Source organism: Ancylobacter aquaticus, assembly GCF_004339465.1.
In the GTDB taxonomy this organism is placed as follows: Bacteria; Pseudomonadota; Alphaproteobacteria; order Rhizobiales; family Xanthobacteraceae; genus Ancylobacter; species Ancylobacter aquaticus.
In genome coordinates, this window is the sequence record NZ_SMFY01000001.1 from 1,929,074 (window position 1) to 2,018,560 (window position 89,487).

At 67.0% G+C, this 89,487-nt stretch carries 76 protein-coding genes, 3 tRNA genes and 1 pseudogene (1 of these 80 running past the window's edge); 50 read left to right on the plus strand and 30 right to left on the minus strand.

What is annotated here, in order from left to right; translation table 11 throughout:
• Nucleotides 1–1,471, minus strand: the 5' portion of a protein-coding gene (locus EV667_RS08910; protein WP_131834875.1) for a DEAD/DEAH box helicase. It extends 191 nt beyond the left edge of the window; the window shows 1,471 of its 1,662 coding nt (coding positions 1–1,471); it begins with the start codon at nucleotides 1,469–1,471; its stop codon lies off the left edge, out of view.
• A 219-nt stretch (nucleotides 1,472–1,690) separates the two neighbouring features.
• On the opposite strand from EV667_RS08910, the gene greA reads away from it, so the two are divergent.
• From greA to EV667_RS08925, 3 genes are read left to right on the plus strand one after another with little or no spacing between them, the layout of a single operon-like run.
• A complete protein-coding gene (greA, locus tag EV667_RS08915; RefSeq protein WP_131834876.1) occupies nucleotides 1,691–2,167 on the plus strand; it encodes a transcription elongation factor GreA in 477 nt (158 codons plus the stop codon).
• A gap of 3 nt (nucleotides 2,168–2,170) precedes the next feature.
• A complete protein-coding gene (locus EV667_RS08920; RefSeq protein ID WP_131834877.1) occupies nucleotides 2,171–2,806 on the plus strand; it encodes a LysE family translocator in 636 nt (211 codons plus the stop codon).
• A gap of 57 nt (nucleotides 2,807–2,863) precedes the next feature.
• A complete protein-coding gene (locus EV667_RS08925) occupies nucleotides 2,864–4,648 on the plus strand; it encodes a glycosyltransferase family 2 protein (protein WP_131834878.1) in 1,785 nt (594 codons plus the stop codon).
• A gap of 16 nt (nucleotides 4,649–4,664) precedes the next feature.
• Here EV667_RS08925 and parE read toward each other — a convergent pair whose 3' ends face one another.
• Together parE and EV667_RS08935 are read right to left on the minus strand one after the other, a co-directional pair.
• Entirely contained in the window at nucleotides 4,665–6,698 is a 2,034-nt protein-coding gene (gene parE, locus EV667_RS08930; RefSeq protein ID WP_131834879.1) for a DNA topoisomerase IV subunit B, read from the minus strand.
• A gap of 113 nt (nucleotides 6,699–6,811) precedes the next feature.
• Nucleotides 6,812–7,096 (minus strand): hypothetical protein, encoded by a 285-nt coding sequence (locus EV667_RS08935; RefSeq protein WP_131834880.1) that lies wholly within the window; start codon nucleotides 7,094–7,096, stop codon nucleotides 6,812–6,814.
• 197 nt (nucleotides 7,097–7,293) lie between these two features.
• Here EV667_RS08935 and argC point away from each other — a divergent pair, with 197 nt between their 5' ends.
• Nucleotides 7,294–8,349, plus strand: a complete 1,056-nt coding sequence (gene argC, locus EV667_RS08940) for an N-acetyl-gamma-glutamyl-phosphate reductase (protein WP_131834881.1) — start codon at nucleotides 7,294–7,296, stop codon at nucleotides 8,347–8,349.
• Nucleotides 8,350–8,410: 61 nt separating this feature from the next.
• Here the strand turns inward: argC and phaC are convergent, their stop codons facing one another.
• Nucleotides 8,411–10,120, minus strand: coding sequence for a class I poly(R)-hydroxyalkanoic acid synthase (gene phaC / locus EV667_RS08945; protein ID WP_245516044.1), 1,710 nt, complete (start codon nucleotides 10,118–10,120; stop codon nucleotides 8,411–8,413).
• A gap of 145 nt (nucleotides 10,121–10,265) precedes the next feature.
• On the opposite strand from phaC, the gene EV667_RS08950 reads away from it, so the two are divergent.
• The 6 genes from EV667_RS08950 (at nucleotide 10,266) to EV667_RS08975 (ending at nucleotide 15,494) form a co-directional block, all read left to right on the plus strand.
• Nucleotides 10,266–10,646: a hypothetical protein gene (locus tag EV667_RS08950; protein ID WP_131834883.1), complete on the plus strand. Its 381-nt coding sequence runs from the start codon at nucleotides 10,266–10,268 to the stop codon at nucleotides 10,644–10,646.
• Between the two features lie 99 nt (nucleotides 10,647–10,745).
• Nucleotides 10,746–11,177, plus strand: a complete 432-nt coding sequence (locus EV667_RS08955) for a hypothetical protein (protein WP_245516045.1) — start codon at nucleotides 10,746–10,748, stop codon at nucleotides 11,175–11,177.
• A gap of 142 nt (nucleotides 11,178–11,319) precedes the next feature.
• Nucleotides 11,320–12,537, plus strand: coding sequence for an LL-diaminopimelate aminotransferase (locus EV667_RS08960; protein ID WP_131834884.1), 1,218 nt, complete (start codon nucleotides 11,320–11,322; stop codon nucleotides 12,535–12,537).
• A gap of 57 nt (nucleotides 12,538–12,594) precedes the next feature.
• Entirely contained in the window at nucleotides 12,595–13,914 is a 1,320-nt protein-coding gene (locus EV667_RS08965) for a homoserine dehydrogenase (protein ID WP_131834885.1), read from the plus strand.
• Between the two features lie 12 nt (nucleotides 13,915–13,926).
• Nucleotides 13,927–14,922 carry a class II fructose-bisphosphatase gene (gene glpX / locus EV667_RS08970; protein ID WP_131834886.1) on the plus strand — a complete coding sequence of 332 codons (996 nt, stop codon included), beginning with the start codon at nucleotides 13,927–13,929 and terminating at the stop codon, nucleotides 14,920–14,922.
• A 239-nt stretch (nucleotides 14,923–15,161) separates the two neighbouring features.
• Nucleotides 15,162–15,494, plus strand: a complete 333-nt coding sequence (locus tag EV667_RS08975) for a hypothetical protein (protein ID WP_131834887.1) — start codon at nucleotides 15,162–15,164, stop codon at nucleotides 15,492–15,494.
• A 131-nt stretch (nucleotides 15,495–15,625) separates the two neighbouring features.
• On the opposite strand, the gene EV667_RS08980 is transcribed toward EV667_RS08975, so the two are convergent.
• Nucleotides 15,626–16,333 (minus strand): alpha/beta hydrolase, encoded by a 708-nt coding sequence (locus tag EV667_RS08980; protein WP_131834888.1) that lies wholly within the window; start codon nucleotides 16,331–16,333, stop codon nucleotides 15,626–15,628.
• A gap of 229 nt (nucleotides 16,334–16,562) precedes the next feature.
• Between EV667_RS08980 and EV667_RS08985 the strand changes: the two genes are divergently transcribed.
• A complete protein-coding gene (locus tag EV667_RS08985; RefSeq protein WP_131834889.1) occupies nucleotides 16,563–17,438 on the plus strand; it encodes a DMT family transporter in 876 nt (291 codons plus the stop codon).
• A 54-nt stretch (nucleotides 17,439–17,492) separates the two neighbouring features.
• Here EV667_RS08985 and EV667_RS08990 read toward each other — a convergent pair whose 3' ends face one another.
• The gene (locus tag EV667_RS08990) at nucleotides 17,493–18,851 is read right to left on the minus strand and encodes an esterase-like activity of phytase family protein (RefSeq protein WP_131834890.1); all 1,359 of its coding nucleotides are present in this window, start codon (nucleotides 18,849–18,851) and stop codon (nucleotides 17,493–17,495) included.
• A 171-nt stretch (nucleotides 18,852–19,022) separates the two neighbouring features.
• On the opposite strand from EV667_RS08990, the gene recJ reads away from it, so the two are divergent.
• The 21 genes from recJ to EV667_RS09095 all read left to right on the plus strand — a co-directional run bounded on the left by recJ (nucleotide 19,023) and on the right by EV667_RS09095 (nucleotide 44,466).
• On the plus strand, nucleotides 19,023–20,843 hold the full coding sequence (recJ, locus tag EV667_RS08995; protein ID WP_131834891.1) for a single-stranded-DNA-specific exonuclease RecJ: 1,821 nt from the start codon (nucleotides 19,023–19,025) through the stop codon (nucleotides 20,841–20,843).
• A gap of 200 nt (nucleotides 20,844–21,043) precedes the next feature.
• Nucleotides 21,044–22,351: a TIGR03862 family flavoprotein gene (locus EV667_RS09000; RefSeq protein WP_131834892.1), complete on the plus strand. Its 1,308-nt coding sequence runs from the start codon at nucleotides 21,044–21,046 to the stop codon at nucleotides 22,349–22,351.
• 333 nt (nucleotides 22,352–22,684) lie between these two features.
• Complete coding sequence (locus EV667_RS09005; protein WP_131834893.1) at nucleotides 22,685–22,984, plus strand: hypothetical protein; 300 nt, start codon at nucleotides 22,685–22,687, stop codon at nucleotides 22,982–22,984.
• Between the two features lie 162 nt (nucleotides 22,985–23,146).
• Nucleotides 23,147–24,439, plus strand: a complete 1,293-nt coding sequence (locus EV667_RS09010; RefSeq protein WP_131834894.1) for an imelysin family protein — start codon at nucleotides 23,147–23,149, stop codon at nucleotides 24,437–24,439.
• A 7-nt stretch (nucleotides 24,440–24,446) separates the two neighbouring features.
• Nucleotides 24,447–25,907, plus strand: a complete 1,461-nt coding sequence (locus EV667_RS09015; protein ID WP_131834895.1) for a multicopper oxidase family protein — start codon at nucleotides 24,447–24,449, stop codon at nucleotides 25,905–25,907.
• 149 nt (nucleotides 25,908–26,056) lie between these two features.
• On the plus strand, nucleotides 26,057–27,298 hold the full coding sequence (locus EV667_RS09020) for a di-heme oxidoredictase family protein (RefSeq protein ID WP_245516046.1): 1,242 nt from the start codon (nucleotides 26,057–26,059) through the stop codon (nucleotides 27,296–27,298).
• 15 nt (nucleotides 27,299–27,313) lie between these two features.
• A complete protein-coding gene (locus EV667_RS09025) occupies nucleotides 27,314–28,438 on the plus strand; it encodes an imelysin family protein (RefSeq protein WP_131834897.1) in 1,125 nt (374 codons plus the stop codon).
• 11 nt (nucleotides 28,439–28,449) lie between these two features.
• A complete protein-coding gene (locus EV667_RS09030) occupies nucleotides 28,450–29,562 on the plus strand; it encodes a DUF1513 domain-containing protein (protein WP_131834898.1) in 1,113 nt (370 codons plus the stop codon).
• Between the two features lie 102 nt (nucleotides 29,563–29,664).
• Nucleotides 29,665–30,840: an aminotransferase gene (locus EV667_RS09035; RefSeq protein ID WP_131834899.1), complete on the plus strand. Its 1,176-nt coding sequence runs from the start codon at nucleotides 29,665–29,667 to the stop codon at nucleotides 30,838–30,840.
• A 245-nt stretch (nucleotides 30,841–31,085) separates the two neighbouring features.
• Nucleotides 31,086–32,363, plus strand: a complete 1,278-nt coding sequence (urtA, locus tag EV667_RS09040; RefSeq protein WP_245516089.1) for an urea ABC transporter substrate-binding protein — start codon at nucleotides 31,086–31,088, stop codon at nucleotides 32,361–32,363.
• Nucleotides 32,364–32,608: 245 nt separating this feature from the next.
• Nucleotides 32,609–34,231, plus strand: a complete 1,623-nt coding sequence (gene urtB / locus EV667_RS09045; RefSeq protein WP_425359024.1) for an urea ABC transporter permease subunit UrtB — start codon at nucleotides 32,609–32,611, stop codon at nucleotides 34,229–34,231.
• Nucleotides 34,232–34,263: 32 nt separating this feature from the next.
• The gene (urtC, locus tag EV667_RS09050) at nucleotides 34,264–35,406 is read left to right on the plus strand and encodes an urea ABC transporter permease subunit UrtC (protein ID WP_131835091.1); all 1,143 of its coding nucleotides are present in this window, start codon (nucleotides 34,264–34,266) and stop codon (nucleotides 35,404–35,406) included.
• Between the two features lie 11 nt (nucleotides 35,407–35,417).
• Nucleotides 35,418–36,230, plus strand: coding sequence for an urea ABC transporter ATP-binding protein UrtD (gene urtD / locus EV667_RS09055; RefSeq protein ID WP_245516048.1), 813 nt, complete (start codon nucleotides 35,418–35,420; stop codon nucleotides 36,228–36,230).
• A gap of 6 nt (nucleotides 36,231–36,236) precedes the next feature.
• Nucleotides 36,237–36,932, plus strand: coding sequence for an urea ABC transporter ATP-binding subunit UrtE (gene urtE, locus EV667_RS09060; RefSeq protein ID WP_131834901.1), 696 nt, complete (start codon nucleotides 36,237–36,239; stop codon nucleotides 36,930–36,932).
• Nucleotides 36,907–37,800, plus strand: coding sequence for an urease accessory protein UreD (locus EV667_RS09065; protein ID WP_131834902.1), 894 nt, complete (start codon nucleotides 36,907–36,909; stop codon nucleotides 37,798–37,800). The genes urtE and EV667_RS09065 overlap by 26 nt, the downstream gene beginning before the upstream one ends.
• Nucleotides 37,801–37,857: 57 nt before the next feature.
• Nucleotides 37,858–38,478 carry an urease subunit gamma gene (locus EV667_RS09070; RefSeq protein WP_131834903.1) on the plus strand — a complete coding sequence of 207 codons (621 nt, stop codon included), beginning with the start codon at nucleotides 37,858–37,860 and terminating at the stop codon, nucleotides 38,476–38,478.
• A gap of 63 nt (nucleotides 38,479–38,541) precedes the next feature.
• Nucleotides 38,542–40,254 carry an urease subunit alpha gene (ureC, locus tag EV667_RS09075; protein WP_131834904.1) on the plus strand — a complete coding sequence of 571 codons (1,713 nt, stop codon included), beginning with the start codon at nucleotides 38,542–38,544 and terminating at the stop codon, nucleotides 40,252–40,254.
• A 157-nt stretch (nucleotides 40,255–40,411) separates the two neighbouring features.
• Nucleotides 40,412–41,179 carry an urease accessory protein UreE gene (locus tag EV667_RS09080; RefSeq protein ID WP_131834905.1) on the plus strand — a complete coding sequence of 256 codons (768 nt, stop codon included), beginning with the start codon at nucleotides 40,412–40,414 and terminating at the stop codon, nucleotides 41,177–41,179.
• Nucleotides 41,180–41,188: 9 nt separating this feature from the next.
• Entirely contained in the window at nucleotides 41,189–41,896 is a 708-nt protein-coding gene (locus tag EV667_RS09085) for an urease accessory protein UreF (protein WP_131834906.1), read from the plus strand.
• Nucleotides 41,897–41,912: 16 nt separating this feature from the next.
• Nucleotides 41,913–42,569: an urease accessory protein UreG gene (gene ureG, locus EV667_RS09090; protein WP_131834907.1), complete on the plus strand. Its 657-nt coding sequence runs from the start codon at nucleotides 41,913–41,915 to the stop codon at nucleotides 42,567–42,569.
• A gap of 124 nt (nucleotides 42,570–42,693) precedes the next feature.
• Nucleotides 42,694–44,466, plus strand: a complete 1,773-nt coding sequence (locus EV667_RS09095) for an ArnT family glycosyltransferase (protein ID WP_131834908.1) — start codon at nucleotides 42,694–42,696, stop codon at nucleotides 44,464–44,466.
• Between the two features lie 65 nt (nucleotides 44,467–44,531).
• Here EV667_RS09095 and metC read toward each other — a convergent pair whose 3' ends face one another.
• Nucleotides 44,532–45,731, minus strand: coding sequence for a cystathionine beta-lyase (gene metC / locus EV667_RS09100; RefSeq protein ID WP_131834909.1), 1,200 nt, complete (start codon nucleotides 45,729–45,731; stop codon nucleotides 44,532–44,534).
• A gap of 283 nt (nucleotides 45,732–46,014) precedes the next feature.
• Between metC and EV667_RS09105 the strand changes: the two genes are divergently transcribed.
• From EV667_RS09105 to EV667_RS09120, 4 genes are all read left to right on the plus strand, one after another.
• Nucleotides 46,015–47,037: an amino acid ABC transporter substrate-binding protein gene (locus EV667_RS09105; RefSeq protein WP_165901567.1), complete on the plus strand. Its 1,023-nt coding sequence runs from the start codon at nucleotides 46,015–46,017 to the stop codon at nucleotides 47,035–47,037.
• Between the two features lie 112 nt (nucleotides 47,038–47,149).
• On the plus strand, nucleotides 47,150–48,340 hold the full coding sequence (locus EV667_RS09110; protein WP_131834911.1) for an amino acid ABC transporter permease: 1,191 nt from the start codon (nucleotides 47,150–47,152) through the stop codon (nucleotides 48,338–48,340).
• A gap of 10 nt (nucleotides 48,341–48,350) precedes the next feature.
• Nucleotides 48,351–49,727 (plus strand): amino acid ABC transporter permease, encoded by a 1,377-nt coding sequence (locus EV667_RS09115; RefSeq protein ID WP_131834912.1) that lies wholly within the window; start codon nucleotides 48,351–48,353, stop codon nucleotides 49,725–49,727.
• Nucleotides 49,728–49,745: 18 nt separating this feature from the next.
• Complete coding sequence (locus tag EV667_RS09120) at nucleotides 49,746–50,543, plus strand: amino acid ABC transporter ATP-binding protein (protein ID WP_131834913.1); 798 nt, start codon at nucleotides 49,746–49,748, stop codon at nucleotides 50,541–50,543.
• A 69-nt stretch (nucleotides 50,544–50,612) separates the two neighbouring features.
• Here the strand turns inward: EV667_RS09120 and sseA are convergent, their stop codons facing one another.
• The 4 genes from sseA to EV667_RS09140 form a co-directional block, all read right to left on the minus strand.
• The gene (gene sseA / locus EV667_RS09125; protein ID WP_131834914.1) at nucleotides 50,613–51,488 is read right to left on the minus strand and encodes a 3-mercaptopyruvate sulfurtransferase; all 876 of its coding nucleotides are present in this window, start codon (nucleotides 51,486–51,488) and stop codon (nucleotides 50,613–50,615) included.
• 25 nt (nucleotides 51,489–51,513) lie between these two features.
• Complete coding sequence (locus EV667_RS09130; protein ID WP_131834915.1) at nucleotides 51,514–52,227, minus strand: alanyl-tRNA editing protein; 714 nt, start codon at nucleotides 52,225–52,227, stop codon at nucleotides 51,514–51,516.
• A complete protein-coding gene (locus EV667_RS09135) occupies nucleotides 52,227–53,258 on the minus strand; it encodes a cysteine synthase A (RefSeq protein ID WP_131834916.1) in 1,032 nt (343 codons plus the stop codon). Before EV667_RS09135 ends, EV667_RS09130 begins: the two co-directional genes overlap by 1 nt.
• A 78-nt stretch (nucleotides 53,259–53,336) precedes the next feature.
• The gene (locus tag EV667_RS09140; protein ID WP_131834917.1) at nucleotides 53,337–54,785 is read right to left on the minus strand and encodes a cryptochrome/photolyase family protein; all 1,449 of its coding nucleotides are present in this window, start codon (nucleotides 54,783–54,785) and stop codon (nucleotides 53,337–53,339) included.
• A gap of 147 nt (nucleotides 54,786–54,932) precedes the next feature.
• On the opposite strand from EV667_RS09140, the gene EV667_RS09145 reads away from it, so the two are divergent.
• The gene (locus EV667_RS09145) at nucleotides 54,933–55,745 is read left to right on the plus strand and encodes an SDR family NAD(P)-dependent oxidoreductase (protein WP_131834918.1); all 813 of its coding nucleotides are present in this window, start codon (nucleotides 54,933–54,935) and stop codon (nucleotides 55,743–55,745) included.
• A gap of 52 nt (nucleotides 55,746–55,797) precedes the next feature.
• On the opposite strand, the gene EV667_RS09150 is transcribed toward EV667_RS09145, so the two are convergent.
• The 3 genes from EV667_RS09150 to EV667_RS09160 form a co-directional block, all read right to left on the minus strand.
• Nucleotides 55,798–60,060 (minus strand): translocation/assembly module TamB domain-containing protein, encoded by a 4,263-nt coding sequence (locus EV667_RS09150; protein WP_245516049.1) that lies wholly within the window; start codon nucleotides 60,058–60,060, stop codon nucleotides 55,798–55,800.
• Nucleotides 60,060–62,009, minus strand: a complete 1,950-nt coding sequence (locus EV667_RS09155; RefSeq protein ID WP_131834919.1) for an autotransporter assembly complex protein TamA — start codon at nucleotides 62,007–62,009, stop codon at nucleotides 60,060–60,062. Before EV667_RS09155 ends, EV667_RS09150 begins: the two co-directional genes overlap by 1 nt.
• 558 nt (nucleotides 62,010–62,567) lie before the next feature.
• Complete coding sequence (locus EV667_RS09160) at nucleotides 62,568–62,774, minus strand: hypothetical protein (protein ID WP_131834920.1); 207 nt, start codon at nucleotides 62,772–62,774, stop codon at nucleotides 62,568–62,570.
• Between the two features lie 257 nt (nucleotides 62,775–63,031).
• Here EV667_RS09160 and EV667_RS09165 point away from each other — a divergent pair.
• Nucleotides 63,032–63,294: pseudogene (locus EV667_RS09165) on the plus strand (transposase); the annotation flags it as partial.
• 1,074 nt (nucleotides 63,295–64,368) lie between these two features.
• On the opposite strand, the gene parA reads toward EV667_RS09165, so the two are convergent.
• Both parA and EV667_RS09175 read right to left on the minus strand, forming a co-directional pair.
• Nucleotides 64,369–65,025 carry a ParA family partition ATPase gene (gene parA / locus EV667_RS09170; RefSeq protein ID WP_131834921.1) on the minus strand — a complete coding sequence of 219 codons (657 nt, stop codon included), beginning with the start codon at nucleotides 65,023–65,025 and terminating at the stop codon, nucleotides 64,369–64,371.
• Nucleotides 65,026–65,156: 131 nt separating this feature from the next.
• Nucleotides 65,157–65,855, minus strand: a complete 699-nt coding sequence (locus EV667_RS09175) for a L,D-transpeptidase (RefSeq protein WP_165901568.1) — start codon at nucleotides 65,853–65,855, stop codon at nucleotides 65,157–65,159.
• Nucleotides 65,856–66,819: 964 nt separating this feature from the next.
• On the opposite strand from EV667_RS09175, the gene EV667_RS09180 reads away from it, so the two are divergent.
• Together EV667_RS09180 and EV667_RS09185 are read left to right on the plus strand one after the other, a co-directional pair.
• Nucleotides 66,820–67,353, plus strand: a complete 534-nt coding sequence (locus tag EV667_RS09180) for a DUF7662 domain-containing protein (RefSeq protein ID WP_425359011.1) — start codon at nucleotides 66,820–66,822, stop codon at nucleotides 67,351–67,353.
• Nucleotide 67,354: 1 nt separating this feature from the next.
• Nucleotides 67,355–67,771: a type II toxin-antitoxin system VapC family toxin gene (locus EV667_RS09185; protein WP_131834923.1), complete on the plus strand. Its 417-nt coding sequence runs from the start codon at nucleotides 67,355–67,357 to the stop codon at nucleotides 67,769–67,771.
• A 68-nt stretch (nucleotides 67,772–67,839) separates the two neighbouring features.
• Here EV667_RS09185 and EV667_RS09190 read toward each other — a convergent pair whose 3' ends face one another.
• The gene (locus EV667_RS09190) at nucleotides 67,840–68,439 is read right to left on the minus strand and encodes a flavin reductase family protein (protein WP_131834924.1); all 600 of its coding nucleotides are present in this window, start codon (nucleotides 68,437–68,439) and stop codon (nucleotides 67,840–67,842) included.
• Nucleotides 68,440–68,442: 3 nt separating this feature from the next.
• Nucleotides 68,443–69,015, minus strand: a complete 573-nt coding sequence (locus tag EV667_RS09195) for a nitroreductase family protein (protein ID WP_131834925.1) — start codon at nucleotides 69,013–69,015, stop codon at nucleotides 68,443–68,445.
• A gap of 2,294 nt (nucleotides 69,016–71,309) precedes the next feature.
• Between EV667_RS09195 and EV667_RS09205 the strand changes: the two genes are divergently transcribed.
• Nucleotides 71,310–72,392 (plus strand): hypothetical protein, encoded by a 1,083-nt coding sequence (locus EV667_RS09205; RefSeq protein ID WP_245516050.1) that lies wholly within the window; start codon nucleotides 71,310–71,312, stop codon nucleotides 72,390–72,392.
• Nucleotides 72,393–72,486: 94 nt separating this feature from the next.
• The gene (locus EV667_RS09210; protein ID WP_131834926.1) at nucleotides 72,487–73,617 is read left to right on the plus strand and encodes a DUF2336 domain-containing protein; all 1,131 of its coding nucleotides are present in this window, start codon (nucleotides 72,487–72,489) and stop codon (nucleotides 73,615–73,617) included.
• Between the two features lie 54 nt (nucleotides 73,618–73,671).
• Here EV667_RS09210 and EV667_RS09215 read toward each other — a convergent pair whose 3' ends face one another.
• The 8 genes from EV667_RS09215 to EV667_RS09250 all read right to left on the minus strand — a co-directional run bounded on the left by EV667_RS09215 (nucleotide 73,672) and on the right by EV667_RS09250 (nucleotide 80,952).
• A complete protein-coding gene (locus EV667_RS09215; RefSeq protein ID WP_131834927.1) occupies nucleotides 73,672–74,490 on the minus strand; it encodes an NAD kinase in 819 nt (272 codons plus the stop codon).
• Nucleotides 74,491–74,654: 164 nt separating this feature from the next.
• Nucleotides 74,655–74,900: a DUF3297 family protein gene (locus EV667_RS09220; protein WP_131834928.1), complete on the minus strand. Its 246-nt coding sequence runs from the start codon at nucleotides 74,898–74,900 to the stop codon at nucleotides 74,655–74,657.
• A gap of 117 nt (nucleotides 74,901–75,017) precedes the next feature.
• Nucleotides 75,018–76,010, minus strand: a complete 993-nt coding sequence (locus EV667_RS09225) for an MBL fold metallo-hydrolase (RefSeq protein ID WP_131834929.1) — start codon at nucleotides 76,008–76,010, stop codon at nucleotides 75,018–75,020.
• A gap of 108 nt (nucleotides 76,011–76,118) precedes the next feature.
• The gene (locus EV667_RS09230; RefSeq protein ID WP_131834930.1) at nucleotides 76,119–76,706 is read right to left on the minus strand and encodes a hypothetical protein; all 588 of its coding nucleotides are present in this window, start codon (nucleotides 76,704–76,706) and stop codon (nucleotides 76,119–76,121) included.
• A gap of 101 nt (nucleotides 76,707–76,807) precedes the next feature.
• The gene (locus EV667_RS09235; protein ID WP_131834931.1) at nucleotides 76,808–77,605 is read right to left on the minus strand and encodes an ABC transporter permease; all 798 of its coding nucleotides are present in this window, start codon (nucleotides 77,603–77,605) and stop codon (nucleotides 76,808–76,810) included.
• On the minus strand, nucleotides 77,602–78,639 hold the full coding sequence (locus EV667_RS09240) for an ABC transporter permease (protein WP_131834932.1): 1,038 nt from the start codon (nucleotides 78,637–78,639) through the stop codon (nucleotides 77,602–77,604). Before EV667_RS09240 ends, EV667_RS09235 begins: the two co-directional genes overlap by 4 nt.
• Nucleotides 78,632–79,708 carry an ABC transporter ATP-binding protein gene (locus tag EV667_RS09245; RefSeq protein WP_131835097.1) on the minus strand — a complete coding sequence of 359 codons (1,077 nt, stop codon included), beginning with the start codon at nucleotides 79,706–79,708 and terminating at the stop codon, nucleotides 78,632–78,634. The genes EV667_RS09240 and EV667_RS09245 overlap by 8 nt, the downstream gene beginning before the upstream one ends.
• A 116-nt stretch (nucleotides 79,709–79,824) precedes the next feature.
• A complete protein-coding gene (locus EV667_RS09250; protein ID WP_245516051.1) occupies nucleotides 79,825–80,952 on the minus strand; it encodes an extracellular solute-binding protein in 1,128 nt (375 codons plus the stop codon).
• A 450-nt stretch (nucleotides 80,953–81,402) separates the two neighbouring features.
• On the opposite strand from EV667_RS09250, the gene EV667_RS09255 reads away from it, so the two are divergent.
• Nucleotides 81,403–82,203 (plus strand): TerC family protein, encoded by an 801-nt coding sequence (locus EV667_RS09255; protein WP_131834933.1) that lies wholly within the window; start codon nucleotides 81,403–81,405, stop codon nucleotides 82,201–82,203.
• A 95-nt stretch (nucleotides 82,204–82,298) separates the two neighbouring features.
• On the plus strand, nucleotides 82,299–82,997 hold the full coding sequence (locus tag EV667_RS09260) for a sulfite oxidase-like oxidoreductase (RefSeq protein ID WP_131834934.1): 699 nt from the start codon (nucleotides 82,299–82,301) through the stop codon (nucleotides 82,995–82,997).
• Between the two features lie 125 nt (nucleotides 82,998–83,122).
• Here the strand turns inward: EV667_RS09260 and EV667_RS09265 are convergent.
• Nucleotides 83,123–83,197 (minus strand) — tRNA-Thr (locus EV667_RS09265).
• 158 nt (nucleotides 83,198–83,355) lie between these two features.
• On the minus strand, nucleotides 83,356–83,841 hold the full coding sequence (locus tag EV667_RS22870) for a hypothetical protein (protein ID WP_245516052.1): 486 nt from the start codon (nucleotides 83,839–83,841) through the stop codon (nucleotides 83,356–83,358).
• 473 nt (nucleotides 83,842–84,314) lie between these two features.
• Between EV667_RS22870 and EV667_RS09275 the strand changes: the two genes are divergently transcribed.
• From EV667_RS09275 to EV667_RS09285, 3 genes are all read left to right on the plus strand, one after another.
• Entirely contained in the window at nucleotides 84,315–84,734 is a 420-nt protein-coding gene (locus EV667_RS09275; protein WP_131834935.1) for a cysteine rich repeat-containing protein, read from the plus strand.
• A gap of 36 nt (nucleotides 84,735–84,770) precedes the next feature.
• Entirely contained in the window at nucleotides 84,771–85,379 is a 609-nt protein-coding gene (locus EV667_RS09280; RefSeq protein ID WP_131834936.1) for an OmpA family protein, read from the plus strand.
• A gap of 105 nt (nucleotides 85,380–85,484) precedes the next feature.
• Nucleotides 85,485–85,826, plus strand: a complete 342-nt coding sequence (locus tag EV667_RS09285) for a RidA family protein (RefSeq protein ID WP_131834937.1) — start codon at nucleotides 85,485–85,487, stop codon at nucleotides 85,824–85,826.
• Between the two features lie 131 nt (nucleotides 85,827–85,957).
• Here the strand turns inward: EV667_RS09285 and EV667_RS09290 are convergent, their stop codons facing one another.
• Both EV667_RS09290 and rlmB read right to left on the minus strand, forming a co-directional pair.
• On the minus strand, nucleotides 85,958–87,589 hold the full coding sequence (locus tag EV667_RS09290) for an MFS transporter (protein WP_131834938.1): 1,632 nt from the start codon (nucleotides 87,587–87,589) through the stop codon (nucleotides 85,958–85,960).
• 389 nt (nucleotides 87,590–87,978) lie between these two features.
• A complete protein-coding gene (gene rlmB / locus EV667_RS09295) occupies nucleotides 87,979–88,800 on the minus strand; it encodes a 23S rRNA (guanosine(2251)-2'-O)-methyltransferase RlmB (protein ID WP_207907696.1) in 822 nt (273 codons plus the stop codon).
• 212 nt (nucleotides 88,801–89,012) lie between these two features.
• Here rlmB and EV667_RS09300 point away from each other — a divergent pair.
• The 3 genes from EV667_RS09300 to EV667_RS09310 form a co-directional block, all read left to right on the plus strand.
• Nucleotides 89,013–89,097, plus strand: a tRNA-Tyr gene (locus EV667_RS09300).
• 31 nt (nucleotides 89,098–89,128) lie between these two features.
• A tRNA-Gly gene (locus tag EV667_RS09305) sits at nucleotides 89,129–89,202 on the plus strand.
• A gap of 189 nt (nucleotides 89,203–89,391) precedes the next feature.
• Nucleotides 89,392–89,487: GTP-binding protein (locus tag EV667_RS09310; protein WP_244518008.1), on the plus strand; the 96-nt coding region annotated here is incomplete at its 3' end.

Sequence of the window (89,487 nt, forward strand, 5' to 3'; positions counted from 1 at the left end):
CCGCCGGTGTCGCAGCGCTGGCCACGGGTGCGGCTTCGGCGGTCTTTTCGCGACCACGACGGCGCGCCGGCTTGGCGGTCGGCGTCACCGCCGCTTCGGCCACAGCGGCGAGCGGCGCCTCGACGGCATCAACCACCGCAGGCGTGGCTTCGGTATCGCGGCGGCGAGCGGGGCGGGCGCCACGGCTCTCGCCGCCATCCTCGCGCTCGCGGTTGGCGCTGCGGCCACCGCGACCCTTTTCGCGGGCGGGCCGTTCGCGGGAGGTCTTGTCGCGCGAGGTCTTCTCGCCGGAGGCCTTCTCGCGGGTCGGGCGAGCGCGCGTCTCGGAAGCCGGCACGCTGTCGAGCCCGGCGCTGTCCTTCCAGTCGATCGGGCGGCCGATCAGCTTCTCGATCGCCGCCAGCGACTTGACCTCGCCGGCCGTGACGATAGTGAAGGCGGCGCCGGCCCGGCCGGCCCGGCCGGTGCGGCCGATACGGTGGACATAGTCTTCCGCGTGGTGCGGCGTGTCGTAGTTGAACACGTGGCTCACGGCGGGAATGTCGAGGCCGCGCGCGGCGACATCGGACGCCACCAGCAACGTGGCCTCGCCGGTGCGGAACTGGTCGAGCGCCTGCATGCGCGAGCGCTGGTCCATGTCGCCATGCAGGCAGACGGCCTTGTAGCCGTGCCGCAGCAGCGACTTATGCACCACGGCCACTTCGCTCTTGCGGTTGCAGAAGATGATGCCGTTCTGCAGGGCCTCGGCGTTGTCGATCAGGCCGCGCAGCGTTTCGCGCTTGGTGAAGTCTTCCTTGCCGGAGGCGACGAGCAGCTGGGTGATCGTCGAGGCGGTGGAAGAGGGGCGCGAGGCTTCGATCTGGACCGGGTTCGACAGGAACTGCGAGACGAGGCGCTGGATCTCCGGGGGCATGGTCGCGGAGAAGAACAGCGTCTGCCGGGTGAACGGCACCAGCTTGCAGACCCGCTCGATGTCCGGGATGAAGCCCATGTCCAGCATGCGGTCGGCCTCGTCGATGACGAGGATCTCGATGCCGGAGAGCAGCAGGCGGCCACGCTCGACATGGTCGAGCAGCCGGCCCGGCGTGGCGATGAGGATGTCGACGCCGCGCAGCAGCTTGGCATCCTGGTCGCCGAAGGAGACGCCGCCGATCAGAAGGGCGACGTTGAGCTTGTTGTTCTTGCCGTAGCGCGTGAAGTTTTCCTCCACCTGCGCGGCGAGTTCGCGCGTCGGTTCGAGGATCAGCGTGCGCGGCATGCGGGCGCGGGCGCGGCCCTGTTCCAGCAGCGTGAGCATCGGCAGGGTGAAGGCCGCCGTCTTGCCGGTGCCGGTCTGGGCGAGCCCCAGCACGTCGCGCCGCGCGAGAATGTGCGGAATGGCCTGCGCCTGGATCGGCGTCGGCTCGGTGTAGCCCGTATCGGCAACGGCCGAGAGCACCTTGTCGCTCAGGCCCAGTTCGTTAAAAGGCATCTGGATCAATTCTGCGGCTGCGCACCGCACACCGGCTCCCCGAGCCGTAACCGGGGATGGTTGCATCGTCGTCGCGCGGAGCGCATCAGTCGGATATGGTATGACGACGCGTTGCACCATAGGGATAACGCTCGCAAAGTCAACGGATTTGGCCGCTGTCAAGGGCTTTTCGGCATGTTCCGGCCCGGACGGCCTTCGTCGGGGAAGGAAGGTGGCGCGATGAGCCGTGCATTCGTGAAGGAAGACAGCGGCGCCGACACCCTGCCCGAGCGCCCGGTCAGCCCCAATCGCAACCTCGTCACCCGCCGGGGACTGGCGCAGATCGACACTGAACTGGCACGTCAGCGTGCGGCGCTCTCGGGGGCCGGCGCCCGCGGCGACCGGGACGCGGCGGCCGCGGCATCGCGCGAACTGCGCTATTGGTCTGCCCGCCGCTCCAGTGCCGAGCCGGTCGATCCGCCGGCCGATGGCGAGGCCATCACCTTCGGCATGGCGGTGACGCTGGAAGATGCGAAAGGCCAGCGGCGCAGATTCCGCATCGTCGGCGAGGACGAGGCTGACCCGGCGCAGGGGCGAATTGGCTGGGTCTCGCCGGTAGCGCGCGCGCTGCTCGGCAAATGGATCGGTGACGAGGTGGTGTTGCCGGCGGGGGAGATGGAGATCGTCGCCGTCGACCATCTCCCCGAAGAGGCGTGAGCGGTGCTGATCCCCGCTGAAACGCTGCTCGTCTTCGTGCCGGCCGCGCTGGCGCTCAACCTGACGCCGGGCAACGACATGCTGTTCTGTCTGGGCCAGGGGATGAAGTCCGGCCCTCGCGCGGGCATCGCCGCGAGCCTCGGCATTGCGACCGGGGTATTCCTGCACTGCTGCGCGGCGGGGATCGGGCTGGCGGCGCTGCTGGCCGCGTATCCGGCGGCGTTCGAGGTGCTGCGCTGGGCGGGCGTTGTCTATCTCGTCTATCTCGCGGTGCAGGCGCTGCGCGGCTCCGGCGATCTGGCGGCAGCGCGCGCCGCGCCGACCCGCGCCTCGGCCGTCAAGGCGTGGCGGGCGGCGGTGCTGGTCAGCCTGCTGAACCCGAAGGTCGCGGTCTTCGTGCTGGCGTTCCTGCCGCAATTCGTCGACGTGTCGCGCGGCAGCGCTTTCGTCCAGTTCATGCTGCTGGGCCTTATCCTGAACATCGGTGGCACGGTGGTGAATGCGGTGGTGGGCGCCTTTGCCGGCCGGATCGGCCGCTGGCTGGGCAATCGCCCGAGCCGGTTCCGTGTCGTGGAGGTGCTTACCGGAATCCTTTTGCTGGCCATCGCCGCGCGTATAGCATTGGAGCGGCGGGTGTGACGGGTGGCCGAGCGGCCGCCGGCCACTGGGGCCCCCGCGCGGCGTTTGTGGGGAGCGATGGGGCTTAGCGAGAAGGATTTCCGACAGGTCGAGCGGACGGAACTGTTCGACGCCGGGTGGTATCGCGAACGGCATCCTCACCTCTCAGGGGCGCCCGACCGTCTGCTTGACCATTACCTCACCCGGGGCTGGAAACAGGGGGCCGATCCTTCGCCCTTTTTCGACGGCGCCCACTATCTCGCCACCCATCCCGATGTGGCGGCGTCCGGGCTCAATCCGCTGGTGCATTACGCGCTGTGGGGCCAGGCCGAGGGGCGCGCCATCCGGCCTGTCGGGGAGGCTGACGCGGCTGCCGCCGACGTGGCGTTCTCGATCATCCTCGCCACCTTTAATCGCGCTCACATCATCGAGCAGGCGATTGATGCCGTCCTCGCCCAGACCCACCGCACTTTCGAGCTGGTCATCGTGGATGACGGCTCGACCGACGGCACGCAAGCGCGCCTCAACGCCCGCTATGCCGAGGAACTGGCGCAGGGGCGGCTTGTCTATCTCCGCTTTTCACGCAATCTCGGCGTGTCGGCGGCGCGCAATGCCGGGCTCCTGGTCGCGCGCCATCCCTGGATCGCCTATGTCGATTCCGACAACACCATCCGCCCGCATTTCCTCGACACCTTCGCCCGGCGCATCGTGGGGCGGGATGGAGCCATGACCTTCTATGGCCGCTTCCAGCGAAAGGACGAGGGCAGCGTCATCGGCGGCCCCTTCGATCTGGCGGCGCTGCGGCAGGGCAACTCCATCGACCTCGGCGTCTTCGTCCACCACATCGCCTGCTTCCATGAACTGGGCGGCTTCGACCTCGGCCTGCGCCGGCTGGTCGACTGGGACCTGATCCTGAAATATGTCCACCGCCACGCCCCGGTCTATATCAGCGAGGCGCTGCTGGATTATCGCGACCGCGATGACGCCCGAGACGGCTCGGAACTGGACCGCATCTCCGACAGGGAGCCGTTCTCGCTGCCGATGGCGCGCATCCTGCGGCGCTATGAGGCGCGCGCCACCGTGACGACGGCCATCGTCTGCTACAATCAGAAGGACTTTATCGCGCAGGCGATCGAGAGCGCGCTGGCGCAGACCGGCGATTTCTTCCACGACATCGTCGTCGTCGATGACGGCTCGACCGACGGCACCACCGAGATCGCCCGCGCCTATTGCGCCCGGCATCCCATGACGATGCGGATGCTCGGCGATGGCATTAATCGCGGTATATCGGGGAACTTCCGGCGCGCTTTCGCGGCGGCGGGCGGCGAATATCTGGCCGTTCTGGAAGGCGACGATTACTGGAGCGACCCCACCAAGCTCGCCCGCCAGATCGCCTTCCTTCGCGCGAATGCGGATTGCTCCATGGTGTTCTCGAAGATCGAGATCGAGACCCCCGGCACATCAGGGCGCGCGACGCTGCCGCGCCAGGACAAGCTGCGCAAGACCAAGCTGGACGGCGCCGATTTCCTTGCCGAGCCGAGCCTCAACCTGATCGCCAATTTCTCCTGCTGCCTTTTTCGCAGCGATGCGATGAAAACGCTGCCCGACAGGCTGTTCCGGCACCGGCTGAGCGAGATCGCGCTGGCCTTCCATCTCGAAAGGCATGGGCGGATCGGCTACCTCAACCGCCCAATGAGCGTCTACCGCCAGCATCCTCAGGGCGTGTGGACCGGCGCCAGCCCGGAGGAGCAGCGCGCCAGCGGGCGGCTGGTGCGCGAGGCGGCCAAGGCGGTGGCGCGCGACGCCTACAAGCCCGCCCTCCAGGCCATCATCGACACCCGCTACGCCCCGCCGCCCGGCTGAGCGCGGGGAAGGCGCCTCAGATGTCCAGCAACTCCTCGCTGGCGAAGGCGGCGCGCTCGGAGATGAAGGCGAAGCGGCTTTCCGGCTTGTTGCCCATCAGCCGCTCGACGATGTCGGCGGTCATGGCGCGCTCGGCTTCCTCGATGGTGACGCGCAGCAGGGTGCGGGTCTTGCGGCTCATGGTGGTTTCCTTGAGCTGCGCCGGCATCATCTCGCCGAGGCCCTTGAAGCGTCCGATATCGACCTTGCCGCGCGGGGAAAATTCCTTCTTGAGAAGCTGGTCGCGATGCGCCTCGTCGCGCGCATACAGCGTCTTGGCGCCTTGGCTGAGGCGGTAGAGCGGGGGCACGGCCAGAAAGAGGTGGCCGTTCTCGATCAGCTGCGGCATCTGCCGGTAGAAGAAGGTGACGAGCAGCGAGGCGATATGGGCGCCGTCGACATCGGCATCGGTCATGATGATGACCCGCTCATAGCGCAGGTCCTCGTCCCGATAATGCGTCCCTGTTCCAGCGCCGAGCGCCTGCACGAGGTCGCCGAGCTGCTGGTTGGCCGCCAGCTTGTCGCGGCCGGCGCTGGCGACGTTGAGGATTTTTCCGCGCAGCGGCAGCACGGCCTGGGTCTGGCGCTCGCGCGCCTGCTTGGCCGAGCCGCCGGCCGAATCGCCCTCGACGATGAAGAGTTCGGAACCCGCCGCCGAATTGTTCGAGCAGTCCGCCAGTTTGCCCGGCAGGCGCAGCTTGCGCACGGCGGTCTTGCGCGAGATTTCCTTTTCCTGCCGCCGGCGCAGTCTCTCTTCGGCGCGCTCCACCACCCAGTCGAGCAGGCGGTTGGCCTGTGTCGGGTTGCCGCCGAGCCAGTGGTCGAACGGGTCGCGCAGAGCCGCCTCGACAATGCGGGTGGCCTCGGCGGTGGCGAGCTTTTCCTTGGTCTGGCCCTGGAATTCCGGCTCGCGCACGAAGACCGACAGCATGGCGACGCAGCCGGCCATCACATCGTCGGCGGTGACGATGGCAGCGCGCTTGGCGCCGCCGGTGCGCTCCGCATGGTCGCGCAGGCCCTTGAGCAGCACGGCGCGCAGGCCTGTCTCGTGGGTGCCGCCCTCGGCGGTGGGGATGGTGTTGCAATAGGAGGAGATGGCGCCATCCGCATCGCCCAGCCACGCCACCGCCCATTCCGCCGAGCCATGCCCGCCCGGCCGCGTCGTCTTGCCGGAGAAGATGTCGGGATGGACGCGGGTGCTGCCCTCGATGTCGGCGGCGAGATAGTCGCGCAGGCCGCCGGGAAAGCGGAACACGGCCTTTTCCGGCACATCGGTGCCTGCCACCAGCGCGGGATCGCAGCTCCAGCGGATTTCGACGCCGCCGAACAGATAGGCCTTGGAGCGGGCCATCTTGAACACGCGGGCCGGCTTGAAGCGGGCGGCCTCACCGAAGATCTGCGGGTCGGGGTGGAAGCTCACCCGCGTGCCGCGGCGGTTGAGGGTGCGCCCGACCTCCTGGATCTTGCCCTGCGGCACGCCGCGCGAATAGGTCTGGCGGTACAGCGTCTGGCCGCGCGCCACCTCGATCTCAAGCACGTCGGACAGGGCATTGACCACCGAGACGCCGACGCCGTGCAGGCCACCTGAGGTCTCGTAGACCTTCGAATCGAACTTGCCGCCGGCATGCAGCGTGGTGAGGATGACCTCCAGCGCCGACTTGCCGGGATATTTCGGGTGTTCCTCGATCGGGATGCCACGCCCGTTATCAGTGACGGTGAGGAATCCGTCCGTGCTCAGTTCCACCTCGATGAAGCTGGCGTGGCCGGCCACCGCCTCGTCCATCGAATTGTCGATCACCTCGGCGAAGAGGTGGTGCAGCGCCTTCTCGTCGGTGCCGCCAATATACATGCCCGGTCGGCGCCGCACCGGCTCCAGACCCTCCAGAACCTCGATGTCGGCGGCGGTGTAGCCGGCCTCGCCGGGGGTGCCCTCGCGCAGCGCAGCGGGGCGCGCGGCGGCACGCGGACGCGGGGCGGGAACGGCGGCGAAGAGGTCGTCGGAATTCGACATGGGTGCGGGCGGGCTCGTCTCGTGCGGGGGCGATTCGGTTTCCATAGCACTATGACAGGGCCGGCGCGAAAGCGGAACGCTCCGTGAACATGGGGGCTATGCGAGGCGGCGCGTCAGCGCTTCAGCCGTTTCCGGTTGGCGCGCACCTTGCGGCCGTAGAGGGCGACGATTTCCGGGCCGACCGCGTCGAGCCGGCCGGCGGCCGCCGCCTTCATCAGCCGGGCATTGACCTCGCCCAGCGCCAGCGTCTTCTCCGTCACCATGCGGATGGCCTCCACACCGGCGGCCGCGTCGCCGCGTGCGAGCCGGCTCATGCGCTCCGCGATCACGATCTGCATGTCCATGCCAAGGCGCGTGAGCTGCAGGCCGGTCTCGAACCAGGAGAGGGGGTCGGTCATTGCGAAGGCTCCGGCGGGTGAGAGGCGGGAGGAGAAGCCCGGACCGGACGGTTCAGTTCCGGCCGCCGACGCGCAGCCGCCATGCGCCGGATGAGGCCCTCTTGTCTTTCGTCGGACATGCGAAAGGTGTAATGGCGCAAATCCATGCGCGCCCCGGCCTGTGAAAAGGCCGCGCGCCAGTACGAAGGGTCGCCACCATGACGGACAGCAAGGCGCGGATCGCCATCCTCGGGGCCTCGGGCTACACCGGCTCGGAACTGCTGCGCCTGCTGCTGCGCCATCCCCGCGTCGAGATCGTCGCGCTGACCGCCGACCGCAAGGCGGGGCAGGCGGTGGCGGACGTGTTTCCGCAGTTCGCCCCGTTCAGCCTGCCCAAGCTCATTACCATCGAGCAGGTGGCGTGGAAGGATGTGGACCTCGTCTTCTGCGCGCTGCCGCACGGCACGACCCAGCTCGTGATCAAGAACGTGTTCGAGACCGCGCCGCATGTGAAGGTGGTCGACCTCTCCGCCGATTTCCGGCTGCGCGACGATGGCGCCTATGAGCGCTGGTATGGCCACCCGCACCAGGCGCTGGAACTGCAGCAGGAAGCCGTCTACGGCGTGGTCGAGCTGTACCGCGACGACATCCGCAAGGCGCGGCTCGTCGCCAACCCCGGCTGCTACACCACCACCGCCATCCTGCCGGTGGTGCCGCTGATCGAGGCCGGCGCCATCGAGCCCGAGCACATCGTCATCGACGCCAAGAGCGGCGTCACCGGCGCGGGGCGCTCGGCGAAGGAGAACCTGCTCTTCACCGAGGTGACGGAGGGCATGCACGCCTATGGCGTCGGCGGCCATCGCCACATGGCCGAGCTCGACCAGGAATTCTCCAAGGCCGCCGGGCGCACGCTCTCGCCCAGCTTCACCCCGCATCTCGTGCCGATGACGCGCGGCATCTACGCCACCATCTACCTCAAGACCGGCGCCGGCGTCGGGGCGGAGGGCGTGCACCGGGTGCTGGCGGACTTCTACAAGAGCGAGCCCTTCGTGCATGTGATGCCGCTGGGCCAGGTGCCGCAGTCGCGCTTCGTGAAGGGCTCGAACATGGCCTTCATCGGCGTGGTCAAGGACCGCGCACCGGACCGGGTGATCGTGATCTCGACCACCGACAACCTTATGAAGGGCGCCTCCGGCCAGGCGGTGCAGAACATGAACCTCGTGCTCGGCTATCCCGAGACGATGGGGCTGGAGCAGATCGCGCTGTTTCCGTGAGGCGGGCATTCTGCGCGAAGCGTCATCCCCGGGCTAGATCCGGGGATGACGGCCGTTCGCGCTACGACCGCACCTTCACATAGCTACCCGGCGCGTCCTCGATTGCCTTGTACGCGCCCTCGCCGGGGACGCGTTTGCTCGCTGCCACGCGCTTCCCGTCCTGCGCCTCTAGCCAGCCGAGCCAGTCCGGCCACCAGGAGCCGGGGTGCATGTCGGCGGCGGCGATCCAGTCCTCCAGCTTCCCCTGCGCCGCGCCGCCGGTCCAATATTGGTACTTGCCCCGCGCGGGCGGATTGATGACGCCGGCGATATGGCCGGAGCCGGCCAGCACGAAGCGGCCGGGATTGCCGAATTTCTGCAGGCCGAGAAATACCGATGCCGCCGGGGCGATGTGGTCCTCGCGCGTGGCCACGCTGTACATCGGCAGGTCGATGGCCGCGAGGTCGAGTGTCTTGCCGGCGAGGAGCAGGCGGCCCTGCGCCAGCTTGTTGTCGAGGTAGCAATTGCGCAGATAGAAGGAGTGGTTGGCCGCCGGCAGCCGGGTCGAATCCGAGTTCCAGTACAGGATGTCGAACGGGAAGGGCGCCTGACCCTTCAGATAGTTGTTCACGACATAGGGCCAGATCAGGTCGTTGGCGCGCAGCATGTTGAAGGCGTTCGCCATCTTGCGGCCCTCCATCACGCCGGTCTCCAGCATCTTGCGCTCAAGGCTGGCGATCTGCTCCTCGTCGATGAACACCTTGAGGTCGCCGGCAAAGGTGAAATCGACCTGCGTGGTGAGGAAGGTGGCGCTGGCGAGGCCGGGCTTTTTCCCGGTCGCCGCCAGCCAGGCCAGCGTCATCGCCAGCATGGTGCCGCCGACGCAGTAGCCCACGGCGTGAAAATCCTTCGTGCCCGCCGCCTTCTTCGCGACGTCGAAAGCGGTGAGCACGCCGTCCTTCATGTAGTCTTCAAAACCCTTGGCGGCGAGTTCCGGGCCGGGGTTCACCCACGACACCATGAACACGGTGAGCCCGTGCTCCACCGCCCAGCGCACAAAGGATTTTTCCGGAGTCAGGTCGAGCACGTAGAATTTGTTGATCCAGGGCGGGATGATGACGATCGGCGTCGCCAGCACGTTTTCGGTCTGCGGCGCGTACTGGATGAGCTGCATCAGCTCGTTCTGGAATATCACCTTGCCCGGCGTGACCGCGAGGTTTTCGCCGACGCGGAACTTGGAATCGTCGGTCTGGCGGATCTTCAGATCGCCGCCGCCCGCCTCGATGTCCTCGGCCAGCATCTTCATGCCGCGCACCAGGTTCTCGCCATTGGAGGTCAGCGTGGTGCGCAGCAGTTCGGGATTGGTCAGCACGAAATTGGAGGGCGACACCGCGCCGGCGATCTGGCGCACGTAGAAGTCCGCCTTGTGCTTGGTGCGGGCGTCGATCTGCGCTTCCTCGACCATGTCCGCCGCCCAGTTGGCGGTGAGCAGATAGGCCTGCTTGATGGCGTCGAAGAAGGGGTTGGACTTCCATTCCGGGTCGGAAAAGCGGGCGTCGCGCGTGGCGGGCTCCACCACCGGGGGGGTCTTCTCGCCGCCCAGATTCTTCAGCGCCGAGGTCCACAAATCGAGATAGCCGCCAATGAGGCGCGACTGCGCTTCCACGGTGCGCTGGGGGTCGGAGAGCCAGTACTCGGCGACATTGCCGATCGTCTTGGCGACATCGGCGAGGTCCTCGGCCACCTCGTCCTTGATGCGACCGTCCTCGCGCGGACGCAGATAGGCGGCCATGGCCCGCCCGCCTTCCTCCATCATCCGCGCCAGATTGGCGGCGAAGATTTCAAGGTCGATGGGGCTTGTCCGTGCGGCATCAGGCGCCTCGGCGGCGGGGGGAGCGGTGGGCGCCTCTTTCGCCGGGGCGGGCGGGGCCTGAAGGATGGCTTCGGGCGTCGGCTTTCTGGGCGCGGCGGGCCGCTTCGGCGCCGTGGGCTTGGTCGCCCGCTGGCGCGCGGCTTTGGCTGCCGGCGCCGGCGATTCGGCCGCGACCCTGCTCGCGGTTGCCTTCTTTGCCGCCACCTTGCGTGCCGGCGGTACGGCAGCGGGAACCGAAGCCGCAGGCACGGGGGCCGCGACCTGTTCCGGCGCGCGTTTCCGCACGGCCTTCTTCGCCGCCGGGGCCGGCGACTCGCTGCGTTCGGTTCGCGCCGTGCTCGTTCCCGGCGCGGACGTCGCCGGGGTGGACGTCGCCGGGGTGGACGGTGTCTTGGTACTGCGTCGGTTGCTCACCGCTTGTCCCCGCGGGTTGGTGCGTTCATAGGTGGCCATGATAGACGCGCTATCGGGTGCTAGCGAGTGCGTAACGGGCCGTACACGCGCATGCTGACGCAGAGGCAGGCCGGCGCAGGACAGGGAGACCATGTTGGCTCACGGGCAAGGCAGGCAGGGCGGCGGTTCGGTCGCGCGGATGCACCTTCTCGCCGGCTGCGGCCTTGTGGCGCTGCTGCTGGCCGGCTGCGCCTCGGGGGAGGGGCCCATGGGCGGAATCTCCGAGGAGGCGCTGGCGCCGGCGGCGGGAAGCGCCGAATCAGCGGGCGTTCCGGTGGCGGCGTCCTCTCCCGGTGCCGGAGAGACGGCTCGCAGCGTCGCCGGCCAGGCCCGCGCCGCGCCGGTTCTTACAGGACGGGTGAAACCGCCGGAGCCGGCCTATCCCACCTTCGGTGCCCCGGCGCAGGTCGGCGACCGTCCGGTGCTGACCCAGCAGCAGCGGGACGCCATGCAGAAAAACCTGGAAGGCCTCGCCGGCCAGCGCGAGAAGGAGATGCTGCGCCAGATCGAGGCCGACCAATAGCCGGCCCTGGTTTCGCCGGCGCGATTACCATTCTTCTGCCCCTTTGGGCTGACATCGGTCGCTGTGCGGGCGCACGAACGGTGATATGAAGCGCGCGTGACGCCGTCGCCGGGGAAACGGGGCGGCCTGGAGCTTGGAACCCATGACTGATTTTCATCGTATCCGCCGGCTGCCGCCTTATGTGTTCGAGCAGGTCAACCGTGTGAAGGCTACCGCCCGCAATGGCGGCGCCGACATTGTCGACCTCGGCATGGGCAACCCGGATCTCGATGCCCCGGACCATGTGGTTGAAAAGCTCAAGGAAACCATCGGCCGTCCGCGCACCGATCGCTATTCCGCCTCCAAGGGCATTCCCGGCCTGCGCCGCGCGCAGGCGGCCTATTATGAGCGCCGGTTCGGGGTGAAGCTGAACCCCGACACCCAGGTGGTGGCGACGATCGGCTCCAAGGAAGGCTTCGCCAATATGGCGCAGGCGATCACCGCCCCGGGCGACGTGATCCTGGTGCCGAACCCGAGCTACCCCATTCACGCCTTCGGCTTCCTGATGGCCGGCGCGGCGATCCGCTCGGTGCCCTGCGAGCCGGGGCCGGAATTCTTCCACGCGCTGGAGCGCGCGGTGGCGCACTCGATTCCCTCGCCGCTGGCGCTGGTGCTTTGCTACCCGTCCAACCCGACGGCGCAGGTCGCCGATCTCGATTTCTACCGCGACGTCGTCGCCTTCGCGAAGAAGCACGATCTCATCCTGCTGTCCGACCTCGCCTATTCGGAGGTGTATTTCGACGACAACCCGCCGCCTTCCGTGCTGCAGGTGCCGGGCGCGATGGACGTGACGGTGGAGTTCACCTCCATGTCCAAGACCTTCTCCATGGCCGGCTGGCGCATGGGCTTCGCGGTGGGCAATGACCGGCTGATCGCCGCGCTGGCGCGGGTGAAGTCCTATCTCGACTATGGCGCCTACACGCCGATCCAGGTCGCGGCCACCGCCGCGCTGAACGGCCCGCAGGACTGCATCGCCGAGATGCGCAGCGTCTACAAGAAGCGCCGCGACGCGCTGGTCGACAGTTTCGGCAAGGCCGGCTGGGAGATTCCCGTGCCCACTGCCTCCATGTTCGCCTGGGCGCCGATTCCTTCCAAGTTCCGCCATCTGGGCAGTCTCGAATTCTCCAAGCTGTTGATCGAGAAGGCGGATGTCGCCGTCGCCCCCGGCGTCGGCTTCGGCGAGCACGGCGACGATTATGTGCGCATCGCCCTTGTGGAGAACGAGCAGCGCATCCGCCAGGCGGCGCGCAACATCCGCCGCTTCCTTGAAACCGGCGCGGAAACATTGCACAACGTCGTCCCTCTCGCCGCGGCGCGCTAAGGCCCGGTCCCTTCGGGCGGCGCCGCATTCGGAACGTTTGTTGAGTTCGGACATATAATGGCGCCGCCGCTGAAAATTGGCATCGCCGGCCTCGGTACGGTCGGCGCGGGTGTGGTGCGTATGCTGGCCCGGCGGGCGGAGGCGATTGCCGCGCGCGTCGGCCGTCCGGTCGAGGTGGTGGCCGTCAGCGCCCGCGACCGTGCCCGCCCCCGCGACTGCGATCTCGAAGGCATGCGCTGGTACGACGACGCGGTGGAACTGGCCCGCGACCCCGACATCGACGTCTTCGTCGAACTGATCGGCGGCCCGGACGGCATCGCCAAGGCCGCCGTCGAGGCGGCCATCGCGGCCGGCCATTCCGTCGCGACCGCCAACAAGGCGCTGCTCGCCCATCACGGCGTCGAACTGGCCGCCGCCGCCGAGGCGAAGGGCGTTTCCATCCATTTCGAGGCGGCAGTGGCCGGTGGCATTCCCGTCATCAAGACGCTGCGCGAGGCCCTGCTCGGCAACGAGATCACCCGCGTTTCCGGCATTCTGAACGGCACCTGCAACTACATCCTCACACGGATGCAGGAGGAGGGACTGTCCTTCGACACCTGCCTCGATCAGGCGCAGAAGCTCGGCTATGCCGAGGCCGACCCCACCTTCGACGTCGACGGCTTCGACACCGCCCACAAGCTGGCCCTGCTCGCCGCACTGGCCTTCGGCGTGAAGCCGGACCCGGAGGCGATCCATATCGAGGGCATCCGCTCGATCACGCTGGCCGACATCGAGGCGGCGGACGAACTTGGCTACCGGATCAAGCTGCTCGGCGTCGCCGCCCGGACGGGTGACCAAGTCGAGCTTCGGGTCCACCCCACCATGGTGCCTAAACATTGGCCAATCGCGCAGGTCTCCGGCGTCACCAATGCGGTGGCGATCGACGGTGACGCGGTGGCGCTGACCCTTGTCGGCCCCGGCGCCGGCGGCGATGCCACCGCTTCGGCGGTGGTGGCGGACCTGTGCGATGCTGCGGCCGGAACGGGTGGCGCGCCTTTCGGCTGGAAGGCTTCGAGCCTGCAGCCGGCGGAGAAGGCGGCGATCCGCCGTCACGAAGGTGGCTACTACATCCGCCTCGCTGCGGTCGACCGGCCCGGAACGGCGGCAGCCATTGCCCGCCATATGGCCGAGCAGAACATCTCGCTCGAGTCCATAATGCAGCACCGTCGCGGCCGGCCTCATGGCGGCGAGCGCGCGGAGAGCGCGGAGGACCCGGCACCCGTGGTGCTGATCACCTACGCCACCAATGAGCACGCGGTGCGTCGGGCGATCGAGGCCATCGAGATCGATGGCGTCATCGCCTCGCCGCCGCAGGTGATACGTATCGAAAAGGACTGAGGGGCGGGGACGATGGCGGAGATTACGGTCAAGGCGGACCAGGCGCTGGAGCGCATCCTGACGCTCGAACTGGTGCGCGTCACCGAGCGCGCGGCAGTGGCGTCGGCCAGCCTGCGCGGGCGCGGCGACGAGAAGGCGGCGGACAAGGCGGCGGTGGACGCCATGCGTCGCGAGCTGAATCGCCTGCCCATCGCCGGCCGCATCGTCATCGGCGAGGGCGAGCGCGACGAGGCCCCGATGCTGTTCATCGGCGAGGAGGTCGGCACCGGCAAGGGGCCGGCGGTCGACATCGCTGTCGATCCGCTGGAAGGCACCACGCTCTGCGCCAAGGACATGCCGGGCTCCATCGCCGTGATGGCGATGGCCGAGGGCGGCACCATGCTCTACGCGCCCGACGTCTACATGGACAAGATCGCCATCGGCCCGGGCTATCCCAAGGGCACGATCAACATCGACGCCACCCCCGAAGAGAACATCCGTTCACTGGCCAAGGCCAAGGGCGTGAAGCCTTCCGAGCTTACGGCGCTGATCCTCGACCGTCCGCGCCACGCCGCGATCATCGAGGCGGTACGCCGCACCGGCGCGGCCGTGCAACTCATCGCCGATGGCGACGTCGCCGGCGTGATCCACACCACCGACCCTGACGAGACCGGCATCGACATCTATCTCGGCACGGGCGGCGCGCCCGAGGGCGTGCTGGCGGCGGCGGCGCTGCGCTGCATCGGCGGCGAAATGTACGCCCGGCTCATCCTCGACAGCGAGGCCAAGCGCGAGCGCGCCAAGCAGATGGGCGTCGCGGACCCGAAGAAAATCTACACCATCACCGACATGGTCCGCGGCGACTGCCTCATCGCGGCGACCGGCGTCACGACGGGCAATCTGCTCAAGGGCGTGAAATATGAGCGCGGCGTGGTGAAGACCCACACCGTCGTCATGCGCTCGGCCACCGGCACGGTGCGCTGGATCGAGGCCGAGCACCGCGACCTCTCAAAATTCCATCTCGGCTGACGCTCTCCGCGTCATCCCGGCTCGGCCTTCGGTCGTCCGGAATGACGCGAGTGGACAGGCGGGGCGCAGGAGCGCCCCGTTTTCGTTTCGCCCCCCGGAAATGGCATTGGGGCGTGCTGGCGTCATCGCGCGCTTTGGTCGTGGCCCGGTGTGCTGTATACCAGAGGCGTGCCGAGGCCAGACCCATCAGGGCGCCCGGGACCCGAACGCCAAGCCAATTGCCAAGGGAACGACCCATCATGACCGCTCCTCATTCGCTGCTTCCGCCCCTGCTGTCCCAGATCGACGCGCTGATCGGCGCCGAGAAGTACCTGGAGGTCGCGCAGGCCTATACGGCCTTCGTCAAGGAGCACCCGACCACCAATTACCTCGCCTCCGAGCCGGTCCCGTTCAAGCTGAACAGCGCCTTCGCGAAGAAGTACGGCTCGTCCGCCACCAACACCTTCACCCTGCGCAACACCACCTGGGCGTCGGATGTGAAGGCGGCGCTGAAGGCTGGCCCGAGCGAGTTCGCGGCGCTGATCGCCAAATACGAGTCGGAAATCGCCGCCACCGCCAAGAAAGCGGCCTGATCGGTCCTGATCTATCTGCTTTCGGAAAGGCCGGCCTCGCGCCGGCCTTTTTTGTGTCCGGCCCAGCGCCGTGCCGCCGGAGCGCCGAGCCGGGACCCAGCGCACAGACCCGAAGGCGGTTCACGGGAGGATCAGGCCCGCTGCGCCACATCCTTCAGGAAGTAGTCCACGCCGAGCTGCACCATGTCCGGCTGCGAGGCGTGCGGGCCGGGGTGCTCGACATAGGTCAGCTCATAGCCGGCCGGGCGCAGCTTGGCGGCATGGGAGCGGCCGGCGGTGTGTATGGGCGTCTGGGTGTCGTTCTGGCCGTGGGCGATGAACACCTTCGGCGCCCCCTCCTGCGCCAGCACGGTCATGAAGCCGGCCGAGAAGGCGAGGATATGGGTAACGATCTGCCCGTTGCTCAGCCCGGTGGAGAGCGAATAGCTGCCGCCATCGGAATGGCCGGCAAAGGCGAAATGGGCGGGGTCGAGCGCGAAGCGTGCGGCGACCTCGGCGAGGGCGAGGTCGAGCCGCTCCAGGTCCGGCCCGTTGCCGCCGATGACGATATCCCAGGTCGGCAGCAGCGATTGTGGCACCAGCAGCAGGAAGCCGCGCGTCTCGGCGTGGCGCCGCAGCATCGGCAGGATCTTCTCGGCACTGCCGCCGCCGCCATGGAACAGCGTCACCAGCGGGGTAGGGCGGGCAGGGTCGATACCCTCCGGCACGACCAGCACCGCGTCGCGGGTTTCGAACAGGCCGAGATCGTGGCGGCCGGGCGCGAGCGCGGGCTTGGTCGGCGTGGCATGGCGGAAGGCGAGGCGACCGAGGAGCGACAGGTTCAGCATGGCGCGCACCATAATGTTCCCGCCCGCGTGCGCAACCCGGCCGGTTGCCGCGCCGGGCTGCGCCGCCGGGCTGCCCACCGGCTGGCCCCGCCATGAGGGTCGCGCAGGGCAGGCATGGTAGGGCGGGTCTTTGCAGATGCCGGGCGGTGGACTATCAGCCCAACGGCCGACACGCGACTCGCCGCGTGCGGTATGAGGCTCGCCTTCGAGCCGTCTTGTCGCCTCCTGCCGCCGGTTCTCGATGCCGCTCAAGCACAAGCTGCTCGCCCTCGCTGTCATCGGCGTGTGGGCGCTGAACATGATTGCCGTGAAGCTCGGCATCGCGGAAATCCCGCCCATGATGATGAGCGCGCTGCGCTTCGCACTGGTGGCGGCGCTGCTGTGCCCGGTGCTGCGCATCACGCGCGACCAGTTCTTCGGCGTGCTGCTGGTGTCCTTCACCTTCGGCACGCTGCATTTCGGCCTGCTCTTCGCGGCGCTGGCCGATTCCGAGGCGGGCACCAGCGCGGTGATCATCCAGCTCGGCGCGCCCATCGCTACACTGCTCGCCTGCATGGTGCTGAAGGAGCCGCTGGGCAAACTCCGGCTGGCCGGTCTTCTGGTCTCGGTGGCCGGCATCGGCTTGATCGCCGCCGGGCCCACTCTGCCGCCGCCGCTCTCGCTGGTGCTGCTGCTGGCAAGCGCCACCGGCTGGGCGGTGACGAACCTCATCGTCAAGGAACTCAAGGGCGTGCGGCCGATGACCATGATGGGCTGGTCGTCGCTGCTGGCGATCCCGCAACTGCTGGCGATGTCCTGGGTCTTCGAATCGGACCGCTGGTGGATGGTGACGACAGCGGGCTGGCATGGCTGGTTCTGCGTGGTCTACAGCGCCATCGGCTCGTCGATCATCGGCTATGGCATCTGGTACTGGCTGCTGCAGCGCCACTCGATCAACGCGGTCGTGCCCTATTCGATGCTCAACCCGCTGCTCACCGTCGTGTTCGGCATCGTGCTGATCGGCGACGATCCCTCGCCGCTGAAGATCGCGGGAGCGCTGGTGATGGTGGCGGGCGTCGCCCTCATCCTGCGCCGGCCGCGAAACCTGCCCGACCCGACCTTGCCCGACACGGCGTGACCGCGAAGGCCGGAGCGTCGCCGCCCCGGCCCCGGTGGACGCCCTGGATGCGGCTCACTTCGCCTTCAGGAACTCCCCGACTTCCAGCAGGATCAGCTCGTTGTCGTCCGCCTTGGCGGGATCGCGCGAGGAGGAGAAGGGCAGGTTGTTGTCGTTGCCGACCACGATATGGGTGGCGTCGACCACGTCGACATTCTCGATGGTGAAGAAGGGGAAGGTGAGCACGCCGTCATTCAGCGGCTTGCGGGCGACCTTGTTCGGATCGGCGATCTTCATCAGGTCGATATGGCCGATCTTGCGCACCGGCTGGCCGACATTGGCGTCGCTCAGCTCGATCTTGGTGACGCGCTTGAATTTGGCGAGGTCGTGGAAGCAGTCCGGCCCCTTGGTCCCGGTGGCGCAGGCCTTGTCGGGCGTGCCTTCGCCATTGTCGCGCTCGATGATGAGCCCGGTGGTGGCGTCGATCATGTTGAAGTCGCCGATGGCGTTGCCGTTCTGCTCCAGCACGTACTGCCACATGCGCCCCGTCCACTTCTCGGCGGCGACGTCGAATTCGAGGATCGGCAGAAACTCCTTGCCGTCCGCCGTCTTCTGCCAGTCCTTCGTGGAAGCGTCCCATAGCGGGCCCTCCAGCAGGGCGTAGAGATATTTGCTGTCCTTCGAGGCGGCCATGCCCTCATAGCCCTTGGAGCGGCGGGCATTGAAGGTCGCGGGCGCGTTCGGCGCGGCGGGGGAGGCGACAGCGTAATGGTCGGGCGAGCGCACCGGCGTCTCGCCGGCCACCGTCTCGAACAGGCCAAGCACCTTGCCGGTCTTGTCGGCCTTGATGAGGTAGGGGCCGAACTCCTCGCCGATCCAGAAATGGTCGCCGATGATCTGGAAGCTCTCAAGGTCGAGATCGGCGCCGGTGAGATAGCGTTTTTCGGTGCCCTCATGGACGATGCGGAACGGCACCTTCCTGTCGGGGTCGGTGAGGAACACCGTCTCGATAGGCTGGAACGCGCCGGTTGCCCAGTCCACCGTGTAGTGACGCAGGAAAAGCGCGGCGTCCGGGCTGTTGGCCTTCGAGCCGAAGCCGTTGTCGGTGATGACCCAGAAGCTGCCATCGGGCATCACCTTGATGCCGGAATGCCCCTGCACCGGCTGGCCCTGGAACGGCAGCTTCACCCCGGTGGGGCGGCCGGCGGACTTGCCTTCCACGGTACCGAGAGCGTCGACGCGGGTGCCTGACGTGAACTTGCCGGAGACCTTGAGGTCCGCCGGCGCGTCGTCCGGCATTGCGAGGAAGGTCTGCGCCGGCAGCACGGCATGGCCGGCGAGGGTGGCCGGGTAGGCCTCGTCGGCACGCAGGCCGGTGGTGGCGAGAGCAAGCACCGCGAGGGCGGCGCCGGCGAGCAACGGGAGGCGGTTCATTTAGGGGGGCTCCTTGTCAGCCTTCGGCGTGAGGCGGGAACCCGCCTTCTGCCCGCCACCCATGTCCTGCGCGTTACGATGGCGTGACGAGGCGATGACGCACGGTCCGCCCCGTCTGCGTGTGGGCGGCCTCTCGACGCGGCGCGCCTTATAGGGCTTATCCTGCCGGACATGAGTCTCAACCTTCCCACCGCCGCTCCCGCTCCCCGCGCCTTCCTCGGCGTGTCCCGCTCGGCCACCGGCCGCTTCTGGCGCGAGCGGCTGGATGCGCGCGGCGCGCAGACCACGCTTGCCATCGTGCAGCGCCACGGCGTGCCGGAAATCCTCGCCCGCGTGCTGGCCGGGCGCGGCGTGGCGATTGACGAGGTCGAGGCGTGGCTTGACCCGACGGTGAAGCGGCTGCTTCCCGACCCCGACACGCTCACCGACATGCAGGCCTGCGTCGCCCGGCTGGCCGACGCGGTGACGCGCGGCGAGAAGGTGGCGGTGTTCGGCGACTATGATGTCGACGGCGCCACTGCCACCGCCTTGATGGTGGACGTGCTGCGGGCCGGCGGGCTCGACCCGGATTTTCACATTCCCGATCGCATCTTCGAGGGCTACGGGCCGAACATTCCCGCTATCGAGGCGCTGGCGGAGCGCGGGGCGACGCTGCTCGTCACCGTCGACTGCGGCACGATGAGCTTCGAGCCCTTTGCGCGCGCCCGCGAGCTGGGGCTCGATGTCGTGGTCATCGACCATCACCAGGCGGGCGAGGCGCTGCCCGAGGTGAGCGCGCTGGTGAACCCCAACCGTGCCGACGACCTCTCCGGCCTCGGCCATCTCTGCGCGGTGGGGCTCGTCTTCGTGGTTGCCGTCGGCCTGCTGCGCGAATTGCGCCAGCGGGGCTGGTGGACGGCCGAGCGGCCGGCGCCCGACCTGCTCGCCAGCCTCGATCTCGTCGCGCTCGGCACGGTGGCGGATGTGGTGCCGCTGCTGGGTCTCAACCGCGCCTATGTCACCAAGGGGCTCATCCAGCTGCGCAAGCGCGAGCGGCCGGGGCTCACCGCGCTGATGGACGCGGCCCGGCTCACCGGCCCGCCCAAGGCTTGGCATCTCGGCTTCCTGCTCGGCCCGCGCATCAATGCCGGCGGGCGCATCGGCGACGCCACACTCGGGACACGGCTGCTGCTCACCCGCGACCCGATCGAAGCGCAGATGATCGCCGCCGAGCTCGACCGGCTGAACAGCGAGCGCCAGCAGGTGGAGCGCGCCATCGTCGCGGAGGCCGAAGCGGAGGCCGAGGCGGCGCTCGGGCTGGCCGGGGTCGGCGCGGTGGTGCTCTCCAGCGGGCAGGGCTGGCACCCCGGCGTGGTCGGGCTGGTGGCGGCGCGGCTGAAGGAAAAATTCGGCCGCCCGGCCTTCGCCATCGCCTTCACCGGCGAGACCGGCGCCGGCTCGGCCCGCTCCATCCCCGGCGTCGATGTCGGGCGGGCGGTGCGCGGGGCGGTGGAGGCCGGCATTCTGGTGAAGGGCGGCGGCCACGCCATGGCGGCCGGCCTTACCATCGCCCGCCCCCGGCTCGGCGACCTGCGCGCCTATCTCGAAGAGGCGCTGTCGGCGACGGTGGAGGATGCACGGGCGGTGGACGAGACAATGATCGACGGGGCGCTTTCCGCCGCCGGGGCGACGCCCGAGCTGGTCGAGCTGGTCGAGCGGGCCGGGCCGTTCGGGGCCGGCAACCCGCAGCCGGTCTTCGCCTTTCCCGCCCATCGCGTGGTCTATGCCGAGCCGGGCAGCGCCGGACAGATACGGGTGCGCCTGCGCAGCACCGACGGAGCGACGATTTCCGGCGTCGTGTTCCGCGCCATCGACACCCCGCTCGGCTCGGCGCTGCTGGACGCGCGCGGCCAGTTGCTGCATGTCGCCGGCACGCTGGATCTCGACAGCTGGCAGGGCCGCACACAGGTGAGCCTGCGCATCACCGACGCCTGCCCGCCGGAAATAGGCTGACGGATCATGGGGATGGGAGATTTTTCGGAATCAGGCGGTGAATGGTTTTTGGGCTGGGCATCCTCCGCCGGCCTGAACTGGACCGAGGCTCCGCGCAAGGGATGCGCGCTCCCGGAATCGGGTTTTCAGCCGATGACCGCAAGCCTGCGCAATGACTCGCGAAATCCGCTCTTCGTCGCCCTGAATCGGAAGTTGAGCCGGTGACGCCAGAAGCCGGCAACGACTCACGAAATTCCGATGCCGGGTCGCTTCATGTCGCCATCGTCGGCGCTGGCCCGGCCGGGCTGATGGCGGCGGAGGTGCTGGCGCGGGCCGGTTGCGCCGTGAGCGTGTATGACCGCATGCCGAGCCCCGCGCGAAAATTCCTGATCGCTGGACGCGGCGGGCTGAACCTCACCCATTCCGAGTCGCGCGCGCCCTTTCTCGCCCGCTACGGCGGGGCGTCGGACTGGCTGAGCCCGCTCATCGACGCCTTCCCGCCAGCCAGGCTGCGGGAATGGGCGTCAGGCCTCGGCGAGCCGACATTCGTCGGGTCCAGCGGGCGGGTGTTCCCGAAGAGCTTCAAGGCATCGCCACTGCTGCGGGCGTGGCTGGCGCGGCTCGATGCGCTGGGCGTGCGCTTGAACAGTCGCCACCGCTGGCTCGGCTGGAACCGCGACGGTGCGCTGTGCTTCGCGGCACCGGAAGGCGAGTGCGAGGTGGCGACTGAAGCGGTCCTGCTCGCGCTTGGCGGCGCCAGCTGGCCGCGCCTCGGCAGCGATGGCGGCTGGGCGGAAATTCTGCGGGAGGAGGGCGTGGAGATCGCCCCGCTGCGCCCCGCCAATAGCGGCGTGCGGATCGACTGGTCGGCACCGTTCAGCGCCCGCTTCAAGGGGGCACCGCTCAAGCGCATCGCGCTCACTCTTGGGCAGGCGCGGGTGCGCGGCGAGGCGATGGTCGACGGCGGCGGGCTGGAGGGCGGCGCGGTCTATGCGCTTTCCGGCGCCCTGCGCGAGGCCATCGCCCGCGAGGGCACGGCCACCCTCCATGTCGACCTGCGCCCGGATGTGAGCGAGGAAGCGCTGGCCATCCGGCTGGCGGCCAGCCGCAAGGGCGAGTCTATGGCCAACCGCCTGCGCAAGGCCGCCGGCCTTTCTCCCGCCGCCGCCGGCCTGCTGCGCGAGGCGGGCGCGCTGCCGGCCGAGCCCGCCGCGCTTGCGCAGCGCATCAAGGCACTGCCGCTGAAGGCGACCGGCATGGCGGGGCTGGAGCGCGCCATCTCCACCGCCGGCGGCATCACCCGCGCCATGGTCGACGAGCAACTGATGCTCACCGCGCGGCCGGGGGTTTTCGTCGCCGGCGAGATGCTGGACTGGGAGGCGCCGACCGGCGGGTATCTGCTCCAGGCCTGCTTCGCCACCGGCCATGCCGCTGCGTGCGGGGTGCTGGCGAGACTGGGCCTTGGTCTGCCCGAGCCGTGGCGCGGCAGGTGGGATGCAGGGGAAGCGGCGGCTGTCGCGCGGGAGTAGTCGCGGGACGACGGCTGAGGGAGCGCGTGCCGTCGTCCCGCGTGGTTCACGAGACCTGCCGGGAAGTGGCCTCGCGAAATCGTTGCCGGTGAGCGCAGTGGCCGCTGTATGTATTCGCGGCTCGTCTCCGGCGTTGACAGAGTGAATACGCGCGTTCGTTGTCACCTACAACGATTATCTTCCAGTATTGTTATAGTTCTAAACTATTGGCGACTGTTTTACTTGTGCGAACGCCCAAGGGTGGGGCGCTTGCGCCGGGGCGGGGGCAGGCTTACCTGCTGGCAGGGGAGCGCGCCGCGTGGGCGGGAGCGGCGCGGATATGCAGGAGGCACGATGGCACGTCTGTTCTTCCGCCGGGGCGCCAGCGCCGAGGCCGCGCCCGACGCCGCCCGCGAACTGGCTGCTAAGGCGCGGCTCATCCTCGGGGTCGACGAAGAAACCACCATCTCGATCAGCGAGATCGCCTGTGGCGACCCGGCCTGCGGCGGCGCGGAAACGGTCGTGCTGGTGATGCGGCCGGGACGGCGCACCGAGGCGGCAAAGCTGATGAAGCCGCTCTCGACCGTTACCGATGCCGAGCTGGCGGAGGCGTTGCAGCCTTTGTTTGACGTTGCGTCACCAACCATTGGCTGAAATAAAGTATTTTTACTGATCGACATGGCTTGAGCCTGAATTCCGCCGGCTTGCCTCACTGTAAAAACATTCTAATGTGTGGCCGAAGACTTGCGACTGCTTCCGGCGGTGGCGTAGGAGTCTCCCGCTATGGCGCCTCTAGGGCGCGGGAGGAGACAATCCATGCGAGCCAGATCACTGTTCGCCGCGCCGCTTGTCGCGGCCATCGCGCTGGGAGCGGCCTTTGCCGCCGGTCCCGCCGCCGCCGACACCCCGGCGCCGAAGGTGCGCGACATCGTTGCCACCTATGCCGACATCGCCGAGGCGATGTACACGGACAGCCTGACCACCGCCAAGGCGCTGCAAAGCGCGGTGAACGCCCTCATCGCCGCCCCGACCGAGGCCAATCTTGACGCGGCCAAGACCGCGTGGAAGGCCGCGCGCGTGCCCTACCAGCAGACCGAGGGTTACCGCTTCGCAAATCCCATCGTCGACGAGTGGGAAGGCCGCGTGAACGCCTGGCCGCTCGACGAGGGGCTGATCGACTATGTCGACAAGGGCTACGGCGACACCTCCGACGAGAACCCGCTCTACACCGCCAACGTGATCGCCAACACAAAGGTGCGCGTCGGCAAGAAGACCATCGACACCACCACCATCACCCCCAAGCTGCTCGACAGCCTGCAGGAGGCAGGCGGCGTCGAATCCAACGTCGCCATCGGCTATCACGCGGTGGAATTCCTGCTGTGGGGCCAGGACCTCAACGGCACCGGGCCCGGTGCCGGCAAGCGCCCCGTCACCGATTACGACACCGCCAACTGCACCAATGGCCATTGCGAGCGCCGCGCCGCCTATCTCAAGGCCGCCACCGACCTGCTTGTCACCGATCTCAGTGACATGGCGAAGTGGTGGGGCAAGAAGGGCAAGGCCCGCGCCGCCGTGGTGAAGCAGAAGGACAAGGCCGCGCTCGGCACCATTCTCACCGGCCTCGGCTCGCTTTCCTATGGCGAACTGGCGGGCGAACGCATGAAGCTCGGCCTCATCCTGCACGACCCCGAGGAGGAGCATGACTGCTTCTCCGACAACACCCACAACTCGCACTATTATGACGAACTCGGCATCGCCTCGATCTATCGCGGCAAGTACAGCCGCGTCGACGGCTCGGTCGTCGAGGGCGCGTCGGTGGCCGCCTATGCGAGCGCCAAGGCGCCCAAGGCCGCCGAGGAGGCCGATGCCAAGATCGACGCCGCGCTCGCCGCGCTCAAGGCGATCAAGGACGAGGCCGATAGCGGCAAGCAGGCCTATGACCAGATGATCGGCGAGGGCAATGCCGAGGGCAACGCGCTGGTTCAGAAGGGCGTCGATTCGCTCGTCGCCCAGACCCGCGCCCTTGAAGGCGTGGTCGGCGCGCTCAAGCTCAAGATCAAGGTCGAGGGCTCGGACAGCCTGGACGATCCCTCCAAGGTCGGCGAGTGAGGCTGATATGACAACCGGCGGCGCGGGTTTCTCGCGCCGCGCCTTTCTCGGAGCGGGCGCGGCGATCGGCGGGCTGGCGGTTCTCGCGCCCACCCGCACCGGCGTCGCGCGCGCAGCCGCCCCCTTCGAGCCGACGCGGGAGGTGGCGCTCACCGCCGGCGAGATGGAGCTGAAGCTCCTCGGCCCGGACAAGCCGGCGACCCGCATCCTCGCCTATGACGGCACCCCGTTCCAGACGCTGCGGATGCCGCGCGGCACGCGGCTCAAGGCGACGTTCGTCAACGGCATCGACGAGGGCTCGACGCTGCATTTCCACGGCATCCGCATGCCGAACGAATATGATGGCGTGCCCACGCTCACCCAGCCCCTGGTGCAGCCCGGCAGCCGCTTCGTGCATCTGCTGCCGCTCGACGATCCCGGCACTTTCTTCTTCCACCCCCATTGCGACGAGACCGGGCAGGCCGGCAAGGGCCTTGCCGGCGTGCTGATCGTCGAGGACCCGCGCGACCCCGACTTCGACGCGGAGCACGTGCTCTGCCTGAAGGACTGGCGGCTGGCGGAGGACGGCAGCTTTCTCGCCATGTCGGAACCGGAAGGGGCGGCGAAGGCGGGCACCTTCGGCGCCACCCGCACGGTGAACGGCACGCCCTCGCTTGATCTCACCGCCCCCGCCGCCGGCCATGTGCGGCTGCGCATCCTCAACCTCGATTCCACCCGCATCATGGATATCGGCGCCGAAGGCGGTGAAGCCTGGCTCATCGCGGTGGATGGCCACGCGCTGAAGCCGGTGCGGCTCGACGACCTGCCGGATGGCATCTGGCGCATGGGCCCGGCGCAGCGCATCGACCTCGACATCCGCATGCCATCCGACGGCTCCCCGGTGACGCTGGGCGACTACCGCGCCGCCGACATCTACCCGTTCGCAACGCTCCGTGCCGACGGGCGGGTGGCGCGTCCGCGAAAAGGCCCGCTGGCGCTGCCGAGCGCGGAATTGCCGAAGCCGGACATGAAGCAGGCGACCCGGCTTCCCTTCACCCTCCAGCAGGCGACAGGGCAGGCGGTGAAGGACATTGCCCTGCCGGCGGACGATCCGCTCGCCAAGGCGCTGATCGACAGCCTGTGCGTCGGCTCGACCACCTATTGGGGAATCCAGTCCGAATCCTGGCCCACCGGCACCAACCGCAACGTGCCGCCGCCGCTCGCCCGCATGGAGGAGGGCGCCTCCTATGTCGTCGCCATCAAGAACGAGACGCGCTTTCCCCACCCGGTCCATTTGCACGGCCACGCCTTCGAGGTGCTGACGTCCAGCCTCGACCGCCTGCCGCGCCACTTCGCCGATACCGTGCTGGTGCAGCCGGGCGAGGTGGTCGAGATCGCCTTCGTCGCCGCCCCTGGCGACTGGGTGTTCCACTGCCACATTCTGGAGCATATGGAGACCGGGATGATGGGCTGGTTCCGGATCGTGTGATGGGCGCACGCGGGAAGCGTCGACAAGGCGAGGCGGATGCCGCCTTCGGCGGAGTGTCGGCTGGGTCCCGGATCGGCGCTCCGCCTCCGGCGTCACTGGTCCGGGATACGAAGATGTTTCCCGGACAAGCTGCACGACGTGCGGCGCCGATGCGGGACCCAGGGAAGACTCCGCGCAGCGGCCTTGTCCGTAGCGTCGTCCTGCTCTGCGGCCTGCTTATCTGCGCATCCGCCCCAGCCGTCGCGGAAGACGCCCGCCTCGACGCCGCCATCGGCAAGGCGCTGTTCGAGCGGCCCTGGGTACCGGCGCCGAGTTCCACCCGCGCCAATGACGGGCTCGGCCCGCTGTTCGACGCGCGCTCCTGCTCGGCCTGCCATCCCGCCGGCGCCGGCCACGGCTCGACCGCCCTCGACGCCGAGGGTCGGCCGGAGGCGCTCGGCCTCGTGCTCTCGCTGTTCCGCGAAGATAGCGCCGGCGATGCCGTCTATGGCCACCGGCTGGAGACGATGACGCTGCCCGGCGTGCCGGCCGAAGGCGGCTTCGCAGTTATGCTGGAGGATGGCCGGCGCGTTCCCCGCCTCACCGCGCCGGGCTATGGCCCGCTCGACCCGGCGACCCATATGTCGCTCCGCGCGGCGCCGGATCTTCGCGGGCGCGGCAAGCTGGAACTGGTGGACGACGCGGCGATCCTCGCGCTCGAAGACCCCGATGACCGCGACGGCGACGGCGTGCGCGGGCGGGCCCGTCGCTTCGCCAGCCCCGATGGCGGCTCGTCCATCGGCCGCTTCGGCTGGAAGGCGAGCCACCCGACGCTCGCCGGGCAGGCGTCGGAAGCCTTCGCCCTCGATCTCGGCCTGTCCACGCCGCTGCGCCCCGAACCCTGGGGCGACTGCACCGACGTGCAGACCGCCTGCCGCAACGCGCCGCACGGGCGCGAGGCCGAGGGTGAGCCGGAGATTTCCGACGCCATCGTCCAGCGCATCGTGACCTATCTCCGGGCGCTGAAAGTGCCGGAGGGCGGCGAGGACGCGGGCGGCGCCCGTCTGTTCGCCGCCACCGGCTGTGCCGCCTGCCACCGCCCGGCGCTTGCGACGCGCGGCGGCGGCACGGTGGCGCTGCACACGGATGTGCTGCTGCACGACATGGGCGAGGGGCTGGCCGACCCCGCCGGCGTGCCGGGCGCTTCCGCTTCCGAATGGCGCACCGCGCCGCTCGCCGGGCTTTCCCGCGCGCTGGAACGGGGCGTCGGCCTGCTGCACGATGGCCGCGCCGCCACGGTCGCGGAGGCCGTCGGCTGGCATGGTGGCGAGGCGGCGGGCGCCCGCGCCCGTTTCAACAGGCTGGGCGCGGCCGACCGTGCGCGGCTGATCGACTATGTGTCTTCCCTTTAGAGCGAGGCTTCCCTCATGAAGCGATCCCCTTTCGCCGTGGCGCTGGCGCTGGCGAGCCAGATCGGGCAGGCGGCCCAAGGCGTGCCGGGGCTCGCCACCGCCTCCACGCTGCTCACAACCCTGTTCATCGGCCGTGCCCAGGCCGCGCCGGTTTCGGCACCCGAGATCGTGGAGAACTGGCTGCTGCCGCGCTACAACACGCTGCTCGCGGCGACCCGGGCGCAGCGGGAGGCGTGGGACGGCTTCTGCAAGGCGCCCTCCGCGGAGGGTGTGGCGACGCTTAAGTCCCGGTTCAAAGCTGTTTCCAAAGGCTGGTCCGAGGTGGAGTTCATCACCTTCGGCCCGGTCATGCTGTCGCTGCGGCCGGACCGTTTCAACCTGTTCCCGGAGCGGCGCAATGCCGTCGGCCGCTCGGCGGCCGAACTGATCGCAGACCCCACCGATGAGCGGCTGCAGCCGCAGCGCTTCTTTCGCTTGAGCGCGGCGGCGCAGGGGCTGCCGGCGCTGGAGCGGCTGCTCTATGACGAGGGTGCGGAAGCCGCGCTGCTGGCGGGGCCGGAGGCGGCGCGGCGCTGCGCGCTCGGCCAGGCGATCGCGGTCAACCTCGCCACCATCGCGGAGGAAATCCGCGCCGGCTGGGGGAGCACCTCCGAGGGGCTGCTGGCTCAGCTGCGCGCCGGCAAGTCGGACCCGGTCTATTTCCCCGACCCGAACGCCCTGCTCAGCCAGATCGTCACCGATCTCGCCGGCGCCTATCAGCGCGTCGTCGACCAGCGCCTGCTGGTGGTGCTTGGCAAGAACGTGGACGAGGCCAAGCCGCTGATCGCCGACCGCCGCCGCAGCGGGCTTTCCCGCGAGACGATCGTCGCCATCATCGGCAGCGCCGGCGGGCTGGCGGAGGCGCTGAGCGCCGGGCTCGACCCGAAGGACCGCGCCAGCCTGAATGCGACGCTGCAGGCCGCGCAGGCGGCGGCGGACGGCCTGCCCGAGGATATCGGCGCGGCCGCGACCACGCTTGAAGGGCGCAAGACCCTCCAGGCCGCGGTCGTCGCCTTCAAGGCGGCGCAGGCCGGCGTCGCCAAGCCGCTGGCTTCAGGGCTCGGCGTGCCGCTCGGCTTTAATGCGCTCGACGGCGATTGAGGGAGGCGCATATGGGCATTCTCGAACTCACCCGTCGCTCGCTGGTTGGTACGCTCGGCGCGTTCGCGGCCGGCCCGCGCGTGCTGTTCGCCGGCGGTGCCGCCCATGCGCGCGACCATCTGCTCGATGCGCAATGGCTCGCCACGGCCGGCGTGGAGGGCGGCTTTGCCCCCGTGGTGCTCTCGCCGGATTTCGCCGCCACGCCGGTCGGCGCCGGGGCGCAGCGCCTGCACTGGGTGGAGCCGAGCCCGGACGGGCGCACCGCGGTTGCGGTGGCGCGGCGGCCCGGCACCACCGCCGTGCTGTTCGACCGCCGCGCTGGCAGCGTGCTGGCGACCTTCGAGCCGGGCGAGGGGCGGGTGTTTTCCGGCCATGGCCGCTTCATCGACGGCGGCCGACGCTTCCTCGCGGTGGAGATCGGCCGCGAGGATGGCGCCGGCGTCGTCACCCGCCGCGTGGTGGAGGCGGGCTTCGCCATCGAGGCGGAATGGGCCTCTTCCGGAATCGGCCCGCACGACATGCTCCCCGCCGGAGACGCGCTCATCGTCGCCAATGGCGGGATCGAGCCGCACACACCGGAAGCGCTGGGGGCCGAGATTGCCGGCTCCGGCATCGCCCGGCTCGACCCTTCCAGCGGCGCGGTGCGCTCCGTGGCGGCGTTGAGCGAGGACCTCGCCTCGCTGTCGCTGCGCCACCTCACTTCGGGTGCCGATGGCTTCACCGTGGTGGCGGCGCAGGACCTGCTGGCCGACGGCATCGCCCGCCCGCTGCTCCATGCGGTGGAGGGGGAGGGGCTGCGCGCCTTCGACGCCCCGGACGAGGCATGGCGGAGCCTGCGCACCTATGTCGGCTCGGTGGCGCTGGATGCGTCCGGCGCCTATGTCGCCGCCGCGAGCCCGCGCGGCAACCGGGTGGCGCTGTGGCGGCGCGATGGGCGCTATATCGGTTCGCTGCCGCTGGTCGATGGCTGCGGCCTCGCCCCGACCCGGGAGGCGGGCCAGTTCCTCGCCACCAGCGGGCTGGGCGAGACGGTGCTGATCGGCACCCATGGGGAGGATGTCGGGGTTATCGCCCGGCGGGCCGGCGGGCCGCGCTACGACAACCACGCCGTGCTGGTGGCGTGAGCGGGCAGGGGCCGGGGTCGCCGGGCCTTTCCTTTTGGCACCAGCGGGATAAAACCGGGCGGTCGCGTTCGATCGCCCTCTATCCCGCCCCGGTTCCGTGAAATGAACTCTCTCTTTTCCGCCCTGCCGACCACCGTCTTCGAGACCATGTCGGCGCTGGCCCGCCAGCATGACGCGGTCAATCTCGGGCAGGGCTTTCCGGACGATCCCGGCCCGCGCGATGTGCGCGAGAAGGCGGCCGAGGCGGTGCTGAACGGCTGGAACCAGTACCCGCCGATGATGGGCACGCCGGAACTGCGCCGCGCGGTGGCTGACCATTATCGCGGCTGGCAGGGGCTCGACCTCGACCCAGACACCGAGGTGATGGTCACGTCGGGCGCCACCGAGGCGATTGCCGGTGCGCTGCTGGCGCTGATCGAGCCGGGCGACGAGGTGGTGCTGTTCCAGCCGCTCTACGACGCCTATCTCCCGCTGGTGCGCCGCGCCGGCGGGGTGCCGCGCCTCGTGCGCCTGGTACCTCCGCACTGGCGGCTGACGGAAGAGGCGCTGGCCGAAGCCTTCACCCCGCGCACGAAGCTCGTTCTGTTCAACAACCCGCACAACCCCACCGGCCGCGTGTTCGACGCCGGCGAACTGGCGTTGCTCGCCCATTTCTGCACTCGCTCCGGTGCGGCGCTGGTGAGCGACGAGGTGTGGGAGCATGTGATCTTCGACGGGCGGGAGCACCGGTCCGTGCTGGCGCTGCCGGGGATGCGCGAGCGAGCGGTGAAGATCGGCTCGGCCGGCAAGATCTTCGGCATGACCGGCTGGAAGGTCGGCTTCGTCTGCGCCGCGCCGGAGCTGATGCGGGTGCTGTCGAAGGCGCACCAGTTCCTCACCTTCACCACGCCGCCCGCCTTGCAGCACGCGGTCGCCTATGGGCTGGGCAAGGAGCGCGACTGGTTCCTCGGCACGCGCGAAGGCCTGCAGCGCTCGCGCGACCGGCTGGCGGAGGGGCTGGGCGCGCTCGGCTTTCCCGTGCTGCCCTCGGCCGGCACCTATTTCCTCAATGTCGATCTCGCCCCGCTCGACCCGGGCTTGCGCGATGAGGCGTTCTGCCGGTCGCTGGTGGCGCGCGAGGGCGTGGCGGCGATCCCGGTGTCGGCCTTCTATGCCGAGCAGCCGGTGGAAACCGTGGTCCGCTTCTGCTTCGCCAAGACCGACGCGACAATCGACCAGGCGCTGGAGCGTCTGAGCGGGTTCGCGCCCGCAAAACAGGCGGCCGGAATCGCGCAATAACTAGGCAGGTGGCCGGCCCGGGCCGCTCCCTGCGCATTATCGCCAAGCGTTGCATTACAATTAGGCACTTTCGGCGAATAGCGGCGCGATCGCCATGATGCAAACATCGGCAAGTCCCGCCAACGCCCCATTCCCGCCTTTGGCACGCACGTTGCACACGTTCCTTCCGGCACGCGGACGGGGGTCCTGCGTGTGTACTCCAGAAGGGAATTAAGATGCTGAACATGTTCACGCATGCCCGGCGCATGGCCGGTCGCGCGCTTGTGGGTGCGGCTGCGCTGGCGCTGGCCGGAGGTGGCGTCGCGAGCGCTCAGGAGACGATCAAGGTCGGCGTGCTGCATTCTCTGTCCGGCACCATGGCGATCAGCGAAACCACGCTGAAGGACACCGTGCTGTTCATGGTGCAGGAGCAGAACGCTGCCGGCGGCGTCCTCGGCAAGAAGCTGGAAGCCGTCGTGGTCGATCCGGCCTCGAACTGGCCGCTCTTCGCCGAAAAGGCCCGCGAACTCATCGCCAAGGAAAAAGTCGCGGTCGTGTTCGGCTGCTGGACCTCGGTGTCGCGCAAGTCCGTGCTGCCGGTGTTCAAGGAACTGAACAGCATCCTGTTCTACCCGGTCCAGTATGAGGGCGAGGAGAGCGAGCGCAACGTGTTCTACACCGGCGCCGCCCCGAACCAGCAGGCGATCCCCGCCGTCGACTATCTGATGGCCAACGAAGATGTCGAGCGCTGGGTTCTCGCCGGCACCGACTATGTCTACCCGCGCACCACCAACAAGATCCTTGAAGCCTATCTGAAGTCGAAGGGCGTCAAGGAAGAAGACATCATGATCAACTACACGCCGTTCGGTCATTCCGACTGGCAGACCATCGTGGCGGACATCAAGAAGTTCGGTTCGGCTGGCAAGAAGACCGCTGTCGTCTCCACCATCAATGGCGACGCCAACGTGCCGTTCTACAAGGAACTCGGCAATCAGGGCATCAAGGCGACCGACATTCCGGTCGTGGCCTTCTCGGTGGGTGAGGAAGAGCTCGCCGGCATCGACACCAAGCCGCTGCTCGGCCATCTCGCCGCGTGGAACTACTTCCAGTCGGTCGACGTGCCGGAGAATGCCGACTTCATCAAGAAGTGGCAGGCCTACACCAAGAACGACAAGCGCGTGACCAACGACCCGATGGAGGCCACCGTCATCGGCTTCAACATGTGGGTCAAGGCGGTCGAGAAGGCCGGCACCACCGACGCCGACGCCGTTATCGACGCGCTGATCGGCATCACCGTGCCGAACCTGTCCGGCGGCTTCTCGGCCATGATGCCGAACCACCACATCACCAAGCCGGTGCTCATCGGCGAGATCAAGGAAGACGGGCAGTTCGACATCGTCGAGCAGACCCCCGGCCTGATCGTCGCCGAAGAATGGTCCCCCTATCTCGAAGGCTCCAAGGACCTGATCGCCGATTGGCGCAAGCCGCTCAATTGCGGCAACTTCAACGTCAAGACCGGCAAGTGCGGCGGCGCCGGCCAGTAAGGCCGGCCCGCAGGCGGGGGCCGCGCGCTCCCGCCTGATACGCCCTGAACATCCGGCCGTCCTCCGCGGCGGCCGGCCCCCGGCTCGATGCCGGGTCACCATCAGGCCAGCGAATTCGGTGAGGGCGTGCCGCGCATAGCGCGTCGTCGCCCGGTTCCGCTGCCCACCACTTCCCGCGTAACGCGTACCCCGTCGCCGCCGGCGTTCTGCTCCGGCCATCCCCAGCGCCACATCGACGGACGATGATGACCTCAAGCGCCCGCCTTTTCCGCCTCGCTCGCGTGCTCTGTTCCGCGCTCGCCCTGCTGCTCGCCGCCGCTCTCGTGCAGCGTGCCGAGGCACAGGACATCAGCGCCGCGCTGAGCCAGCTCACCACCAACAAATATGACGATACCGAAGCCGCGCTTGGCGCGCTGGCGCTGAGCGGCAGTCCTGCCGCCGCCGGTATCGTGTCGGCGCTCGCCGACGGCAAGCTGGTTTTCGGCGGCCTGCCGCCGCGTGTCTTCATCGAAGGGCCGGGCGGCGCGCTGCTCGATCCGCTGACGATGCAGCCCGCCGCCGATGCGCCCGCCGTCAAGCCGGTGCGCGTCAACAACCGTGTCCGCCGCGCCATCGAGGCCGCCAATGGCGCGCTCTCGCTGGTGAGCCCCGATGCGGGCAAGCGTCGGGAAGCGGCGCTGGCGGTCGGCCGCTCGCGCGACGAGGCGGCGCTGCCGGCACTTGAGATGGCGCTGGCGAAGGAGAGCGACCCGAAGGTGAAGTCGGCGATGAACCTCGCCCGCGCCTCGATCCTGATCGCCAAGGAAGGCATCACCCCGGCCGAGCGGATCGCCGCCGTGGAACTGGTCGGAGCCGAGGGCAACCAGGACGCCCTCGCCATCCTGCGTTCCGTGCCCGAAAGCGCGGCGCCCGAGGTGAAGCAGGCCGCCGCCGTGGCGATCGAGGGCATCGAGCGCAATCTCGCCATGTGGGGCATGGCGCAGAATGTCTGGTACGGCCTGTCGCTCGGCTCGGTGCTGCTGCTCGCCGCCATCGGCCTCGCCATCACCTTCGGCGTGATGGGCGTCATCAACATGGCGCATGGCGAGATGGTGATGCTCGGCGCCTACACCACTTTCGTGGTGCAGGAGGTGATCCGCACCTCCTATCCCGGCCTGTTCGACGCCTCGCTGCTGATCGCCATCCCGCTCGCCTTCCTGTTCACCGGGCTGATCGGCGTCCTCATCGAACGGACGGTGATCCGCTTCCTCTATGGACGGGCGCTTGAGACGCTGCTCGCCACCTGGGGCATTTCGCTGATCCTGCAACAGGCGATCCGCACCATCTTCGGGCCCACCAACCGCGAGGTCGGCGCGCCGAGCTGGATGTCCGGCAGTTTTGAGATCGGCCATCTCTCGATCACCTCCGGCCGGCTGTGGATCATCGTCTTTGCGCTCCTTGTGTTCTTCGCGCTGCTCGCGACCCTGCGGTTGACCCGCATCGGTCTCGAAATGCGGGCCGTGACCCAGAACCGCCGCATGGCCGCTTCGATGGGCATTCGCACGAACTGGGTGGACGCCATGACCTTCGGCCTCGGCTCGGGCATTGCCGGCATTGCGGGCGTGGCGCTCAGCCAGATCGACAACGTGTCGCCAAACCTTGGGCAGAGCTACATCATCGACAGCTTCCTGGTCGTGGTGTTCGGCGGCGTCGGTAACCTGTGGGGCACGCTGGTCGGCGCCATGACGCTGGGCGTCGCCAACAAGCTGCTGGAGCCCTATGCCGGTGCCGTGCTCGGCAAGATCGCGCTGCTGGTGATCGTGATCCTCTTCATCCAGAAGCGGCCGCGCGGTCTCTTCGCCCTCAAGGGGAGGTCGATCGAGACATGAGTACGCGCAGCATGAGTACGTCCCCTATGAGCATGACACGTCAGCCCGCGCTGCTGGGCACCAGCGGCCTCATCTTCCTCGCCGTGCTGTTTGTTGCGGCGGTGCTGGTACCGGTGCTCAACCTCTACGCCGCGCCGGATTCGGCCGTGCACGTGCCGACCTATGTGGTCTCGCTGCTCGGCAAGTATTTGACCTATGCGCTTCTCGCGCTCTCGGTCGATCTCATCTGGGGCTATGTCGGCATTCTTTCGCTGGGCCAGGGCGCGTTCTTCGCGCTCGGTGGCTATGCGATGGGCATGTATCTGATGCGCCAGATCGGCACGCGCGGGGTTTATGGCGACCCTGTCCTGCCGGACTTCATGGTGTTCCTCAACTGGAAGGAGCTGCCGTGGTTCTGGTACGGCTTCGACATGTTCCCCTTCGCCGCGCTGATGGTGCTGCTGGCGCCGGGCCTTCTCGCGCTGGTGTTCGGCTGGTTCGCCTTCCGCTCGCGCGTCACCGGCGTGTACCTTTCCATCATCACCCAGGCGATGACCTTCGCCCTGCTGCTGGCGTTCTTCCGCAACGACATGGGTTTTGGCGGCAATAACGGGCTTACCGACTTCAAGGACATTCTCGGCTTCAACATCCAGGCGGACGGGACGCGGCTGACTCTGTTCGTGCTCTCGGCGCTGGCACTGGGGCTCGGCTATATCCTGTGCCGCTTCCTCGTGCGCTCGCATTTCGGCAAGGTGCTGGTCGCCGTCCGCGATGCGGAAACGCGGGTGCGCTTCACCGGCTACCGGGCGGAGAACTACAAGCTGGTGGCGTTCGTCGTCTCGGCCATGCTGGCGGGCATCGCCGGCGCGCTTTACGTGCCGCAGGTCGGCATCATCAACCCCTCGGAATTCTCGCCGGCCAATTCGATCGAGATCATCGTCTGGGTGGCGGTGGGCGGGCGCGGCACGCTGGTGGGCGCGGCGCTGGGGGCGGTGCTGGTGAACTACGCCAAGACCTACTTCACCTCCGGCATGCTCGCGCCCTACTGGCTGTTCATGCTCGGCGGCCTGTTCGTCGCCGTCACCCTGTTCCTGCCCAAGGGCATCGTCGGCACCTATTACGACTGGCGCGAGAAGCGCCGGCAGCATGACGATATTCCCGACGAACCGCTCGCCACGCCTCGGCCGGCCGAGTAAGGGAAGCCGAAATGACCGACATCGCCATTCCTGAACCCACTACCGCCGCCGAGCCGGCACCCGCCGCCAAAAAGGAACTGACCGAAGCGCTCCTCTACCTCGACGCCGTCACCGTCACCTTCGACGGATTCAGGGCGCTCAACGCTTTGTCCTTCACCGTCGACCCCGGCGAGATGCGGGCCGTCATCGGCCCCAATGGCGCGGGAAAGACGACGATGATGGACGTCATCACCGGCAAGACCCGCCCCGACCGGGGTGACGTGTTCTTCAATGGCGGCACCACCGACCTGACCAAGCTGGACGAGACGCAGATCGCCACGCTGGGCATCGGCCGCAAGTTCCAGAAGCCGACGGTTTTCGAGAACCATACGGTCCTCGACAATCTGCGCCTCGCGCTGAAGGGCCAGCGCCGGGCGTTGCCGAACATCTTCCACCGCGAAAGCGCGGCGGCGCGCGAGCGTATCGACGAGATCTTCGAGACGATCCGACTGACGGAGCACCGCGACCGGCTCGGTGGCGCGCTCTCGCACGGGCAGAAGCAGTGGCTGGAGATCGGCATGCTGCTGGCGCAGGATCCCAAGCTGCTGCTGGTCGACGAGCCGGTGGCCGGCATGACCGACGCCGAGACCGCCCAGACCGCCGAACTGCTGCGCGAAATCAACGCCAACGGCCATTCGGTGGTGGTGGTGGAGCACGACATGACCTTCGTGCGCGATCTCGGCGTGCGGGTCATGTGCCTGCATGAAGGCTCGGTGCTGGCCGAGGGCACGCTCGACCAGGTCAGCGCCAATGAGCGCGTCATCGAAGTCTATCTGGGGCGCTGAAGGCTCATGCTGGAAGTTCAGGACATCAACCTTTTCTACGGCGCGGCGCAGGCGCTGCGTGGCGTCTCGCTTACCGCCGAACCCGGCAAGGTGACGTGCGTGCTGGGGCGCAACGGCGTGGGCAAGACCAGCCTGATGCGCGCCATTGTCGGGCAGGCGCCGGTGGCCAAGGGATCGGTCCGCTTCAACGGCGAGGACATCACGACGATGGCCCCTTCCGAGCGGGCGCGGCGCGGCATCGCCTTCGTGCCGCAGGGCCGCGAGATCTTCCCGCTTCTGACAGTGGCGGAGAATCTGGAAACCGGCTTTGCGCCGCTGAAGCGCGCGGACCGTTTCATACCCGACGACGTGTTCTCGCTGTTCCCGGTGCTGGATTCGATGATGCGCCGGCGCGGCGGCGACCTTTCCGGCGGCCAGCAGCAGCAGCTCGCCATCGGCCGCGCGCTGACCATGCGGCCCAAGGTGCTGGTGCTGGACGAGCCGACCGAGGGCATCCAGCCTTCCATCATCAAGGATATCGGCAACGCCATCCGCTACTTGCGCTCCAAGGGCGACATCGCCATCGTGCTGGTCGAGCAGTATTTCGACTTCGCCAAGGAACTCGCCGACCATTTCATCGTGATGGAGCGCGGGGCGGTGGTGATGTCGGGCGACGGTGCCGCCCTTGAGGATCCCGATGTTCGTAACCGCATTGCTGTCTGACACTGCCGCTGCCACCATCCCGGTCGAGCGGCGCGGGCAAGGGCGCGTTCTGGTCGAGGCGCGGGCGCTGGACGGGCGCACGGTGCGCGGGCGGATCGAGGAGGAAGGTTTCGCCCGGGTGCGCTTTCCGCGTTCCGGCCGGCGCGGGGGGGCGCTGGAAGCGGTGATGATCAACACTGGCGGTGGTCTTGCCGGTGGCGACGCTTCGCACAGCTGCCTTCATGCCGGGCGCGATGCCCAGTTTGTGGTCACGACCCAGGCGGCGGAGAAGATCTATCGCTCGGATGGCGCGCTCTCGCGGATTGCTGTCGAGCTGAGTGCGGAGACCGGCGCCCGCCTTCACTGGATGCCGCAGGCGACCATTGTGTTCGATGGCGCGCGGGTCGAACGCTCCATCGCTGCCGAAATGGCGCCCGATGCCCAGCTTCTGCTGGTCGAGCCGGTCATCCTGGGGCGCACGGCGCGCGGCGAGCGGCTCTCCTATGGCCAATTGCACGATCGCTGGCGCATTCGCCGCGGCGGGCGACTGATCTATGCCGATGGGCTGCAGCTCGATGGCGACATCGCGGCCACGCTTGACCGGCCCGCCACGGCTGGGGGCTGGGCGGCCTTCGCGACGCTGCTGCTGGTGTCGCCCGATGCGGAGGGCCGGCTGGACGATGTGCGCGCGGCGCTCGGCCTGGGGGAAAGCGGGCCGGATGGCATGGCACGCGAACTCCCCGATGGCCTCGATGCCGGGGCGAGCGCGTGGGACGGGATGATCTCCGTGCGCCTGCTCGCCCGCAACGGCGCGCCGCTTGAGACCGCGATCCGCCGGGCGATCGCCGCGCTGGGTGTCGGCGAGGTGCCGCGCATCTGGCACTCCTGATGCAAGCCGCTTGTTGTTTGAACTGAAATTCGCTTTTGAAGAGCCGGAGACGCACCGATGAACCTCAGCCCGCGCGAGAAGGACAAGCTGCTCGTCGCCATGGCCGCCCAGGTGGCCCGCCGCCGCCTGGAGCGTGGCGTGAAGCTCAACTATCCCGAGGCGGTGGCGCTGATCACCGATGTGGTGGTGGAGGGCGCGCGCGACGGCAGGACGGTGGCCGAGCTGATGACGCTCGGCACCACGGTGCTGACCGGCGACCAGGTGATGCCGGGCGTGGCCGCGATGATCGTCGAGATCCAGGTCGAGGCGACCTTTCCCGACGGCACCAAGCTCGTCACCGTGCATGAGCCGATCGCCTCCAGCCACGGCGCCGGGGCGCCGGGCGAAATGCTGCTGGAGGAGGGGGAGATCGAACTGCTGGCCGGCCGCGCGTTCGTCTCCGTCACCGTCGCCAATACCGGCGACCGCCCGATCCAGGTCGGCAGCCACTACCATTTCTTCGAGACCAACCCGGCGCTCGCCTTCGAGCGGGACAAGGCGCGCGGCATGCGCCTGGCCATCGCGTCGGGCACCGCCGTACGCTTCGAGCCGGGCCAGAGCCGGGAGGTCAGGCTGGTCGCTCTCGCCGGCAAACGGGAGGTCTACGGCTTCCGCCAGGACGTGATGGGCAAGCTGTGACGTCTCTCGCCTGAAGATAGTGCCGCGCCCTGCGCCTCAACGTTTGCCGAAACGGATCGCTCCATGTCCATCAAGATGTCCCGCGCCAGCTATGCCGAAATGTTCGGCCCGACCACGGGGGACCGCGTGCGGCTCGCCGATACCTGCCTCGTCATCGAGGTGGAGAAGGATTTCACCGTCTATGGCGAGGAGGTGAAGTTCGGCGGCGGCAAGACCATCCGGGACGGCATGGGCCAGTCGCAGGTGACGCGCGCCGGAGGGGCGGTCGACACCGTCATCACCAATGCGTTGATCCTCGACCACTGGGGCATCGTGAAGGCCGATATCGGCATTCGCGACGGGCGCATCCATGGCATCGGCAAGGCCGGCAACCCGGATATTCAGCCCGGCGTCGATATCGTCATCGGCGCGTCGACCGAAGTGATCGCGGGCGAGGGCAAGATCATCACCGCCGGCGGCTTCGACTGCCACATCCATTTCATCTGCCCGCAGCAGATCGAGCACGCGCTGATGAGCGGCGTCACCACCATGCTGGGCGGCGGTACCGGCCCGGCGGCCGGCACCAACGCCACCACCTGCACGCCCGGCCCGTGGCATATCGAAATGATGCTGCGCGCCTTTGACAGTTTTCCGGTCAATCTCGCGCTTTCCGGCAAGGGCAACGCCTCGCTTCCCGGCCCGCTGGTCGAGCAGATCGAGGCCGGCGCCTGTTCGCTCAAGCTGCACGAGGACTGGGGCACGACGCCGGCGACGATCGACAACTGCCTTTCGGTGGCGGACGAGTACGACATTCAGGTGATGATCCACACCGACACGCTTAATGAGAGCGGCTTCGTTGAGGACACAATTGCCGCGTTCAAGGGTCGCACGATCCACGCCTTCCACACCGAGGGCGCCGGCGGCGGTCATGCGCCCGACATCATGAAGGTCGTCGGCCTGCCCAACGTGCTGCCGTCCTCCACCAATCCGACGCGGCCCTTCACCATCAACACGCTCGACGAGCATCTCGACATGCTCATGGTGTGCCACCATCTCGACCCGCTGATCGCCGAGGACCTCGCTTTCGCCGAAAGCCGTATCCGCAAGGAGACCATTGCTGCGGAGGACATCCTGCACGATCTGGGCGCGATCTCGATGATCTCTTCCGACAGCCAGGCCATGGGCCGGCTCGGCGAGGTCATCACCCGCACCTGGCAGACCGCGCACAAGATGAAGCTGCAGCGGGGCGTGCTGGCGGGCGACTCCGAGCGCAACGACAATGCCCGCGCCAAGCGCTACATCGCCAAATACACCATCAACCCCGCCATCGCGCACGGCATCTCGCGCCATATCGGCTCGGTGGAAAACGGCAAGCTGGCCGATCTCGTCGTGTGGTCGCCTGCCTTCTTCGGCACTAAGCCGGACATGGTGATTAAGGGTGGCACCATCGTCGCGGCTGTCATGGGCGACCCCAACGCCTCGATCCCGACCCCGCAGCCCGTGCATTACCGCCCGATGTGGGGCGCCTATGGCAAGGCACGCACGGCGACCTGCCTCACCTTCGTCTCGCAGGCCGCGATCGACCTTAATGTCGGCCACAAGCTCGGGCTGGAGAAGCGCACGGTGGCGGTGGAGAATGTGCGCGGTGGCCTCTCCAAGGCGTCGATGATTCACAACCACGCGACCCCGCAGCTGGAGATCGACCCGGAAACCTATGAAGTGCGGGCGGATGGCGAATTGCTGACCTGCGCACCGGCCACCGAACTGCCCATGGCGCAGCGCTACTTCCTGTTCTAAGTGTGGGGAAAGTGCTCCGTTCCGGCATCCTTCCAGGCTCGCGGCGCTCGCGCCTCAAGATGACGTAGCGCCGGAAGCAACGCCATCCTGAGGTGCTGACCTCTGGTCGGCCTCGAAGGATGTCGGAACAGAGCGCGCCCCCACCCGGAGTTTTATCATGATCCGTGCCCGCCAGATTCTTCCCGCTGGTAGCTGGGATGCCGCCACCGCTGCCGACCGTGTCGTGCTGCCCCATGACGGGCGCTACCGCCGGCGCATCGCCATGCGCGGCGAGGGCGACGTCGCGTTCCTGCTGGATCTTGCCGAGGCGACGCGGCTGAAGGACGGCGACGGGCTGAAGCTCGACGACGATCGCGTTGTCGCGGTGGTCGCGGCCGAGGAGCCGGTGGCGGAGATCGTGGCGCGCGACGCCCATCACCTTGCCCGCCTTGCCTGGCACCTGGGTAACCGGCATGTGGCGGCGGAGCTTCTGGCCGACCGCATCCGCATCGCCCGCGACAGCGTGCTGGAGGAGATGGCGCGCGGCCTTGGCGCCAGCGTCGAGATTGTCGAGGCGGCCTTCGAGCCCGAGGGCGGCGCCTACGAGGCCGCCGAGGCGCACGACCATGGCGCGCACGGGCACAAGGCGCATGAGCATGTGCACGGTGATGACTGCGGCTGCGGCCACGATCACGGGCACGAGCGCCATGGGCATGAACAGCACAAGCACGGGCACCATGATCACGGGCACGAGCCTCACGGCCACGAGCCGCACGGGCACGAGCCGCCGCACGCCCCGGCGCGCGACGTGCTGCATGTACAGGCCGCAGCGCCGGCCCATGAGCACGGGGCGGACTGCGGCTGCGGGCACGACCATGCTCACGATCATGGTCATGCGCACGATCACGGCCATGCCCATGGTCACGACCACAAGCACGGCCACTAGGACGCAACCATGAGCGAGGCCGCTTCGGCGCCGGACGGCGGCTCGCCCGATCTTCTGGCGCTGTTCGTCTGGCTCTCGCCGGCCTATCCGGTGGGAGCCTTCGCCTATTCGCACGGGCTTGAATGGGCGGTCGAGACGCAGGTTGTCGGCGATCTCGCCTCGCTGACCGGGTGGGTCGACGATCTGCTTCGCCATGGCGGCCCCTTCGCCGATGCGGTTCTGATGGCACACAGCTTCGAGGCGGTGCGCGCGGGCGATGACGAACGGTTGCGCGATGTCCTGGAACTCGCCGCCGCCTTCGCCCCGTCGCGCGAGCGGCAGATGGAAACGCTGAACCAGGGTGACGCCTTCCTCGCCGCCACCCGTGCCGCCTGGCCGGCGCCGGCTCTGGACAGGCTAATGGCTATCTGGGACGGCCGCGTGGCCTATCCCGTCGCCGTGGGTATCGCCGCCGCCGCGCATGGCCTGCCGCTGCCCGCGACGCTCTCCCTCTACCTCAACGCAGTGGCGGCCAATCTGATCTCCGCCGCCGTGCGCCTCGTGCCGCTTGGCCAGACCGACGGCAACCGGGCGCTGGCGGCGGCAACGCGGACCGTGCGCGAGGTCGCGCCGCAGGTGGTGGGCGTCACGCTCGACAGGCTGGGTGGGGCGGCACTGAAATCCGATATCGCGTCGATGCGCCACGAGACGCAGTACACGCGGCTGTTCCGAAGCTGAAGCGAAGGGGAATTCCATGGCGCACGACACCAGCGGCCCGCTTCGGGTTGGCATTGGCGGGCCGGTCGGCTCGGGCAAGACAGCGCTGATGGAAGCGCTGTGCCGGGTCTTCCGCGAGCGCTACGACCTCGCGGCCATCACCAACGACATCTACACCAAGGAGGACGCGGAAATCCTCACCCGCGCCGGGGCTCTCCCGGCGGACCGCATCATGGGCGTGGAGACCGGGGGCTGCCCGCACACCGCCATTCGCGAGGACGCCTCTGCCAATCTCGCCGCCATCGCCGAGATGCGCGGGCGCTTTCCCCGGCTCGACCTGATCCTCATCGAATCCGGCGGCGACAACCTCGCCGCGACGTTCTCGCCGGAACTGGCCGATCTCACCATCTATGTGATCGACGTTTCCGCCGGCGAGAAGATCCCGCGCAAGGGCGGCCCCGGCATCACCCGTTCGGACCTGCTGGTGATCAACAAGATCGATCTCGCGCCGTATGTCGGCGCCTCGCTGGAGGTGATGGACCGGGATTCGCGCCGCATGCGCGGACGCCGCCCCTTCGTCTTCGCCAATGTGCGGGCGGGCGATGGCGTCGCCGAGGTGGCGCGCTTCATCGAGGAAGCGGGCGGACTCGCCGTCGCGGCGACCGGTGGGCGGGGCGAGGCCGCGCAGGTTTGAGCGAACCGGCCCGCGTCAGGGGTCGCTACAATGCGGGATATCCCGGCCGCCGGGGGTGGCGTGCCGGTGCGGCGCGGGCCTTCCCTCTGCTATGGTTTCGTCGGTTTGGAAGGGATTCCATTTGATGAAGTCATTTGCTGCGGGCCGTAAGGCGCGTTCCGCCCCGCTCTATTCCTCGCGCGGCCCGCGCCTTCCCGACCGGATCGTCGCGCTTTTCGAGGCCTGCTGCGCCAGCGACCGCCGGGCCTGCCTGTTCCTCGTCGGGCTTTGTCTGGTGGCCCTGCTGCCGGGATTCTTCTCGATTCCGCCAGTGGACCGGGACGGAGCGCGCTTCGCGCTGATCTCCCGGCACATGGTGGAAACGGGAAATCTCACTGAGACAAGGCTGGGCTGGGAGGCCAAGCGCACGCAGGCACTGGGCCTGCATTGGCTGCAGGCCGGGGTGGTCAAGGCCGCCGAACTGGTCGGCGTTCCCGAGGCGCCGACCCGGGTCTGGCTCTATCGCGTGCCCTCGCTGGCTGCCGCAATCGGCGCCGTGCTGCTGACATTCTGGGCGGCACTGGCTTTCACGCACCGGCGCGCGGCCGTTCTGGCCGCCAGCCTGCTGGCGAGCAGCGTCGCCCTCGGCGTTGGCGGCCGGCTCGCCGTGCCGGAAGTGTTCCTGGTCGGGTCCGTGGCCGCGATGATGGGAGCCATGGGCCGGCTTTATCTTGCCGAGCGCCAGGACAGGGGCGCCGTCGACTGGCAACAGTCGTCGCAAGAGGCCCGGCTGGCCCTTGTCTTCTGGTCCGCGCTCGCTTTCAGCCTGTTCACCAAGGGGCTGATGACACCGATCTATGTGGTGTTGCCGTTGGCGGCGCTGTTGGCGGTGGACCGATCGGCGCTGTTCCTGCGGCGCGCGCGCTCCTATGCCGGGCTCGCCGTGATCCTCGTCGTCGTCATCGGCTGGTTTCTTCTGCGCCGCTATGGTCCGCCCGAGACGCAGGCGGAGTTCGTCGTGCGCACCCTGCTCGGGCCGGTTGCCGGCGGGTATCAGGGATTTACCGGCCTGCCGGGCGTCTATCTGCTGCTGTTTTTCGCGCTGTTCTGGCCGGCGGCGCCGCTGGCCGCGCTCGCCTTTCCCATCGTCTGGAAGGCGCGCCGCATCGGTAAGGTGCGCTTCCTGCTGGCCTGGGTGGTGCCAGTCTGGCTGCTGTTCGAGATATTGCCCACCAAGGTGCCGGCCTATGTGGCGCCAATGCTCCCGGCGGTCGCCATACTGATCGCCCTTGCGGTGGAGCGTGGCGCGTTGGCTCTCGGAAACATGCGGCTCGCGCGCGTCCTCTGGCTATGGCCGCTGATCGGGGCGGTGATCGCGGTGGGGGCGCTTCTGGGCATGGCCGTCTTTGACCGGACGACCAGCGTGCTTGCCTGGCCACTGCTGCTGCTCGGCTTCTTCGCGCTGGTGATCGCGGCGGCGTCGGTGCGCGAGTATGGCGTCGAGAAGTCGGCGCTGGTGGCTATTGCCGGCATGCTGGTGTCCGGCTTCGGGGTGATGCAACTCGTGCTGCCGAATATCGATAGCTTCTGGCTGGCTCCCCGCGTGGCGGCGGCCGCGGCACGGGAGCCGTGCGGGGTCGGCTCCGGCCCCATCGAGGTCGGCATAGCGGGTTATAATGAGCCGAGCTTCGCGCTTCTTCTGCCGGACGCGCCGCGCTTTCTGGACGGGGCGGCCGCGGCCGATTTCCTCAAGGTCGGGGGAGCTTGCCGGGTGGTCTTTGTGGAACGGCGGCAGGAGCCGCGCTTCGCCCGGCGGGCGGAAGCGATCGGCCTGCGCATCCAGCGCGGGGCCGATCTGCGGGGCTTCGATTACAATGGACTGCGCCAGGTGCGGCTCGCGCCCTACCGCCCGGGATGATGCCAGGCGCCATCACCCTGGGGATGATGGCGGGGGCCGTCGCCCTGGGGGGATGAGGCGGTTGCTTAGCGCGATGCTGCCAGCGCCGCGAACCCGGAATCGAGATCGGCGATAAGATCGGCGGGGTCTTCAAGCCCGATCTGCAGGCGGATGGCCGGGCCGCCCGGGTTCCACCGTGTCGCGGTGCGGTAGCTGCCGCAGTCGAAAGGAATGGCCAGGCTCTCGAAGCCGCCCCAGCTATAGCCGAGACCGAAGAGCGCGAGAGCGTCGAGAAAGGCGTCGACGGCAGGTTTCGGCGCCGGCTGGAGTATGATGCTGAACAGACCCGAAGCGCCCTTGAAGTCGCGCTTCCACAGGGCGTGGCCGGGATGCTCCGGCAGGGCGGGATGCAGCACCCGCAGCACTTCCGGCCTGCCGGACAGCCAGCGCGCCACGGCGAGGGCCGATTGCTGGTGATGCTGCAGCCGCACCGCCATGGTGCGGAGCCCCCGCGCTGCCAGAAAAGCGTCTTCGGGCGCCACGGTGATGCCGAGGTCGCCATGGGTAAGATGGACCCGGCGGAAGGTCCGCTCATTGGCGGATATGGTGCCGATATTCAGGTCCGAGTGCCCGCCGAGATATTTCGTGCCGGCCTGGATGGAGACGTCGACGCCGAAATCATGAGGGCGGAAAAAGAGCGGCGTTGCCCATGTGTTGTCCATCAGCGTGGTGATGTCGTGTGCGGCGGCGGCGGCGGCGGCGGCGACAATGGCCGGCACGTCCTGGATTTCAAAGGATTGCGAGCCGGGCGACTCCATAAAGATGGCGCGCGTATCGGGGCGGATGAGCCCGGCGATCTCGCCACCGACGAGCGGGTCGTAATAGGTGGTCTCGATGCCATAGCGCGGCAGCACCTCGTCGCAGATGCGGCGGGTCGGCTGATAGGCGCTGTCGACCATGAGCAGGTGTTCGCCGGCTTTCAGCGTCGCGAGCAGGGCGATGCTGACGGCGGAAAGGCCGGAGGGCGTGAGCACGACGCCGGCGCCGCCCTCGATCCGGGTAAGCGCGGCCTCGAGGCTCTCGACCGTCGGATTGCCGCGCCTTCCATAGGTGTAGCGTCCGGTATGGCCTTCGAGATCGGCGACGGTGGGGGAGAGGACGGTCGATCCCCGGACGATCGGCGTGTTCACGAAGCCGTCATGGCGAAAAGGGTCGCGTCCGGCGAGGACGAGTTCGGTCTCCATCGAGAGATTGCCGGGGACGGTACTTTTTGTCTTGTTCGCCATGGTTGTAGCCTGTCCGAGCCAGTTTATCGAAGGTCGCATAGGGAACGGAGCGGTGTTGCCCCGTCAAGCGCTTGACCGGACCCGATTGCGGCGCTCTGATGACGCTGCGTCTGCTGCGGTGGTGCCCGAGGGGGTCTTCTGGGCGCCGTCAGACGAAGGAAGCAGGCATGACACGTCGCCGCATGACATCGGCGGCATGCGAATTGCCTTTTCTGTCACTCGTGCCGCTCGCGTTCGCGCAGCGGATACGTCAGCTCCAATCCGAATGAAGAAGGCTGCCATCATGAAACGCCTCCTCTCCACGTTCGCCCTTGCGGGTGCCATGGGCCTCAGCGCGTTTAGCGCGCAGGCCGCCACGAAGCTTGAGCAGGTGAAGTCCAAGGGTTTCGTCCAGTGCGGCGTCAGCCAGGGGCTGCCGGGCTTTTCCAACCCCAACGACAAGGGTGAGTGGAGCGGCCTCGATGTGGAATTCTGCCGCGCCGTCGCCGCCGCCATCTTCGGCGACCCCACCAAGGTGAAGTTCACCCCGCTCTCCGCCAAGGACCGCTTCACCGCCCTGCAGTCCGGCGACATCGATATCCTGTCGCGCAACACCACCTGGACCATCACCCGCGACACCTCGCTGGGCCTGAACTTCACCGGCGTCACCTATTATGACGGCCAGGGCTTCATGATCCGCAAGGACAAGAAGGTGAACTCGGCACTCGAACTGTCCGGCGCCTCGGTCTGCACCCAGACCGGCACCACCACCGAACAGAACCTCGCCGACTATTTCCGCGCCAACAACATGACCTATGAGGTCATCGCCTTCGCCACCAACGACGAAGTGGTCAAGGCCTACGACGCCGGCCGCTGCGACGTGCTCACCACCGACCGTTCGGGCCTGGCCGGCGAACGCCTCAAGCTGACCAATCCCGACGACCACATCGTGCTGCCCGAGATTATCTCCAAGGAGCCGCTCGGCCCGGTGGTCGCCCATGGCGACGACCAGTGGTTCGATATCGTCAAGTGGGTTCTCTACGCGCAGCTGATTGCCGAAGAGCTTGGCGTCGATTCCAAGAATGTCGACGAGCAGCAGAAGACCGCCATCAACCCGGAAATCAAGCGCCTGCTGGGCACCGAGGGCAAGTATGGCGAGGGCATGGGTATCGGCAACGACTGGGGCTACCTGATCATCAAGCATGTCGGCAATTACGGCGAAATGTATGACCGTACCGTCGGCCCCGACACCCCGCTGAAGCTCTCGCGCGGCCTCAATGCGCTGTGGAACAAGGGCGGCATCCAGTACGGCATGCCGGTGCGCTGACCGCAGTCGAAAAAGGGGCTCCCGAGCATTCGGGGGCCTCTTCACTCCGGCAGAACCGACATCAAGTTCGGCGCCGGATGCATGAGGGCCTCGTTTCGAGGCGAGGGGGACTATGACGGATTTGGCTGGGCCCGTCGGCGGGCGTGCGAAGAGTTCATTCATCAACGATCCGAAGGTCCGGAGCATCGGCCTTCAGCTGATCGCCCTGGTCGTGGTGGTGTTCCTGGGCTGGAGCTTCACCGAGAACGCCCGCGACAACCTAGCGGCGCAGAAGATCGCCACCGGCTTCGGGTTTCTGGACAATACGGCCGGCTTCGGCATCAACCAGACGCTGATCCCCTATAGCGAGACCTCGACCTATGGCCGCGCCTTTGTCGTCGGCCTGCTCAACACGCTTCTGGTCGCGGTGGTCGGCATCATCCTTGCCACCATCATCGGCTTCCTTGTCGGCATTGGCCGCCTGTCGAAGAACTTCGTCGTGCGGACAATCTCGACCGTTTATGTCGAGGTGCTGCGCAACCTGCCGCCGCTGTTCCAGATCCTGTTCTGGTATCTGGCGGTGCTCAGCGCGATGCCGGGTCCACGCAACAGCATCAGCCTGTTCGGCGAGGTGTTCATCTCCAACCGCGGCATCATCATTCCGCGCCCGCTGTTCGGCGACGGTGCGGGCATCGTCGTGTGGGCGATCGGGCTCGCCATTTTCCTGGCCATTCTCTTTCGCCACTGGGCGGCAAGCCGCCAGGAGGAGACGGGTCGTTATTTGCCGGTGCTGCGGATCAATCTCGGCCTGCTGATCGGCCTTCCGCTCCTCGCCATGATCGTCACCGGCTTTCCGATCACGTTCGAGGTGCCCGAACTGAAGGGCTTCAACTTCGTCGGCGGCATCCAGGTCATTCCGGAGTTCGTGGCCCTGACGGTGGCGCTGGCGACCTATACCGCCGCCTTCATCGCCGAGAATGTGCGCTCCGGCATCCAGTCGGTGAGCCATGGCCAGACCGAGGCCGCGCATTCACTCGGCCTGCGCCATGCGCAGACCCTTCGGCTGGTGATCATTCCGCAGGCGATGCGGGTGATTATCCCGCCGCTGACCAGCCAGTATCTCAACCTGACCAAGAATTCTTCCCTGGCCGTCGGTATCGGCTATCCCGACCTGGTGGCGGTGTTCGCCGGCACGGCGCTGAACCAGACGGGGCAGGCGATCGAGATCATCGCCATCACCATGGGCGTCTATCTGCTGCTGTCGATCATCACCGCGACGGTCATGAACGCCTACAACAAGCGCGTCGCGCTGGTTGAACGGTGAGGGCCCGGCCATGAGCATGACCTTCGACGACGGGACGTTCATCCGCAACGAAATGGTGGAGCCGCTGCCGCCGCCCAAGCAGCGCATCGGCGCGGTGGCCTGGATGCGGGAGAACCTGTTCTCCGGCGTCCTCAACACGCTGCTGACCGTTCTCGGCATTCTGGCCGTGGTCTGGGTGGTGCCCCCCTTGGTCCGCTTCATGATCATCGATGCGGTGTGGACGGGCGAGAACCGCGAGGCCTGCCTGGGTCCCGAGGTGGGCGCCTGCTGGCCGTTCATCCATGCCAAGTTCGGCCAGTTGATCTATGGCTTCTATCCGATCAGCGAACGCTGGCGGGTCGATATCGTCTTTGCCGCCGGCGCGCTGCTCCTGGTGCCGCTGATGGTGCTGAGCTGGCCGTTCAAGCGCATCAACGCCTTCCTGTTCTTCGTTGCTTATCCCGTCGTCGCCTTCGTGTTGCTGACCGGCGGCAACATCAACGCCTCTGCTTTCCTGCTGGAACGGTTCGGGCTGATCGGCGGCCTGGTCGGCGATGCGCAGATCGGCGGCGTCAACCTGGTGTTCTGGGTTGATTATGTGCTTACCACGCTGCTCGTCATGGCCGCGATCGGCGGCCTGATCGCGCTGCTGGGCGGCAGCGGACGCTCTGCCGCCATCACTACGTTGTGGGTTTTCCTCTCGCTCGGGCTGGTCATCTTCATCTGGGACGTCGATGTCGGCCTCGACTATGTGGAGACCCGCCAGTGGGGCGGCCTGCTGGTGACGCTGGTGATCGCGGTGACGGGCATCGTCGCCTCCCTGCCGCTGGGCATCCTGCTGGCGCTGGGCCGGCGCTCGCAAATGCCGGTGGTCCGGTTGCTCTCGGTGATCTTCATCGAGTTCTGGCGCGGCGTGCCGCTGATCACGGTGCTGTTCTTCGCCACCTACATGCTGCCGCTCTTCCTGCCGCAGGGCACCAATCCGGATGCGCTGCTGCGGGCGCTGGTCGGCGTCGCGCTGTTCTCCGCCGCCTACATGGCGGAGGTGGTTCGCGGCGGCCTGCAGGCGATCCCGAAGGGGCAGTATGAGGGCGCGATGGCGGTGGGGCTCACCTGGAGCCAGATGATGCGCCTGATCGTCCTGCCGCAGGCGCTGACGCTGGTCATTCCGGGCATCGTGAACAGCTTCATCAGCCTGTTCAAGGACACGACGCTGGTGCTGATCGTCTCGATCTTCGACTTTCTTGGCCAGCTTCGCGCCTCTTTTACCGACCCCAACTGGGCGACGCCGGTGACGCTCTACACCGGCTTCGCCTTTGCCGGGGTGGTCTATTTCCTCTTTTGCTTCGGCATGTCACGCTATTCGCTCTTCGTGGAGCGGCGGCTGAATACCTCTCACCGGCATTGAGAAACGGAGAAACCCACCATGAGCGAACTCCATTCGACCGTTTCCCCAGAGGAGCTTCACGCCGTCCATACGCCCCCGGGGCGCGAGGTCGCCGTCGATCTCGTCGGTGTCCATAAATGGTACGGAGAATTCCACGTTCTCAAGGACATCAATCTGAAGGTGCATCGCGGCGAGCGGATCGTCATTTGCGGGCCTTCGGGCTCGGGCAAGTCGACGATGATCCGCTGCATCAACCGGCTGGAGGAGCACCAGCAGGGCACGATCATCGTCGATGGCATCGAGTTGACCAACGACCTCAAGCGGATCGACGAGATCCGCCGTGAGGTCGGCATGTGCTTCCAGCACTTCAACCTTTTCCCTCACCTCACCATTCTGGAAAACCTGACGCTGGCGCCGATCTGGGTCCGCAAGATGCCCAAGAAGGAGGCGGACGAGCTGGCCATGCACTTCCTCACCAAGGTGAAGATCCCCGAACAGGCGCACAAGTATCCCGGCCAGCTCTCCGGCGGCCAGCAGCAGCGCGTCGCCATCGCCCGCGCGCTGTGCATGAAGCCGAAGATCATGCTGTTCGACGAGCCGACCTCGGCGCTCGACCCGGAAATGGTCAAGGAAGTGCTGGAGACGATGGTGAGCCTGGCGGAAGAGGGCATGACCATGCTGTGCGTGACCCACGAGATGGGCTTTGCCCGTCAGGTCGCCAACCGGGTGATCTTCATGGATGCCGGGCAGATCATCGAGATGAACGAGCCGGAACCGTTCTTCTCCAACCCGCAGCACGAGCGCACCCGCCTGTTCCTCAGCCAGATCCTGCACTGAGAAAACCCCGATAAAAAAGGCCGGATCGCGCAAGCGGTCCGGCCTTTTACGTGGTCGCCGTCAGGCGCGTCAGTCGGCCGGCCCGGTCGCCAACGGCCTGTCGGAGGCGCCCCATTCGGTCCAGGAGCCGTCATAGAGCGCGGTGGGCGGCGCGCCGACGCTCTCCAGCGCCAGCCAGAGAATGGCGGCGGTGACGCCGGAGCCGCAGCTTGTGATGACGGGCTTCGACAGGTCGATGCCCGCCGCCTCGACCGCCTTGAGGATCGCCTCGGGTTCGACGAGGCGGCCATCTTTCACCACATCGGAAACCGGCAGGTTGCGGGCGCCGGGAATATGTCCGGGACGGACCCCGGCGCGGGGCTCCGATGCCTCGCCGCGAAAGCGATCCGCCGCGCGCGCGTCCAGCACCTGTGTATGCCGGTCGGCCAAGCGGGCGGCGACGTCGTCCATCGAAGCCACCCAGTCGCGGTCGAGCGTGGCGTCGAAACGCGCGGGATAATAGGGCGCCTCGCCCGATTCCGTCGGCCGGCCCTCGGCGCGCCATTTGGGAAAGCCGCCATCGAGGATGGTGACGTCGACGGCGCCGAAGGCCCGCAGTGTCCACCACACGCGCGGCGCCGAGAACAGGCCCTGTGTGTCGTAGACCACGATCTTCATCTGCCGGCCGATGCCGAGCGATTCCATCGCCGCCCGGAACAGCGTCTCGGAGGGCAGCATATGCGGCAGCGGGCTCGATATGTCCGAAATGGCGTCGATGTCGAAGAACACCGCACCGGGAATATGCGCCTCCATATACTCCTTGCGCCCGCTCCGGCCGGTTGCCGGCATGTGCCACGAGCCATCGACGATAACGAGGTTGGGCGCCCCCAGATGAGCGGCAAGCCAGTCTGTCGACACGAAAAAGCGGTTCGCAGGCGAGGATGTTTCACGGGGCGTGTCGGTCATGGGGCACTCCGGGTGTGCGCGGGCATCAGGCCCAGGCCAGCCGCACGCGGCGATTCTGCTGGCCCTTCTTCTCGATCTTCGTCACCTGCACGGCGCCGATCTCGTCCAGCCCGCGCACATGGGTGCCGCCGCAGGGCTGGAGGTCCAGCCCCTCGATCTCGACGAGACGTACCTTGCCGGTCCCCATCGGGGGCTTGACCGCCATCGTCTTGACCAGCCCGGGATTGGCGAGCAATTCCTCATCCGAAATCCAGCGCTCGCGCACCTTGGCGCCGGTGGCGATCATTTCCGCGAGCTTGGCGGTGATTGCGTCCTTGTCGAGCCCGCCATCGGGAATGTCGAAGTCCAGCCGGCTCTCGTCTTCCCCGATCGAGCCGCCGGTGACGGGAAAGGGCAGGGCGACGGAGAGCAGGTGAAGCGCCGTGTGCATCCGCATGCGCCTGTGCCGGGTCGGCCAGTCCAGCCTCAACGTGACCGCCTCGCCAAGCTCGGGCAGCTCGCAGCCGGTCGCCGGGACATGGACGACGTCGACCTTGGACGGACCGTAGATCGCCGTCTCGATGGCGATCTCGCAGCCATCGGCCCGCATCAGCGTGCCGCGATCACCCGGCTGCCCGCCGCCATTGGCGTAAAACACCGTGCGGTCGACCACGATTCCGCCTTCGGGTGTGACCCCTGTCACCACGGCGGATGTTTCCTTGAGATAGGCGTCGTCGCGGTACAGGAGGAGGGTCGTCATCACATCAGCACATTCGGGACATCGACGCTGCGCTCAAGCCAGCCCGGCACGGGCAGGCCCTTCTCGCGCAGGAAGGCGGGGTTGAAGAGTTTGGACTGATACCGGGTGCCGAAGTCACACAATATGGTGACGACGGTATGGCCGGGCCCGAGTTCCTTCGCCAGCCGGATCGCGCCGGCAACATTGATGCCGGATGATCCGCCCAGGCACAGGCCCTCATGTTCGAGCAGGTCGAACACGATCTGCACCGCCTCGGCGTCGCCGATCTGATAGGCGCAGTCGATGGGCGCGCCTTCCAGATTGGCGGTGATCCGCCCTTGGCCGATGCCCTCGGTGATGGAGGAGCCTTCCGACTTCAGTTCGCCCGTCGTGTAATAGCTGTAGAGCGCGGCGCCCATGGGGTCGGCGAGGCCGATCCGGATCGCCGGGTTGCGCGCCTTGAGGGCTATGCCGGCACCCGCGAGCGTGCCGCCGGTGCCGACCGCGCAGACGAAGCCGTCCACCTTGCCGTCGGTCTGCGCCCAGATCTCCGGCCCCGTGGTCTCGATATGGGCGAGGCGGTTGGCGACATTGTCGAACTGGTTGGCCCAGACCGCGCCGTTCGGTTCCGTGGCGGCCAGCGCTTCAGCGAGCCGGCCGGAGACTTTCACGTAGTTGTTCGGGTTGGCATAGCCGACGGCCGGCACCTCCACCAGCGTGGCGCCGGCGAGGCGGAGCATGTCCTTCTTTTCCTGGCTCTGCGTCTCGGGAATGACGATCACCGAACGGTAGCCCAGCGCGTTGCCCACCAAGGCGAGGCCGATGCCGGTATTGCCGGCCGTACCCTCGACGATGACGCCGCCGGGACGCAGCGCGCCGCGTGCCACCGCGTCCTGGATGATGAAAAGCGCGGCGCGGTCCTTCACCGACTGGCCGGGATTGAGAAACTCCGCCTTGCCGAGGATGGTGCAGCCGGTGGCCTGCGAGGCGCGCTGGAGCTTGATGAGCGGCGTGTTGCCGATCGCCTCGACGAGACCGTTGCGGATATCCATGAACCTGATTTCTTTTGCCGTTTGCCGGGGCCACGAAATTAGTGATCCCGCTCCCCCTCGGCAACCGGAATGGAGGTGCTATTCGCCGCGCAGGCGCTGAAATCGATCGAGAGCCCGCTGGCGCGCCTGCGCATGGTCGACGACCGGGCGCGGGTAGGTCTCGCCGAGAACCACGCCGGCGCGCCGAAGCACGGTGGGTGCCGCCTCCCAAGGCCGATGGACGATATCGGACGGCAGCGCGGCCAGCTCCGGCACGAACTGCCTGACATACGCGCCCTCGGGATCGAATTTCTCCCCCTGCGCGACCGGATTGAAGACGCGGAAATAGGGAGCGGCATCGGCGCCCGAACCCGCCACCCACTGCCAGCTCGCCGGATTATTGGCGGGATCGGCATCGACCAGCGTGTCCCAGAACCACTCCTCGCCCCGGCGCCAGTCGGTGAGGCAATGCTTGATGAGGAAGGACGCGGCCACCATGCGGATGCGGTTGTGCATCCAGCCGGTCTGCCAGAGCTGGCGCATGCCGGCGTCGACGAGGGGGTAGCCGGTCAGGCCGCGCCGCCACGCCCGCATCAGCCCCTCGTCATTGGCCCACTCGAAGGCGTCGAAGCGGCCGTTGAAATTGGTGCGCCCGATGTCGGGGAAGTGGAACAGCAGGTGATAGCTGAACTCGCGCCAATAGACCTCGCTGACGAACTTGGCCACGTCGCGCGGGGGGGCGCTGCCGTCTGCTTCGGCATGCCGGGCGGCGGCAAGTGCCTGATGCGGCGAGATTTCGCCAAAGCGCAGAAAAGGCGACAGGCGCGAGGTGGAGGGGCGATCCGGGCGGTCTCGGCCTTCCCCATAGCCGTGAATGCCCTCGTCGAGGAAGGTGCCGAGGGCCGCCCGCGCGCGCGCCTCGCCCGGTGTCCAGGCCTCGCGCAGCCCACCGGCCCAATCGGGCGCGGTCGGCTCCAGCGCCCAGTCCTCCAGTCGCTCGCCTGCCGGCGCAGGGGCGAACCGCCACGCCGCTTGCGCGCGCACGGGCGTGCGAACAGGTTGCGCCATTGCACGTCGATAGAAGGGCGTGAAAACGCGAAAGGGCCCGCCCGACTGGGTCTGCACGGTCCATGGCTCGTGAAGGAGGTTGCCGCCAAAGCTCTCGGCGTTGACGTGGCGCGCTGTGAGTGCCGCCTTCACCGCCGTGTCGATGGCGATCTCGCCGGCCCCGTAGCGGCGATTCCAATAGACCGCTTCCGCGCGCAGTTCACTGGCAAGCCCGGGGATGATCTCGCTTGCCCTGCCACGGCGCAGGAGCAGCCTGCCGCCCTTCGTCTCGATGTCGGCAGCGAGCGCCGCCAGCGAACGCCCAAGCCACCAGCGCGCCGCGCCGCCAAGCGGGCGCACGTCCTCGCTCGCCTCGTCGAGGAGGAAGATAAGCACCAGTGGCCGGCCGCTCGCCTGCGCGGCGTCGAGCGCCGGGTTGTCGGCAAGGCGCAGATCGTCGCGGAACCAGACGAGGGCAGGGCGGTCGGTAGACGAGGGCATGCGACGTGATCCTGACGTGATCCTACTCTTACGAAATCACACGGCCAAACGATCAACGCCGCTGGCGGAAGGCGGACGGATTGTCTATTGATGATGACTATAATGAAAATAGAGTCCCGGATGGGGCGTCGAACATGGAGTTGACCGATGAGCCCTGACCTTCACCCCGGTACCGCAGTCGTCACTGGAGCTTCCAGTGGCATTGGCAGGATCTACGCCGAGAAGCTCGCGCAGCGAGGCTATGATGTGTTGCTGGTGGCGCGTGACCGCAGCCGGCTCGATGAACTCGCGGCTAGCCTTGCGAGCGCGACCGGCCGAAAGACCGAGGTCCTCGTGGCCGATCTCGGGCAGGCGGCGGACGTCGAGAGGCTGACGGCCCGCATCGCCGCCGACCCGTCGATCACCCTGCTGGTCAACAATGCCGGCATGGGCACGGAAGGGGCGGTTGTCGGCGTCGATGCCGGCAAGGTCGACGCCATGGTGCAGCTCAACGTCGCCGCGCTCACGCGCCTGTCCATCGCCGCTGTGAATGCCTTTTCGGCGCGCGGTAAGGGCACGCTGGTGAACATCGCGTCCGTCGTGGCGCTGGTTCCCGAGAATTTTCTCGGCGCCTATGCCGGCACGAAAGCCTATGTGCTGGCCTTCACACAGTCGTTGCAGAGCGAACTGAAGGGCGGGCCCATACGGGTGCAGGCGGTGCTGCCCGGGCTCACGGCGACGGAGTTTTTCGACCGTGCGGGCCTGGATGCCGGGTCCCTGCCGGCCGAGATGGTGATGTCGGCGCCCGATCTTGTCGAGGCCGCCCTGCGCGGGCTGGAGGCCGGGGAGGCGATCACCATTCCCTCGCTGCCCGAGATGGCGGCGTGGCAGACACTGGTGGACGATCGCGTGCGGATGGCCCCCGGCCTGTCGCTGCGCCAGCCGGCGGCCCGCTACGGGATGGGTGCGACCGCAGGCTGATCCAAAGAGCGCGCGATCCGGTCACATTGGTTCAATCCGACCGGATCGGGCCCTAGTAATCCCATTGGGCGCCGATGCCGACCTCGGCGGCTCCGTTGGCGCCGGTTGCACCCTGCAGGCGAATGTTCTTCGTCACGTCCACATCGACGGTCACGCGGCTCGACCCTGCCGAGGTGCCCTGGCGCACGCCGAGATAGATATTGTCGTTCAGCCTGCGGCCGACGCCGACCTGGCCGCCGGTTCCCTCCGCATCGGTGCCAAGTTCGAGGCTGTCGACGCCGAGCGAGCGGCGCACATTTTCCAGCACTCCGGCGCCGCCGGAGAACTGCGCGGCGGCCTGCGCGAGCTGCAGCGCCTGACCGCCATTGAGCGACCCGGCGGAGCGCCCGAACAGCAGGCGGGAGATAACCTCGTCCTGCGGCAGGGTCGGCGTGGAGGAGAAGCTGATCACGGGGCGGGAGGCGGGGCCGGAAACCAGCACCCGGGCGGTGATGTCGGTGCTGGTGGTCTCGGCGATGAAGTCGAGCTCCGGGTCGGTGTTGCCCGTGAACGTGATGTTGCCGCGCGTGAAGGTGAGGCGGCGTCCGCCGAAATCGAAGGATCCGCGCCGCAGCTGAAAGCCACCCGACGTCACCGGCGCGCGCGTCGTGCCGCCGAGCGTCAGCTCGCCGCCGAGCTGCGCCTCGATGCCGAGGCCGCGCACGAACACATTGTTGCTCGGCGCCGAGAGAACCAGATCAAGCGCGATGCCGTTGCGCGCCGGTGCGGCGGGCCCCTGCTGGCGCTGCACGGTGGGGCTCTTGCTCTTGAACTCGGCGTTGGCATTCACGTGGCGGACATTCAGGTCCTGCACCCCGCCGGGGAAGCGGTCCGGCACGTTGATGTCGAGTGCGCGCAGCACCAGCCGTCCGGTCAGGCGAGGTCCATTCAGGAACGCGCCTTCGATGCCGAGACGACCTTCCGCCACAAGGCGCATGAGATCGCTGTTCACCAGCGCCGCATTGACGAGGTCGAGGTCTATTCGCCCGGGATAGCCGGCGGAAGGGTCGAGTGCGACATTGCCGCGCCCGCTGATGCTGCCGCCATTGGTCGTCGTGGCGCGGAAACTGGTCAGCGTGACGGAGCGATCCGTGCCGGTGAGCACGGCCTCGATATTGCCGAGCGCCACCCCGTTGACGGAATCGTCGAAGCGCCCGCCGCTGAGCCGCGCCGTGCCGCCGGCGCGCGGGGCGGCGAGGGAGCCGCGCAGCGTGGCGTCGACAGTGGCGATGCCGGTGACGCGCGCACCCGTCGCCGCCAGCGTGGGATTGACGATAGCGAGGTTGATGGCGCCGCGCAGCGCGAGATCGAGATCACCCGCACCGAGCGGCACCGAGCCGCTCAAGGTGAGCCCCTGCACGTTCTGCCCGGTGATGGTGGCGCGCACCTGCGCCCGCCCATTGCCCAGCGTGCCGTTGGCGGCGATGTCGAAAGGCCCGGCGCCGGAACTGGCGATGTCCGGGCGGCTCAGCCGGGAGATGCGCAGATCGAAGGGGCCCGTTGGTGCGGAAGCGGTTCCGCCGAGGCGCGCCGTGCCCGCCAGCGTGCCCGAGAGATTGGTGTCCGGCGCGACGAGGTTGACCAACGCCAGCGGCAGGGCGCGCAGGTCGACCGTGAGATCGAGCCTGTCGCCGGCCGTGCCGGACACGGTGGCGGAGCCGCCGCCGGCGGTCAGCGCCAGCCGGTCGATGGCAATTGTCCCGCCCGTGAGCGTGAAGGTCGCCGGCGCGTTCAACGCCGCGTTCAGCCCGGGCCGCGTCGCCGTGAGCCGGTCGAGCCGCAGCCGTGCGCCGTCCGTTATCGGCTCCAGCCGGCCGGCGGCGCGCAGATTGGTGCCCTGGGTGAGCGCTTCCAGCGTGAGGTCAGTGCCCTCGGCCGTGCCTTTGGCGCGAAGGGTAGCGGTGTCGACAGTCACGCCGGAAAGGGCCGCCGCCCGCAGGTCGACAGTGCCATCGAGAAGCGGCACGCCCCGCAGATCGAGCACCTTGCCATTGATGTTGGCCGAGCCCACCGTCTGGCCGAACGCGCTGAGCTTTTCGGCGCTGGCGCGCACATCGGCGTTCTGCCGGCCTTCGGCGACGCTGAGCGTGACGTCGGCATTCAGGGCGCCGGCCATCTCGGTGAGAGCGAGCGCGGCGATGTCGGCGAGGTCGCCGGCGACGATATTCAACTGACCTGTGGCGAGGCCGGCCGGGTCGAGCGCCAGATCGCCACGCGCCGTGACCGAGCCGATGGCAAGATCGAGGCCCGACAGGCTCCGCGTGCCGTCCGGCTGCGTCGCCAGCGTCGCCGAACCCCGCGCCGGCTTGCCGCCCACGTCGCCGGAGAGCCCGAATGTGCCGGCCATGTCGCTGGTGATGTCCGTTGCGGAGACATCGAGCGTCACATCGCGAAGCGGGCGGCCATCGGCCATGCCGTCGGGCACCCGCAGCGTCGCCTTGACGCCGAGCGCGTCGAGCGTTCCGGAAAAGGCGGCATCGGCCTGCAGCGCGCCGGCGAGACGCGGGTCGATCCGCCCGAGATCGTCGAGGGCAAGCGTGGCGTTGAGGTCGGCGACATCGCTGGCGAGGCGGCCATTGACGGTGGCGGCGATGCCGTCGGTATCGATCTTCAGGTTATCGACCGAGAGCGCATTGGCGCCATCCCGGGCGAGGGCGCCGTCGATGCTGAGGCCTTGCCCGACGAGAGCATCGACGCGGGCGATGCCGGTCTCCAGCCCCTGGGCGCGGCCCTTGAGCACGGCACTGGCGCGGGCCAGGTCAGTTGACGCGGAGAGTCGGGCGTCGAGCGTCGCGGTGCCTGCAAGCGGGCGGCCGGCGAGCGGCGAGAAGGCGGCGAGGTTGAGCCGGCTGACGCCAAGGTCACCGTCGATGGCGTGCGCATCCGCCCGGCCGGCAAAACGCGCCGAGATCGCGGAGAGCTCGACCGATGCCGTTTCCAAGACGGCGTCCTCCCCGGGGGGCAGCGTTCCGGCCGCCGAGAAGCGCCCCCGCGTGCCCAGGGCTGCCGCCACCTGCGGGTCGGCGGCGGTCAACTCGTCGGCCGTGCCCTCCACCGCAAAGGCGAGGGAGCCGGACGCGGAGGGGAGGGTGCGCAGCGTGGCCGCGAGGCTTCCTGCGCGATAGTCCAGGCCGGTGAGCTGGGTCGCCGCTATCCGCCCATCGATGGAGGGTGTCCGCAGCGCGCCCTTCAGCGTGCCGGTGAGGCGCAGGCTCTGCCAGCCAATGCCCGGAGCGAGGGCGGCGAAGCGCGCGGCGTCGGCGAGGGTGGCGTCGAAGGCGAGGTCGGCCGTCTCCGCCGCGTCGAGCGTGCCGCTCACCGTGGCCTGGAAACCGGCGGTGCGGGCGGTGAAGCTGTCGATGGCAATATTCCGCGCCGTATCGACCGTTACTGAGCCGGCTAATTCGCTGCGCCCTTCAAAGAGCGGCGAAATATTCGCCGGCAAAATGTCGGCGATATCGGCATCTATCGCGACGTTCATCCTGTGCCCGTTCGCCACGGCGCGAATACCCGCCGCGCCACTGGCCTCAGCCACATCGCCGACGGTGACGCGCAGATGCCCGTCCCAGGCGTCGAGCGGCCCCGCGCCTTTCAGCGACGCGGCGATTTCGGGAAGTCCGTCGAAGCCGGCGGCACGCGCCATCAGTCCGCCGGCGGGTTCGCGCGCGGCGACGTCGAGATCGAGCTGGCCCGTTTCCGGTGAATAGCCGGCTGAACCATTCAGCGTGCCGGGCGCGTCGAGACGTTCCAGCGCGAAGGTCATCGACAGACCCTGGGCCAGCGAGGCGAGATCGGCCGAGCCGTTGAGCGACAGGCGCGCCGCATGGCCCAGCACTGGCTCGGCGAGGGTGATGTCGGGGATGGCGAGGTTTTCGAGCCGCACGGGCAGGGCGAAGGACGACCCTTCATCCGTGGAGGGTGGCGCGGGCGGGAGGACCGGCCGTCGATCGAGACTGACGCGTGCCGCGGCCAGCGTCGTCACATCCACGCGCCCGGAGAGCAGCGCCAGTGGCCGCCAGTCAAGCCGCGCGCCCTCGATGCGGGCAAACGGACCTTCGGCGTCGGACAGCTCGATGCTCTCGACGCTCATGTCGAACGGTACGAAGCCGCCGAGCCCGCGCAGGGCGACCGTCAGGCCGGGAGAGGAGGCCAGCGACGAGGCGAAGCCGGCCAGCAGCGCTTTGCCCGGAGGTGTCTGCAGCGCGCCGAATGCGGCCACCAGCAGCACCAGCAGGGAGAGCAGCGCCATTGCGAGGAATTTGAGCGCGCGTGTCATCAGAAGGCCTGCCCCAGACTGACATAGACGCCGAAATCGCCGTCATCCGGCCCCGGATTGAGCGGGAAGGCGAAATCCACCCGCAACGGGCCGATCGCCGTATAGTAGCGAAGGCCCACGCCAGCCGAATATTTCATGCCATCGAAGTCCGGCCATTCGGAGGCGAAAGCCGAACCCATGTCGAAGAACGGCACGATGCCGATCGTATCGGTGACCCGCACCCGTGCTTCGAACGATGCCTCGAAGAAGCTGCGGCCTCCGATGATGATGCCGTCCTCGTTGCGAGGGCTGGCGGACTGATATTCATAGCCACGCAGTGAGCCGCCGCCGCCGACATAGAAGCGCCGTTGGGGCGGCACGTCGTAGAGACCGGCGCCGACGATGCTGCCGGCGGCAAGACGGCCCGCCAGGATGAAGCGCTTGCCCTCATCGAAGGCGTAATAGGTCGAGACTGATCCCTTGAACATGGTGGGACCGGCGCCGGCATCGCCGAGATAGGCAAAGGGCTCGACAGTCGCTGCCGCGCGCCAGCCGCGCGAGGGGTCGAGCTTGCTGTCGGTGTTGTCATAGGTCAACTCGAACGGCACGCCGATAATGCCGTAATCCCGCGTGCTCGTGCTGTCCTCCACCTGCGACTGCTCCAGGTCGATGCTCACCTGCAGGGTCAGGTCGTCGCTATAGCGGTGACGAATGCCGGCCAGTAGCGTCACCGCCTCGCGCACATAGGCGTTCGTCACCTCGCGCAGCACGGAGGCGTTGGCGACGAGGTCATCCTGCGCGGTGTAAATGCCGGGCTTTACAAAGGCGGCGGAGAGTTTGTAGCCGAACGGGTCGGCAGTGGGCACGGCTTCGGACTTCTCGCCGAACCAGGAGACCTGGTCATCGAGCCGCAGCGTTTCGCCGCCGCCGAACAGGTTGCGATGGCCCCAATAGGCGTTGATGGCCGACCCGTCGGTTGACGAATAGGTGGCGCTGACGCCGACATAGCGCGGCTTGCGCGCCGACACCTCGATCGTCACCGGCAGGCTGCCGTCCGCCTCCAGCCGTTCCGCCTCGCGGAGGCGGACGCTGGCAATGGCCTCATACTCAAGCAGGCGCCGGCGCATGCGGTCCAGCACCTCCGGTGAGTACGGCGTGCCCGGGGCGATCTCGATGCGCTCCTCGACAAAGCCGGGGGTGAGAAAATCGGCGCCGACCACGGTGAAGCGCCCGAAGGTGGCGACGGGGCCCGGGGCGATGAGGAAGGTGACGTCGACCGTGCGAGTCTGGTGGTCGGCGACAACCTCCTTGTCGGCGACCTTGGCGAAGGGGTGGGCCATGCGCCGCCAGTGATCGACGATCATGCCCTCGGCGCGGACGATGGAGGTTGCGAGCGCCGGCTCGCCAGGTTCCAGCCGCAGGCGCGCCAGCGACGGGGACTCCGACAGCGGGCGCCGGGTCGCGGCATCGAGCAGCTCGACGCGCCCGAACTGGAATTGCGGGCCGGCCTCTACCGTGACCTGCACCGGCACGGGCCCGCGCGCGCGGGCCGCTTCCACGCGCTCGAAGATATCGGGGGCATCTGGTGCACTCCCGGCGATGCGAATGCGGATAATGCCGCCGTAATAGCCGGCGGCGTAAAGTGCGGCGTTGATGTCGCGACGATCCGACAGCGCCCGGCGCACCAAGCCCGCTGCGCCGGATGGAGGGCGCTCGCTCAGCCGTTCGAGAGTCGATGCGGCCTCGATTCGGTCGGTAAGCGCGCCGTCGCCTCCGGTGACGTCGAGCGTCAACGTATAAGGCGTGGCGTCCGGGGCGGGCGGGCCGGCATTGATCGGCCTGGGGCTGAACAGATTGATCAGCGGACCGAAGAACCCGCCATTGGCGTCGTCCTCCGCCGTCTCGTCATTCGTACCACCGAACAGCTGGGCGGAAGCCGGCACCGGCAGGACAGACAGGACCAGCGCCACGCAAAAAGCGAGCGCAAGCCAGAGGTGCCCTTTCCGCCTTCCAACCGCCAACCCGTATCCTCCTGCATCAAGGTTCGACTGCCGCCTGGGGCGTGCCGACATTCCTCTGAGCCGCGAAACTAATGCAGCGACGATGAACGCAAGCTTTCCATCGGAGAGCCTGCTCCTGATTGCCGTGCGAAACCGGGGAGCGTCAACCTTGAAGGCGGAAAGAATGCAAAGTTCCGTGCCCTCGCGGGTCAAAAATCCGCCGGAGGCCAAAGGCTTGGCACTCTGATGTCGGCTCCCGGGTACCATTGACCGTGCCAACTGTCGTTCCGTTGGCCTCGCCTACCACGCGACGCCGATGGGCAACTTCTGCCATGGGCGATCGGCAGGACGCAGCCGTTGCTGCCATAGAAAGCGGTAGCTAACCTGGGCGGGTCTGCGCTGCGGGCGGCATCGGTCTTTCGGGGCGCTATGCAGCAGCGTTCTCCACCGATGGATCGACATTCACCTCAGCCTGATCATAGCGGCGGCGGGGTGAACAAAGTCGATGAAGTGAATGGTCCGGCCGTCTCATCGTGTTGCGAAGCGGCGTAAGTGCTTGCGGCGATTGAAGCAGCTTTCGATACGGTTTCGCCGTTCATCGTGCGGGATGATGATCTTCCGGGTGCGGCTGGATGGGATCGCCGCCGCGCCGATGTCTGCGACTTGGCTGCGGAAAACATTGCTGTCGTAGGCTTTGTCGGCGAGTACGGCGCCGCCGGACTGACCTTCGATCAAGGCTGCGAACTGCGGCCAGGTTGCCCACCGGGCCCGTCGTAGTGATGAAGGGCAGAGGCCGACCCAGCGCATCGGCCAGCATGTGGCCTTTCTTGGTGTTCAATCCGCTTCGGTAACGCCCCAGAGCCTCGTCCTTGATCCCCTTATTCCGCTCGCCGCCTGCGAGAGGGCCCGCGCGATGGATGACCTGAGCCCTGACCTGAGCCCCTGATCTTCCTCCAGGTTTGAGTAGAGTCCGCCGACCATGGAGACGGACGATGCGGGCGTCACGGTTCACAGCGGAAACAGATCATCGCGATGCTGAAGGAGCAGGAGGCGGGCGCGAAGACCGCTGACCTCTGTCGCAGGCACGGCATCTCCTCGGCGACCTTCTACAAGTTCAAGGCCAAGTACGGCGGCATGGACGTGTCCAATGCCCGCCGGCTGAAGAAGCTCCTGGCGGAGCAGATGCTGGAAAACGTCATCCTGAGGGATGTCAGTTCAAAAAATGGTGACGCCCGATGCACGGCGCAAAGCCGTGGCTCACCCCCCTCCCAATTATCGACGACACGGCGAAACCCGAGAAGGGCAGGCATTCGGTAGCCGTCGCCCCGCAATCCGTAACCAAGCTTGGCGAGACGCCAACTGCCGGACGCAGGTCCCTATCGCGCGGACACTCGACGAGGCACGGGCGGCCTTGGGGGAGCCTTGCGGACAGCTGGACGAACGATCCTCTGTGCCAAACGCGGGCGCGTGTGCAAGGTGCAAGCCGGGCCTAGACGAGCTGGTCCGGGGTCACCGTAGGATGAGATCGACCACATCCCGGCCGCAGGGGTACGCTACGGCTGTGTGCTGTATGACGCCGGATTTGGCTTGAGCGCCCCTTGCGGCAGGGTGCGAGTGGGCGTGGCACCTGGGGTGGCGTCTGCGCGGGGCATAAAGTGTACATCGCCGACGTCGCCCTGACATTCCCAAGGAGGCCCGCCCGCGCCGCCCGCGCGACTCACGTGCCCAGATGTAGCCGCGCTCTCGGCGGTGAAGACACCGGGCAAGGCATCCTGGCGCAGCGCGCTGCTGGCGGCGCGGGACCGGCAGCACGCTCAAGGCGCGCCTTGCCGTACGGCTCAAAGTGACGGACGGCCGGCGCAGAGGACCGGTCCCAGTGGTCGCCCTGCCGGATGCGAAAGCCTAGCTCACCGCGCGCGCTCGTTCCACCGCCGAGCGGACATACCATCTCTCCGGCCTTCCCGCCGACGCCGCCAGCACGCGCCAGGCGGAGGCGGTGTCGGCGGGAAGGCGCACCCGGTAACTGAGAGGGAACTCGGATCAACCACGTCGCGGGTCGTTGGTGGAGCAGCCCAAGGGCTGCCGCGATGAGAATTGCCCAAGCCGACTCGCGGAGCCGCCGTTCTCGTCAGGTGGTTGGAAAACAAGGGTCTCCGGCCCCGCCTCGGTCTTCCGGCGCCCCGCCAGGCCGTCCTGGATCGATGACTTACGCCGGTGCCACACCGATGCCCCTACTGCCGGGTGTACCCCGCAGACTCAATTCGGCCAGAGCAGATTCGGGAACGGCGCCCGGGCGTGGCTCTTCCCCTCGACCTAGCCGTCCCTGAGCCTATGTGCCGAGATAGCCGCGCAACTCGGCGGCGAGCGCGCCTATCTCGGCAGCGCCTTTTGAACCGGGCTCGGTTTCAAGCAGCGTGAGCCCACGCCCCATGCTGGCGGCGAAACCCACGCGATTGCCGAGCCGCGCGCGTGCGGCAGCATGGCCGAGGGCTTCGATCGCGGTTCCCATCTCTTGAGTGAGGGCGGCGCGCGATTGCGCCCGGTTGATCACCAGCAAGCACGATGTGCCCTCTTTCGCGATCATCTCCAGCGTCGGTCGTGTGGCCCATAGGTCGATCGGTGTCGGCTGCACGGGCACCACGACCAGATCAGCAACCTCAATGGCGGGGCGGGATTCCACGTCGGATTTCGGCGGGGTGTCGATTACGACGAAGCTGTAGTCGCGCACCAGGCTGCGCGCCTCGCGGCGCGCTCCCCACCCGGAGGCGGTCCGAAAGGACAGGCCGGTCCCTTCCTCCCCCAGCGTTGCCTCGCGCGCCTCGAACCATTCACCGAGGCTCCCCTGTGGATCGCAATCGAGAAGGGCCACCCGCATCTCGACCCCCGGCACCAGCTGCTGCGAAAAAGCAACAGCCAGGTGGGCCGCCAAGGTCGTCTTGCCGGACCCGCCCTTCTGCTGAGCGATTGTGATAATTTTACCACTCATCGAAAGCCCTCCATTCCGATGCGGAACTTTCAGCGTGTTAAAAATGCAACAAAACTGTCGATCGAAAGATAGCTACGACGACGTAATTCGGATTCCCGCAAAAGTTGCGAGACGCCATCATGGCATGACGCTCACGCGCCTGTATTGGAGCCGAGGACGACAACCTTGGCGCCGACGCCGACCCGTCCGTAAAGGTCGATGGCGTCCTGATTGATCATCCGAATGCAGCCTGACGAGACGTTAGTTCCGATCGTGTCGGGCTCCAGGGTGCCGTGAATGCGGTAAAGCGTGTCCCGGCCATTCTGCCAGAGGTACAAGGCCCGAGCGCCCAATGGGTTGGACAGCCCGCCCGCAACGCCCTCGCCGCCCTGCAGGCGCGTCAGCTGAGCCTGAATGTCGGGGCGGCGCTGGATCATCTCCTTCGGGGGGTACCAGTCCGGCCACTCCTGCTTGGAGTTGATCGTCGCGGTGCCGTTCCAGCCAAAGCCTTCCTTGCCGACGCCTACCCCATAACGGATCGCGGTCCCGCCAGGCTGGACGAGATAGAGAAAGTGCGCGTTCGGATCGATGACGACCGTGCCGGGCGGGAAGCTCGACGCATAGGCCACTTCGCGCCGGAGATAGACGGGGTTGATCTGCGAGACATCGACAGCCGCGATAGGAAATTTGTCCGCCATCGGTCCGTACATGCCATTGGCCGCATAGGCTGAGATGGGACTCGACGAAGCGAGTGGGGCGCTGGCGGAAGTGGTGCGCTTGCACCCGCCAAGTGCAGCCGCCGCACCGGCTACGCAGAGCCCGAGAATGGCACGACGATGAAGTTTGGACATGGTGCAACCCCTTCGGCTTCGTTCGCAGAATCTTAATCCAATCTTGGTAAACAAGTCCTTGCCGCGATCCTAGCGGATACGCCATTACGAGGGCGTTTCGGGCTGTCGCGATTCGTGCCGCCAGGGCAAATGTTGTGACTGTCAGTGCCTTTACGGCGCCCAATGCGTAAATCAACATTCTGCACTAACTTAGTTTTCGTCGGTACAATTGGACAAAATGCGCCTGATGCAATTCCAAATGAGTGCGAATGCGGCCATTTTGGTAAATCAGAAAATATTTGAAAATCAGATGTTTGAGAAAAATTCCTTAGAAACAAAATGAAAATAAGTCACCGTCGAGTTGAATAGGTCAACAGTTAGAGTTGAGACGCGAAACCAGGCCAGGCTGTGCGTCATGTTGGTCGTCAGCCTGGCTGTTCGAGTGCTCGGAGAGCGCGGGGGTCTTGGGCGGTTTGGCGGCTGCGGGTGCCGATCTGGGATATTTGGGCGGGCGCGACCGTGGTGAGCGTTAGCGTGTATCGTCGATAACGCGGCGGGTGTATTCGAAGCGTCAGGAGAGCTGGTCCATTCAGTTTCACTGACGTTTGAAAAGAGTTACTGTGTATCACTGCTGACCTGATCTGTTTGTCGATGTTTGGGGCAAACCGTCGGCATCGAGCGTTTTCGAGTTTTGTTAAAACGATTTTAAATCAATAAGATATAGCAGATTTATGATGTATCGAATAAATGATTGGCGGAGCATCGCTCGGTGAGTACAGATAAATAAATAGCTCTGTTGTTATTCAAACTTGGCGTGCGTCTAGCGTGTTTTTGCGGGGGCGTTGACCCCCGAAGGAGCGTTGCAGAACCGCGAAACAAAGCCCCCGATCCGGCTCGCCGGTGGGTTGGCGGGGTCAATGCAGGCACTGAAAATTTACACTGACATATGTAAGCTAGGTTCTGCCGATCAATTCGGGGGCTTCCTATGTCAAAGTACAGCGCCTTGACGACCTATCTTTCCAGTCGAACGCAACCGAGAATATCTATGTCGTTTGAGGACATAGAGCGGATTGTTGGAGCACGACTTCCGCAGTCGGCGTTCAATCATCGTGCCTGGTGGAGCAACAATCCAACCAACAGTGTTATGACCAAAGCGTGGCTCTCCGCCGGCTTCCGTTCCGAGGAAGTCGACATGACCGCGCGCAAATTGGTGTTTAGCCGGCATCTGCCAAACGTCGCGTCCGGAGGGGCGACTCGGGTGGCGCCCGCGTCGACGGGGTCGCCCCTGGCCGGGCTGTTTGGAGGGCTGAAGGGAACGGTGCATATCGAACCAGGCACCGACCTCACACTGCCGAGCACGGCGCCGGTCTATCTCTATGAAGGGGGGGAGACTGACTCGGCGCGGCGGTCGGTGGAACCGCTGCAGGAGGTGTGGCCTTCGCGCAACGGTGATGCCGAGCTCCATTCGCCTGAGGAATTTAATCCGTCATTGGGCGTTGAATGGCCGGAGGATCACTGACATGGGTATGCCTCTTCTCCTCGACACATGCGCGGCGTTATGGGTGGCTCAGGGAGCGCCGATTTCCGATGAGGCGCGTGGCACTTTGATCGAGGCGCGCCTGCGTGGGGCGCCCATTTCCATTTCGCCGATGTCCGCCTGGGAGATCGGAAAGCTCGTCGAGCAGGGGCGGGTGCGCCTCGCCATGGAGCCTGCCAAATGGTTCTCGGCGCTGGCGGGCCTTCCGGGCATGAGCATCGCGATGATGACGCCGGAGACGCTGATCGCCTCCTCGTTCCTGCCCGGAGTGCCGCCGCTTGATCCGGTGGACCGGGTATTGATCGCGACGGCGCGCGATCAAGGTTACAGATTGATGACGCGCGACCGGATCATGCTCGACTACGCCGAGACCGGCTATCTCCAGGCCGTGGGCTGCTAGGGCGTACCACTGGCTGGCCGTCCTTGGCCGGGTGCGGAACCTAGTTGATCGGAGCGGCGAGGGGAGGGTCAGCGCGGGCGGGGGAGCGATGTCACCGCGTTGACCCAGGAGTAGTCGAAATAGCCGTCGCGGGCGAGTGAGTGCAACCTATCGGTGCGGACGAGGCCATCCTCGATGAAGCGCTCATCGATATGGACGCCGACGATTTCGCCGAATGTGACATGCCGGCCGAAGGTTTTGCCGTGCCGGTCGGCGACGTCGATTGTGTCTATCCAGACACACTCGAGGGCGCAGGGAGAGGCGGCAACTCGGGGCGGCTTCACAATCCGCGAGGGAGCCCGGTCCAGTTTGGCGAGGTCGAACTCGCTCTCGCCAGGCGAAATGGTCTTTGAGGTGAGATTGACCGCCTCCATGAGCTCCCGCGTCGCCAGGTTGCAGACGAACTCGCGTGTCTCCACCACGTTGCGCACGGTGTCCTTCAACCCGGCGCTCGAGAACATGACGATGTCGGGGCTTTCGCTGACCAGGTTGAAGAAGGAGTAGGGGGCAAGGTTGGCCACTCCCGCCGGCGACAGTGTCGAAATCCACCCGATGGGTCGCGGCGCGACGATCGCCTTGAGCGGATTGTGCGGCAGGCCGTGATTTTTGCGGGCGGGTTCGTAGAACATGACTCAGTACCGGCTGATGAGGTCGGGAAGGGCGGGCCGGGGGCGGTCGTCCTGCGGACGGGCAAGCGTGCCGATATGCACGAATCCGATGATGCGCTCGGCCTCGGACAGACCCAGCGCGGCGCGGACCCGGGCATCATAAGCGTACCATTCGGTAAGCCAGGTGGCCGCATAGCCTTGGGCGTGAGCGGCGAGCAGCAGGAGCGTGCAGGCCGCGGCGCCGGAAAGCGTCTGCTCCCATTCCGGAATCTTGACGTGCGGGGCGGCCTTCGAGATGACGGCGATCACCAGCGGGGCGCGGGTGAGACGCGCCTTTTCGATGGCGACGCGCTCGGGCTCCGCCTCGGGGTTGTCGGCCATAAAGACGGCGGCGATGGCCTCACCCGCCCGACGACGTGCCTCGCCTTCGAAGAGGATGAAGCGCCAGGGGGCAAGCTTGCCGTGATCGGGCACACGCGAGGCGATCGCCAGCATCGTGTCGAGCTCGGCGGCGTTCGGCCCGGGAAAGGCGAGATCGAAAACCTTCGGGCTCTTGCGAGACTTCAGGAGATCAAGGGCAGAACCGGCGAGGGTCATAGGGTGGTTCCGTTGGTGAGCATAGGGCTGTCGAGATGGCCCCGGATACAGATGGCTTCTGAAGCGCGGTCCGATCGGATTGAGCCAATCTGATCGGGTCCTGGTCTGACTCTATGCGGCTCCGACTCCATGAAAGGAACGCGTCATCCGGCCAGCGTGTGTTGCAGGCTGGCGGGCGCGACCTCCAGATGTCAAATCCGAAGGATTGGCCGGCCTGGCCCTCGCCCTGGGTCAGCGTGTGCTGCGGCGAGATGGGAGGCGCCGATCCAGGCGGTCAGGGCGTCGGTCCTTTGCAGGGAAGAGGCATAGGGCGCAGCAGAGGCGTATTCGCGTAAAGAGGTACGTCGCCACGCACCGCGCGCGCATAAGAGCGAAGGGCGGCGGAAAAGGCGGCGACGCTTTGCTCCTGCACGTCGGGGCAATGCCACGAAGTGACACGGAGCGGGCGAGGCACTAGGCGGCATTGATTGCCGTGCGCAAGCCTTCGGCCGATTCCGCGCTTGCTGCTATGCCCCCGCGCGGTTGCCCGTGAAGCGTGCCTGACGCTCCGCTATATATAAGGTCGCCCGAACTCCCCCCGCACGCCGTTGGCAGGCGTTTTGGCATGGTGCGCCGAAAGAAGGAGTTTTCCGCGACGGCCCAGGATAGTCCGACCGTGGGGCACGCAAGGCCAGACGTTCGGGCAGGTCAGGCCTTGCCAGGTTCTGGCAAGACAGGGCTTCAGTCCACGACGGTGTGTCCGTCGTGGCGGGGTCTTCTCCCGTCTTCGGGCCTGCGTCGTGAATCGCGGTCTCGTCGCTTTACCGAAAAGCGGGTCCGTCGCTTGCGCGCGAGGTGAACAGTGATGTCGCCACCTCGCACCGTCGGCCACCGGAGACCATGATGTTGCGTAGCGCGGTCTTGCTGTCGTCTCAACGCGAGTTTTTCGGCCCTGGGAATGGCGGAGTCCCGTTGAGGGCTGAACTTGGTCTCGCGTGTGGTAGGCACGATCCCAGCGCGGCATGGCTTTGGGCGCGCTTGGAAGACGATTGATTTGCCGCGACATAGGCTCGTTCGGGGAACGATGTCTGCATGAAGCGCTCGGCCTTGCCATTGGTGCGGGCTGTGTCGCGGCGGGGGCGGATATAGCGGATGCCGCGCTCGACCAGAATCTGGCGGACGTCGTGGCTCCCGCCCGCGCGGCCATTATCGGAAATGAGACGGGCAACCCTGATGTCATGACGCACCGACGACGTGATGGCCCGGATGGCAGAAGTGTGAAGGCGCAGATCGTGAAGGTGCAGATCGTGAAGGCGCGGATCGTCTCGTTCCTCTCGTCGGCGAGCACCTCGATGGAGACAAGGCGCGAGGCATCGTCGATGGCGACATCGTCGTTAGCGACGTACGCATTTCCCGCCACGCCCCCGCCGGCAGCTCTGGCGGTGCGGTCGCCGGTGCTCCGATGGCCGATGCCGTCGATACGGCCGAGCTTCCTGGTATCGACGGGATCAGTTCGCCGGTGCTCTGCCGCAACTCTGCCACTCGCGGCGGTTTTTCGGCGGTCCTGGATAGAGGGCCCACAGGCAGCCGAGCCCGGACTCCCGCAAGGGCCGCTCCCCGGCATTGCGCCGCAGGAGCGCGCCGACGGTCGAGCGCGGCCGTGCCGCTCAGGCGCCGCCGCCAAAGTGCCTCGACGGCTGCGATCGTCGCCGACGTGATCACATGCGGCGTCCGGCTCGGCGCCGAGTCCCGGTCATGAAGCATCCGCCCGCCGCCGGCCGGGAACCGGAATAGCCACTCCAGGCCGTGCGTTCGGAAGTCCCTGCCGCTCAGCCGCCGCGACTCGCCGCCCGCCTTCAACAATCTGACCCACCAGAGGCGTCCGAGAAACATCCTCCGCGCATCTCGTGCATGTTCAAAAGGGTCGCTCCGGTCAGGCTCGGTTGGTCTAGCAACCCCCGCCTTACATCCCGGCCCGGGATGTACCCGTATAGCTGCGACAGCTAACCATGCGATATGGCCGCTCGAATCGATGTTGGGTGCGGGCGGCCCGATCGGGATGCAGGGGCACTGTCGATGGCCATGAGCGGCGTCCATCAACGAGGCAGGGGCTGCGCCTTGCTCCTGCCGGCGGCAAGGCGAGGAGCGCCGCGCCAGAGGTGACTTGAATTTGCCTCTGTTTGAAGGCACCAACGGCAGCGATGTCTCAGCTTTCTCATTCCTCTGTTCGCCGGTTCGTGTTCCGTGTTCGGCAGGCCGTTGCGCGCGGCCGGGCCGGAACGACCGGCGTCCGCCGACGCGCTGCGATTTTGGTCGTGGCCGTGCTGGCGTTTCCGGCAGGTGCCGTGGCGCGGGAGGCGATTTCCGCGCCGCCGCTGCGCCTGGCTCAGCTCTCTCCGTTCCAGTCGCCGGCCCCGGCGCTGTCGCCGTTCAACCCGTCGCAGATCCAGCCGTCGCGGGCGCTACCCTTTGTCGGCGCGCCGCCGGTTACAGTGCCCTCCGGCAGTGCCGGCCCGGCCGCCCGCATTCCCGCCACCGGACGGGCGGAGGGTGGCGACCCGCACACCATCCTGCCGCAGCCGCCGGCCGGAAAGGTGGCGATCGGGATGAGCGCCCGGTTTGGCGAGAAGGAGGGGCTGATCCCGCGAGGTCTCATCTGGCGTGTCTTTGCCGACCGGCCGGAAGCCTCCGGTGCCTATCCGCTGGTGGCGGAGGCGGCCGATCCCGCGCCTGTATTCTTCCTCTCGCCCGGCGGCTATGTGGTGCACGTGGCCTATGGCCTTGCCAGCGTGGCGCGGCGGATCGTCATTGGAGAGGAATCGCGGCGCGAGCAGCTCGTCGTTCCCGCCGGCGCCGTGACGCTGCACAGCGATGTCGCCGACAGGCCGCTTCCGGCGGAGAAGGTGACGTATGATCTCTTCGAGGGCAGCTTCCTGCAGGGGAGGGCGTCGAGCCGACCGTATTTTCGCGGTGCCGTTCCCGGCGACCTCATCATCCTGCCGGCCGGCGATTATTACGTCGTCTCGACCTATGGCGACGGCAATGCGGTGATCCAGGCCGACCTCGCCGTGGCGCCGGGCAAGGTGACGGACGCGACGCTTCACCATCGTGCCGGCGAGGTCACGTTGCGGCTGGTGAAGGGGGAGGGCGGTGAGCCGCTGCCCGAGACGCAGTGGTCGATCGGCACGCCGGGCGGCGACAGCGTGAAGGAATCGATCAACGCCGAGCCCACCTTCGTACTGGCGGAAGGTGAATACACCGCCGTCGCGCGCTTCGAGGGCAAGACCTATTCCAAGGTCTTCAATGTCGAATCCGGCAAGAACGGCTCGGTCGAGGTGCGTGTCGGCGAGCAGGTCACGCCAAGCGCGCTGGATACGCAGGACGGCAGCGGCGACTGATCGCCGGCCTTCTTCGCGCCTTATATGGTCAACGTTTTCTTAAGCGGCCGACGCGCATCATCGCCTTCGTGTTGAACCGGGCCGGGAGTGCGCGATGATCGTGCGGCAGTTTCTGGAATGGGCGCGGACCGCTCCGGAGGATGCGCGGGCCAAGGCTGTCGCCGCTTTGGCCCGGGCCTATGTGCGCCCCGAGCTGGGGGCCGCAGAGCGCGCGGAAATCGACGAGGCCCTGCCGGGGCTGGTGGCCGACCCCTCGTCCCTCGTACAGTTTCAGCTCGCCTCGGCACTCTGCCGCCACCCGCTGGTGCCCGCCGATGTCGTCCTCCAGCTGGCTCGCCTTCCGGGGCCGGCGGGTGCGCTGGTGCTGGAGCATTCGGCGGTGCTGAATGTGCGCGAACTCATCGCCATGTGTGCCGGCGGAGATGCCGGCAAGCAGGCGGCCGTCGCGCGACGGCAAGGGCTTTCGGCGCCCGTCGCGGCCCTGCTGGCGGAAATGGCGGATGTCGGCGCCGTGCTGGAACTGGTGCGAAATCGAACGGCCGACGTTCCCGGCTTCGCGCTCGGGCAGATCGTGTCGCGCTTCGGCGGCGTGCCGGAATTGCGCGAGGCGTTGCTGAGCCGCCCGGATCTTCCGGCGGCGGCGCATCAGGCGCTGATTCGCGTCGTGGCCGGGGCGCTGTCGGCCCTGGTCGAAGAGCGCCAGTGGCTCTCGCCGGCCGAGACGGCGCGGCTGACGCGCGAGGCCTGTGACCAGGCCACGGTGACGCAGGCCTCACCCCCCCAATTCACCCAGACCCGCGCGCTGGTTCAGGGCCTGCAGGCGAGGGGTGAACTGACCTCGGCACTGGTGCTGCGCTCCCTTCTGTCGGGGCAGATGCGGCTTTTCCTCGAAGCGGTGTCGTTGCTCTCGGGGATTTCGGTCGATCACGTCGCGGCGCTTGCGGCCGACCGTTCGGGCGAGGCCTTCCGCGTTCTCTATGACCGACTGGGGTTGCCGGCCGGGGCTTTCATCGCCTTCCGCACGGCGCTGCGTGTCGTCCAGTCGGAAACCTATCTGGATGAACGCGACGCCGAGCCGGGGCTTCGCCTGCGCATTCTGGATGACGTGCTCGCGGCCTATGAATTGGCTGGTGAGAGCGCACGAGGCAACCGTATCGTCGGCATGCTGCACCGTTGGCAGGGCGAGGCGCGCGAGCGATCCGAAAGGCAGACGCTCGCGGCGTGAGCGGACCTTGCTCGTAGATCTCTAGAGCACGCGCCGATCAGCTCGGATCGCACTCTAGCCGAACTGCTCCGCCAGAATGCGCTCCTCGATCGAGTGATCGCGGTCGACCAGCATGGTCATGGACGAGTTCGGATCGAGCCGGGCGCGCACGGCCACCACGTCGCGTACCTCGAAATGATCGGCCGTGGCATTCACCGGGCGTTTTTCAAACTCCATCACGGCAATGTCGACGCGAGCGCGGTCAGGCACCAGCGCCCCGCGCCAGCGACGCGGCCGGAAGGCGGAGATCGGAGTGACAGCCAGTAGCGGCGTGCCGATGGGCAGAATCGGACCCTGTGCGGAAAGGTTATAGGCGGTCGAACCCGCCGGGGTGGCCACCAATACGCCGTCGCATATCAGCTCCTCCATCCGCACCTTGCCGTCGATGGCGATGCGCAGCTTGGCGGCCTGGTAGGACTGGCGGATGAGGGACACCTCGTTGATCGCCCAGGCGCGGTGCTGGCGTCCCTTGATGTCGGTTGCTTCCATCATCAGCGGGTGAATGACCACACGCTGCGAGGCGGCGATGCGCGCGGGCAGGTCTTCCTCGCGAAAACTGTTCATGAGAAAGCCGACCGACCCGCGATTCATACCGTAGATCGGCGTTCCGCTGTCGCGGCAACGGTGCAGCGTCTGCAGCATGAAGCCATCGCCGCCAAGGGCGACGATGATCTCGGCGTCCTCCGGGGCCACCGTGCCATAGCGGGCGACCAGGCGGGCCTGTGCCTGAAGCGCGTCCGGCGCCTCGCTGGCGACGAAGGCGATTCGGGTGAAGGCCGGCACCGTGTCGGCCTCGGTGCTGCTCGAACCGGCGGGACGGGCGACTTCGTTCATGCGGACAGCCCGGTGCAAGGTGAAATGGAGAAGCCCGAAGGCCAGGAGTGCACGGCGTTGGTCACGATGGCCCGGCCCTGGCGTCGTCGAGCTGGAATCCGGTTTGTCCTCTGGGCCCGGTCAGCCGGCGCCTCGACGTCCGGCCCCGACCACCGGCGCGTCGTTCAGTCTTCGACGGCGCGCAGATAGGGTTCGACCGGCCCGACGAGCTTCACCGTCATCGGGTTGCCGGCACGGTCCTTCGCCTTGCCGACCGAGACCCGAATCCAGCCCTCGCTGACGCAATATTCCTCGACATTGGTTTTTTCAGCGCCCTTGAAGCGGATGCCGACGCCACGTTCCAGGAGCTCGGCATTGTGGAACGGGCTGCTCGGGTCGCTCGACAGGCGGTCGGGAAGAGGTTCGGACATGGGCGGGGCCTCGGCTCACTGAAACGATTGCGCGAGACATAGCCCCGCGCCGCCGGTTTTGCCAAGCCGCATCCCAGGCTGCATGCGACAGCGCATGCGGGGGACGGCGCTGTTTCGTCAGAGCACAGGACGCCAGATCGCCGGCACCATTGCGTAACCCTCGCCTTCCTTGCGGATGAAGCCGGTGGCCGGGAAGGGGTAATGATAGCCCGTGAGCTGGAGCTTTTCGGCCGCGAGCATGTCGTAGATGCGCCGGCGGGTCTGCACCGCCTTCTCGCCGTCCATGTCGAACTGCACCTGCCACTCCGGATTCGGGGCGAACAGGATCGGTGTGTTGGTGGTGTCGGACTGGACGAACAGCCGGTCATTGCCCGAGGCGAGGATGAAGGCGGTATGCCCGGGCGTGTGGCCGGCGGCGTCGACGGAGGTGAGGCCCGGGGCGACCTCCTTGTCCCATCCGTATCGGTTCACCTTGCTGTCGATGTCCTTGAACACCCGCCGCACATTCTGGAAATTTGCCTTCAGCGCTTCCGGGGCGCGGCTCATCTCGCCCTCGTCCATCCAGAACGCCCATTCCGCCTCCGGCACCAGGATTTCGGCGTTGGGAAAAGCAAGGCCGCCATCGGCAGTGCGCAGCCCGTTAATGTGGTCGCCGTGGAAATGGGAGATGACCACGGTGCCGATGTCGGCGGGCTTAACGCCGGCCCAGGCAAGATTGGCCTGGAGCCGGCCGACGGTTGCATTGCCCGGCTGCGGGCCATTGCCGGTGTCGATCAGCGTCAGCTTGCCACCATTGTTGATGAGCAGCGGATTGAACTGGATCGACATCGTGTCCTTGGGCTGGAAGGCCAATTCGAGCGCGCTGTTGACCTCCTCGCGCGAGGCGTTTCGCACGAATCCGTCGGGCAGCGGAAAGGTGCGCATGCCATCATTGACGGCCGTCACCTCGATGTCGCCGATCTTGTAGCGGTACAGGCTCGGCACCTGCTGGCCGGAGGCGGTCTGGGCCGCTGCCGACGAGGTGCCGGCGGCGAGCAGCGGCACTGTGGCTGGAAGCGCCGCCAGGCTGGCGGCACCGGCAAGCACATGGCGGCGGGACATCTTGCTCATCGCGGACTCCGTTGGTTGGCTTGCCCGTCGGGCGTGTTGCTGCACGCTAGTGGCGACGGGCGAGGTGGTCACGACGAGGGTCATCACGTTCGGGTGAGGCTAGCCGGCTCAGAACCTGTGCTTGAAGCCCAGCTCGATGCCGTCATAGGCCGGCTCGCCGTCGGTCCAGTCGCGCTCGATGAACAGCGTTACGGCCGTCTGTTCGGTTGCCCAATAGCTGATGCCGGTGGCGATCTCGGGCGTGTTGTAATCATTGGAGGTGTCGAAGGCGTTGCGGTAGCGCAGCTTCAGCGCGGTCCAGGTGAAGTGCTTGGCGATCGGGATATCGGCCGCGATGGAGAAGAAATAATAGGGGAAGCTGGTGGGGTCGTCCGACTCGATGAAGTGCTGGCCGATGCCAGCCATTCCCGTCAGGGTGAAGGCGCCGAAATCATGGGTGTAGCCGATAGAAGTGTCGATGTTGACCTTGTAGTCGGTTGTTCGCGCCGTGTCGTAATACTTGCCGTTGGCCGCAATGATGAAATGGTTGTCGAAGGTGTGGGCGACGCCGAGGCCCCAGTCGGTGCCTGTGGTGTTGCTGAAATCGTCCGGCGCGCGCTCCGTCGTCACGTTTCCGGAAAGGGTCGTGCTGCCGGCAAGGACCGGCTGCGGAATACAGAGAAGAAGACAGAAGGCAGCAAGGGTGCCGGCGCGCATGAACTGACCCCAAAGGTTTCGGTTCGGAGCGTGTGCGACATCGGAGGCCCCGGTTTATCGGGTCCTGGCAGTGGCCAACCGTGCATAGGTATGTCGAAGCCTTATGCCTTCGGCTTTTTCTTCAGCACGACATAAGCGATGGCGGCGACGAGGGTCAGCGCCACGAAGATCACGCCCACGACGTTGATCACCGGCGAGAGCCCGAAGCGCAGCCGCGAGGCAATCTCGGTGACAAGAGTCCACTCGCCTCCGATGGCGAACACCGTGGTGTTGTAGTTCTCGAACGATTGCAGGAATGCGACGACGGCGGCGGTAAAGCAGGTTGGCGCCAGGAAAGGCAGGGTGATGCGCCGGAAGACCAGTGTATGGCTGGCGCCAAGATCAAGCGCGGCCTCTTCCAGCGTGCGATCCTGACGCTGCAGCCGGGCGAGGAAGAGCAGCATGGCGTAGGACGCGATGAAGCTCGACTGCGCCATGACGGCGACGAACAGCCCGCCCGGCACGCCGAACTCACGCCAGAAAATGAGGCTGGAAATCCCGAGGATTATGCCCGGCGTCAGCACTGGCGAGACCAGCACGGAATAGAGCATCGTCCCGGAACGCTGGCCGAGGCGCGTGAGAATCAGCGCGCCCGACAGGCCAGCGGGGATCGACACCGCGATGACCCCCAGCGCCACCAGCACCGAGTTGACCAACCCCTGCAACAGTCGCTGGTCGTGCGCCAGGGCGACGAACCATTTCAGGGTGAAGCCGTGCCATTGCGTGACCGAGGGATAGTCGAAGGAATTGAACGCCGCCGCCGACATCACCGCCAGCGGCAGGAAGAGGTAGAGGACGAACAGGCCGATATAGATGTTCAGCACCAGCCGCGCGCCGGCGCTTTCCGTGGCGGTGCTCATTTCGCGATGTCCCTCAGCCCGACGCCGAACAGGCGCATCATGAGAAGGATGAAGGCGGTGCAGACGACGAGGAGCGAGACGGCATAGGCCGAACCCATGTTCCAGTTATTGCTCTCATAAAACTGTCGGTAGACCAGCTGGCTGAACCAATCGCCGCCCTGGCCGCGCGTCATGATGGCGGGCACCGAATAGGAGCCGGCGGAGAGCATGAAGGTCATGATGCAGCCCACCGCGATGCCCGGCTTGGCGTGTGGAATGATGACGCGGCGATGGATGCGGAAGGTGGAGGCCCCGAGGTCCCGCGCCGCCTCGATCTGGTTGCGGTCGAGCGTCTCCAGCGTGTTCACCATCGGGAACACCATGAACAGAACATAGGTATAGATCATCGCCAGGAAGACGGCGGAGGGATTCTCAAGGAAGGGAATCCACTCGCGGGCATCGAGATTGATGAAGCCCATCCACTGCAGCACGCCGTTGATGACGCCGCGATAGTCGAGAATCATCAGCCAGGCGTAGACGCGCAGCAATTCGTTGATAGCGTAGGGGACGATGAGCGCGACCATGAGGATGATCGCCTTGCGCGGTCCGCTGGCGAGCGCCACCACATAGGCGACCGGATAGCACACGACTAACGCCAGTGCTGTCACCAGCAGGGCATAGAAGATGGTGCGGACGAAGATGTAGAAATGCAGCCCGCTCATACGGGTGAAATTGGCCAGCCCGTAGGTTTTCGGCGGGTCTTTCTCCTGTGCTTCCAGCGTGGCGATTTCCGCCTGCTTCTCCGTAAGGCTCTGGTCGAACGCGGCCTGTTTGGCGGGATCGGTCTCGGAACTGCGGTCCAGTTCGATCAGCGAAATGTCGTTATAGAGCCGGTCGATGGTGAGCGAGATGTCGCCCTTGGCCTCGCGCCACCACAGCGACTGCTCGACCATCGCCCCGAGCGGCACGAGAATCAGCACGAGAATCCACGCCACCGCGATGCCGGCGATGAGGGAGGCGAGGGGGCGGCCATAGGCGCGGGAAAGGCTACCCATGGGCCAGCGCTCCCATGGGATAGACCAGCGCGTCGTCGACGCCGAAAGACAGGGTCAGTTCCTCCGGCAGTTCGCGGACGGCGGGGCCGTTCGGCACCGTCACGGTGAGCGTCTGGCCGGCCGCGGCGCAGTGGAGATGCACCGACGGCCCCTCTAGATTGCGCGCGGCGAGGCGGGCGGCAACGGTGTTCACGCCGCCGGGGCCGAGCACGATGCGCTCGGGGCGAACCATGAGCAGCGCCTCTTCGCCCAGCCGGATCGGCCCTTTCACCCGTCCTTCGATCCGCCCGATCGGGGTGTCGAGCGCGGCCAGCGAATCCGCCAGGCTCGTCACCGTGCCGCGCAGCACGTTCTGCTCGCCGACAAAGGTGGCGACGAAGGGCGTTGCCGGTTCGGCATAGAGCGTGTCGGCGTCCGCGACCTGTTCGAGCCTGCCGCGGCTCATCACCGCCACGCGGTCGGACATGGCGAGCGCCTCGCCCTGGTCGTGGGTGATGTAGATGAAGGTGATGCCCACGCGCTTCTGGATCGCGCGCAACTCGCTGCGCATGTGCTGGCGCAGCTTGAGGTCGAGAGCGGAGAGCGGCTCGTCGAGCAGCAGAACGGCGGGCTCGACCGCCAGCGCCCGGGCAATGGCGACGCGCTGGCGCTGGCCGCCGGAGAGGTCTGCCGGCCGCTTGTCGCCATAACCGTTCAGCGCGACCAGTTCGAGCAGTTCCTCCGCGCGTTTCAGCCGCTCGGCCTTGCGCATGCCACGCGCTTCCAACCCGAAGGCGACGTTCTCGGCCACGCTCATCAGCGGGAAGAGCGCAAGGTTCTGGAAGATCAGCGCCGTGGGCCGCTCATTGGGACCCTTGCCGGCCATGTCCTCGCCGCCGATCAGCACGCGGCCTTCGGTCGGCTCGATGAAGCCGGAAATGGTGCGCAGCAGCGTGGTCTTGCCGCAACCGGAGGGGCCGAGGATGGAAAAGAACTCGCCGGCATGGATGGCGAGGTCGGTCGGTTGAACGGCAGTCGAATCGCCGAAGCGGATCGACACCTGATCGAGACGCACGTCCTTGCCGCGCATGGGGGGTCCATCAGCCATGAGGTGGGCCGTCCACGTCCTCGGAGGCCATCCGCGAGACGGGCGAGCATCCCCGGGACACGCCCGGGGATGGGTTTTGTCGGGAAGAGATGGCGGGATCAGCTGTTGGTCAGCTTCTCGACATACTCGCCGCGCAGCTTGGCGTAGAAGTCGGTCTGCATCGGCCACCAGAACAGATTGTCGATGGTGCCGGCCGGGTAGGCCGCATCGAAGGCTGCCCGGGCTTCCTCGGAGAGGAACTGTTGGGCGCCGGTCGCGCAACTGTTGTAGCCGGTGGTGTTGGCGAAGCGCGCGCCGACTTCCGGCTGATAAAGGAAGTTGGCGAAGGCGTAGGCCTGCTCGACATTCTCGGCGCCGGCGGGGATGCCGAGCGTGTCGGTCCAGGCGAGGCCGCCTTCCTTGGGCATGCCATAGCTCCACTTCTTGTCGGTGTTGCGGTGGAGCAGGATGCCGGTCGTGTCCCAGGTCTGGCCGATGGTGCAGCCGGCGTCGGTGAAGGCGGCGGTGGCTTCGGTGGCGTTGTTCCAGTAGGCGCCGATATTACCCTTATGGGCGAGGATGTACTTCAGCACGCCCTCGAAGACGCGGCGCGAATCGGCCTCGGACTTGTAGAGGTCCATGCCGCGATCGGACTTCAGCTCGCCGGTGGCATCGAGATAGAGCGCCACGCCGTTGAAGACCGACTTCTGGCGGATGGCGGTCTGCTTCGGGTGGTCGGCCAGCCACATGTCGCCATAGGATATGTCGCCGGACTTCTTGCCGGGGAACTTGCTCGAATCCCACGTCATGCCCTCGGTGCCCCAGTCGAACGGCACCAGGTAGCGCTTGCCGCGATAGGCGGCGCCGAGCTTGAGCGAGTTGCGGTAGATCGAGGGGATGACCAGCGCGCTCTTGAACTTGGCTTCGTCGATCGGCTGGAGGAGGTTGTCCTTGTAGTAGTTCGGCCCGGTGTCGACGGACGGGAAGATGATGTCGAAGCCCTTGCCGCCGGCGGCGCGCAGCTTGTTCTCGCATTCCTCGTTGGAACCGTAGGTGGACAGGTTCACCTTCACGCCGGTGGCGTTGGTGAAATCGGCCAGCAGCGTGTTCTTGTCGAAATAGTCGCCCCACGCATAGACATTGATCGAGCCGGAGGTGGCGAGCGCGTCGTTCGCGCGCAGCACCGCAGGCGCGGCGAGCGCGAAGGCGCCGGCCTTCATCAGGTCACGACGAGAAAAGCGGGTCATCAGTACCTCCCATTGCCCCCGGTGGGCGAAACGGCGTCCGCTCTAGTTCGGGGCGATGAAGTGACGATGACACGGTACATCTGCGTGAGAAAGTCGCTGTCGCACGCGAACAGTCGCTTGTCGGATTTGTTCAGCGCCACGAGGGGTGGCGGCGTCAAAACGAGGCCCGGCAGCTCTTCAAGGGTGCGACAATCTGTCATGTCGGAGTAGGGTAGCTTTGGGGCGCGCCTGCCTTAGTTTCTGCGCACCCGTTGATCCGGGCCCCTCTGACGCGAGCCGCCGGCGTTCGCGTGATGTCGGATCGCTTCCCGACGTCGCGCCGGCAGGACTATGTGCAGATGAACTCGATACCCCCTTCAACACGATCCAAAGTGCCTCTTCGTGCGTTAATGCGCCGCGAAGGCGTTGCTGCGCCGACCCGTCTCTTGGCGATTTCTGGGGAGTGATCCGGTGGACTATTTGATGGAACTAGCTGCCAGCCCGGCAGCCTGGGCGGCGCTGATTACCCTGATCGCGATGGAAGTCGTGCTCGGTATCGACAACCTGCTGTTTATTTCGATTTTGACCAACAAACTGCCCGAGGACATCCGTCCGCGCGCCCGTCGAATTGGCATCGGGCTGGCGCTGGTGATGCGCCTTGGCCTGCTCAGCACCATCGCCATCATCGTCACGCTGGTGGAGCCGGTGTTTTCGGTGTTCGGCCATCCGTTCTCGTGGCGCGACCTCATCCTGATCGCCGGCGGTCTCTTCCTCGTGTGGAAGGCGACCAAGGAGATCCATCACAGCATGGCGCCGCATGACGAGCAGGAAGCGTCGCTTGGCGGCACGCTGCAGATCAGCTTCAGCGCTGCGATCGTGCAGATCCTGATTCTCGACCTCGTCTTCTCGGTCGACAGCATCATTACCGCCGTCGGCATGACGGAGCACATTCCGATCATGGTGATCGCGGTCGTGTTCGCGGTGCTGACCATGCTGTTCGCGGCCGGTCCGCTGGCGAACTTCATCAACCGCAACCCGTCCATCGTGATGCTGGCGCTCGGCTTCCTGCTGCTGATCGGCACCACGCTGATCGCCGAAGGCTTCGGCGCCCATGTCTCGAAGGGCTATATCTACGCGGCGATGGCGTTCTCGGCGCTGGTCGAGGGCCTGAACATGGCCCAGCGCAAGCGCCGTCCGTCACCTGTCGGTCAGGCGATGGCGGGCAACCCCCACCCCGCGCCGGATGCCAAGCCCGCTGAAAGCGCGACGTAAGCGCCGGAAGGAAACACCGGCGGCGTGGGATCAGGCACCCCGCGCCGCCGGACGATGCTATGATCCAGGCTCCCTCCCTCGAAGGAGCCTGGACAATGGCGGACACAAGCGACCCGCATGCCCCTTCCGACGGCGCGCCAGACGTGCCCGCCGACAGCAAGCTCACCCGCACCAAGCGCGCCTGGGCGCGACAGGGGAAGTTCCTCACCGGCCGGATAACCCGCCCGGAAGAGCAGCGGCTTCCTCCCGGCCAGCATCTTGTGCGCGACTGGCCCGTGCTCGACCTCGGCACGCAGCCGCGTATCGCGCTCGACCACTGGCGGCTCGACGTGACGGGCGAGGTGGAGCATCCCGTCTCCTGGGACTGGGCGACGTTCAAGGCCCAGAAGCAAACGCAGGAAACCACCGACATCCACTGCGTAACCACCTGGTCGCGCTACGATAATCGCTGGGAAGGACTTGCCACGCGCGACCTGCTTGATGTGGTGATGCCGCGCGAGAATGCGCGCTTCGTCCTGCTCCACTCCTATGATGGCTATGTCACCAATCTCGCCCTGGAAGATTTCGCCGCTGAGGACGCGCTCATCGTCCATAGCTGGGAGGATAAGCCGCTCACCATCGAGCATGGCGGTCCGGCGCGGCTGATGGTGCCGCACCTGTATTTCTGGAAGAGCGCCAAGTGGTTGAAAAAGATCGAGTTTGTCGTCGCCGACAAGCGCGGCTTCTGGGAGGAGAACGGCTACCATAACCACGCCGACCCGTGGAAAGAGGAGCGCTACTCCGACGAGGAGTGAGCCCGCGCTGGGCCTGAGCGCCAGGCTCAGAAGCGCCAAGCTTGGAAGCGGCGCGGCAAGCCGGCGTCGCTGCAGCCGCTGCTGCATCATCAAGCTGCAGACCAGCGTGCAGCCGAGAGAGGCGCTGGTGCCGGCGGAGAGGATCGAACTCCCGACCTTCGGTTTACAAAACCGCTGCACTACCGCTGTGCTACGCCGGCAAGACCAGTCGGCGCCGACCCGCCCCATATCCGGGACGGGGACGGCGTCCGTGCCTCTTCTGCCGCCCCGGCATTCACGCCGGCAGCGACAACGTTCTATTCGCCGATGACCATCGCCCGGTCAAGACGGGCGTGTGGCGCGGCCTCTCCCGTTCGGCTCAGCGCGGGGCGCTGAAGCTTGTCATCTTGCCGCCACGGAAACGGCACTCGACGTTCCAGAAGCCCGGCTTTGCGCCGGGCTTCACCACGTTGAAGGACAGCGACACCACTTTCTCGCGACCGGGAACCACAATCTTGGCGGCCAGCTTCACGATCGGATAGGTCGGCGCCGCACGAGCGGCCTTTTCGCAGTAGGAGAGGGCGTCCCGGTCCGACACCTCGTTGGGGATGGGGCGCGGGTCCGGCTGCCAGGGTTGGGGCGGCGCCGGATAAGGATAGGGCGGCGGGGCGGGACGATTCTGGTTCAGCGTCACGCGGCAATCGGCATAGGCCCGCGTGCCCGGCGCCAGGCCCCAGGACCGGCATTTGGCGTCATCGGCCTGATCCGGGTTCGGATAGCCCGGGGCGTAGGGCGGCGGGTACTGGGCGAATGCCGGTGCCGCTGTGATCAGCAGCGCCGCTACGGCTGAAAGCAGATGTCGCAAGATCGTCGGCCCCCGTGAGATGTCCCTTGCCTGAGGCGCTCCGGGGCGACTGTCAAGCGGCGGGGCGACTATCGTCGCAAGGTGACGGGCGATCTGGTCGATCCCTGCGCTACAGGCCGCCACCCCGGCCGCGATTGCTGCTGGGCGCACGAGATTCGATGGCGGTGCGTGCGCCGCGACAGACCGCGCGGCGGTCGATTTGCCTGCGAAATGAAGGGTCTAGGGACGTGCGGGGCAGCGGCATTGCCGTGACGTAGGGGTATCGGAGGGTTAACCCGGTCGAACGGGTAAGCCGGTGTGATGGCTGGACATCTGCCAAAGACCGGGTTGTCCCGCGAAACCAAGCAAAATACGCCATTGCGCCGAACGCTGCCTTCTGCGAGACGATTCCGCGGGGATTTTCTTTCTGAAGTGCGTGCCGAGCCCCTCCCGGTGGTATCATCGGAGAGCACGCCATTTGGGAGGCTGGAAACATGAAGGCATTTTGGGTCGGACTGGCGGCTCTGCTGCTGGCCGGCATGGCCGGCAGCGCGTCGGCACAAACGATGAGCTACGCTGAGGCTGGTGCGCTGATCGCCAGGAGCTGCGGCCCGTCGATCGAGAAGTTCTGCGCGAAGGTAAACATCGGCTCCGGTCAGGTTCAGCAGTGCCTGATGCAGAACAAGGATAAAGTTCCCGCCCAGTGCTTCACCGACTATGCGGCGGCGGTAGCTTCGCTGACCAAGCGTGATGCCGCGCAGGACAGTGCCTTCAACATCTGCAACGCAGACATCCGCCAGTTCTGCCCGGGCGTGAAGCCTGGCGATGCGCGCATCCTCGATTGTCTCATCACGTCGAGCAAGGTTGTCCGCGGTACCTGCAAGCAGGTGCTCGTCGACGCCGGCTGGCAATGACGCGCCGCAACCACGCCCCATCGGAGAGATGAGACCATGACCCGCATCATCGCCCGCGCCGCGCGAAGCGCCCGGTATGCCGCTTTCGCCGCGATGCTCGCATTGCCGTTCGCCGTCACGCCTGCGGCTGCGCAGACGAACCTCAGCAACCAGCAGATATTGCAGGGCCTGACCGCGACGACCGACGAAGAGCCGACTGTCACCGCCCAAATACTCCGCCAGATGGCCGAGCAGGCTGTGGCGCAGAACGTTCCGCTCAACCTCAACAAGTCCGAGGTCGCCGCCCAGCTCTTCAAGCTGGCGCAGATCACGGTTCAGATCCAGTTCGCGCTGAACTCCGACATCATCCGTCCGGAATCCTATTCGACGATCGGCGCGATCTCCGATGCGCTGCACCACCCGATCTTGTTCAACTATCATTTCCTGATCGTCGGTAACACCGACACCACCGGCACGCGCGCGCACAACCTGCAGCTCAGTCAGGCCCGCGCGGATGCGGTGAGACAGGCGCTTGTGACGGTGTTCGGCGTCGATCCGAGCCGCCTGGAAGCGGTCGGTCTTGGGCAGGAAGTCCTGCAGACCCCGAACGACCCGACCAACCCGGTCAATCGCCGTGTGCAGCTGTTCAACATCGGCCTTGAGTGAGGCGACGGCGGTTTCCCACCGTCGATCTTTCTGGTTATAGCGACGACCGGGCGCCCGGGGTGCCCGGTCTTTTTTTGTTTTCCAGCACCGGAACGAGTTCGTCCCATGAGCATCAAGAGAATCGAAGTCGGCCCGCGCATGAGCGAGGCCGTGATCCACGGGTCGGTCGTGTATCTCGCCGGCCAGGTCGCCAAGGGCGACGGCGTGACGGCGCAGACGCAGGCCGTGCTCGACCAGATCGACGCGCTGCTGGCGCAGGCCGGCACCGACAAGACCAAGCTGCTGACCGCCACCATCTACCTCGCCGACATCGCCACGTTCGGCGAGATGAACGTGGTGTGGGACAAATGGGTGTCCGCCGGCAACACGCCGGCCCGCGCCACCGTCGAGGCGGCCCTGGCGACGCCGGAATACAAGGTCGAGATCGTCGTCGCGGCGGCGATCTGAGCATTCGGTTTCACGCACCGCGATAAAAAAGGCCCCGTCGTGAGACGGGGCCTTTTCATGTCAGGCGCCGTCCCGAAGGAGGAGCCATTGCGCGTGCCGGCCCCATCGCGGAGACGGGGCCGGGCAGGGCATCAGTGCCAGTTGTCGAGGTCGCGCTTGTTGGTCTCCGGCGCCAGCACGAGGCCGATGACGAAGGTCGCGAGGGCCACGATGATCGGGTACCAGAGGCCGTAATAGATATCGCCGGTGGCCGCCACCATGGCGAAGGCCGTGGTGGGCAGGAAGCCGCCAAACCAGCCATTGCCGATGTGGTAGGGCAGCGACATGGCGGTGTAGCGGATGCGGGTCGGGAACAGTTCGACCAGCCACGCCGCGATCGGGCCGTACACCATCGTCACGAACAGCACGAGGATCGTGAGCAGCACGATCACCATCGGCGTGTTGATCTCCGCCGGGTTGGCCGCGGCGGGGTAGCCGGCGGTGCGGATGGCCTGCGTGATGCTGGCTGTGAAGGCATCGGACTGGGCCTTGAACGCAGCCGGGTCGAGCCCGACGCCGCTGACCGAGTTGATCACCGTTTCGCCGATCTTGACGCTGGCGACCGTGCCGGCCGGAGCGGCCTCGTTGGAGTAGTTCACCGAGTTGCGCGCCAGGAAGGACTTGGCGACGTCGCACGAGCTGACGAACTTGGCCGTGCCCACCGGGTTGAACTGGAACGAGCACTCGGAAGGATCGGCAACGACGGTGACAGGCGAGGTGGCCTGCGCCCGCTCAAGCGCCGGGTTGGCATAGTGGGTGATGGCGGCAAAGATCGGGAAATAGGTCAGCGCCGCGATGAGGCAGCCGCCAAGGATGATCGGCTTGCGGCCGATCTTGTCGGACAGCCAGCCGAACACGATGAAGAACGGCGTGCCGATAAGGAGCGACACCGCAATCAGCACGTTGGCCGTCCAGCCGTCGACCTTCAGCGTCTGGGTGAGGAAGAACAGCGCGTAGAACTGGCCCGTGTACCACACCACGGCCTGGCCGGCGGTGCCGCCGAACAGCGCGATGAGGCCGACCTTGGCGTTCTCCCAGCGCCCGAAGGCTTCGGTGAGCGGCGCCTTGGAGGTCTTGCCCTCTTCCTTCATCTTCTTGAAGACGGGCGATTCGTTCAGCGTCAGGCGGATCCAGACGGAGACCGCGAGCAGGATGATCGAGACCAGGAACGGAATGCGCCAGCCCCAGTCGGCGAAGGCCGCCTCGCCGAGATAGGTACGGGTGCCGAGGATGACGAGCAGCGACAGGAACAGGCCGAGCGTGGCCGTGGTCTGGATCCACGAGGTGTAGAAGCCGCGGCGCCCATTGGGCGCATGCTCGGCGACATAAGTGGCGGCGCCGCCATATTCACCGCCCAGCGCAAGGCCCTGGAACAGGCGGAGAATGATGAGGATGACCGGCGCGGCGATGCCCCAGCTGGCGTAATTGGGCAGGATGCCGACGACGAAGGTCGAGGCGCCCATCAGCAGGATGGTGATGAGGAAGGTGTATTTGCGGCCGACGAGATCGCCCAGCCGGCCGAAGAAGATGGCGCCGAACGGACGCACCGCGAAGCCGGCGGCGAAGGCCATGAGCGCGAAGATGAAGGCGGCTGTCGGGTTCACGCCCGAGAAGAACTGCGCGGCGATGATCGCCGAAAGCGAGCCGTACAGATAGAAATCGTACCACTCGAACACTGTGCCGAGCGAGGAGGCGAAGATGACCTTCCGCTCTTCTCGGGTCATGGGAGCGGTCTTTCCGACCGGCCCCGTGGTAGATACGCTCATGTGTTTCCCTTCCCCAAAGTTATGTCGCGCCAATGCAGAGACGTGCGACGCCGATCGCACGCGCAAAAAAAGACCAGCTCGCGAGAGCCGCCCGTTGTGATGGCCGAGTTTGGGAGTCCCTGCGGGGAACGCCTTACGCTCGGGCTGTCTCCTCCCGGAGGCGGCCCGCCACGATGGATGCGGCGCCTTTCCCCGGTGTCATGGCGCGCGGAACTCTCTGATTCCGTCGCATGCCTCAGGGGAGAGTGGCGAAACTGGGACGGTTTGACGATTGGCAATTGGTCGTAAACTGCCGCAATGCTGCATTGCGGTAGAAAAACCCGCCATCGCCAAGTAAAGCGTAAGGATCAGGTTCGCGAGCCGATGGCCCGCCGGGCGATGTGGAGCGCGAGCACGGCGGCGTTCGACACGTTCAGGCTGACGATGGCGCCGGGAAGATCAATCCGCGCCAGCGTGTCGCAGGTCTGGCGGGTGAGGTGGCGCAGGCCCTTGCCCTCCGCGCCCAGAACCAGCGCGGTCGGCGCGGTGAGCCGCGTGTCGACGAGGTCGGCCTTACCTTCGCTGTCGAGCCCGACGACGAGCACGCCGTTCTGCTTCAGTTCGTCCAGAGCCCGGGCGAGGTTGCCGACGAAGCAGAAGGGCACGTGCTCCAGCCCGCCGCTGGCGCTCTTGGCCAGCACGCCGGTGGCGGCCGGGCTGTGACGCGCCGTGGTGACGATGGCGCCGACCTTCAGCGCCGCCGCCGAGCGCACGATGGCGCCGACATTATGCGGATCGGTGATCTGGTCGAGCACCAGCAGAAGATCGCACTCCGCCGCCTCGGCCAGGCTGAGCGAGGGGAGGGGATCGCATTCGGCGAGCATTCCCTGATGCACCGCATCGGGGTCGAGCAGCCGGTCGATCTCGCCAGGGCGGACGATTTCGGGAGCGATGCGGTGGGGTATCGCTTCCTCTTCCAGCCGGCGCGCGGCGTTTTCCGTCACCATCAACCGGCGCAGCTTGCGGCGCGGGTTGCGCAGCGCCTCGACCACGCTGTGCCAGCCATACAGAATCGCCACGTCGTCCGGCCACGCGCCGAAGGGGCGCCCGGCGGGGCGGGGGCGTTGCTGGCGGGGGCGTCCGGCGGAGGGCTTGGGACGGCCGGGCGGACGGCTGGGACGATCGTTCATGCGCGCGTTCTGTCATGGCGCGGGCGGCTTGGCAATTTGCCCGTGGCACCCGCCTGATCCACAGGTGAAGAGCCGCGCGGCGCGTGCGGGGTTGACAGGGCACGGGCACCTCACCATAAAGCCGGCCGCACGGGAGCCGCGCATCGCGCCGGTTTTTCCGTCAGGTCGACAGGCCGGTGCATGTGACGCACCGCAGTTCGGCTGACGTGCGAGGGGGAGTGTCCCGAGCGGCAAAGGGGGCGGACTGTAAATCCGCTGGCTATGCCTTCGTAGGTTCGAGTCCTACCTCCCCCACCACGTCGCCTTCCGCTAGAATGCGCCGACCCTCGCGGGTGTAGCTCAATGGTAGAGCAACAGCCTTCCAAGCTGATGACGAGGGTTCGATTCCCTTCACCCGCTCCACTTTTCCCGAACAGTCCCCATATAGGCGTCGGCGCGGTCCTTTCGCAGGACGGCTGACACCCCCCGAGGGCTGAGCGTTATCCCCGTCCCTGCAGAGGCCGCACAACGCGGCACTTGCGGAAACTCTGGAAACCGCCTATCCCACGGCCCGATTTTTCGCGGCCCGCGTGTCGCTGAAGGAAACGAGATATGGCCAAAGAGAAGTTCAACCGTTCGAAGCCTCACTGCAACATCGGGACGATTGGCCATGTTGACCATGGCAAGACGTCTCTGACGGCTGCGATC

What these genes read in the sequence shown, in the direction of transcription:
- greA (WP_131834876.1), top strand. Translation starts at nt 1,691, where the DNA reads ATGAGCCGTGCATTCGTGAAGGAAGACAGCGGCGCCGACACCCTGCCC.
- EV667_RS08925 (WP_131834878.1), top strand. Translation starts at nt 2,864, where the DNA reads ATGGGGCTTAGCGAGAAGGATTTCCGACAGGTCGAGCGGACGGAACTG.
- parE (WP_131834879.1), bottom strand. Translation starts at nt 6,698, where the DNA reads ATGTCGAATTCCGACGACCTCTTCGCCGCCGTTCCCGCCCCGCGTCCG.
- EV667_RS08935 (WP_131834880.1), bottom strand. Translation starts at nt 7,096, where the DNA reads ATGACCGACCCCCTCTCCTGGTTCGAGACCGGCCTGCAGCTCACGCGC.
- argC (WP_131834881.1), top strand. Translation starts at nt 7,294, where the DNA reads ATGACGGACAGCAAGGCGCGGATCGCCATCCTCGGGGCCTCGGGCTAC.
- phaC (WP_245516044.1), bottom strand. Translation starts at nt 10,120, where the DNA reads ATGGCCGCCTATCTGCGTCCGCGCGAGGACGGTCGCATCAAGGACGAG.
- EV667_RS08950 (WP_131834883.1), top strand. Translation starts at nt 10,266, where the DNA reads ATGGCTTCGGGCGTCGGCTTTCTGGGCGCGGCGGGCCGCTTCGGCGCC.
- EV667_RS08955 (WP_245516045.1), top strand. Translation starts at nt 10,746, where the DNA reads ATGTTGGCTCACGGGCAAGGCAGGCAGGGCGGCGGTTCGGTCGCGCGG.
- EV667_RS08960 (WP_131834884.1), top strand. Translation starts at nt 11,320, where the DNA reads ATGACTGATTTTCATCGTATCCGCCGGCTGCCGCCTTATGTGTTCGAG.
- EV667_RS08965 (WP_131834885.1), top strand. Translation starts at nt 12,595, where the DNA reads ATGGCGCCGCCGCTGAAAATTGGCATCGCCGGCCTCGGTACGGTCGGC.
- glpX (WP_131834886.1), top strand. Translation starts at nt 13,927, where the DNA reads ATGGCGGAGATTACGGTCAAGGCGGACCAGGCGCTGGAGCGCATCCTG.
- EV667_RS08975 (WP_131834887.1), top strand. Translation starts at nt 15,162, where the DNA reads ATGACCGCTCCTCATTCGCTGCTTCCGCCCCTGCTGTCCCAGATCGAC.
- EV667_RS08980 (WP_131834888.1), bottom strand. Translation starts at nt 16,333, where the DNA reads ATGGTGCGCGCCATGCTGAACCTGTCGCTCCTCGGTCGCCTCGCCTTC.
- EV667_RS08985 (WP_131834889.1), top strand. Translation starts at nt 16,563, where the DNA reads ATGCCGCTCAAGCACAAGCTGCTCGCCCTCGCTGTCATCGGCGTGTGG.
- EV667_RS08990 (WP_131834890.1), bottom strand. Translation starts at nt 18,851, where the DNA reads ATGAACCGCCTCCCGTTGCTCGCCGGCGCCGCCCTCGCGGTGCTTGCT.
- recJ (WP_131834891.1), top strand. Translation starts at nt 19,023, where the DNA reads ATGAGTCTCAACCTTCCCACCGCCGCTCCCGCTCCCCGCGCCTTCCTC.
- EV667_RS09005 (WP_131834893.1), top strand. Translation starts at nt 22,685, where the DNA reads ATGGCACGTCTGTTCTTCCGCCGGGGCGCCAGCGCCGAGGCCGCGCCC.
- EV667_RS09010 (WP_131834894.1), top strand. Translation starts at nt 23,147, where the DNA reads ATGCGAGCCAGATCACTGTTCGCCGCGCCGCTTGTCGCGGCCATCGCG.
- EV667_RS09015 (WP_131834895.1), top strand. Translation starts at nt 24,447, where the DNA reads ATGACAACCGGCGGCGCGGGTTTCTCGCGCCGCGCCTTTCTCGGAGCG.
- EV667_RS09020 (WP_245516046.1), top strand. Translation starts at nt 26,057, where the DNA reads ATGCGGGACCCAGGGAAGACTCCGCGCAGCGGCCTTGTCCGTAGCGTC.
- EV667_RS09025 (WP_131834897.1), top strand. Translation starts at nt 27,314, where the DNA reads ATGAAGCGATCCCCTTTCGCCGTGGCGCTGGCGCTGGCGAGCCAGATC.
- EV667_RS09030 (WP_131834898.1), top strand. Translation starts at nt 28,450, where the DNA reads ATGGGCATTCTCGAACTCACCCGTCGCTCGCTGGTTGGTACGCTCGGC.
- EV667_RS09035 (WP_131834899.1), top strand. Translation starts at nt 29,665, where the DNA reads ATGAACTCTCTCTTTTCCGCCCTGCCGACCACCGTCTTCGAGACCATG.
- urtA (WP_245516089.1), top strand. Translation starts at nt 31,086, where the DNA reads ATGGCCGGTCGCGCGCTTGTGGGTGCGGCTGCGCTGGCGCTGGCCGGA.
- urtB (WP_425359024.1), top strand. Translation starts at nt 32,609, where the DNA reads ATGACCTCAAGCGCCCGCCTTTTCCGCCTCGCTCGCGTGCTCTGTTCC.
- urtC (WP_131835091.1), top strand. Translation starts at nt 34,264, where the DNA reads ATGACACGTCAGCCCGCGCTGCTGGGCACCAGCGGCCTCATCTTCCTC.
- urtD (WP_245516048.1), top strand. Translation starts at nt 35,418, where the DNA reads ATGACCGACATCGCCATTCCTGAACCCACTACCGCCGCCGAGCCGGCA.
- urtE (WP_131834901.1), top strand. Translation starts at nt 36,237, where the DNA reads ATGCTGGAAGTTCAGGACATCAACCTTTTCTACGGCGCGGCGCAGGCG.
- EV667_RS09065 (WP_131834902.1), top strand. Translation starts at nt 36,907, where the DNA reads ATGTTCGTAACCGCATTGCTGTCTGACACTGCCGCTGCCACCATCCCG.
- EV667_RS09070 (WP_131834903.1), top strand. Translation starts at nt 37,858, where the DNA reads ATGAACCTCAGCCCGCGCGAGAAGGACAAGCTGCTCGTCGCCATGGCC.
- ureC (WP_131834904.1), top strand. Translation starts at nt 38,542, where the DNA reads ATGTCCATCAAGATGTCCCGCGCCAGCTATGCCGAAATGTTCGGCCCG.
- EV667_RS09080 (WP_131834905.1), top strand. Translation starts at nt 40,412, where the DNA reads ATGATCCGTGCCCGCCAGATTCTTCCCGCTGGTAGCTGGGATGCCGCC.
- EV667_RS09085 (WP_131834906.1), top strand. Translation starts at nt 41,189, where the DNA reads ATGAGCGAGGCCGCTTCGGCGCCGGACGGCGGCTCGCCCGATCTTCTG.
- ureG (WP_131834907.1), top strand. Translation starts at nt 41,913, where the DNA reads ATGGCGCACGACACCAGCGGCCCGCTTCGGGTTGGCATTGGCGGGCCG.
- EV667_RS09095 (WP_131834908.1), top strand. Translation starts at nt 42,694, where the DNA reads ATGAAGTCATTTGCTGCGGGCCGTAAGGCGCGTTCCGCCCCGCTCTAT.
- metC (WP_131834909.1), bottom strand. Translation starts at nt 45,731, where the DNA reads ATGGCGAACAAGACAAAAAGTACCGTCCCCGGCAATCTCTCGATGGAG.
- EV667_RS09105 (WP_165901567.1), top strand. Translation starts at nt 46,015, where the DNA reads ATGAAACGCCTCCTCTCCACGTTCGCCCTTGCGGGTGCCATGGGCCTC.
- EV667_RS09110 (WP_131834911.1), top strand. Translation starts at nt 47,150, where the DNA reads ATGACGGATTTGGCTGGGCCCGTCGGCGGGCGTGCGAAGAGTTCATTC.
- EV667_RS09115 (WP_131834912.1), top strand. Translation starts at nt 48,351, where the DNA reads ATGAGCATGACCTTCGACGACGGGACGTTCATCCGCAACGAAATGGTG.
- EV667_RS09120 (WP_131834913.1), top strand. Translation starts at nt 49,746, where the DNA reads ATGAGCGAACTCCATTCGACCGTTTCCCCAGAGGAGCTTCACGCCGTC.
- sseA (WP_131834914.1), bottom strand. Translation starts at nt 51,488, where the DNA reads ATGACCGACACGCCCCGTGAAACATCCTCGCCTGCGAACCGCTTTTTC.
- EV667_RS09130 (WP_131834915.1), bottom strand. Translation starts at nt 52,227, where the DNA reads ATGACGACCCTCCTCCTGTACCGCGACGACGCCTATCTCAAGGAAACA.
- EV667_RS09135 (WP_131834916.1), bottom strand. Translation starts at nt 53,258, where the DNA reads ATGGATATCCGCAACGGTCTCGTCGAGGCGATCGGCAACACGCCGCTC.
- EV667_RS09140 (WP_131834917.1), bottom strand. Translation starts at nt 54,785, where the DNA reads ATGCCCTCGTCTACCGACCGCCCTGCCCTCGTCTGGTTCCGCGACGAT.
- EV667_RS09145 (WP_131834918.1), top strand. Translation starts at nt 54,933, where the DNA reads ATGAGCCCTGACCTTCACCCCGGTACCGCAGTCGTCACTGGAGCTTCC.
- EV667_RS09150 (WP_245516049.1), bottom strand. Translation starts at nt 60,060, where the DNA reads ATGACACGCGCGCTCAAATTCCTCGCAATGGCGCTGCTCTCCCTGCTG.
- parA (WP_131834921.1), bottom strand. Translation starts at nt 65,025, where the DNA reads ATGAGTGGTAAAATTATCACAATCGCTCAGCAGAAGGGCGGGTCCGGC.
- EV667_RS09175 (WP_165901568.1), bottom strand. Translation starts at nt 65,855, where the DNA reads ATGTCCAAACTTCATCGTCGTGCCATTCTCGGGCTCTGCGTAGCCGGT.
- EV667_RS09180 (WP_425359011.1), top strand. Translation starts at nt 66,820, where the DNA reads ATGTCAAAGTACAGCGCCTTGACGACCTATCTTTCCAGTCGAACGCAA.
- EV667_RS09185 (WP_131834923.1), top strand. Translation starts at nt 67,355, where the DNA reads ATGGGTATGCCTCTTCTCCTCGACACATGCGCGGCGTTATGGGTGGCT.
- EV667_RS09190 (WP_131834924.1), bottom strand. Translation starts at nt 68,439, where the DNA reads ATGTTCTACGAACCCGCCCGCAAAAATCACGGCCTGCCGCACAATCCG.
- EV667_RS09195 (WP_131834925.1), bottom strand. Translation starts at nt 69,015, where the DNA reads ATGACCCTCGCCGGTTCTGCCCTTGATCTCCTGAAGTCTCGCAAGAGC.
- EV667_RS09210 (WP_131834926.1), top strand. Translation starts at nt 72,487, where the DNA reads ATGATCGTGCGGCAGTTTCTGGAATGGGCGCGGACCGCTCCGGAGGAT.
- EV667_RS09215 (WP_131834927.1), bottom strand. Translation starts at nt 74,490, where the DNA reads ATGAACGAAGTCGCCCGTCCCGCCGGTTCGAGCAGCACCGAGGCCGAC.
- EV667_RS09220 (WP_131834928.1), bottom strand. Translation starts at nt 74,900, where the DNA reads ATGTCCGAACCTCTTCCCGACCGCCTGTCGAGCGACCCGAGCAGCCCG.
- EV667_RS09225 (WP_131834929.1), bottom strand. Translation starts at nt 76,010, where the DNA reads ATGAGCAAGATGTCCCGCCGCCATGTGCTTGCCGGTGCCGCCAGCCTG.
- EV667_RS09230 (WP_131834930.1), bottom strand. Translation starts at nt 76,706, where the DNA reads ATGCGCGCCGGCACCCTTGCTGCCTTCTGTCTTCTTCTCTGTATTCCG.
- EV667_RS09235 (WP_131834931.1), bottom strand. Translation starts at nt 77,605, where the DNA reads ATGAGCACCGCCACGGAAAGCGCCGGCGCGCGGCTGGTGCTGAACATC.
- EV667_RS09240 (WP_131834932.1), bottom strand. Translation starts at nt 78,639, where the DNA reads ATGGGTAGCCTTTCCCGCGCCTATGGCCGCCCCCTCGCCTCCCTCATC.
- EV667_RS09245 (WP_131835097.1), bottom strand. Translation starts at nt 79,708, where the DNA reads ATGCGCGGCAAGGACGTGCGTCTCGATCAGGTGTCGATCCGCTTCGGC.
- EV667_RS09250 (WP_245516051.1), bottom strand. Translation starts at nt 80,952, where the DNA reads ATGACCCGCTTTTCTCGTCGTGACCTGATGAAGGCCGGCGCCTTCGCG.
- EV667_RS09260 (WP_131834934.1), top strand. Translation starts at nt 82,299, where the DNA reads ATGGCGGACACAAGCGACCCGCATGCCCCTTCCGACGGCGCGCCAGAC.
- EV667_RS09275 (WP_131834935.1), top strand. Translation starts at nt 84,315, where the DNA reads ATGAAGGCATTTTGGGTCGGACTGGCGGCTCTGCTGCTGGCCGGCATG.
- EV667_RS09280 (WP_131834936.1), top strand. Translation starts at nt 84,771, where the DNA reads ATGACCCGCATCATCGCCCGCGCCGCGCGAAGCGCCCGGTATGCCGCT.
- EV667_RS09285 (WP_131834937.1), top strand. Translation starts at nt 85,485, where the DNA reads ATGAGCATCAAGAGAATCGAAGTCGGCCCGCGCATGAGCGAGGCCGTG.
- EV667_RS09290 (WP_131834938.1), bottom strand. Translation starts at nt 87,589, where the DNA reads ATGACCCGAGAAGAGCGGAAGGTCATCTTCGCCTCCTCGCTCGGCACA.
- rlmB (WP_207907696.1), bottom strand. Translation starts at nt 88,800, where the DNA reads ATGAACGATCGTCCCAGCCGTCCGCCCGGCCGTCCCAAGCCCTCCGCC.